Source organism: Winogradskyella ursingii (assembly GCF_013403975.1).
Classification (GTDB): domain Bacteria; phylum Bacteroidota; class Bacteroidia; order Flavobacteriales; family Flavobacteriaceae; genus Winogradskyella; species Winogradskyella ursingii.
The window spans coordinates 115,344-230,686 of record NZ_JABFDH010000005.1 but is presented as its reverse complement, the minus strand read 5'-3'; the positions used below and the strand labels follow the sequence as shown (position 1 = coordinate 230,686).

General features: G+C 34.2%; 111 protein-coding genes (2 of these 111 cut by a window edge). 52 read left to right on the top strand and 59 right to left on the bottom strand.

Annotated features, from left to right (window positions below; all coding sequences use genetic code 11):
- Positions 1-1,355, top strand: the 3' portion of a protein-coding gene (gene uvrB, locus HM983_RS13875; RefSeq protein WP_179346331.1) for an excinuclease ABC subunit UvrB. 652 nt of this gene lie to the left of the window's left edge; 1,355 of the gene's 2,007 nt are visible here — the last part of the coding sequence; the start codon falls outside the window, past its left edge; its stop codon occupies positions 1,353-1,355.
- A 139-nt stretch (positions 1,356-1,494) separates the two neighbouring features.
- On the opposite strand, the gene HM983_RS13870 is transcribed toward uvrB, so the two are convergent.
- Positions 1,495-1,896, bottom strand: a complete 402-nt coding sequence (locus HM983_RS13870) for a TerB family tellurite resistance protein (protein WP_179346422.1) — start codon at positions 1,894-1,896, stop codon at positions 1,495-1,497.
- 142 nt (positions 1,897-2,038) lie between these two features.
- On the opposite strand from HM983_RS13870, the gene HM983_RS13865 reads away from it, so the two are divergent.
- The 8 genes from HM983_RS13865 to HM983_RS13830 all read left to right on the top strand — a co-directional run bounded on the left by HM983_RS13865 (position 2,039) and on the right by HM983_RS13830 (position 8,701).
- Positions 2,039-2,845, top strand: coding sequence for an alpha/beta hydrolase (locus HM983_RS13865; protein WP_179346330.1), 807 nt, complete (start codon positions 2,039-2,041; stop codon positions 2,843-2,845).
- A 150-nt stretch (positions 2,846-2,995) separates the two neighbouring features.
- Complete coding sequence (locus HM983_RS13860; protein ID WP_179346329.1) at positions 2,996-3,238, top strand: DUF1456 family protein; 243 nt, start codon at positions 2,996-2,998, stop codon at positions 3,236-3,238.
- A gap of 83 nt (positions 3,239-3,321) precedes the next feature.
- Entirely contained in the window at positions 3,322-4,023 is a 702-nt protein-coding gene (locus tag HM983_RS13855) for a phosphoadenylyl-sulfate reductase (protein ID WP_179346328.1), read from the top strand.
- A gap of 305 nt (positions 4,024-4,328) precedes the next feature.
- Positions 4,329-4,718, top strand: a complete 390-nt coding sequence (locus tag HM983_RS13850) for a hypothetical protein (RefSeq protein WP_179346327.1) — start codon at positions 4,329-4,331, stop codon at positions 4,716-4,718.
- 116 nt (positions 4,719-4,834) lie between these two features.
- Positions 4,835-4,984 (top strand): hypothetical protein, encoded by a 150-nt coding sequence (locus HM983_RS13845; RefSeq protein ID WP_179346326.1) that lies wholly within the window; start codon positions 4,835-4,837, stop codon positions 4,982-4,984.
- 81 nt (positions 4,985-5,065) lie between these two features.
- Positions 5,066-5,557, top strand: a complete 492-nt coding sequence (locus tag HM983_RS13840) for a hypothetical protein (protein WP_179346325.1) — start codon at positions 5,066-5,068, stop codon at positions 5,555-5,557.
- 35 nt (positions 5,558-5,592) lie between these two features.
- Entirely contained in the window at positions 5,593-6,177 is a 585-nt protein-coding gene (locus tag HM983_RS13835; RefSeq protein WP_179346324.1) for a hypothetical protein, read from the top strand.
- Positions 6,178-6,265: 88 nt separating this feature from the next.
- A complete protein-coding gene (locus HM983_RS13830; RefSeq protein ID WP_179346323.1) occupies positions 6,266-8,701 on the top strand; it encodes a T9SS type A sorting domain-containing protein in 2,436 nt (811 codons plus the stop codon).
- Positions 8,702-8,813: 112 nt separating this feature from the next.
- Here the strand turns inward: HM983_RS13830 and sucC are convergent, their stop codons facing one another.
- Both sucC and HM983_RS13820 read right to left on the bottom strand, forming a co-directional pair.
- Entirely contained in the window at positions 8,814-10,004 is a 1,191-nt protein-coding gene (gene sucC / locus HM983_RS13825) for an ADP-forming succinate--CoA ligase subunit beta (RefSeq protein ID WP_179346322.1), read from the bottom strand.
- A gap of 94 nt (positions 10,005-10,098) precedes the next feature.
- Positions 10,099-10,755: a hypothetical protein gene (locus HM983_RS13820; protein WP_179346321.1), complete on the bottom strand. Its 657-nt coding sequence runs from the start codon at positions 10,753-10,755 to the stop codon at positions 10,099-10,101.
- Between the two features lie 112 nt (positions 10,756-10,867).
- Here HM983_RS13820 and lysA point away from each other — a divergent pair, with 112 nt between their 5' ends.
- From lysA to HM983_RS13805, 3 genes are all read left to right on the top strand, one after another.
- Positions 10,868-12,073 (top strand): diaminopimelate decarboxylase, encoded by a 1,206-nt coding sequence (lysA, locus tag HM983_RS13815; protein WP_179346319.1) that lies wholly within the window; start codon positions 10,868-10,870, stop codon positions 12,071-12,073.
- An 84-nt stretch (positions 12,074-12,157) separates the two neighbouring features.
- Positions 12,158-13,348, top strand: a complete 1,191-nt coding sequence (locus HM983_RS13810; protein ID WP_179346317.1) for a DUF1624 domain-containing protein — start codon at positions 12,158-12,160, stop codon at positions 13,346-13,348.
- Positions 13,349-13,400: 52 nt separating this feature from the next.
- A complete protein-coding gene (locus HM983_RS13805) occupies positions 13,401-16,661 on the top strand; it encodes a S41 family peptidase (RefSeq protein ID WP_179346315.1) in 3,261 nt (1,086 codons plus the stop codon).
- 150 nt (positions 16,662-16,811) lie between these two features.
- On the opposite strand, the gene HM983_RS13800 is transcribed toward HM983_RS13805, so the two are convergent.
- On the bottom strand, positions 16,812-17,189 hold the full coding sequence (locus HM983_RS13800) for a glyoxalase superfamily protein (protein WP_179346313.1): 378 nt from the start codon (positions 17,187-17,189) through the stop codon (positions 16,812-16,814).
- A 56-nt stretch (positions 17,190-17,245) separates the two neighbouring features.
- Between HM983_RS13800 and HM983_RS13795 the strand changes: the two genes are divergently transcribed.
- A complete protein-coding gene (locus tag HM983_RS13795; RefSeq protein WP_179346311.1) occupies positions 17,246-17,563 on the top strand; it encodes a hypothetical protein in 318 nt (105 codons plus the stop codon).
- A complete protein-coding gene (locus HM983_RS13790; protein ID WP_179346310.1) occupies positions 17,564-18,055 on the top strand; it encodes a M23 family metallopeptidase in 492 nt (163 codons plus the stop codon).
- Here HM983_RS13790 and HM983_RS13785 read toward each other — a convergent pair.
- A complete protein-coding gene (locus HM983_RS13785; RefSeq protein ID WP_179346308.1) occupies positions 18,052-18,618 on the bottom strand; it encodes a hypothetical protein in 567 nt (188 codons plus the stop codon). The genes HM983_RS13790 and HM983_RS13785 overlap by 4 nt on opposite strands.
- A 57-nt stretch (positions 18,619-18,675) precedes the next feature.
- On the opposite strand from HM983_RS13785, the gene HM983_RS13780 reads away from it, so the two are divergent.
- A complete protein-coding gene (locus HM983_RS13780; RefSeq protein WP_179346306.1) occupies positions 18,676-18,843 on the top strand; it encodes a hypothetical protein in 168 nt (55 codons plus the stop codon).
- Between the two features lie 48 nt (positions 18,844-18,891).
- On the opposite strand, the gene HM983_RS13775 is transcribed toward HM983_RS13780, so the two are convergent.
- Together HM983_RS13775 and HM983_RS13770 are read right to left on the bottom strand one after the other, a co-directional pair.
- A complete protein-coding gene (locus HM983_RS13775) occupies positions 18,892-20,316 on the bottom strand; it encodes a M20/M25/M40 family metallo-hydrolase (protein ID WP_179346304.1) in 1,425 nt (474 codons plus the stop codon).
- Entirely contained in the window at positions 20,309-21,187 is an 879-nt protein-coding gene (locus tag HM983_RS13770) for a PPK2 family polyphosphate kinase (protein WP_179346302.1), read from the bottom strand. Before HM983_RS13770 ends, HM983_RS13775 begins: the two co-directional genes overlap by 8 nt.
- Before the next feature lie 192 nt (positions 21,188-21,379).
- On the opposite strand from HM983_RS13770, the gene HM983_RS13765 reads away from it, so the two are divergent.
- A complete protein-coding gene (locus HM983_RS13765; RefSeq protein ID WP_179346300.1) occupies positions 21,380-22,135 on the top strand; it encodes a hypothetical protein in 756 nt (251 codons plus the stop codon).
- Positions 22,136-22,158: 23 nt separating this feature from the next.
- Here HM983_RS13765 and HM983_RS13760 read toward each other — a convergent pair whose 3' ends face one another.
- The 7 genes from HM983_RS13760 to HM983_RS13730 all read right to left on the bottom strand — a co-directional run bounded on the left by HM983_RS13760 (position 22,159) and on the right by HM983_RS13730 (position 29,456).
- A complete protein-coding gene (locus HM983_RS13760) occupies positions 22,159-23,322 on the bottom strand; it encodes a sigma-54-dependent transcriptional regulator (RefSeq protein WP_179346298.1) in 1,164 nt (387 codons plus the stop codon).
- A 1-nt stretch (position 23,323) separates the two neighbouring features.
- On the bottom strand, positions 23,324-24,208 hold the full coding sequence (locus tag HM983_RS13755; protein WP_246277521.1) for a DUF6268 family outer membrane beta-barrel protein: 885 nt from the start codon (positions 24,206-24,208) through the stop codon (positions 23,324-23,326).
- 1 nt (position 24,209) lies between these two features.
- Complete coding sequence (locus tag HM983_RS13750; RefSeq protein ID WP_179346296.1) at positions 24,210-25,103, bottom strand: mechanosensitive ion channel family protein; 894 nt, start codon at positions 25,101-25,103, stop codon at positions 24,210-24,212.
- Between the two features lie 6 nt (positions 25,104-25,109).
- Entirely contained in the window at positions 25,110-26,423 is a 1,314-nt protein-coding gene (locus HM983_RS13745) for an ABC transporter permease (protein WP_179346295.1), read from the bottom strand.
- 6 nt (positions 26,424-26,429) lie between these two features.
- Positions 26,430-27,356, bottom strand: coding sequence for an ABC transporter ATP-binding protein (locus tag HM983_RS13740; RefSeq protein WP_179346293.1), 927 nt, complete (start codon positions 27,354-27,356; stop codon positions 26,430-26,432).
- Positions 27,357-27,715: 359 nt separating this feature from the next.
- A complete protein-coding gene (gene dnaJ / locus HM983_RS13735; RefSeq protein WP_179346291.1) occupies positions 27,716-28,831 on the bottom strand; it encodes a molecular chaperone DnaJ in 1,116 nt (371 codons plus the stop codon).
- Between the two features lie 73 nt (positions 28,832-28,904).
- A complete protein-coding gene (locus HM983_RS13730; protein WP_179346289.1) occupies positions 28,905-29,456 on the bottom strand; it encodes a nucleotide exchange factor GrpE in 552 nt (183 codons plus the stop codon).
- Positions 29,457-29,607: 151 nt separating this feature from the next.
- Between HM983_RS13730 and HM983_RS13725 the strand changes: the two genes are divergently transcribed.
- Positions 29,608-30,261: a YceI family protein gene (locus tag HM983_RS13725; protein WP_179346287.1), complete on the top strand. Its 654-nt coding sequence runs from the start codon at positions 29,608-29,610 to the stop codon at positions 30,259-30,261.
- A 253-nt stretch (positions 30,262-30,514) separates the two neighbouring features.
- On the opposite strand, the gene HM983_RS13720 is transcribed toward HM983_RS13725, so the two are convergent.
- Positions 30,515-31,447, bottom strand: a complete 933-nt coding sequence (locus HM983_RS13720; RefSeq protein ID WP_179346285.1) for a peptidylprolyl isomerase — start codon at positions 31,445-31,447, stop codon at positions 30,515-30,517.
- Positions 31,448-31,582: 135 nt separating this feature from the next.
- Here HM983_RS13720 and HM983_RS13715 point away from each other — a divergent pair, with 135 nt between their 5' ends.
- Positions 31,583-32,029 (top strand): hypothetical protein, encoded by a 447-nt coding sequence (locus tag HM983_RS13715; protein WP_179346283.1) that lies wholly within the window; start codon positions 31,583-31,585, stop codon positions 32,027-32,029.
- Positions 32,030-32,126: 97 nt separating this feature from the next.
- On the opposite strand, the gene HM983_RS13710 is transcribed toward HM983_RS13715, so the two are convergent.
- The 5 genes from HM983_RS13710 to recQ all read right to left on the bottom strand — a co-directional run bounded on the left by HM983_RS13710 (position 32,127) and on the right by recQ (position 38,245).
- A complete protein-coding gene (locus tag HM983_RS13710) occupies positions 32,127-33,482 on the bottom strand; it encodes an amidohydrolase family protein (protein ID WP_179346281.1) in 1,356 nt (451 codons plus the stop codon).
- 166 nt (positions 33,483-33,648) lie between these two features.
- Entirely contained in the window at positions 33,649-34,401 is a 753-nt protein-coding gene (locus HM983_RS13705) for a SpoIIAA family protein (protein WP_179346279.1), read from the bottom strand.
- A 163-nt stretch (positions 34,402-34,564) separates the two neighbouring features.
- Positions 34,565-35,074: a lactoylglutathione lyase family protein gene (locus HM983_RS13700; RefSeq protein ID WP_179346278.1), complete on the bottom strand. Its 510-nt coding sequence runs from the start codon at positions 35,072-35,074 to the stop codon at positions 34,565-34,567.
- 156 nt (positions 35,075-35,230) lie between these two features.
- A complete protein-coding gene (locus tag HM983_RS13695) occupies positions 35,231-35,944 on the bottom strand; it encodes a class I SAM-dependent methyltransferase (protein ID WP_179346277.1) in 714 nt (237 codons plus the stop codon).
- A 99-nt stretch (positions 35,945-36,043) separates the two neighbouring features.
- Entirely contained in the window at positions 36,044-38,245 is a 2,202-nt protein-coding gene (gene recQ, locus HM983_RS13690) for a DNA helicase RecQ (protein ID WP_179346276.1), read from the bottom strand.
- A gap of 222 nt (positions 38,246-38,467) precedes the next feature.
- Between recQ and HM983_RS13685 the strand changes: the two genes are divergently transcribed.
- From HM983_RS13685 to lptB, 4 genes are all read left to right on the top strand, one after another.
- A complete protein-coding gene (locus HM983_RS13685) occupies positions 38,468-39,433 on the top strand; it encodes a KpsF/GutQ family sugar-phosphate isomerase (RefSeq protein WP_246277520.1) in 966 nt (321 codons plus the stop codon).
- Positions 39,433-40,266, top strand: a complete 834-nt coding sequence (tatC, locus tag HM983_RS13680) for a twin-arginine translocase subunit TatC (RefSeq protein WP_179346275.1) — start codon at positions 39,433-39,435, stop codon at positions 40,264-40,266. Before HM983_RS13685 ends, tatC begins: the two co-directional genes overlap by 1 nt.
- 2 nt (positions 40,267-40,268) lie before the next feature.
- Positions 40,269-40,625: a carboxymuconolactone decarboxylase family protein gene (locus HM983_RS13675; RefSeq protein WP_179346274.1), complete on the top strand. Its 357-nt coding sequence runs from the start codon at positions 40,269-40,271 to the stop codon at positions 40,623-40,625.
- A 72-nt stretch (positions 40,626-40,697) separates the two neighbouring features.
- Positions 40,698-41,438: an LPS export ABC transporter ATP-binding protein gene (gene lptB, locus HM983_RS13670; protein WP_179346273.1), complete on the top strand. Its 741-nt coding sequence runs from the start codon at positions 40,698-40,700 to the stop codon at positions 41,436-41,438.
- Positions 41,439-41,521: 83 nt separating this feature from the next.
- Here the strand turns inward: lptB and HM983_RS13665 are convergent, their stop codons facing one another.
- On the bottom strand, positions 41,522-42,406 hold the full coding sequence (locus HM983_RS13665) for a DUF808 domain-containing protein (protein ID WP_179346272.1): 885 nt from the start codon (positions 42,404-42,406) through the stop codon (positions 41,522-41,524).
- A gap of 51 nt (positions 42,407-42,457) precedes the next feature.
- Positions 42,458-43,216: a CDP-alcohol phosphatidyltransferase family protein gene (locus HM983_RS13660; RefSeq protein ID WP_179346270.1), complete on the bottom strand. Its 759-nt coding sequence runs from the start codon at positions 43,214-43,216 to the stop codon at positions 42,458-42,460.
- 154 nt (positions 43,217-43,370) lie between these two features.
- On the opposite strand from HM983_RS13660, the gene HM983_RS13655 reads away from it, so the two are divergent.
- Together HM983_RS13655 and HM983_RS13650 are read left to right on the top strand one after the other, a co-directional pair.
- Positions 43,371-44,441 carry a putative type IX sorting system protein PorV2 gene (locus HM983_RS13655; RefSeq protein WP_179346268.1) on the top strand — a complete coding sequence of 357 codons (1,071 nt, stop codon included), beginning with the start codon at positions 43,371-43,373 and terminating at the stop codon, positions 44,439-44,441.
- A gap of 56 nt (positions 44,442-44,497) precedes the next feature.
- Complete coding sequence (locus tag HM983_RS13650; protein WP_246277519.1) at positions 44,498-45,616, top strand: lipoprotein N-acyltransferase Lnb domain-containing protein; 1,119 nt, start codon at positions 44,498-44,500, stop codon at positions 45,614-45,616.
- A gap of 3 nt (positions 45,617-45,619) precedes the next feature.
- Here the strand turns inward: HM983_RS13650 and HM983_RS13645 are convergent, their stop codons facing one another.
- The 29 genes from HM983_RS13645 to HM983_RS13505 all read right to left on the bottom strand — a co-directional run bounded on the left by HM983_RS13645 (position 45,620) and on the right by HM983_RS13505 (position 76,765).
- Entirely contained in the window at positions 45,620-47,014 is a 1,395-nt protein-coding gene (locus HM983_RS13645) for a sugar transferase (RefSeq protein WP_179346264.1), read from the bottom strand.
- A 53-nt stretch (positions 47,015-47,067) separates the two neighbouring features.
- Positions 47,068-48,075 (bottom strand): glycosyltransferase family 4 protein, encoded by a 1,008-nt coding sequence (locus tag HM983_RS13640; protein ID WP_179346262.1) that lies wholly within the window; start codon positions 48,073-48,075, stop codon positions 47,068-47,070.
- A complete protein-coding gene (locus HM983_RS13635; RefSeq protein ID WP_246277518.1) occupies positions 48,029-49,417 on the bottom strand; it encodes an O-antigen ligase family protein in 1,389 nt (462 codons plus the stop codon). Before HM983_RS13635 ends, HM983_RS13640 begins: the two co-directional genes overlap by 47 nt.
- Positions 49,418-49,435: 18 nt before the next feature.
- Positions 49,436-50,506 carry a glycosyltransferase family 4 protein gene (locus HM983_RS13630; protein WP_218841867.1) on the bottom strand — a complete coding sequence of 357 codons (1,071 nt, stop codon included), beginning with the start codon at positions 50,504-50,506 and terminating at the stop codon, positions 49,436-49,438.
- Positions 50,503-51,618: a glycosyltransferase family 4 protein gene (locus HM983_RS13625; protein WP_179346260.1), complete on the bottom strand. Its 1,116-nt coding sequence runs from the start codon at positions 51,616-51,618 to the stop codon at positions 50,503-50,505. Before HM983_RS13625 ends, HM983_RS13630 begins: the two co-directional genes overlap by 4 nt.
- Positions 51,615-52,616: a glycosyltransferase family 2 protein gene (locus tag HM983_RS13620; RefSeq protein ID WP_179346258.1), complete on the bottom strand. Its 1,002-nt coding sequence runs from the start codon at positions 52,614-52,616 to the stop codon at positions 51,615-51,617. The genes HM983_RS13625 and HM983_RS13620 overlap by 4 nt, the downstream gene beginning before the upstream one ends.
- A 1-nt stretch (position 52,617) precedes the next feature.
- Positions 52,618-54,150 (bottom strand): glycosyltransferase family 2 protein, encoded by a 1,533-nt coding sequence (locus HM983_RS13615; RefSeq protein ID WP_246277517.1) that lies wholly within the window; start codon positions 54,148-54,150, stop codon positions 52,618-52,620.
- The gene (locus HM983_RS13610; RefSeq protein ID WP_179346256.1) at positions 54,147-55,295 is read right to left on the bottom strand and encodes a glycosyltransferase family 4 protein; all 1,149 of its coding nucleotides are present in this window, start codon (positions 55,293-55,295) and stop codon (positions 54,147-54,149) included. Before HM983_RS13610 ends, HM983_RS13615 begins: the two co-directional genes overlap by 4 nt.
- Positions 55,296-55,304: 9 nt before the next feature.
- Entirely contained in the window at positions 55,305-56,390 is a 1,086-nt protein-coding gene (locus tag HM983_RS13605) for a glycosyltransferase family 4 protein (RefSeq protein ID WP_179346254.1), read from the bottom strand.
- Positions 56,381-57,775, bottom strand: coding sequence for a hypothetical protein (locus tag HM983_RS13600; protein ID WP_179346252.1), 1,395 nt, complete (start codon positions 57,773-57,775; stop codon positions 56,381-56,383). The genes HM983_RS13605 and HM983_RS13600 overlap by 10 nt, the downstream gene beginning before the upstream one ends.
- Positions 57,776-57,778: 3 nt before the next feature.
- Positions 57,779-58,474 carry an acylneuraminate cytidylyltransferase family protein gene (locus HM983_RS13595; RefSeq protein WP_179346250.1) on the bottom strand — a complete coding sequence of 232 codons (696 nt, stop codon included), beginning with the start codon at positions 58,472-58,474 and terminating at the stop codon, positions 57,779-57,781.
- A gap of 1 nt (position 58,475) precedes the next feature.
- Positions 58,476-59,630: a UDP-N-acetylglucosamine 2-epimerase gene (neuC, locus tag HM983_RS13590; RefSeq protein WP_179346248.1), complete on the bottom strand. Its 1,155-nt coding sequence runs from the start codon at positions 59,628-59,630 to the stop codon at positions 58,476-58,478.
- 9 nt (positions 59,631-59,639) lie between these two features.
- Positions 59,640-60,638, bottom strand: a complete 999-nt coding sequence (locus HM983_RS13585; RefSeq protein WP_179346246.1) for an N-acetylneuraminate synthase family protein — start codon at positions 60,636-60,638, stop codon at positions 59,640-59,642.
- 5 nt (positions 60,639-60,643) lie between these two features.
- Positions 60,644-61,444, bottom strand: a complete 801-nt coding sequence (locus HM983_RS13580; RefSeq protein WP_179346244.1) for a hypothetical protein — start codon at positions 61,442-61,444, stop codon at positions 60,644-60,646.
- A complete protein-coding gene (locus tag HM983_RS13575; protein ID WP_179346242.1) occupies positions 61,437-62,207 on the bottom strand; it encodes a class I SAM-dependent methyltransferase in 771 nt (256 codons plus the stop codon). The genes HM983_RS13580 and HM983_RS13575 overlap by 8 nt, the downstream gene beginning before the upstream one ends.
- Positions 62,204-62,860 (bottom strand): class I SAM-dependent methyltransferase, encoded by a 657-nt coding sequence (locus HM983_RS13570; RefSeq protein ID WP_179346240.1) that lies wholly within the window; start codon positions 62,858-62,860, stop codon positions 62,204-62,206. Before HM983_RS13570 ends, HM983_RS13575 begins: the two co-directional genes overlap by 4 nt.
- Complete coding sequence (locus HM983_RS13565; protein WP_179346239.1) at positions 62,853-63,761, bottom strand: glycosyltransferase family 2 protein; 909 nt, start codon at positions 63,759-63,761, stop codon at positions 62,853-62,855. Before HM983_RS13565 ends, HM983_RS13570 begins: the two co-directional genes overlap by 8 nt.
- Positions 63,758-65,017 carry a glycosyltransferase family protein gene (locus HM983_RS13560; protein ID WP_179346237.1) on the bottom strand — a complete coding sequence of 420 codons (1,260 nt, stop codon included), beginning with the start codon at positions 65,015-65,017 and terminating at the stop codon, positions 63,758-63,760. Before HM983_RS13560 ends, HM983_RS13565 begins: the two co-directional genes overlap by 4 nt.
- Positions 65,018-65,854, bottom strand: coding sequence for a glycosyltransferase family 2 protein (locus tag HM983_RS13555; protein ID WP_179346235.1), 837 nt, complete (start codon positions 65,852-65,854; stop codon positions 65,018-65,020).
- A 2-nt stretch (positions 65,855-65,856) separates the two neighbouring features.
- On the bottom strand, positions 65,857-66,606 hold the full coding sequence (locus HM983_RS13550; RefSeq protein ID WP_179346233.1) for a glycosyltransferase family protein: 750 nt from the start codon (positions 66,604-66,606) through the stop codon (positions 65,857-65,859).
- A gap of 85 nt (positions 66,607-66,691) precedes the next feature.
- Positions 66,692-67,606 (bottom strand): glycosyltransferase, encoded by a 915-nt coding sequence (locus HM983_RS13545; protein WP_179346231.1) that lies wholly within the window; start codon positions 67,604-67,606, stop codon positions 66,692-66,694.
- A gap of 43 nt (positions 67,607-67,649) precedes the next feature.
- The gene (locus tag HM983_RS13540; protein WP_179346229.1) at positions 67,650-68,336 is read right to left on the bottom strand and encodes a sulfotransferase family 2 domain-containing protein; all 687 of its coding nucleotides are present in this window, start codon (positions 68,334-68,336) and stop codon (positions 67,650-67,652) included.
- The gene (locus tag HM983_RS13535) at positions 68,323-69,618 is read right to left on the bottom strand and encodes an ABC transporter ATP-binding protein (RefSeq protein ID WP_179346228.1); all 1,296 of its coding nucleotides are present in this window, start codon (positions 69,616-69,618) and stop codon (positions 68,323-68,325) included. Before HM983_RS13535 ends, HM983_RS13540 begins: the two co-directional genes overlap by 14 nt.
- A 31-nt stretch (positions 69,619-69,649) precedes the next feature.
- Positions 69,650-70,525, bottom strand: coding sequence for an ABC transporter permease (locus HM983_RS13530; RefSeq protein WP_179346226.1), 876 nt, complete (start codon positions 70,523-70,525; stop codon positions 69,650-69,652).
- Between the two features lie 74 nt (positions 70,526-70,599).
- Entirely contained in the window at positions 70,600-71,577 is a 978-nt protein-coding gene (locus HM983_RS13525) for an SDR family oxidoreductase (protein WP_179346224.1), read from the bottom strand.
- 23 nt (positions 71,578-71,600) lie between these two features.
- Complete coding sequence (locus HM983_RS13520; RefSeq protein ID WP_179346222.1) at positions 71,601-72,896, bottom strand: nucleotide sugar dehydrogenase; 1,296 nt, start codon at positions 72,894-72,896, stop codon at positions 71,601-71,603.
- Entirely contained in the window at positions 72,893-73,483 is a 591-nt protein-coding gene (locus HM983_RS13515) for a sugar transferase (RefSeq protein WP_218841866.1), read from the bottom strand. The genes HM983_RS13520 and HM983_RS13515 overlap by 4 nt, the downstream gene beginning before the upstream one ends.
- A gap of 10 nt (positions 73,484-73,493) precedes the next feature.
- A complete protein-coding gene (locus HM983_RS13510) occupies positions 73,494-75,968 on the bottom strand; it encodes an exopolysaccharide transport family protein (RefSeq protein ID WP_179346220.1) in 2,475 nt (824 codons plus the stop codon).
- Between the two features lie 2 nt (positions 75,969-75,970).
- Complete coding sequence (locus tag HM983_RS13505) at positions 75,971-76,765, bottom strand: polysaccharide biosynthesis/export family protein (protein ID WP_179346218.1); 795 nt, start codon at positions 76,763-76,765, stop codon at positions 75,971-75,973.
- Positions 76,766-76,868: 103 nt separating this feature from the next.
- On the opposite strand from HM983_RS13505, the gene HM983_RS13500 reads away from it, so the two are divergent.
- The 6 genes from HM983_RS13500 to secA all read left to right on the top strand — a co-directional run bounded on the left by HM983_RS13500 (position 76,869) and on the right by secA (position 85,190).
- Entirely contained in the window at positions 76,869-78,731 is a 1,863-nt protein-coding gene (locus HM983_RS13500) for an ABC-F family ATP-binding cassette domain-containing protein (protein WP_179346216.1), read from the top strand.
- Positions 78,732-78,746: 15 nt separating this feature from the next.
- Positions 78,747-79,514 carry an O-methyltransferase gene (locus HM983_RS13495; protein ID WP_179346214.1) on the top strand — a complete coding sequence of 256 codons (768 nt, stop codon included), beginning with the start codon at positions 78,747-78,749 and terminating at the stop codon, positions 79,512-79,514.
- A gap of 86 nt (positions 79,515-79,600) precedes the next feature.
- A complete protein-coding gene (locus HM983_RS13490; RefSeq protein WP_179346212.1) occupies positions 79,601-80,290 on the top strand; it encodes an ABC transporter ATP-binding protein in 690 nt (229 codons plus the stop codon).
- 355 nt (positions 80,291-80,645) lie between these two features.
- On the top strand, positions 80,646-81,221 hold the full coding sequence (locus HM983_RS13485) for a cob(I)yrinic acid a,c-diamide adenosyltransferase (protein WP_179346210.1): 576 nt from the start codon (positions 80,646-80,648) through the stop codon (positions 81,219-81,221).
- Between the two features lie 153 nt (positions 81,222-81,374).
- Entirely contained in the window at positions 81,375-81,596 is a 222-nt protein-coding gene (locus tag HM983_RS13480) for a DUF2795 domain-containing protein (RefSeq protein WP_008272287.1), read from the top strand.
- Between the two features lie 234 nt (positions 81,597-81,830).
- The gene (secA, locus tag HM983_RS13475) at positions 81,831-85,190 is read left to right on the top strand and encodes a preprotein translocase subunit SecA (RefSeq protein WP_179346208.1); all 3,360 of its coding nucleotides are present in this window, start codon (positions 81,831-81,833) and stop codon (positions 85,188-85,190) included.
- Between the two features lie 326 nt (positions 85,191-85,516).
- Here secA and HM983_RS13470 read toward each other — a convergent pair whose 3' ends face one another.
- Positions 85,517-85,939, bottom strand: coding sequence for a DoxX family protein (locus HM983_RS13470; RefSeq protein WP_179346206.1), 423 nt, complete (start codon positions 85,937-85,939; stop codon positions 85,517-85,519).
- Between the two features lie 309 nt (positions 85,940-86,248).
- Here HM983_RS13470 and HM983_RS13465 point away from each other — a divergent pair, with 309 nt between their 5' ends.
- The 6 genes from HM983_RS13465 to HM983_RS13440 all read left to right on the top strand — a co-directional run bounded on the left by HM983_RS13465 (position 86,249) and on the right by HM983_RS13440 (position 95,179).
- Positions 86,249-90,205 carry an AsmA-like C-terminal region-containing protein gene (locus HM983_RS13465; RefSeq protein WP_179346204.1) on the top strand — a complete coding sequence of 1,319 codons (3,957 nt, stop codon included), beginning with the start codon at positions 86,249-86,251 and terminating at the stop codon, positions 90,203-90,205.
- Between the two features lie 272 nt (positions 90,206-90,477).
- A complete protein-coding gene (locus tag HM983_RS13460) occupies positions 90,478-91,248 on the top strand; it encodes a hypothetical protein (RefSeq protein WP_218841865.1) in 771 nt (256 codons plus the stop codon).
- Positions 91,249-91,394: 146 nt separating this feature from the next.
- Entirely contained in the window at positions 91,395-91,874 is a 480-nt protein-coding gene (locus HM983_RS13455) for a hypothetical protein (RefSeq protein ID WP_179346200.1), read from the top strand.
- A gap of 170 nt (positions 91,875-92,044) precedes the next feature.
- A complete protein-coding gene (locus tag HM983_RS13450) occupies positions 92,045-93,232 on the top strand; it encodes a M24 family metallopeptidase (RefSeq protein ID WP_179346198.1) in 1,188 nt (395 codons plus the stop codon).
- Positions 93,233-93,455: 223 nt separating this feature from the next.
- Positions 93,456-94,163, top strand: coding sequence for a CPBP family intramembrane glutamic endopeptidase (locus tag HM983_RS13445; RefSeq protein WP_179346196.1), 708 nt, complete (start codon positions 93,456-93,458; stop codon positions 94,161-94,163).
- 248 nt (positions 94,164-94,411) lie between these two features.
- Complete coding sequence (locus HM983_RS13440) at positions 94,412-95,179, top strand: DUF6090 family protein (protein WP_179345955.1); 768 nt, start codon at positions 94,412-94,414, stop codon at positions 95,177-95,179.
- A gap of 198 nt (positions 95,180-95,377) precedes the next feature.
- Here HM983_RS13440 and HM983_RS13435 read toward each other — a convergent pair whose 3' ends face one another.
- On the bottom strand, positions 95,378-96,001 hold the full coding sequence (locus tag HM983_RS13435) for a trimeric intracellular cation channel family protein (protein WP_179346194.1): 624 nt from the start codon (positions 95,999-96,001) through the stop codon (positions 95,378-95,380).
- Between the two features lie 251 nt (positions 96,002-96,252).
- Positions 96,253-96,978, bottom strand: coding sequence for an RDD family protein (locus tag HM983_RS13430; protein ID WP_179346192.1), 726 nt, complete (start codon positions 96,976-96,978; stop codon positions 96,253-96,255).
- Positions 96,979-97,013: 35 nt separating this feature from the next.
- On the opposite strand from HM983_RS13430, the gene HM983_RS13425 reads away from it, so the two are divergent.
- From HM983_RS13425 to HM983_RS13395, 7 genes are all read left to right on the top strand, one after another.
- A complete protein-coding gene (locus HM983_RS13425; protein ID WP_179346190.1) occupies positions 97,014-98,024 on the top strand; it encodes a stage II sporulation protein M in 1,011 nt (336 codons plus the stop codon).
- On the top strand, positions 98,021-98,941 hold the full coding sequence (locus HM983_RS13420; protein WP_179346189.1) for a hypothetical protein: 921 nt from the start codon (positions 98,021-98,023) through the stop codon (positions 98,939-98,941). Before HM983_RS13425 ends, HM983_RS13420 begins: the two co-directional genes overlap by 4 nt.
- Complete coding sequence (locus HM983_RS13415; protein ID WP_179346188.1) at positions 98,934-99,665, top strand: hypothetical protein; 732 nt, start codon at positions 98,934-98,936, stop codon at positions 99,663-99,665. Before HM983_RS13420 ends, HM983_RS13415 begins: the two co-directional genes overlap by 8 nt.
- Positions 99,658-100,863, top strand: a complete 1,206-nt coding sequence (locus HM983_RS13410) for a DUF4350 domain-containing protein (protein WP_179346187.1) — start codon at positions 99,658-99,660, stop codon at positions 100,861-100,863. The genes HM983_RS13415 and HM983_RS13410 overlap by 8 nt, the downstream gene beginning before the upstream one ends.
- Positions 100,863-101,924, top strand: coding sequence for an AAA family ATPase (locus tag HM983_RS13405; RefSeq protein WP_179346186.1), 1,062 nt, complete (start codon positions 100,863-100,865; stop codon positions 101,922-101,924). Before HM983_RS13410 ends, HM983_RS13405 begins: the two co-directional genes overlap by 1 nt.
- The gene (locus HM983_RS13400; RefSeq protein WP_179346185.1) at positions 101,924-103,255 is read left to right on the top strand and encodes a DUF58 domain-containing protein; all 1,332 of its coding nucleotides are present in this window, start codon (positions 101,924-101,926) and stop codon (positions 103,253-103,255) included. Before HM983_RS13405 ends, HM983_RS13400 begins: the two co-directional genes overlap by 1 nt.
- A gap of 119 nt (positions 103,256-103,374) precedes the next feature.
- Positions 103,375-103,794, top strand: coding sequence for a DUF2141 domain-containing protein (locus HM983_RS13395; protein WP_179346184.1), 420 nt, complete (start codon positions 103,375-103,377; stop codon positions 103,792-103,794).
- A gap of 83 nt (positions 103,795-103,877) precedes the next feature.
- Here HM983_RS13395 and HM983_RS13390 read toward each other — a convergent pair whose 3' ends face one another.
- A complete protein-coding gene (locus HM983_RS13390; RefSeq protein WP_179346183.1) occupies positions 103,878-104,357 on the bottom strand; it encodes a Dps family protein in 480 nt (159 codons plus the stop codon).
- A 99-nt stretch (positions 104,358-104,456) separates the two neighbouring features.
- Between HM983_RS13390 and HM983_RS13385 the strand changes: the two genes are divergently transcribed.
- Positions 104,457-105,395 (top strand): LysR substrate-binding domain-containing protein, encoded by a 939-nt coding sequence (locus HM983_RS13385; RefSeq protein WP_179346182.1) that lies wholly within the window; start codon positions 104,457-104,459, stop codon positions 105,393-105,395.
- A 27-nt stretch (positions 105,396-105,422) separates the two neighbouring features.
- On the opposite strand, the gene HM983_RS13380 is transcribed toward HM983_RS13385, so the two are convergent.
- The 3 genes from HM983_RS13380 to HM983_RS13370 all read right to left on the bottom strand — a co-directional run bounded on the left by HM983_RS13380 (position 105,423) and on the right by HM983_RS13370 (position 107,190).
- On the bottom strand, positions 105,423-105,620 hold the full coding sequence (locus HM983_RS13380; RefSeq protein WP_179346181.1) for a hypothetical protein: 198 nt from the start codon (positions 105,618-105,620) through the stop codon (positions 105,423-105,425).
- 223 nt (positions 105,621-105,843) lie between these two features.
- Entirely contained in the window at positions 105,844-106,644 is an 801-nt protein-coding gene (locus tag HM983_RS13375; RefSeq protein ID WP_179346180.1) for a TIGR00266 family protein, read from the bottom strand.
- A gap of 90 nt (positions 106,645-106,734) precedes the next feature.
- Positions 106,735-107,190 carry a DUF4442 domain-containing protein gene (locus HM983_RS13370; protein WP_179346179.1) on the bottom strand — a complete coding sequence of 152 codons (456 nt, stop codon included), beginning with the start codon at positions 107,188-107,190 and terminating at the stop codon, positions 106,735-106,737.
- Positions 107,191-107,336: 146 nt separating this feature from the next.
- On the opposite strand from HM983_RS13370, the gene HM983_RS13365 reads away from it, so the two are divergent.
- The 6 genes from HM983_RS13365 (at position 107,337) to HM983_RS13340 (ending at position 112,413) form a co-directional block, all read left to right on the top strand.
- A complete protein-coding gene (locus HM983_RS13365; protein ID WP_179346178.1) occupies positions 107,337-107,783 on the top strand; it encodes a DUF4870 domain-containing protein in 447 nt (148 codons plus the stop codon).
- Positions 107,784-107,868: 85 nt separating this feature from the next.
- Positions 107,869-108,210: a PadR family transcriptional regulator gene (locus HM983_RS13360; RefSeq protein ID WP_179346177.1), complete on the top strand. Its 342-nt coding sequence runs from the start codon at positions 107,869-107,871 to the stop codon at positions 108,208-108,210.
- Complete coding sequence (locus tag HM983_RS13355) at positions 108,207-109,997, top strand: PspC domain-containing protein (protein WP_179346176.1); 1,791 nt, start codon at positions 108,207-108,209, stop codon at positions 109,995-109,997. Before HM983_RS13360 ends, HM983_RS13355 begins: the two co-directional genes overlap by 4 nt.
- 83 nt (positions 109,998-110,080) lie before the next feature.
- Complete coding sequence (locus HM983_RS13350; protein WP_179346175.1) at positions 110,081-110,590, top strand: DUF4440 domain-containing protein; 510 nt, start codon at positions 110,081-110,083, stop codon at positions 110,588-110,590.
- Between the two features lie 54 nt (positions 110,591-110,644).
- Entirely contained in the window at positions 110,645-111,373 is a 729-nt protein-coding gene (locus HM983_RS13345; RefSeq protein WP_179346174.1) for a head GIN domain-containing protein, read from the top strand.
- Positions 111,374-111,576: 203 nt separating this feature from the next.
- Positions 111,577-112,413 carry a GIN domain-containing protein gene (locus HM983_RS13340; RefSeq protein WP_246277516.1) on the top strand — a complete coding sequence of 279 codons (837 nt, stop codon included), beginning with the start codon at positions 111,577-111,579 and terminating at the stop codon, positions 112,411-112,413.
- 52 nt (positions 112,414-112,465) lie between these two features.
- Here the strand turns inward: HM983_RS13340 and trxB are convergent, their stop codons facing one another.
- Positions 112,466-113,449, bottom strand: coding sequence for a thioredoxin-disulfide reductase (gene trxB / locus HM983_RS13335; protein WP_179346173.1), 984 nt, complete (start codon positions 113,447-113,449; stop codon positions 112,466-112,468).
- Between the two features lie 158 nt (positions 113,450-113,607).
- Between trxB and HM983_RS13330 the strand changes: the two genes are divergently transcribed.
- Entirely contained in the window at positions 113,608-114,084 is a 477-nt protein-coding gene (locus HM983_RS13330; protein WP_179346171.1) for a hypothetical protein, read from the top strand.
- Between the two features lie 238 nt (positions 114,085-114,322).
- On the top strand, positions 114,323-115,343 hold the 5' portion of the coding sequence (locus HM983_RS13325; RefSeq protein ID WP_179346169.1) for a helix-turn-helix domain-containing protein. 11 nt of this gene lie beyond the right edge of the window; only the first 1,021 of its 1,032 coding nucleotides appear in the window; the start codon lies at positions 114,323-114,325; its stop codon lies beyond the right edge, outside the window.

Sequence of the window (115,343 nt, the reverse complement as noted above, 5' to 3'; positions counted from 1 at the left end):
AAATTGAAGAAATTGAAGCTTTTGATGCGCATTCGCAAGAAATTATAGAACGTTATGATAGACTGAACATTTATCCTGCAAACATGTTCGTCACTTCTCCAGACGTACTGAATGGCGCTATAAAAGACATTCAGGATGATTTGGTTTTACAACACGATTATTTTAAGGATATTGGTAAACATCTCGAAGCAAAACGCTTAAAAGAACGTACTGAATTCGACTTGGAAATGATTAGAGAACTCGGCTACTGCTCTGGTATTGAGAACTATTCGAGATACTTGGATGGCAGAGCACCAGGTACAAGACCGTTCTGTTTGCTCGATTATTTTCCTGATGATTATTTAATGGTGGTAGACGAAAGTCACGTGACCATTTCCCAAGTCCATGCCATGTATGGTGGTGACCGAAGCCGAAAAGTCAACTTGGTTGATTACGGTTTTCGATTACCTGCGGCAATGGACAATAGACCATTGAAATTCGAAGAGTTTGAAGCGCTTCAAAATCAAGTGATTTATGTGTCTGCTACACCTGCAGATTACGAAATGCAAAAAACTGATGGTGTATATGTGGAGCAAGTGATACGACCTACGGGATTATTGGATCCTGTAATTGAAGTGCGACCAAGCCTAAATCAAATTGATGATTTAATTGAGGAAATTCAACAACGTGTTGAAAAAGATGAACGCACGCTTGTCACTACATTAACCAAAAGAATGGCTGAGGAATTGGTGAAATATTTAACCCGAATTTCCATTCGATGCCGTTACATTCATAGTGATGTGGACACTTTGGAACGTGTTGAAATTATGCAGGATTTACGTAAAGGTATTTTTGATGTTTTGGTTGGTGTCAATTTACTTCGTGAAGGTCTGGATTTACCAGAAGTATCTTTGGTCGCCATTCTTGATGCAGATAAAGAGGGATTTTTACGTTCTAACCGTTCACTAACTCAAACCGTTGGTAGAGCTGCAAGAAACCTCAACGGAAAAGCGATAATGTATGCCGATAAAATTACAGCAAGCATGCAACGCACTATTGATGAAACTGAGTACAGACGAGAAAAACAAATTGCCTATAACACTAAGCACAATATCACACCAACAGCATTAAAAAAGAATTTGGATAGTGCTTTGGCAAAGAATTCAGTGAGTACTTATCGTACAGAATTAGATGCCAAAATTGCTGCTGAACCAGAAAGTAAATATTTGACCAAAGGCGAACTCGAAAAGAAAATAAGAGAAAAACGTAAACAAATGGAGCAAGCTGCAAAAGCTCTAGACTTTATGGAAGCGGCTCGTTTTAGGGATGAAATAACCGCTTATCAAGAACGATTGGAGACTTTGAAGGTGAAGTGATTTTTATATAAAATTGCTGCAAAACACCCTTAAGGTAAATTTAAAGTTCCCAGACATTATGAGATACCGCTTTTCATCTGTATAAATTCAACCTATAAAATTGAAGGCGCCTGATGGGCTTTTCAATTTTGACTTTCATTTAATTATATTGGACCTTAAATATATCTATCAAGAAATCTGGTGGAACTATTTTATTTGGAAAACTGTCCATTAAGTCCAGTACTCTATTTATAGACTCATGACTCAGACCCATTCGTAAGCCAAAATTGTGGATTTTCACCAACTGTTTTGGTTGTACTTTATGATCTAGATTCATAAGAAGTACCAAACGGTGAAACTGAACAATGCGCTCGCTATGCGATTTTAACGGCACGTAAGTCACGGGATGTTCAAATAAATATTCAAAATCCGTTTTAGAAATCTCTAATTGTTTGGCTATACTATATAGAAAGTTATACTCAACAGTATTTATGGTATCGTCGACTTGCGCAAAGGCAATCATCTCTGAAAGTAAGCTTAATTTTTCGACACGGTTAATCATCATGAGGGGGAATTATTTTTATAATGTAAAGTTACAGCGATACATTATTTTATTGTCGTTGATATAATGTATCTTGTCGAAAAATTTGATGTAATTTATCGGTAATTTTAAACTTTAATCAACCGCTAATCACCATTATAGCATGAGTTTCAAGCCCTTTTTATTACTATTTTTTATATTTTTTAGTGTTAAAATCAATGCACAAAGCACTGCATCTAAACAGGTTACAAAGTTTAGTTTAAATGCACCTCAATTAGATACCGTTAAGACTATTTGGGTGTATTTACCTAAGAGTTATCAAAATTCTGAAAAACGCTATCCTGTAGTTTATATGCACGATGCGCAGAATTTATTTGATGCTGAATCGTCTTTTGTTGGCGAATGGCAAGTTGACGAATATTTGGATAGCTTAACTAAAAATGAGAGCATTATTATAGGAATTGAACACGGAAATGACAAACGTATTGACGAATTAACACCTTACAGTAATGAAAAATATGGTGGTGGAAATGGTGATCGTTATATAAGCTTTATAAAGGATAATCTCAAAACGCAGATTGACAGCACCTACAGAACAAAGCCCGAAGCTGAAAATACCACAATTTTGGGTTCATCATTAGGTGGACTGATATCGTTTTATGCCGTAGTTAGATTTCCCGAAACGTTTGGAGAAGCAGGAGTATTTTCACCTGCATTCTGGATCAATCCTGAAATTTATGAACTTGTATCTTCAACCGATATTGCAGAGACTTCAAAATTCTATTTTCTTGTCGGCACTGCAGAGGGAGAAACTATGGTACCAAATTTAGAGCGTATGGTGAATTTATTAAAATCCAAAGGAGTTTCGGAAAAACAAATAAAAACCAGTATTATTGAAGGCGGTGAACATAACGAAAAGTTTTGGTCAGAAAATTTTGGAAAGGCTTATCTTTGGCTTTACTCGAATTAAATTAATTGTTGTCTGGCTGAGCCCTTCGACTGTACTTCGACAAGTACAGCAATCACGCTAAGAATAAACTAAATTCGAAGCCTTTTGGTTATATAATTTGTATTAAAATAAACAGATTTCCTTTTTCAAGGAAACGAAATTAAAATTTCAATGACAAATAACGATATATTTAAAAAATTAAGAGTCGCACACAAATTACGTGACGATGATATTGTAAAAATCTTGGAACTAGTAGATTTCAGAATTTCTAAGAGTGAGCTTGGCGCTTTTTTCAGACGTGAGGACCACCCGAATTATATGGAATGTGGTGACCAAATTTTGAGAAATTTCCTTAATGGATTAATCATTCATTTGCGAGGACCGATGCCAAAACCTCAAAAAAAGAAGCCTTAAATTATCAACCTCATAAAAATGAGCTTTCAATTTTTTTGTTCCTCGAGTACCTCTTAACTTGAGCCGATTGACAGCTATTTCATATGTTTGAAACCACTTCCCGAATAAGACCTCTGCTCAGTTTTACCGCTGAAGAAATTAAGGCTTTGAATGCTAAATATAAACCGCTTTCTGCGAGCGAACGCATAAAGCAATTGTATAAAGATTTTGACGCTGCAGATGTAATGCTAACAAGTTCTTTTGCGGCGACCTCTGCGTTTTTATTAAAATTGGTTTCTGATATTAATAACCAACAAGAAGTGTTTTTTATTGATACCGGTTATCATTTTGACGATACGCTGAGTTATAAATCTCAATTAGAAAAACAATACAACCTTAACGTTAAGTCTGTTTCCGCTATTGAAGAGGAACATGAGTTTACTTCTAAGGATGAAACCTGGAAAAAGAATCCGGATTTTTGTTGTTCTATCAATAAGGTAAAACCTTTAGACCGCATAAAGCAACATTTCAGTATTTGGATGTCGGGACTTATGGAATGGCAAAGTGACCATAGAGCATCACTTGATATTTTTGAACTGCGAGGCGAAATGCTAAAATTCTATCCATTATTGGACATCAGTAAAGAAAAACGCGATGCTTATATAGAAGAGCACCAATTACCATTTCATCCTTTGGTAGCAAAAGGCTATAATTCCATAGGCTGTAAACATTGTACTGTGCCTGGTGAGGACCGCAACGGCCGTTGGAACAACAATCCAAAGACTGAATGCGGATTGCATTTATAACACATTTACTGAAATAAAATACTTAGGTTAACACTTTCTGTGCCTTAGCCTAACTTTTAAAAATTTCACCTATACTCGTCCTTAACGGATGAAGTGGCTTGGGTTCGTCTTAATAAAGATAATATTGTTAATACGAAACATTACATAGTTTTTGCAATAGGTTAATTATTAACTTTAAAAATAATAAAACACCAAATTTTACAACCATAAAAAAAATACCTCTTCTATTATTTACAATAACGCTCTTAAGTACCACAGCCTGCAACAACGACGACGATAACGGCTCTAGAGACCCAATAGACCAATTGCCAGCTGCTACGCAGACTGGTGAGAATACTTTTGGTTTTCTTCTCAATGGAGAACCCTTTTCAATAACAAATAGTTCTCAAATGTCTGCGATATATCAAGGAGGTTTTGTTCAATTTCGAGCTGCTGGAGTTTTTATTACGCAGAATGACCCTTTTGAAACTAATGTTAATTACAATCTCGCTGGGAAAGCAAGATACATAGAAGATAATGGACAACAACCTTGCTATTACGACTTTGATGATTCTTTTGAAGGTAATTTAATTTTTACAAAAATAGATCAAACTAATTATATCATTTCTGGGACATTTGAATTTTCTACCGTTACTGAGGATTGCGAAACAGTCATAGTCACAAACGGCAGATTTGATATGCAATATATACCATAACATTTTTTAACTATTAATCTTAGAACCAATTAATTATGAAAAAACTACTCGTTTTTACACTACTCGTTATTGCCTTATTTTACGGCAATGCATAAAATACAAACTATTATGACCGTATGGAGCAGGTCTTTGGCAACATAGACAAAACCAAGGTTACTACTGGATTTCTTAAGGAATTTGGTATCCGCTTTAATGAAGTTGAGGACTACAACGGCGTTATAAGCACAAACAATCTTATTGATAAAACCCAATGGCAATTATCTTAACCTTAACAAAAAGTACGGAAAAACCGTAACAGCAATAAATTAATTATCAATACCTTTAATCATAACCCAAATACCAATGCTATGAAAAAAATACTTCTTCTATTATTTACAATAACGCTCTTAAGCACCACAGCCTGCAACAACGACGACGATAACGGCTCTAACGACCCAATAGACCAATTGCCAGCTGCTACGCAGACTGGTGAGAATACGTTTGGATGCTTAATAAATGGTGAGCCATTTGTAGTGTCTAATACAAATAATCAAGTAGCAATATACCAGCAAGGTCAGCTACAGTTTGGTGGTGGAGGTATTTCTATGATTATTAATGAGCCTTTTTCAACAAATAACCAATCTGATTTAATAGGTAGAGCAAGATATATTGTCGACCCAAACCCTCAAATAGGTTGTCATTATGAATTTGAAGACAGTTATGAAGGTTTCGTTGTTTTTTCTAAAATTGATACAGAAAACTTTATAATATCTGGAATATTTCAGTTTTCATCAGTAAATGATGGATGTGAAAATATAGACATTACTAATGGTCGTTTCGACTTACAATATATACCATAAAATTATATAACTATTAATCTTAAAACCAAACAATTATGAAAAAACTACTCGTTTTTACACTAATTACTGTTGCCGTATTTCTCGGCAATGCTCAAAATACGGATTACTATGACCGTATGGAATATGTCTTTGGTAACATAGACAAAACCAAGGTCACTACAGGGTTTCTTAAGGAATTTGGCATACGCTTTAATCAGGTGGAAGCTTATAACGGTGTTATCAGTTCAAATAATTTAGTCGATAAAACACAATGGCAATCGCTTTACTCGTCATTATATACGATGCGTGTCGGTACGGTAGCACAAAATATGACCGCACCAAATGTGGTGTTCGATAATCTTACCAATCAACAGGGTAATGCTACAGAAGATGTACTTTTGGCTGCACAATATTATACTTACCAACAATACAAGACCAATGCTTTAAGTAATGGTGATGTAACCGTAACCAACGACCAGATTTTTGATGTAGCTGGCCGTAATCCTTACGACACCCAAACCGTTTTTGGTGCAGCACCATTGAATAAACAGTTACAAGGTGATACTTTTACCTTTAAACTGCCCAGCGGTCTGGTCTATACAAATACCAGTTTAAACTTAAACCAAGTACAGGTCATTTGATGATGGTAACGGCTACCAAACCATTGCCTTAAATACAGCGAAAAGCGTTACCTATACCTCTGGTGGCGAAAAGGACATTAAAGTAAAAATGGTCTATAGCAATGGCCCAACCTTATATAGTGAAAGCAAAATTTGGGTTGACTATATCCCTTCTGGCGGTGGTACTCAGGCTAGATTTGATGGTTTTGGTTTGTTATTTGATGAAGAGCCTATTCCAGGCGACCCGTATCAAGGCACTTCCGCAACAGGTTTGGTCACCGTAGAACTGGCACCAGGCCATACCGAACTCACCAAGCCCTTGATTGTGGTAGAGGGTTTTGACCCAGAAGATGATTTTGTTTATGAAGATTTTATTAATGATGCTACAAACGGTGGTATTGACGTACCTATTGACCCTGCAACTGGTACAACTCTTAATGAAGCCATAGAAAACGAAGACTACGATTTGGTCTTTGTAGATTTTGCCAACAGCACCACGCACATACAGCGCAATGCCTATATGGTAGAAGCCGTAATCGAGTGGGTTAATGGTTTAAAGCAAACCGCAGGCAGTACAGAGCAAAACGTGGTCTTGGGTATGAGTATGGGTGGTTTAGTGGCACGCTACGCGCTAAGGCACATGGAGATAGACAATGACCCAACCACCAACCACGATACCAAACTCTATATTAGCCATGATGTACCACACCAAGGAGCCAATGTACCTTTGGCGTACCAAGCTATGGTAAGGCATCTCTACGGAGAGACGATTTCCATACCTATTTTATTTAGCCTAATTGACTTTGAATTAATCTCGTTAAATTCTTTGGTGGACGATTTAGATAACGGCTATGATTTGTTACAGTCGCCCGCAGCAAAACAAATGCTAACATATCAACTACAAGGTAATGGAGATAGTGTTTCAATTAATAATAACAGTTTACATGATAGCTTTCTGGCAGAAATAGCTAACATGGGATATCCCTCACAAGGAGGCATACGTAATATAGCTATTGCTAACTGCTCTGAATGCGATGATGCATTGGGTTTTAACGTTTATGACACGTTAGTAAATGTTGATGAAACCATAGATTTACCATTTTTTATTACTAATCTAGGATTGGCTTTTTTAAATTTAGCGGGATGGAATCCCTTAAAAACTATATCCTCTCTGTTGTCCACAAATACAGATATTAAAGCGCAATTTAACTTGAAAGCATTGCCGAATCAAGAATATAAAAGGATTTATAAAGGTAAAATTTTTATTAAGAAAAAGATTTTGGGTTTTATAACCGTACGAGAAGATTTAATAAATGAGGAAAGTTTGTATTCTTCATCTTCAATGTTACCCTTGGATAATGCAAGTGGTGGTATTTATGATATTGAGACATTTATAGACTTACCTAGTGATTTTGACGATTTCTTAGTTGAACGAGAATTTAATTTTATACCAACATATAGTAGCTTGGATATAGACGGTGGCTTACAAGCTATTGGCTTAGGTGATTTAAACAAAACCTATTCCCCTTTAGCACCACCCTTATCACCAAAAAACGTACCTTTTGATAATTTTTTCACGAATGACCTCACTAGCGAGCAACATATCCAATTCACATTAAATAGTGGGAATTGGCTAATAGAAGAATTAGATAATGATGTTGATAGAGGATTTTATTCGTGTGCGTCTATCTGTCCAGAAGATTTACCTTTGGAAATTGTTGGGTCTGATTTTATTTGTAATTCGAGTTCAGAAACGTATCACATAAATAATATTAGGCAAGGTGTCACTATAAATTGGAGTTTATCTCAAACGGGTGGGTTATCATTATCACAAAATGGAAGCTCCGTTACAATAACAGCTTTAGGTAATTTTAGTGTAGAAACAATTTTAACTGCGTCTATTGAAACTGATTGTAATAATGTAGAGATTACTAAAACTATTGGTGCTGGTAATGCAAGTGTAAGTACAATTACTTTTAATAATGATTTTAATGACCCTGGATATTGGTGCTCCAGTCACTACAATAATACCTATAGCATTTCAACAAATCCAGATAATGTATCAACCCATCAAATACGCTTAAAAAAGTACCCTAACCTCAATACGATATATGCACCCTCAACAAATTATACTGGTACAAGTGGCACTATGAACTTCACACCTACGCCTGGGTTTTACCTTTTTGAGGTCCGGTTTAATAATTCTTGCGGTTGGTCATCGTGGTATGGGCACGAAGTAGAGTTTATAGACTGTACACAAGGTGGCGGCGGCAGTAGTGGTGAGGATAGATTTGCGGTTTACCCTAATCCATCATCAAAACAATTTACTGTTCAGAAAAAATTAAGTGAAACAAAGACAGGTAAATCACCTAATGAGAATAACACTACCAATTTTACACTTTACGATTTTTCTGGTAATTTAATTTTAAAAGGTACATTGACCGATAGAATTTCTATTAATGTTTCATCACTCAAAAAAGGGAAATATATCTTATCCCTACATCAAGGCGAAAATGAGGAAACACATTTAGTTCTAATAGAGTGATACTCTCTAATAATATAAACTAAACCAAAAAAGAGCGACAATTAACTGTCGCTCTTTTTTAATATTTCTGATTAGGCATGAGATGCTGAAACGAGTTCAGCATGACGCAACTTTAACTCAAAACCTTCTGCACCTTATCCGCTGCTTCTTGAAATTCAGTTGCACTCATTACGTCCAATCCTGAGTTATCAATTAATTCCTTGGCAATATCTGCATTGGTTCCTTGTAAACGTACAATGATTGGGACTTCAATATTTCCCATATTTTTATAAGCATCAATTACACCCTGTGCTACTCGGTCACAACGTACAATTCCACCAAAAATATTAATCAGAATAGCTTTTACTGCTGGATCCTTCAAAATGATTTTAAATGCCGCTTCTACTCTAGCTGCATCGGCTGTACCACCAACATCCAAAAAGTTTGCTGGTTCACCACCTGCCTGTTTGATCAAATCCATAGTTGCCATCGCCAAACCTGCTCCGTTAACCATACAACCAACGTTTCCGTCTAAATCTACATAGTTAAGACCTAAAGCTCCTGCTTCTACCTCAATAGGATTCTCTTCACGTAAATCCCTTAGTTCAGCTAAATTTCTATGTCTAAACAATGCATTGTCATCTAAAGTTACTTTAGAATCTACGGCTAGAATCTTGCTGTCACTTGTTTTTAAAACCGGGTTGATTTCAAACAATGATGCATCAGATTCTACATAAGCTTTATATAATGCCGTCACAAATTTTGTCATTTCCTTAAATGCCGTTCCGGATAATCCGAGATTGAAGGCTACGCGACGAGCCTGAAAAGGCATAATACCTAAAGCGGGATCAATTTCTTCTGTAAAAATTAAGTGTGGAGTTTCTTCGGCAACAGTTTCTATATCCATTCCACCTTCGGTAGAATACATGATCATATTTCTTCCTGTACTACGGTTAAGAAGTACAGACATATAATATTCATCTGGCTCACTATCGCCAGGATAGTAAACATCCTCAGCAATTAAAACCTGATGTACTTTTTTACCTTCTGCAGATGTTTGTGGTGTAACTAAGTTCATCCCAATTATTTGTCCTGCAATCTCTTCTACTTCATTGAGGTTTTTAGCGAGTTTTACTCCGCCACCTTTTCCACGTCCGCCTGCATGAACTTGAGCCTTAATAACGTGCCAGCTTGTACCAGTTTCTGATGTTAACTGTTTTGCAGCATCTACAGCTTCTTTGGCGCTTTTAGCAACAATACCACGCTGAATGCGTACACCAAAACTCTTTAATAATTCTTTTCCTTGATATTCGTGTAAATTCATTTGTAATCAGAAGTTTATTTAGTGGTACAAAAATAAGCATACTAAAACGTTTCCCAAATAAAAATCCTATTCTTATTTGTTGTATTAAATAGCCTCAGTCTTTTAAATGTTTTATCACAGAAAAAGCCTTATCTACCAAATGGTCCTCAACTAAAATGGTAAATTCATTGGTGGTAGAAATGACTTCGTACATGGCTACATTCTCCCAAGCCAGACGCTTAAAAATCTGATAATATAAACCTGCAACTTTAGAATTGTTCTTTGGTAAATTGATGCTAATGGCAGACAGTTTTTCCTGAAGTCCGATTTGATTTTCATTTTTAAAACATTCTAAAACCACCTTTTCTTCAGAACTGGAAATAATCATATTGCTTTCAAAAATGCCACGTGTAAAGGTGTAAAAAATCTGATGCTTGTCTGTGATTTTATCCAGAACCTTAGAATGACTGTCAATCAACGTCTGGGAATTCTGAAATGTAAAATCACTGAGATTAGAACGGACCGTAATATCACCTAAATTCTTAAATACACTTTTGAGCGATTTAGAACTATCCATACTAAACCTATTATTATAGCGTCTTAAGGCCATCATAATAGCGCCTTCTTTTACGGGCTTTTTCAATATTTTTGAAATAGGTTCTTTAAGATCTTTTGCCAAAGCTGAAAAATTAATTATTTCTCTTGACAGTGCTTCTTCCAAAAATGGCTGGGAAACGATAAGGTCTTCTACGCAGGAGGCAATAGTTCTCATAATGTTAATTATTTAACAATCTGTGCAAAACTAGTAAAAAAACATAATAATTCTGTTTAAACTAATTAATACTTCTACTTTTGAAGATTCTTGGTAATAATTAAAGCGAAAAATGGATCATAAAACCCTTTTACAAATAGCTTCGGACTATGGCAGCCCTATATATGTCTATGATGCTGAAAAAATCGAATCTCAGTACAAACGTCTAACCAATGCTTTTAGTAAAGTAAAACATCTTAAACTTAATTATGCAGTTAAAGCTTTATCCAATATTTCAATTTTAAAATTGTTTAATTCTTTAGGCTCAGGTTTAGATACCGTTTCTATACAAGAAGTTAAACTTGGGTTAAAGGCTGGATTTAAACCTGAATCTATTATATATACTCCTAATGGAGTGTCTTTGGAGGAAATTGAAACTGTAGCCAAACTTGGTGTTCAAATAAATATTGATAACCTTTCTATCTTAGAACAATTTGGTACTAAACATCCTAAAACACCTGTTTGTATTCGTATAAACCCCCATGTTATGGCTGGTGGAAACACTAACATTTCTGTGGGACATATAGATAGTAAATTCGGAATTTCAATCCACCAAATTCCACTATTGCTTCGCATAGTAGAAAACACTAAAATGAACATCAACGGTATCCATATGCATACTGGAAGTGATATTTTGGATATAGATGTGTTTCTCTACGCGAGTGAAATTCTTTTTGAAACTGCAAAAAACTTTAAAGACTTAGATTTTATAGATTTCGGTTCTGGTTTTAAAGTCCCATATAAAGCAGGTGACATTGAGACCAATATTGAAGAATTGGGTGAAAAATTATCAAAACGTTTCAATGAATTTTCAAAAGAATACGGTAAAGAATTAACCTTGGCTTTTGAGCCTGGCAAATTTTTAGTGAGTGAAGCTGGTGTGTTTTTAGCAAAAGTAAATGTGGTAAAACAAACTACCTCAACAATTTTTGCTCAATTAGATTCTGGCTTTAACCATTTAATTAGGCCAATGCTTTACGGCTCACAACATGATATTTTAAATATTTCTAATCCTAAAGGTAGGGAACGTTTTTACTCGGTTGTAGGTTATATTTGTGAAACTGACACCTTTGCCAATAACAGACGTATTTCTGAAATAAACGAAGGAGATATTCTCTGTTTTAAGAATGCCGGAGCATATTGCTATTCTATGGCGAGCAATTACAATTCGCGCTACAGACCTGCTGAAGTTTTAATCCATAAGGGCAAAGCACATTTAATCAGAAAGCGCGAAACGTTTGATGATATTCTTAACAATCAAATTGAGATTGCAATTTAAATTATGAAGCGTTACTAATCTGGTAGCGCTTTTTTTATATCTTTAAACATTCCTCAAGTCTTTTAATTAAAAAATTAAAAGAACATGTCATCAATCAAATCGACCAGGATAGAATCTATAGATATTCTACGAGGACTGGTTATGGTCATTATGGCTTTAGACCATGCAAGGGATTATTCAAATACTGGATATATGTTTGCAGATCCCACGAATATAGAAACAACAACTCCTATTTTATTCTTTACCAGATGGATCACGCATTTCTGTGCTCCAGTATTCGTTTTTTTGGCTGGTACGGCTGCCTTTTTATATGGAAGTAAAAAAAATTCGAAAAAAGATCTTGCAAAATTTTTATTTACCAGAGGACTTTGGCTGGTTTTTATAGAACTTACAATTGTAAACTTTGCTTGGACTTTTGACCTTAGCCTTAGTGTACACATATTTCAAGTCATTTGGGCTATTGGTATATGTATGATGTTATTAGCAGCATTAATATACTTACACAAAAAATTACTTTTGGCCTTAGGTCTTATTATTGTTTTTGGACACAATTTATTAGATGGCATCACGCAACAAGGTACAGAACCATTATCAATATTATGGTATTATGTGCACCAATTTAATTTCCAAGTTATTAATGATGGACAAGGTATGCTAGCCATTGCTTATCCGTTTTTACCATGGTTAGGAATTATTATATTAGGCTATTGTTTTGGTCATTTCTACCAAAGTGGGTTTGATGCTAAAATTAGAAAAAGCTGGTTACTTCGATTTGGTTATGGAGCTATCTTTCTTTTTATTATACTGCGTGCTCTAAACGTTTACGGAGATTTAACACCTTGGGCAGCTCAAAAAGATACGACTTATACTGTATTATCATTTTTTAATGTCACAAAATATCCTCCGTCTTTAATCTATACATTAATGACACTTGGGCCAGCATTTCTTTTTCTGTATGCGATTGAATCCGTTAAAAATAAAGTTACAAATTGGTTACTTGTTTTTGGGCGTGTTCCATTTTTCTATTATATAATTCATCTTTATTTTATTCATCTAATAGGAATGGTTGGACTTATTATACTTGGCGAAAATTGGCAAGAACTTATACTAACTGTCGATCGTTTTAAAAGTGGATATTTATTCAATATCGGATATGATCTATGGGTTTCTTATGTGGTCTGGATTTTAACAATAGTCATACTATTTCCTATTTGCAAAAAATATATGAAGTACAAAGCCAATAATAAAGATAAATGGTGGCTTAGTTATTTGTAACTTTAAAAATAAATCAATCGTCAAATACATAGATAATTAATCATTTTACAATATGAAATCAATTTTTAAAACAAAACTTACCCTTCTTCTATTATTTATTTCATCCGTAACACTTGCTCAAAGCACTCGTCTTTTACGCCAACCAGATATTAGCACTAGGCAGATTGTTTACACATATGGAAGTGATATTTGGATTTCAGATTTAAATTCTTCTGAAGCAAAACGCATTACTTCAACCGCAGCAGTAGAGAGTGATCCTTATTTTTCTCCAGATGGCCAGTGGATTGCATTTAGCTCTAATAGAGCTGGCGCTAATAACGTTTATGTCGTCTCCAAAAACGGTGGAGAGCCTAAACAACTTACCTGGCATCCAAGTGGCTCAACAGTAAGAGGTTGGACTAATGACGGTAAACATATTTTATTCGCGAGTACAAGAAATACTGCGCCAAGACCTTACGAGCGACTTTACACAATTTCGGTAGAAGGAGGCGTTCCTAATTTACTAACCAAACAATGGAGTTTTGATGGTGATTATTCACCTGACGGAAAAAAACTGGTCATTGATAAAATGGACCGTTGGGATATAGAATGGCGCGCATACAGAGGCGGACAAAATACTCCGCTCATTATTTTAGATGTAGCCACTCAAAACGAAGAACTTCTACCTAATGAGCGTACCACAGATATTAAACCACTTTGGCTAGGTAACAAAATTTACTTTTTGTCTGATAGGGATTTAGTGATGAATATTTGGTCTTATGACACCAATAGTAAAACACTAAATCAGGTTACAAATTTTAAAGGCTCTGATGTAAAATGGTTGTCAGCAAATGATAAAACTTTGGTATTTGAACGTGACGGTTATTTACACACTATGGATATTAATAGTGGTAAAACAACACAATTAGAAATTAATGTTGTTGGAGATTTCCCTTGGGCTGCAACCAAATGGGAGAATGTATCCAATTCATCCAGCTCAGCCTCATTGTCACCTAACGGAAAACGTGCCATTATGGAATCTCGTGGAGATATTTTTACTGTACCAGTAGAATTTGGTGATTCAAGAAATATAACTGAATCATCCGGCACGGCAGATAGGAGACCAATCTGGTCTCCAAAAGGTGATAAAATCACATGGTTTTCTGATGCGGACAGAAAAGGATATAAATTGATGATTTCAAATCAAGATGGATTATCTAAGCCCGAAGCGATTTCTATTGGTGAATCAAAATTAGGCTGGAGTCCATCATGGTCTCCAGACGGTAAATATATTGCCTTTGTAGATGATGATGTAAGATTGCGATATGTAAATTTAGACACAAAAAAACTAACTACGATTGACGTTGGAGGCACAAATCTAGAACGTGGCAGTACAGAATTAAGATGGTCACCAGATAGTAAGTGGATTGCCTATGAAAAATCAGGTTCTAATAACTTCAGACAGATATACATTTATTCGTTAGATAAAAATGAATCGAAACCCATCACCGATGCTTTTGCAGATTCATTTTCACCAACTTGGGATCTTAATAAAAAACAATTATACTTTTTGGCAAGTACAGATGTTGCCCTTGGTTCAGGTTGGGCCAATACGAGTTCGATGACTTCAGATCCTGTTTATGCAGCTTACGTGGTTAATTTGGATGCCAATGACAAATCACCTTTTAAGCCCAAAAGTGACGAGGAAGAAGTAAAATCAAATAATGAAGATGAGGAAGACAAAAAAGATGAAAAAGAGGAAGAAAAAGACTCAAAGGATAAAAAGGATGATGACAAGTCTATAGTTATTGATTTTGAAGATATCGGTCGCAGAACATTAGCTCTGCCTATGCCAGAAAGAGAGTATGGTTATATGATTCCAGGACCTGAAGGCTCTGTATTTATTACAGAACGTATTCCAAATAGTTGGAATTCCTCATTACATAAATTTACTTTAAATGACCAGGAGTCAAAAGAATTTGCTTCAAATGCAGGATCCGTTTCGGTGACGCCAAATGGTAAGCACATGTTAGCAAGAATCAACGGTGATTGGCAAGTTATTAATACAGGTGGTAGCGATGCTAAAGGTGGAAAACGTCTTAAAGTTAACCTCCAAATGAAATTAGATCGCTCCGCCGAATGGGAGCAAATGTTTGAAGAAGCCTGGCGCTACGAACGTGATTATTTTTATGATCCAGCCATTCATGGTCGTGATTGGGACGTCGTATACAAGCGTTATGCACCATTGGTGCCATACGTAAGGCATCGTGCAGATTTGAGCTATATATTAGACCAACTTAATGGAGAATTATCGGTGGGTCACAGTTTTGTTTTTGGCGGTGATTTTCCTGATACAGAATCTTCAAAAGTAGGTTTATTAGGTGCTGATTTAGTTGAAAAAAATGGCCGTTGGAAAATAGAACGAATTTATACCACTGAAAGCTGGAATCCTGGGCTTTCCGGTCCATTGGATGCTCCTGGTTTAAAAATTGAAGAAGGCTATTATATCGTTGGTATTAATGGTAATGAAATTAAAGCCGACGAAAATCTTTATAAACATTTAGATGGTACTTCTGGTATGCAAACCATTCTTCATATTAATGATAAGCCAGAATTTAAAGGACACTGGACAGAAGTAGTTGAAACTATTAGAAGCGAAAATTCCCTGAGACAACGCGCTTGGGTCGAAGATAACAGAAGATTAGTGGACAAATTATCCAATGGTAGATTAGGTTACGTTTGGGTACCAAATACTGGAGGACCAGGTTTTGTTTCCTTTAATCGCTATTATTTTGCACAACAAGATAAAGAAGGAGCTGTGATAGATGAACGTTTTAATGGTGGCGGACTTTTGGATGACTATATGGTAGATTTAATGACCAGAAGTTTAAGAGCAGGTTTAACCAATGAGGTGCCAAATGGAACGCCAATGAAACTTCCTGCTGGTATTTTAGGCCCAAAAGTATTACTGATCAATGAACTTGCAGGTTCTGGTGGTGATTTTTTCCCATGGGTATTTAGACAGCAAAATGCAGGAAAATTAATAGGAATGACCACTTGGGGCGGATTAGTAAAATCATCTACGCATTACGGATTAATTGATGGTGGCGGACTAACAGCACCAGACAATGCAGTTTTTGACCCAATTAATAATGAATGGGTAGCTGAGAACAAAGGTGTAGCTCCAGATATTGAAGTGAGACAAAATGCGAAAGCTCTTTCTAAAGGAAATGACCCACAACTTGAACGTGCTGTTGAAGAATTAATAAAACAATTGGGAACTAAAAAAGAGATAAAGGCACCTAAATTTTCCAAACCTGCTATAGGTAATTGATATCTTTACCCTTTAGAAAATTTAACTTATGAGTGGTTTTGATATAGTGATGGTGATTGCCGTTATCCTTTTTGCAAGATTAGGGGTGCGTTTGGTAACAAAATATATTGAAATGAAACGTAAGCCTAAAGACGATGAAGAATAATCTCGTTAATTGCTATCTCTGTAAAAAGTAAGACCATTTCCGTAAAGATCAAAAAAAGCAAACTCCTTGGTTCCCCAAGGAGTTTCTTTTAATATGGTACGTGCATGATATACACCAGAAGTTTTATATTCTTCATAAAGCGCTTCAACATTATCTGTATAAATTCTTAACATAGGTCTATCTAAACCTTCAATCCATTCTTTTTCGTCGTGCCATTGCAAATGGATTTCGACATTATCTCGAGACACTCCTGCATAGCCCATAGTAGACGTTGAATCAGCGAAAGCTAATTTGAAATTCAATTTTTTAACATAAAAATCAACTGCTTTTTTTACGTCCTTAACAGGTAGGACAGGATGGACTTGCTTTAAATATCCAGGCATAATTCATAAATTTTTATCTTTATAAATGTAACATTAAATAAAGATTTTAAAAAAATATGAAAGGATTACTATTTTTAATTGTCCTTCTATCAATTACCCACATGCTAAATAGTCAAAGCATGGAGCGTTATGAGCATATTGAAAACGACTCCATATACCTTGACTTCATTAATCCATACCATGCTCCAATTACAGTTAATATCACCCCTTTAGATTCAACAAAATCTTTCGTAAAGGTCAAGCCCTATGCATTATTAAGGTATCAAGACACTCTAAAAAACGCTTTAATTATTCCAAAACAACATAAACTCGATTCCTCCAGCGTAAATGTGAATCGCTATGTAAAATTTAATGGTAGGTTTGGTGATCCATAAATGGTAATTGATGCAAACTATATATACACACTACCTTTTCCTATCAATAAAAAATATAAAATTATCCAATCCTTTGGTGACAGGTTTTCTCATAACCTAGAACATTCAAAATATGCTCTGGACATCGGAACTCAAATAGGAGACACGATAACTGCTGCCAGAAAGGGTAAAGTTTTTTATATAAAAGGAGACTCTAAGGAACACTGCAGAACTAGAAAATGTATGAATAAAGCAAATAAAATCTTGGTGATACATGACGATGGAACCATAGCAAATTATGTCCATCTTGATTTTAACGGTGTATTAGTAAATGTTGGTGATGAAATTGAAGTTAATCAACCTATTGGAATTTCAGGTATGACGGGATTCACTACCACTCCACACCTTCATTTTGTAGTACATAAATATGGCGGAATATCAATACCATTCTATTTTAAAGGCTTCGAAGGAAAAAAGCTGAAAAAAGGCAAATATTACCGAAGAAAACTTTAATCGTTTACCTTACCTGTAAATTGATTGAGCTTTGGATTAATAGGATTTCCTGTTGAGCGTCTAAGTACTACTAATTGTCCACAATGCCAAATAGCATCTGCAATCGGTCCATTAACCTGATTCCAAAATGGGAATTCCTGTTCTCCAAAAATGATCTTGTATTGCGAAATGTCGTTGCTCTTTCTTAGAATATCGGCTGCGGTTTTAAGATTGTTTAAAGTCTTGAATCGTAGCTCACTATAAGTCAAGGATTCAGTTACTCTTAAATTTTCTTTCTTTAGCGTTGAGTTGACAATAATCTCAGATAAATCATAAATATGCTTTAAAGTTTCTTCTGACGATCGCCCGTCCTCATTAGTCCTGTAGGCTAAATCCTTTTCTGTCAATCCTTCTGAAGCCCAATAATATCTAAAACCTAAAGCATCAACCATACGCGCAGCCATAGTTCCTGCTGTGAATTTATCTGGGTAAACTGGCACTTCCGTATAAGGCAGACTTTCATTTTGCCCAAAACTTTGAGCTAAGCCCAATAAAATCAACAGAAACAAGTAATAATTTTTCATATTATAATTTTCTTAACCCTAAAGGTATAGAAGTTTTCATATCTTAAAAGAAAAAATATGAGTTCGGATCCAAAACCAAAAAAAGAAGACAAAAAACAAAACGGTAAATATTTTATGAATCATCGTACACCTGCGGACATGCATGGTGATGGGGTTTATTTTAATAAAGAATTACTTGCCAAAAAAGAACAAAAAGAAAAGCAGAAAAAAAAGACTAGTAATTAAGAACGATTTAAGGTTCTAGTATTATAAATTAAAGGATATTTTTTCAAATCAATCCTTAAGTTCATTGTTTTCAGGAACTGGATTCACACCATATTTATCAAATAAATAGACCAAACTTGTCATCGTAGCTGCCCCTAATTCTAATTCTCTTTTATTGACGTGCTCAAAAGTGTCATTTGCCGCATGGTGATGGTCAAAATAGCGTTGTGAATCTGGACGTAATCCCGCCAGGACATTCCCTTCAGTTTTAAGCGGGCCAACATCTGCACCACTTCCACCCAATTCAAAATAATGTATTAAATAAGGTTTAAATAAGGGCTTCCATCCCAAAACCTGTTTAAAATTAGTATCGTTAGTTGCAAACGAAAAACCTCTTGGCGTAAATCCTCCAGCATCACTTTCTAATGCAAAAATGTGATTTTCATTTTTTTCTTTGGCTACCTTAGCGTATTCTGTTGCACCTCGCAAACCATTTTCTTCATTCATAAAAAGCACTACTCTGATACTTCTCTTTGGTGTAATTCCACTTTCTTTTAGTAACCTCAACACATCCATAGACTGTACCACTCCCGCACCATCATCATGCGCTCCATCTCCCAAATCCCAAGAATCTAAATGTCCACCGACTATTATATATTCATTGGGAAATTCGCTTCCCGTGATTTCACCAATGACATTGTAAGATTGCACATCATCAAACTGTTGACAGCTCTGCTTAAAATAAAATATTAGATCTTTATTCTCTTTTAATTTTTCACTTAAAGTATTTGCATCGTTTGTACTAATAGCAGCAGATGGAATACGGAGCTCTACCGGTAAATCGCCATAGCTCATGCTACCTGTGTGCGGTAAATCATCTTGACGTAAATTCATGGAACGGACAATAACACCTACAGCTCCATACTTTCCAGCTTCCATAGCACCTGCATAGCGTTGGTTTACACAGCCACCATAAGCGTCGAAAGTGCTGATTAAATCCGGTTGCATCCGTCGATTATAAAATACTATTTTGCCTTTGATTTTTTCCGGTCCTAAACTTTCGAGGTCTTCAATACCTTGCACTTCGATAATATTTGCAGTAACCCCATTTTCTGCAGTAGCAACTGAACCTCCCAATGCACAAATATTGACTTTTGTAATACCATCTGTAGTTTCAAAATAGGCCATTTCCTTTTCACCTCTTTCCCATTTTGGGACCATAACCGGTTGTAGCCATACTTTATCCAAACCTAACTTTTCAAGTTCTGCTTTGGTATAGTTTACGGCCAATTCGGCATTTTTAGAACCCGACAAACGTCCGCCTATATTATTGGACAAATGGTCGAGCCATTGATAACTATGACCGTTGGTTAATGACGTTTTGTAAATTGTTTTTATAGTTTCTTCGTCTGTTTGTGAATTAACAAAGGAGCATCCAATAATAGACACAACTAACAAAATTGTTCTTAATGGGTTTCTAAAATCACTATTCATTCTTCAATTGTTCTTTATATACGTTGATATTTGCTTTTTCTTTGGGTGGTAATTCTGGTTCCCTTATGTCCTTGTATTTTAACAACGTATCATATAAAATTCGAGCAACAATATATCTTGCCGTTGGCTTATCGTCTGCTGGAATATTGTACCAAGGCGCGTGTGGTTTTGAGGTGTTGTTAATGGCATCTTCATAGCACGCTTGATATTTATCCCAAAGTTTTCGCTCTTTAAGATCATCTGAAGAAAACTTCCAATGTTTATCAGGTCTATTGAGTCTCCTTAATAATCTATTTTTCTGTTCTTCTTTGGAAATATTTAAGAAAAATTTGAAAACTATGGTACCATTATCCGCTATATGCTTTTCAAAATTGTTGATTTCTTCAAAACGTTTTTCCCAAAATTCTTCATTGACATCATTAACACTATTAATACCTGGCATGTTTTCGTACATCAGATATTCAGGATGTACTCTTGTAACCAAAACATTCTCGTAATGTGTTCTATTAAAAATCCCAAATTTTCCTCTAGCCGGTAGTGCTATATAGTGTCTCCATAAATAATCGTGCTTAAGTTCTAAATTGGTTGGCTTTTTAAAGCTATGAGCTACTATTCCTCTTACATTGAATTCTTTAAATACTTCACGAATCAAACTATCCTTGCCTGCTGTGTCCATACCTTGAATACAGAACAAAACTGCATATTTGCCGTGTGCGTACATCGCATTTTGTATATCTGCCAATTGTTCACTAACATCACGTAAGGCATTTTTTATGTCTTTTTTATCGGCACCTAAATCATAGGATGTTGATAAATCGGAAATTTTTATTTGGGATGAAACCTTAAAATCTTCTACTTTAATATTATTCATATGTCAAAATTCTGAATTAAATATAGTGCATTTTTTGTGTTTGCTTGAAACCTAATAAATTGAAATAAAAATATGATTAGGTAATTTCTTACAAACCTAAACTAAACATCGATTAAACGTATTTAAATTCGCTTAAGTACAAAATTTTGATATTTTTGAAGTCCCAACCGAACTAAACTTAAACCTCAAATTATGAAAAAACATTACTTTCTGCTCCTGCTATTTTGTTTTATTTTCACAAAAGTCAACGCACAAGATATCTATCCCAACCTTGTTAAAGCAAACAGAAATATAACTGCCGGTTTAAAAGCATACAATATCAAAAGCTTACAATATCATGCTAAAATTTCCAAACTCTCCATAGATTCTTCCATACAAGAATTAACTAATGAAGATTGCCAAAAAGCGTCTGACCTATCTACAAGCATTACCATACGTTTAGAAAGTGCATTATTGGCACAAGATTTTGCAACTGCAGAAGCACACCTGGTAGTTTGTGAAGAATTAATTTCAAAATTATTTTACGAATTCAATCTGTGTGCTACTAATGATTCTGCTAAAAACACAAATACAGAATTAGCTAAAAACAACGAAACAGAATTATCAAAGCTTGAAATGGAACAAGCGAAATTATTAGAGGAACAATCAAAATTGAAAGAAAAAGAGAGAAAAATTGAAGCTCAACTAGCGCAGCAAAAATCTAAACAAAAGCAACAGTTAAAAGCAAATTTCATCAAATTAAACAAAGAGACTATTATATCCAATATTGAATCCTATAATGCCTCTCTTAAAGCCTGTGATTGCAATCGTAATTTAGACATAACCTTTGATGGCTCGCAAGATTTTTCGAATTTGGAATTTGAAGCGATAAAAAGTTACTTTTTGGATGAAAATATAAAACTTACTAAAGCTTATACAAGCTTACTAAAAGATTGTAAAAGCGAATAAGATCAGCATAATTTGTAACTATTTTATTTTGATGCAAAAGCCTTAACATCGCTTTCGCTTACTTCTTTTTCACCGAGAATAATTAAACGCTCTACCACATTCCGTAATTCGCGAATATTACCTGTCCAATCGTAATTTTGAAGCAACTTTAATGCCTTATCGGAAAATGATTTTTTCGCTGTACCTTGTTCATTACTGATTTTTTCCGCAAAATATTCTACCAATAGCGGAATATCATTTCGCCTGTCATTAAGTGCGGGAACTTCAATTAAAATCACTGCCAATCTGTGGTACAAATCCTCACGGAATTTGCCGTCTTCAATTTCCTTTTTTAAGTTTTTATTGGTTGCGGCAATGACTCTTACATTAACCTTAATATCCTTGTCGCTACCCACACGCTGTACGCGGCTTTCTTGTAAAGCACGTAGCACTTTTGCCTGTGCAGAAAGACTCATATCACCTACTTCATCCAAGAAAATGGTACCACCATTTGCGGCTTCAAACTTACCGGCTCTGTCCTTGTTAGCAGAGGTAAAAGCACCTTTTACGTGCCCAAACAATTCACTTTCTATAAGTTCACTCGGAATTGCGGCACAATTCACCTCAATCATTGGGCCTTTAGAACGTTCACTTTTTTGATGCAGCCAATGGGCCACCAATTCTTTACCTGTTCCATTTGGGCCAGTGATTAAAACTCTAGCATCAGTTGGTGCGACCTTGTCAATCATATTTTTGATACGGTCAATGGCATCACTTTCTCCAATCATTTCATAGTTTTTGCTGACTTTCTTTTTCAGCATTTTATTTTCAACTACGAGTTCTTTTCTATCTAAAGCAATACGTACCGTATTTAAAAGTCTATTTAAATCCGGTGGTTTTGAGATGTAATCAAAAGCACCTAAACGCATGGTATTTACAGCTGTATCTAAATCTCCATGACCAGATATCATAACCATTGGGGTTTCAGGCTTTATTTTTTTTACGGCTTCTAAAACTTCAACACCATCCATTTTTGGCATTTTGATGTCACAAAGCACCAAATCGTAATCGTCTTTTTTTATTTTTTCGATTCCTGCCAAACCATCTTCTGCTTCTTCTACCTGGTAGCTATCATTTTCTTCCGAAAGTATTTTTACCAAGACCCTTCTAATGGCAGCTTCATCTTCTATAATTAATATTTTTGACATATTATATTTTAAGTTTTAATCCTGTTCTTAAATAAAACGCATTTAAATTATCTAATGAAAATACATCGTTTCTATCGTTATCCCTTAACACATTATCCAATCTGGCCGTGTAACCTAAATAAGAGTATGCATATAAATATTTACTGAGTTTATATTCATATCCAAAACCACCAACGACCACAGAAAGCGATATGTGATCCACTGATTTACCATCATCTGTCATTGTTGGTTCTTGTACATGAGCAAAATATCCATCTACACTCGCAAAAGCTTGAATGGTATGTTTTTCATCGAAAAAATATTTTACGTTAGATTTAGGAATACCTATGGCAAACGACCAATTCTCGTTAATTGTTCTAGAATAACTTACAAATGGTAATGGAAATGGTAAGCCAGTTGTGGTATTATAAGTTAAACCTAAAATTAAACGATAAGGCCGTTTTGCACTTTCATCTTCAGATCTATCATTAATTACAAAAACACCTCCGTTTAGAAATAAATCGTCAGCGGTAATACTTTGGGTTAGTGTTGATGCTATTCTGGGATTAATTTTAAATCCCAATCGCCACATTTCACTTGTTTTAAAAGTGTATCCTAAATTCAAATCAATAATATTGATTGTTTCTAGCAATGACGCATCAAATGGATAATCATCCTCCAAATTTAGAATCACTCGATTGTACTCTGCACCTATAATAAAATACGTATCCTCTTTCAATTCAATAGGATAATTGACCAATGCCCTCAGTCTCATATATTGATCTTCGGATTTTGTTTTTGGAATAAACGAATACTCCAGTCTAGCCAAATCTGTAAGTTGGGCAAAAGAGACATTGGTGATTGCTACTAGAAATAGCAAACAAAGGAAATTTTTTATCTTCATCATCTTATTCATTTGAAGCTTTGGGTTTATTTTCAATAATATGAATGTCGCGCTGAGGGAAAGGGATGGTGATATTATTTTCCCTAAACAATCTATCTATTTCAAAACGGATATCACTCTTTGGAAATTGTGCCTTAAAACTATCTGCCATTGTAAAAACTAATTTAAAGTCCAATGAGCTTTCTCCAAAATCAGTAAAAACCACAGTTGGTTCTGGCTCTGAAATAACGTCTCCATGTGTACTTGCAGCTTGTAAAAGTAGCTTTTTTACTAACTGCACATCGCTACCGTAAGCCACACCGACGGTAACACTTTCTCTAGTTAATATACCGTTTTGAGTCCAATTGTAAAGACTATTAGTTAAATAGAGGTGGTTGGGAATAATCAGCACCTTGTTGTCAATGGTTACAGCTCGTGTGGTTCTGAGTTTTATTTCTTCTACACGGCCTATTTTTCCTTCAATCTCAATAATATCTCCAACATGTACCGTTTGATCAATCAAAATAAATACTCCCGAAATAATGTCTTGAAATAAAGTCTGAAGTGCCAGACCAATACCAATTAATAATGCTGCTGAAGCCGCAAAAACAGCAGTAACCTCAACACCAACACTGTGTAATGTAATTAGAAAAATGATGATGTATATAAGCCATCTAAAATAGCCAAATACCACATTGAATTTTCCTTTGTCATCCTCTGGTAAGTTTCTGGTTAAAACCCTTAAGACTAACCTTAATACAAGTGTAGTTATAAAAATAACAGTCGCTAAAATGAGCATATCAAAAATTGAAATACTAATTTTATCTGTTAAATCTATATGCTGGCCAAAAAATGCTCTTATATTCTCCCAAGCATTACTTTCAACTATAGTTTCTTCTAATTGTTGTAAATCTTGCATAATCAGTTAATACTTCAACCATTTAAACAATTCTTTATACGTAGGTTTTTTTCCATACATTAAAATACCTACACGGTAAATTTTTGCAGCAAACCACACGGTAAACACAAATGTACCGATCAAAAGTAATAGTGATAAACCTTGTTGCCATAAAGGCACACCAAATGGAATACGCATAAGCATCACTACAGGAGATGTAAACGGAATGAATGAAAATACGGTTGAAACTGTACCGTGTGGGTCTTCAATAACCGTAAACATCCCAACATATACTGCCAAAATGAGTGGCATTAAAATAGGTAACATAAATTGTTGTGTGTCGGTCTCATTGTCAACCGCTGCACCAATTGAAGCATAAAGCGAACTGTACAATAAATATCCACTAATGAAGAAAAACAAAAACGCTATGACCAAATTTGTTAACGGTAAATTACCGATTGCAACAATTATATTTTCTGCCATAGCCTGTGCACCATCTGATTCAATGGCTTGATTCATCATTTCCTGCTGTGGCGTATTAACCTGTGACATATCAATACCAAAAATGGAAGAAACCACTATTAGCAAAATACCTCCCAAAATCATCCAAATGATAAATTGTGTAACGCCTGCTAAGGATGTTCCAATGATTTTTCCCATCATGAGCTGAATGGGTTTTACCGAAGAAATAATTACCTCAATAATTCTACTTGTTTTTTCTTCTATTACACTTCGCATAATCATATTACCGTAAATGATAATGAACATGAATAGTAAATATCCAGCAACACCGCCAAATGCAAGTTTTACGACATTATCAATCTTAGAACTCTTCTCACCTTCAAAACTTTCTTGTGCAATATCGATACTAGTCTTGGAAGCGTTGATTTGATCTATGTTGACTCCATCATTTTGAAGTTTTAAGTCTGTTAACCGTTTTTCGAGCTTTCTTTCTAATGAAGAAATGACATTGAGAGATGGTGTTTCCTCAGAGTAGAACTTTACGTTTTTAGCAACTTCATCGAATGCATCTGAATTGGAAATATATAATAAGCCGTAATCCTCACGCTCCTTAACCATATTTTTTGCATCAGCAAGCCCAACATTACTGAGAATGGTATAGGTCGTATTATCAGTATTTTCAAACGCCTCGCTGAGATAACCCGTTTCGTCCAATATAGAAATTGCACGCTCCTTGTTATTATTAAGCTGTGATAGATAAGCCACGACAGCAATAAGGGCAATCATTATCATAGGACTTAAAAACGTCATAATGATAAAAGATTTATTTCTAACCTTAGTAAGGTATTCCCGTTTTATAATTAGTGGTAAATGATTCATCCTTAACTAGTTATTTGTTACAGTTTGAATAAAAATATCATTAGCAGATGGTATGACCTCCACAAAATGATGCACTTCTGCTTTTGAGGTTAAAAATGAAAGCAAATCGTTCGGCGAAGTGTTTTCATTGATTTTAATATTCAGTTTAATGTCGTCAACAAGATTTTTGAAAGTAGCCGGAAGCACATCAAAACTGTTTTTGATTTCACTTAACACTTGTTCGCTATTTGCCGATTGTAACCCAACCTCAAATGTATTGGTTTTATATTGGCGCTTGATATCATTTAATTTTCCATCAAGTACTTTGTTCGATTTGTGAAGCAAAGCTATATGATCACAAAGCTCCTCGACCGATTCCATACGATGTGTCGAAAAAATAACGGTAGCACCTTCGTCCCTCAATTGTAAAATTTCATCTTTTATTAAATTAGCATTAATCGGATCAAAACCTGAAAATGGTTCGTCAAAGATTAACAGTTTAGGTCGGTGCAATACCGTAACTATAAACTGTATTTTCTGTGCCTGGCCTTTACTTAGTTCCTGTATTTTTTTGTTCCACCAGTCTCCGATATCCAATTTATCGAACCAATATTTTAATCTTGATTTGGCTTCAGTTTTACTTAAACCTTTGAGTTGTGCCAGATACAATGCCTGTTCACCAACTTTCATTGATTTATAGAGTCCACGTTCTTCGGGTAAATAACCAATGTCTCTAATGTGTTCTGGTTTTAAAGGTTGACCATCCAATAAAACCGAACCTTCATCTGGCATAGTAATTTGATTGATAATACGTATTAAGGTTGTTTTACCTGCTCCGTTAGGACCTAATAAACCAAAAATACTGCCTTTAGGCACTGCTATAGACACTTGATTTAGTGCTTTGAAATTCCCGAAGTTTTTTGATACGGAATCAGCAACTAATAAGTCATTCATAGATTGATGATATTTACAATAGGGTTAGAATGTAAATATATTAAATGTTAGAGAGTTTGCATCAAAATACAATAGTAATTGTATCGCTTTTAAGCTTTTTTTAGACTTGAAAGAAAATAAGAATCCACTCTTTGGAAGGATTGGCTTAAATTACATTTTTAAGTACACCAGAATACTTCTCAAAATTGAGAATTGCTGATTAGGTAGGTCATGCCTTAAAATTAGTAAAGCGTAAAAAAACAAAACCCACCCTTATCGCAAAATAAGGATGGGAAAAAATTGCTATGAAAAAGAAAAATTATCGCTAATTAGCATTAGCGATAATCAAATATACTATTTTTTATGAAACAAGCCATTTTTTATGAAAACATATCTTTTACTTTTTCAAAAAATGACTTGTCCGAGCTTTCAGGTTTAGGCTCAAAGTGTTCATCGTCCTTCATACTTTCAAAAAAATCTTTCTGTTTCTTACTTAAGGTTTTTGGTGTCCATACATTGACGTGCACCAAAAGATCACCTTTGCCATAACCATTAATATTAGGGATTCCCTTGCCTCTTAACCTTAATATTTTTCCAGATTGTACTCCAGCATCAATTTTGATTCTCACTTTGCCTGTAACGGTATCGATCTCTTTAGATGTACCTAAAACAGCATCAGATAAACTCACATACATATCATAATGTAAATTATCACCCTCACGTTTTAGAGTTTCGTGGTCTTCTTCTTGTATCAATACGAGTAGATCACCTGCGATTCCATTACCTGGAGCATCATTACCCTTTCCCGTCACCTTAAGCTGCATTCCTTCAACAACTCCAGCCGGAATTTTTACCGATACTGTTTCATCAGAAACTTTTAGGCCCTGAGCATCTGCATCCGCTGGTTTTTTATCAATGGTCTGCCCTGCTCCACCGCAAGTCTGACAAGGAGAGGCTGTTTGCATTCTTCCTAAAATGGTATTTGTTACTCTAGTCACTTGACCGGAACCATTACATGTACCACAAGTTTTATACGTTGTACCAGGTGCTTGTATTTTTCGTTTTACCTTAATTTTCTTTTCAACTCCATTGGCTATATCTTCAAGAGAAAGTGTAACTCTGATTCTCAAATTACTTCCTTTAACAACACGTTGCCTTCCGCCTCCGCCAAAGCCACTGAAGCCTCCGCCTCCGCCAAATGCTCCACCAAAAATATCTCCAAACTGACTGAATATATCATCCATATTCATACCGCCTCCACCAAAGCCTCCACCTTCAAAAGCTTGGTGACCAAATTGGTCGTAACGTGCTTTTTTATCGGCATTACTTAAAACTTCATAAGCTTCTGCAGATTTCTTGAATTTCTCTTCGGCCTCCTTGTCATCTGGATTTTTATCTGGATGATATTTTAATGCCATTTTGCGATAAGCTTTTTTAATTTCGGCCGCAGAGGCATTTTTATCAATTCCTAAAATGTCGTAATAATCTTCTTTCATCTGTTCTGCCCAAGAAATGGGAATCTTAATATTATTAGTTTAGTTTATTTTACAAAGTGGTACCTTCTGAATATTATTGTCCTATTACCACCTTTGGGAAACGAATAACTTTATCTCCCAATTTATAGCCGCGCTCAACAACATCTATAATCTTACCTTTTAAATCTTCACTTGGAGCTGGGATTTGGGTGATGGCCTCATGGTCGTCTGCATTAAACGGGTCACCTTTTTTAACTTCAATTTTCGAAAGGCCTTTTTGCTCTAAAGTGCTTAGTAATTTGTTATAAATCAACAGCACACCTTTTCTTAATTCCTCAGCTTCTTTGTCGTCTTCAATGTGCAGCAATGCACGTTCAAAGTCATCTAAGATAGGTAGCATGGATGTCATTACATCTTGACTAGCTGTCTTAAAAAGTTCAATGCGCTCTCTTGTGGTTCGTTTTTTATAATTTTCGAACTCAGCGAATAGACGCATGAATTTATCCTTTTCGGCAGCCAATTGGTCTTGTAACTGTTCTTCTACTGACAGTTCTTCTGCTTCGGCTTTATTATTTTCTTCAGTCGCTGTTGTTGTTTCTTCAGCCAACACCTCTTCAACTTCTTTATTTTTATCTTTTTTGCTCATTTGAGTCTCCGTTTTTTAAATCTTTGATTTTAAGGTGGCAAAAGTACTGCCATTATTAAGAAAATGTCAAAATGTCATTAACATTTTTTTATCATAAATAACCTATTCAATTACTTACCTTTACACACTTAATACTAAAACTAACACAAACATGAAAACATCATTTTTAAAAATTTTTACTCTTGTAGCATTGGTTTCCTTTTCTAGCTGTAAAGACGGAGCAAAAGAAGCAGAAACAAAAGATGCTGAAGATGCAGCTATGGCAGATGCAAGCGCAGTGACTTACGCAGCAGATACTGACGAGTCCGTTATAGAATGGAAAGGCTTTAAGCCAACGGGTTCCCATACTGGAACTATTAAAATTGCAGACGGAAATATTGAAGTTAATGAAGGAAATATTGAAAGCGGCACATTTGAAATTGATATGAGTAGCATTAACGTTACTGACATACCTGCTGAAGATGAAAGTAATGCCAAATTAACTGGTCACCTTAAAAGTGCCGACTTTTTTGATGTTGAAACATACCCAAATGCAAAATTTGAAGTGACTGGCCTAGAAACTATGGACGGTAAAACTATGCTTTCAGGTAATTTGACCATGAAAGAAACTACCAATAACATTAGCATACCTGTGTCAACTTCAATGAATGGTGATACAATGACTTTAACAAGTGAAACTTTCACGATCGATCGTTCTAAATGGAACGTAAAATATGGTTCTAAATCTTTCTTTGATGATTTAGGAGATAAATTTATCAATGATGATATGGAGCTTAAAGTAACTTTAGTTGCTAAAAAGGCTTAATTGAAGCTAACTGTTTAAAATTGAAAAGCATCTACGTTATTAGTGGATGCTTTTTTTTGTAGCCTTTAACGCATCCTTTATGTTCTACACCCTTGAATTCAAACTATTATAATTTTTTAAAACGCTACGAACCCTTAAAATATTACTAAAGTTTAGCCTTCTGAGCCTGCAGTTAAGGATTGAAACTGCATTTAAAAACATAAAAAAGCACCATACAACTGGTGCTTTTCTACTTATATTAAAATTGTGATTTTTACTTTAGTCCCATCAACTCAACATCAAAAACCAATGTAGCATCTGGCGGAATTACACCTCCCGCTCCTGCAGAACCGTATCCTAAATCACTCGGTATCACCAATCTTGCTTTATCACCAACATTCAATAGACAAATACCTTCGTCCCAACCCGGAATCACTTGACCTACACCAACTTGAAAATCCAATGGCGAGTTTCTTTTGTATGAGGAATCAAACACTGTTCCATCGGCCAACTGACCTTTATAATGTACCGAAACCATATTACCTTTTTCAGCTTTTTTACCATCACCTTTTTGGATAATTTTGTATCGTAATCCGCTCTCTGTTTCATCAAAACCCGATGCTAACTTATCAAGCTCAGCTTTTGCAGCTTCGCGCTCGGCAGCAACTCGTTTTTCTCTCGCTCCTTCAAAAGTTCTAAAGGCCTCAATGGCATTGAATTTTTCGGCAGCGTCACCTTCTCTAATGATTTCCACACTTTCAATTTTATCTCCCTGTTCAATGGAATCAACAACATCTTGTCCTTCTACCACATTCCCAAAAACAGTATGTTTACCATCTAACCATTCTGTTGCGATATGTGTGATAAAAAATTGACTTCCATTGGTACCAGGACCAGCATTTGCCATGGATAATTTTCCTGGTGCATCGTGTTTTAAATCTGGGTGAATTTCATCATCAAATTTATAACCTGGATTTCCTGTCCCTGTTCCTTGTGGGCAACCACCCTGTATCATAAAATCAGGAATAACTCGGTGAAATTTAAGTCCGTCATAATAAGGTGTTCCCTGAGGTTTAGCGGAATTTTCCATATTCCCTTCTGCTAAAGCAACAAAATTACCAACCGTACCTGGTGTTTTTTCAAATTCTAAGTTCGCCAATATTTCCCCTTTAGAAGTATTGAATTTTGCGTATAAACCGTCTTGCATTGTTTTGTTTTTTGTTTAAGAGTGCAAAGATAACGAATGAAGCTGGAAGCGAGAAGCTTGAAGTTAGTTTATTGGATTATTAGATTGTAGGATTAAGAATATATATTTCACTAGTTTTGAAAAAAATTAAATTGAATGGGTTTTTTATCAAAATTACTTGGATCCAAAAGTTCTGATGTTAATGTTGAATCTGATGATACAGTTGCAGCTATTATTGAGAATGTTGAGAATCCCCCTTATGGTGTTTCGGAACACAATGTACTATATGCAGGTTTAAAGGAATTGGGTGGTTATTACATCTTCCAGACATTAGTTATTGGCGCATTGAATATTAAAACAAAAAAGGGTGCTAAGCTTAAATTCTCAGGTACTGACTTTGAACTTAAACTCAACTCAGATATGCCAGAACTTGAATCTGAACCGTCTGATTTAAAAGGTCGTTATGTGACTCCAATAGACTTTCAAATTGAAGAATATGATATCGAGAAGTTAAAAAATGCTGAATTAAAATCAGTTCAATTAACCATTAAAAATCAAGAGCTAATTTTTGAGAAAGCTGTTATTTTAGATGAGGAAGAGTAAAGATTTTCTTAGATATTTATGGTCATAAGCTTAAGACGGGAGATTTAGCTTGTACAATAGAGCAACCGAATGATTATAGTCATTTGTCGCTTATATCTTATTCATTTATTTTATATTCAACTCCGTTTTTATAAACCGATACTACACTTCGAATATTTTGAATTGCCTCTAACGGATTTTTATCTAGGATAACCAGGTTTGCAATTTTCCCCTCTGAAATCGAACCGCACATTTCTTCAATTCCAATTGCCTTAGCGTTATTTAATGTGGCAGCCTTTAACGCATCAAAGTTAGTTAAGCCACATTCCGTTAAGAGTATAATTTCGTCCTGAACCCATTTTAAGTTTACACTAAAATCTGTTCCTGCAGCTATTGTAACTCCATGTTCATAGGCCGCTTTTGTAATTCGCTTTACCCAATCGTCCATTGCAACAACATCCATTTTATTTGAAGCACTTGATAGATGTTGAGTTGGACTGTTTTTTTGAGATTTTGATTTATTATGCGGATCGTTAGAACGGAATTTTACACTCCAAGCCGAAAGCGTTGGCTCAAAAATTATACTATTTGATTTCATTTTCTCGAACAACATAGTAAATTCGGCAGCAGAGGCATTTGCTTTTTCAAAATCTATAAACGGTAAGGACTTCCGAATTGCTTCATTAAATGAGGCTGGTATATCTTTTTCCAATTCGAAAATCATTCCTGTCCCATGAGATAGCACATCCACATTTGCATTTACGGCATCTGAGGGTTTACTAGGATATATACTAGAATGACTCCACATTTTTAGGCCATTTTGGTGGGTAATTTTACTAAGATCTATTAACAACTCAGGACTTACATTAGAATATACTTTTAGACCTGTTACACCAGCTTCTTTTGCCTCGGTAACTATTGCAGTCAAATTGGTTTTATCTGTAATGACTCGCATCCAAGGTGCTGAACCTGGTTCGAAACCTTGAGCTGCAAACTTTGTTCTTGGATCTTGTAAAAAAGTAGGCCCAAACACATTGGCAGAATAATATATCTTTGGACCATTGAGATTTCCTTCGTCAATTGCTTTATTAAGAGATTGATAAACTCTTGCGTCTCCACCCATATCACGTACACTTGTGATTCCTGAATAGAGTAATTTACTCAAAATTTCCTTACGGTTTTTTGGTCTAAAAAGATGTACGTGAGAATCTATCAATCCTGGTATAACAAAATTCCCTTTTAAATCAACCTTATTTGAAATTCCTTTTAAATCTATTGAACTACTAGGTTGTATCGATTGAATTTTGTCTTTATCAATGATAATGGTCATATCTTCTAACTGTTGAGAATTTTCAACATCAATAATCGTAACATGAGTTAAGGCAATAGAATTTTTGGAAATATCCTGAGAATTTATTTGACATACAAACACAAAACAGGAAACGAGCATTAAAACTTTATTTGCTTTTTTCATTGCTATGGAATTTTAAAATGTGTCTCAACAATTTTGTACAAGCACTTGTTGCAGGAAAACCTTGAGGATTTTTAATAACGTAAACTAAAGATATCGAATAAACATTGATTTCCGATTAGGGAATTAAGCTATTATTACAATTATGGGTAATTGTCAATTCTTTTCTTCAGCTTGAAACCCAATTTCGGGCATCATTTAATTGATCAATTTTATAGGTCTTTAATTTCATTCCTGGTGTTATAAAATCTGCAACGCCCGAAAGTTTATCAATCCATTTTTTGTCGGTAACAACGGCATATTTTCCTACTTTACCTATTGCTTTTAAATCTACTTGCATTCCTTTTACAAAGGTTTTTAGTTTTTCAAGAGCTGGAATGGATCGCAGGACAACTATTAAGTTTATTTTTTCTTTTGATTTTCTATCAAGTATTTCATAAAGGGCACTTATAGAACTGTGGTCAAGGGTGTCATGAAGCAATTCAATCTCAAAAACATCATTGTCTATTTCGTTTATTTTCACATTTGTAAGATAATCCTCTGCTCTGTAAGTTTTTTTATCAATGTTTTCTAACCATTTGATTGCTTCATCTCGCTGGGATCTATCGAAGGATTTTATGGGAATATTTGGAGTGAAAAAATTGGCTGTGGGAACAAGTTTAGTCATTAAATCCTTGTCAGATAATATGGCGTATTTTTTAATGACATTGAGCGAAGCCTTTTTAAGTTGAAACAGCTCATCAATTGAAGAAAAATCTTCTGGCCAAGGCATTTCATCAATAACTCCTAACAGGCTAATTTTATCGTTATTTTCTTTGAATTCTTGGAACGATTTCATTAGCTTTTTGGCATCATTTTCGGTCAATTTACCCGTTGAGTGAAATTCATAAATGTTGGTGTTTTCAATTTTCTTTAAATCCATTTTATGAAGTTTTAATGATTTTTCTATTTATTTCATTGGCTTTAACTGTGGGTCGGTATTTGACATTTTATTCTATTCCTAATACTGAGTCTCATAATTTAAGGAAAATAATTTAATTAAGCATCTGCGGCTTTTACTATTACCAATGGCAGGATGCAATCTTTTATTCTTGATATGCTCCTGATGAATAAGTCAATTCATAACTGTGGGTATAAATTTCAAATACAATTCCGAATGGATCTTCTACATATACCATTTTATACGGTTTTTCATTTGGATAATATTCTCTTATGGGCATTCTTTGTTTTCCCCCAGCCTCAACTATTTTTTTGGTAAGATTCTCGATATCTGGATCTTGTACACAAAAGTGAAATAGTCCTGTATTAAATGGATTAAAATCAGGTGCTTCTTTATTTCCGTGAGGAAATGAAAAGAGTTCAATTCCAATTCCGTCAGATGTTGACATATGGGCGATTTCGAATTCTTCCCAATTTTCACCAAACACATCGATGCACATTTGTCCAATAGCAGTATCGCGTTCTTTTTTTACTGAAGATGGTTTCATAATTACATACCATCCCATAATGTCCTCATAGAATTTAACCGCTTTGTGAATATCAGGTACAGTAATACCTATGTGTGAAAATGATTTTGGATATTTTATTGCTTTCATAAGATTATATTTTTAATTGGTGCATCAAGGCTGTGGCTATTGGTAATCGATTGGTGTAACACTTAACTTTGCAAATACAAATTGAATAGGAAATCCAGTCTGATTTTCATCAATAGGCTTGAACTAGTAACTAATTTTTTACGGTGTTGGCATTAGTTATTTTATTTTCCGTCCTTTAATTCCGCTTGCACAACCGTAAAAATTTTCCAAATATTCAACTTCAAACTCCAGTTTGTTAAAAATCCGAAGTACATTCTTTGAATTTCCGAATTCTTCTGTGTAAACCCCTAGCATTCTATAAGTCTCCGGACTCCCAAGAAATAATTTCCCTAAAATTGGAATAATATTTTTCAAGTAAAACATATAAAATGGTTTTAAAAATTTACTGTTTGGGACAGAAACATCAATAAGCGAAAATTTTCCGTTTGGCTTTAGAATTCGGTCTATTTCGAATGCTAATTTTTTAAGTTGCTCATCATTAAATGTCTTTAATCCAAAACCTGAAATCACATAATCCGCTGTTTCGTTTGCTATAGAATTTTCAAAGACGTTTTCTTTTAGAATTTCAATTTTCGATTTTTTAAACTTTCCTTTGTTTTTATACGCACGATTAATCATTTCAGTTGAGAAGTCAAGTCCGATTAATTTTGAATTTATGTCAGTTTTTTTTATTATATGTTTCCAACATTCCCCCATTCCAGTCATTAAGTCAACAACTGTTTTTCCCTTCTCTATTTTAATTTCCTCAACGCATTGTCTTCTCCATCTTTGGCTAAATCCAAAAGAGGATACGTAATATATTTTTAAATACGAACTACTCATTTTGTCAAATAATTTTTCAACAAATTTAGGCTCGTAAATTTCTTTCATTCGTTAGGATGTAATCATTGGCAACTTATTATATGTCAATAAAAATCTATCTTATTCTCAATGAATTTGGATAATAAAACTTTTAAAATATAAAAGGTTTTAATTCGCGACCTCACTCATAAACTTAATACGGTACAAACGTAATTCTTCATCATCATAGTCGCCATCAAATTCTTCTATGGCATCGTCTATTTTATCACTATCGGAATCCATAAAATAGTCGTGGATTTCTTCTTGTTGGTCTTCATCCAAAATTTCATCAATCCAATAACTGATATTCAGTTTAGTACCAGAAAATACGATAGATTCCATTTCTTTAATAAAATCTTTCATTTCCATGCCTTTTGAAGAAGCTATATCACTGAGCGGCAATTTTCTATCTACGTTTTGTATAATGTATAATTTTATGGCAGAATTTGAACCCGTAGATTTCACCACCATATCATCTGGACGCATAATGTCATTTTCTTCTACATAGTCGGCAATCAAAGCAACAAAATCCTTTCCGTATTTTTTAGCCTTGCTTTCACCAACTCCATGGACGTTAGATAATTCCTCTAAAGAAATTGGGTATTTTAATGCCATGTCTTCCAAAGATGAATCCTGAAAAATTACAAACGGTGGCACTCCAAGTTTTTTGGCATTACGTTTACGTAAATCTTTGAGCATGCCCATTAATTTTTCGTCTGCTACCGCGCCTCCACCTTTTGCCTTGGTGATAATTCCACCGGCACCAATATCGTCATATGTGTGGTCTTCTGCCATCATGAACGATTCTGGGTTTTTGATAAAGGATTTCCCTTTATCACTTAATCTCAATACACCGTAAGTTTCAATATCCTTTTTTAAATAGCCAGCAACCAATACTTGACGGATGAGTGCCATCCAATATCGGGCTTCTTTAGTTTTGCCTATGCCAAAAAAGGGTTGTTCGTCAGTTTTATGGGATCCAATTAAGGCATTTGTTTTACCGATTATAACATTCACTAAATCCTTGGACTTGTATTTCTCATTGGTTTTATCTACCGTTTCCAATAAGATCTTTACATCGTCCTTTGCTTCGACTTGTTTTTTTGGATGCCTAACATTATCATCCATATCTCCTCCTTCGCCTGTGGCATTGTCAAACTCTTCTCCAAAATAATGAAGTATAAATTTTCTTCGAGAGATCGAAGTTTCAGCAAAGGCGACTACTTCTTGTAACAAGGCATGTCCAATTTCTTGTTCCGCCACAGGTTTACCCGACATAAATTTTTCGAGTTTTTCAATATCTTTATAAGCGTAGTAAGCCAAACAGTGACCTTCTCCTCCATCTCGACCAGCACGACCTGTCTCTTGATAATAACTTTCGATACTTTTAGGAATGTCATGATGAATCACAAAACGTACATCAGGTTTGTCAATTCCCATCCCAAAGGCAATTGTGGCCACCACCACATCTGTATCCTCCATCAAGAACATATCCTGATGTTTCACCCTTGTTTTGGCATCTAAACCTGCATGATATGGCACCGCTTTAATTCCGTTAACCTGAAGCACTTGCGCCAATTCTTCAACTCGTTTTCTGCTCAAACAGTAGATTATCCCTGATTTTCCTTCGTTCTGTTTTACAAAACGAATGATATCTGCATCAACATTTTTTGTTTTAGGACGTACTTCGTAATAAAGATTTGGTCTATTAAAAGAAGCTTTAAAAGTAACCGCATTGGGCATACCCAAACTTTTTAAAATGTCTTCCTGTACTTTTGGAGTAGCTGTTGCAGTTAAACCGATGATTGGAATGTCATCACCAATGCGCTTTATGATGGTTTTGAGATTGCGGTATTCTGGCCTAAAATCATGACCCCATTCACTAATACAGTGGGCTTCATCCACAGCCATGAATGAAATTTTAACGGTTCTTAAAAATTCGACGTATTCTTCTTTGGTCAACGATTCTGGTGCTACATAAAGCAATTTGGTAACACCGTTGGTAATATCGTCCTTTACGCGCTGAACTTCAGTTTTATTTAATGACGAATTTAAAACATGTGCTACCCCTTCATGATCGGATACCGCTCTAATGGCATCCACCTGATTTTTCATTAATGCAATTAGGGGTGAAACGACAATTGCCGTACCTTCCTTAATTAAAGCTGGCAACTGGTAGCACAATGATTTTCCGCCACCCGTTGGCATTATTACAAACGTATTATTGCCTGCAACAACATTTTTTATGACCTCTTCCTGAAGGCCTTTAAAAGCCGAAAAACCAAAATATTTTTTGAGTGAAGCGTGTAAGTCAATCTGTGAAATACCCATTAATCCTTTTAGTATTTTATATAAATTTTTTCCGTGAAAACTAAAATTCTACTTTCAAAAAAATGTGAAATTTAGCCTTAAATTAGTAACCACTTTTTTAATCCATAAAATTTTCTCATTAGGCTCTATTGAAGTGTCCCAATGAAAAATTTCATGTACTTTTGCAAGAAGTTTAAAGATAACAAAATCTTTAAATCTAAAAAACCGTACAATCATTTAATTTTGAATACTTCATCATCCATTATATCCACTGCAAAAAGCACTATTAAGTTAGAAAGCGAAGCGATCGGTCATTTGTCGGATTTACTTACAAATGATTTTGCCGATGCGGTAGAATTGATCTATAACTCTAAAGGCAGAGTAATTATTACTGGTATCGGAAAAAGTGCCATTATCGCGAATAAAATAGTTGCGACACTTAATTCTACAGGAACACCAGCCATATTTATGCATGCAGCAGATGCAATTCACGGTGATTTGGGACTAATTCTCGAAGATGACGTAGTTATTTGCATTTCTAAAAGCGGTAATACTCCAGAGATTAAGGTCTTGGTTCCACTCATTAAAAATGCAAAAAATAAAATGATTGCTATCACTGGCAATATCGATTCTTTTCTGGGTCAACAGGCCGATTATATATTGAACGCGTTTGTAGCACAAGAGGCGTGTCCTAATAATCTTGCTCCAACCACTAGTACAACTGCACAATTAGTAATGGGCGATGCATTAGCCGTTTGTCTTTTGGAATTGAGAGGGTTTTCGAGTAAGGATTTCGCCAAATACCATCCAGGTGGTGCACTTGGCAAACGCCTTTATTTAAGAGTCAATGATTTATCTTCTCAAAATCAAAAACCGCAAGTGGGTCTAGAAACGAGCCTAAAAGAAGTAATTGTTGAAATTACTGAAAAAATGCTTGGAGTAACAGCCGTTATTGAAAATGATAAAATCGCAGGTATAATCACCGATGGTGATTTAAGGCGGATGCTCAGTAAAAGTGACGATATTACTGGACTTAAAGCCAAAGATATTATGAGTATCAACCCAAGACGTATACAAGAAGATGCGATGGCTGTTGATGCCAAGGAAGTGATGGAGGAATTTGGTATTTCCCAACTTTTAGTAGAACACAATGGCATCTACGCAGGTGTGGTTCATCTTCATGATTTAATAAAAGAAGGTATCATATAATGGCGAAGAAGAATATTGATGAAATGTCTTTTTTAGACCATCTGGAGGACTTAAGGTGGCATTTAATTAGAGCAACGCTAGGGGTTTTAATTGCGGCTGTATTAGCTTTTGTTTTTAAACGTTTTATTTTTGATGTCATCATCTTTGGACCGACTAACATGAGTTTTCCAACGTATGAAGGGCTCTGTAAAATGTCTCAGCTAATAGGCATCAACGATACGACTTTTTGTGCTGATAAATTTCCTTTTATCATTCAAAACAGAAATGTGGCCGGTCAATTTTCTGCCCATATCTGGACTTCTATTTATGCGGGTTTTATTGTTGGTTTCCCGTATGTTTTATATCAGTTGTGGAGCTTTATAAGTCCGGGCTTAAAAAATAACGAACGTAAAAATTCCAGAGGATTTATTGTTATTGCGTCATTACTTTTTTTTACCGGCGTTCTTTTTGGGTATTACATCGTTACACCATTATCCATTAACTTTTTAGCGAATTACACTATTAGCGAGCAAATTCAAAACGAGTTTGATGTAAGTTCTGTTATTGCCATAGTGCGCTCTTCTGCAATTGCTTCGGGCTTAGTATTTGAATTGCCAATTGTCATTTATTTTTTAACCAAAATAGGTATTGTAACTCCTCAATTTTTAAAGAAATATAGAAAATTTGCACTGGTTATTGTACTTATTTTGTCAGCTATAATTACTCCGCCCGACATAGCAAGTCAAGTTATTGTAGCAATCCCAATATTGCTGTTATATCAAATTAGTATTTACATTTCGGCAATCGTTGTCAGAAATCAAAAAAGAAAAGAAAATAAAGTTAAGCACTCATAAATATGTCAAATCCCGTAGAAGAATTTAATGCGTATCGTGCCAAAATGAACGATAAAATTTTAGCGGATAACAATAAAATTGTTAAACGAATATTCAATCTTGATACCAATGCCTTTTCAGAAGGTGTTCTGGACAAAAAGACAAAAGAACTTTTAGGCCTTGTGGCCTCAACGGTATTGCGTTGTGACGATTGCGTAAAGTATCATTTAGAAGCGTCTTATAAAGAGGGTCTTTCAAAGAACGAAATTAGTGACGCATTAGGTATAGCCACCTTAATAGGAGGTACTATCGTAATTCCTCACTTAAGACGCGCGCACGAATATTGGGAAGCTTTAGAAGAACATTATACCCAAGGTTAAACTTTTACTAAAACCAAGAGCGTTTCTGCCAATGGATATGATTTTACTATTTTTAACGTTCTAAATGTCAGTATGAAGCTAAGAGCCGAAAATTTAATGAAGTCCTATAGCGGACGAAAAGTGGTTAAGGATGTATCTTTGGAAGTTAACCAAGGTGAAATTGTTGGGTTACTGGGACCTAATGGTGCTGGTAAAACCACATCCTTTTATATGATTGTTGGTATCATTAAACCTAATGGTGGAAATATTTTTCTTGAAAACACCAACATTACGAAATATCCAATGTACAAACGTGCCCAAAACGGTATCGGTTATTTGGCACAAGAAGCTTCCGTATTTAGAAAGCTGAGCATTGAGGATAATATCTTAAGCGTTCTGCAACTTACCAAATTAAGTAAGAAACAACAGCGCGAAAAAATGGAATCTCTTATTGAAGAATTTGGATTAGGACACATAAGAACTAATCGTGGGGATTTGCTTTCTGGTGGTGAACGTCGTCGTACAGAAATTGCACGTGCCTTGGCAACTGATCCCAATTTTATTCTGTTAGATGAACCTTTTGCTGGTGTTGACCCAGTTGCCGTTGAAGATATTCAACGTATTATAGCAAAACTCACCAAAAAGAATATCGGCATTTTGATTACCGATCACAACGTACAGGAAACATTAGCCATTACAGACCGAACATATCTTATGTTTGAAGGCAATATACTTAAAGCCGGTAAACCAGAAGAATTGGCAAATGACGAGATGGTACGTAAAGTTTATTTAGGTCAGAATTTTGAGCTTCGCAAGAAGAAGTTGATGTTTTAGATTACTTAATCTAGATAGATTTTTAATCTTATTACGCCCAATGAATTAATTGAGTATTCTAATTTTATTGATAACAAAAACCTCTATGACTTCTTCTTTTTAAAGAACAATCCTTTTATTATTTTGACAACCAATACGCAGGCCGCACCAAAAATAAGCCCGACAATAAAATCTCTCAATATTGAAGGCAAGACCTCCAAAAAGTGATGTAAGAAGTCTATATTATGTACAAATATACCTCCAGAAACAAGCAGCAAAGCAATAGTCCCAATTATAGATAATCCCTTTATTACTTTAGGCAGTGCCTGAACCAAAAACGTACCTACCGAAAACAGAAATCCTTTTTTCTGCTCACTTTTAGAAATCATTTTAAGCCCTAAATCATCCATTCTAACAATAAGGGCAACAATTCCATATACACCAACTGTCGCTATTAAAGCAACAATCGAGACAACTATTATCTGAAAGGTAAGTGTTTCTTCAACTACGGTACCTAAAGCGATAATTACTATTTCCACAGACAAAATAAAATCAGTAATTATAGCTGATTTAATTTTATCTTTCTCAAGTTCTACAAGCTGAGCATCCGTAAGAGTTACCTCTTCTTTTAACACAAGTGTGTTCTTCGGCTTATGAGGCACAAAGTATTCATAGATTTTTTCAGCTCCTTCATAGGCTAAATACAATCCGCCCAGAATTAAAATTATGGTTATGGCTTTTGGAACAAAAGCACTCAAAACAAAGGCTAACGGCAATATAATTAGCTTATTAAGAAATGAGCCTTTTGTAATAGCCCAAAGCACTGGTATTTCTCTAGACGATATAAACCCGGAGGCTTTTTCTGCGTTAACTGCCAAATCATCACCTAAAATTCCTGCAGTTTTTTTTGTGGTGATTTTAGTCATGGATGCCACATCGTCCATCAATGCCGAGATATCGTCTAATAATGCAAAAAAACCTGATGCCATTAAAAAAAATATGATTTGTGGTTAGTAATAAATTTTAAAATTTTCATTAAACTAGTGAATGTTCTTTTGATCTAGAATTGACAAAAAGAAATAAAAGATAATTATTAAAGGAATTGCTGCAAATTGAAGTACTACAAGTAACACAACAGTTAAAATTAAAAAGAGATAACGGATAGTATTATCCTTAAAACTCCAGTTCTTAAACTTAAGCGCAAATAATTTGATGTGAGAATTTAACAAATAGCAACTCAATAATGAAACAACGATTAAAAACCATTTGTTAATAATTATCGCGTTTAGCACATCGCTGTTTTGATATTCTACAATTAATGGCAAGGACAATATAAGCAACGCATTTGCTGGAGTTGGTAATCCCTTAAAATAGGTTTGTTGGTCTTCGTCAATATTAAATTTTGCCAATCTATAAGCCGAAGCAAGAATAACAAACAAGCCTATTAGTGGCAAGACGTATAATTTTCCACCCTCCCATTCCATCGTATCACTCCAATCCTCATTGAAACTCACAAAATCACTCGTGCCCATAGACATAGCAATCAATTTATACATTACAATTCCAGGAACAACTCCACTAGTTACTAAATCTGCCAGCGAATCGAGCTGAATACCCAACGGACTTTGGACATTTAATTTCCGAGCTAAAAGTCCATCAAAAAAATCAAAGAAAATTCCTAAAAAAACAAAAAATGCAGCATAGACAAAATGGCCATGTATGGCAAAAATCAATGCAATACAACCCGAAAAAAGATTTAGGAGTGTTACAATATTTGGGACGTGTCTTTTTAAGCTCATAAATGTGATTTCAACAAAAATAAAAAAAGTATTGGTCTCTTGTTTCAATTATATTTTTAAATGCTACAAAAGAAATAGATAGAGGACAATAAGAACGCGCATTTCAAGTTAAATAGATAGAAAAATATTGTGCATCTTTGTAAAAAAATTGCTGTTGAAAAATTACTATGTAATTCTCTTAACGCTTACTACGCTTTGTGCTACTGCCCAGACCACTAGAAAATATTCCAACGAATTTATGAATATTGGCGTCGATGCGGCTGCATTGGGTATGAGCAATGCAGTAGTTTCACAAACAAATGATGTCAATTCAGGTTATTGGAATCCAGCAGGTTTGGTTCATTTAGAAGATAACCAGCTCGCCTTGATGCACAGCAGCTATTTTGCCAATATCGCCAATTACAATTACATAGGTTACGGTATGCCTTTGGATGACAGAAGTGCCTTAGGACTTTCACTTATCCGGTTTGGTGTGGATGACATTTTGGACACCACACAGCTTATTGACGATCAAGGCAATATTAATTACGATAGAATTAGCACTTTTTCTACTGCAGATTACGGACTCACTTTTTCTTACGCTCGCAAACTACCGTTAGACGGTTTGAATTTTGGAGTAAATGCGAAAATCATTCGCAGGATTATTGGTGATTTTGCCTCTAGCTGGGGCTTTGGTCTTGATGCAGGTGTTCAGTTTGAAGCCGGGAACGATTGGAAATTTGGCTTAATGGCGAGAGACATTACTACGACTTACAATGCGTGGACCATTGACGAAGAAAAATTTGAACAAATAAGTGGTGCAGTCGAAGGCGAAAATCAAGAATTACCAGAAAAAACCGAAATTACCATACCAAAACTGCAATTGGGTATGTCTAAAAAATGGATTTTTAATTATGATTACTCACTTTTGGCTGCTGCAAACTTGAATGTGCGTTTTGCAGAAAATAACGATATTATCTCAACTTCTTTTGCCAGTATCAATCCTGCATTGGGATTTGAGTTCGGTTATACCGATTTAGTATTTTTACGAGGTGGTTTGGGGAATTTTCAGAATGAAAGACAGATCGATGATTCGGAAGAATTGACCTTTCAGCCTAATTTTGGAGTCGGTTTTAAATATAAAGGCATTCAAATTGATTACGCGTTTACTGACATCGGTGACCAAAGTGCTGCTTTATATTCTAACGTGTTTTCTTTAAAAATAGACTTTAGTGTCTTCAGATAATTATACTTATGCGATTAAAATTATCATTTTGTTTTTTTCTACTCTCTCTAAACTTTTTGGCGGCCCAACAATTTCAATTGTCACCTAATGCAGAAATTTCTGTACTCACCATTGGACCTGGAGCATCGCTAAATGATTCTTTTGGTCATAATGCATTTAGAATAAGTGATAAAGTTCAAGGGTTGGATTTAGTTTACGGATATGGAGAATATGACTTTGACGCTCCCAACTTTTATCTAAAATTCGCTCAAGGAAAGTTGAACTACCTCATTAGCCGACATAATTTTTCACAATTTTATGACTTTTATGCTCGTAGTAATCGTACAATAAAAGAACAGGTTTTAAATTTACCAACTTCAGAAAAACAGGATTTATTCAATTATTTAGAAAACAATTACAAACCTGAAAACAGACGTTATCTCTATGACTTTTTTTATGATAATTGTGCTACACGGATCAGGGACGTCGCTCAAACTTCAACCTCTAATAAAATTAAATTTAATAATCCTGCAGATTTCGAAGTCCAAACTTTTAGGAAGTTAATCCATGAGCATGTCGGCTTGAATTCCTGGGGAAGTTTTGGCATTGACATCGCGCTTGGATCAATTATTGATAGAGAGGCAACTCCAGAGCAACATATGTTTTTACCAAAATATATTCACGATTTTTTTGCTGCAGCTACACGTGATAGTAAAGATTTGGTAAAAAGTTCATCGGTTATTTATCAAAAGCAAAATATTGAAGATAGTTCAAATTTTCTATTGAGTCCATTATTTATAATGGGCATTCTTGGGCTTATTATTTTGTTTATTACCTATAAAGATTACAAAAATAACGAGCGAAGTGTTTGGCTTGATATTTTATTATTTGCTTTAACTGGCCTGGTTGGAATTCTGCTTATATTTTTATGGTATGGTACCGACCACACTGCCACAGGACAAAATTACAATTTGCTATGGGCATTGCCATTAAACGTTTTTATGATTGGCCAATTGTTGAGAAAGCAACCTAAAAATTGGTTCAGGTCTTATCTAAAATTTTTAATAATAATGCTTTGTCTAATGACTTTGCACTGGATTATTGGTGTCCAAATTTTTGCCATTGGGCTAATCCCTTTTATTATCGCTTTGGCTCTTAGGTATTTTTATCTTTTAAGATTTTTTAAGCAAAAATAATTCTTACTGCCCTCTGTAATAAAGGATGGTACTTAGAGTTTTTATTGAAATACTAAAATCTAAAAACACACTTCGGTGTTTTATATAATACAGATCGTATTGAAGTTTAGTTAAACTGTCATCGATTGAAGATCCATAACGTGTATTTACCTGTGCCCAACCTGTAAGTCCTGGCTTAATAATATGTCTGGTTTCATAAAAAGGAATGATACGTGACAATTCTTGAACAAAGAATGGACGCTCTGGTCTTGGGCCTATAACACTCATATCTCCTTTTAGGACATTATAGAATTGAGGAATTTCGTCAATACGTGAGCGTCTCAAAAATTTTCCAAATTTAGTAATTCGTTTATCATCTTTTTGAGCCCAGGTAACACCATCTTTTTCGGCATTGAGGATCATTGTTCTGATTTTCAATATATTGAAAACCTTACTGTTTCTACCTACACGTTCTTGGGTATAAAAAAGCGGCCCTCGATTACCTAATAAGTTACCAATGAGAATCAATGGAAAAATAGCTAAACCCACAAGCAAGCCTATTATTGAAAATATGATATCAAACGTTCGCTGAAAGAAGATATAAAGTTTATTCTCATTACTTCGACTGAAGGGAAAATACTTGTAGAAATCCTTACCAACAAATTGAATAGGAACTCTAAGCAACAACTCTTCATAAACCTGGGTGTATTCCCTTATCTTAAATCCTTGCTCCATCAATAACATTAAATCATGATAGACTTCGGCAATAATAGCTTCTGTATTAAAACTGGCGACTAAAACTTCTGATACTTTTTCCTTTTGTACAGTTTCTAAGAAATCTTCAGCCCTAAATTCTTTAAGTCCTTTAAATTTTACCGATTCTTCAGTCGAAGCTTCGCTATTAATAAAACCGACAATTTTATAATTGGGATCTGACTTATTGAGTGCTGTTACCAAACTTTCAATATTTGAAACTTCGCCAACCATCAATACCCGTTTATAAAATCTCGGTGATTCGATAAGATATATATAAGCAATTCTCCATATAGTTATCATTAAAATAATACCCAAATAGAAGTATAAAATTTGCATACGTTCTTCCGGTAGTAATGGAGATAGGTAAGGAGTTAGTAAATAAAAGAGCACAACGATAGAAACTGTAATTACGATGTTTCTAAAAGTAACATGTAATCTGCTGGCTTTTTGTAAATCGTAAAGTTCAAAAATAGTAGCGAAAACTGTGTAGTACAATCCCAGTAATACTAATTGCGAAATATTTTGTTTGTTGATTGATAGATACTCAAAACTCAGAAAAGTTTCCAAAGTATAGACACCTACAAAAATCATTATTAAATCCATGATTCTTAAAAGTATCTTACGTTCAGATACTTCAAAGTGTATGCCTTTATTTTTTTTCATTCTTGGGGAATGTCTTGCGTAAAGATAACAAGTCTATAGAATTAACAATATAATTATTTCAAAAGCTTAATCCAAGATGGTTTTACAGAGTTCCAATCAAAGCCTTCTGCTTTTTGTCGTGCATTTGCTATAATCTTGTTTTTGAGTTGAGCATCTTGTTTAAGATGAAGAATGGCGTTTGCCATGGCTTCTGCGTTATTTGCTTTAACTGTAATCCCATCGATATTACTTTTAATTAAGGAGGGTATTCCACCTACATTTGTAGACACAATTGGCAGTCCTAAAGCCATGGCTTCAATTAAGCTCACTGGCATATTATCAAAATTTGTGGTATTTATAAATACGTTATGGGATTTAGATACATTTAACCAATCTTGTTTTGAGAGTTTTCCTGTAAAATTGACATTTAATTTTCTTTCTTTGGCTAATTGTTGCACATATTTTAACGACCCATCTACGTCTGGACCTATCATTGTAAGTGTTGCTTTTTCGTTTTTTTCAACCAAATTTTCCAAAACCAACACAGCCAACCTTGGATTATATATTTCTGAAAACGATCTTACCCATAACATATGGACATTTACAATTTCCCTGTTCAAAAAAGGATAATTTTCTATTTCGATACAGTTAGGAATATATTCAACATTGCTATAACCATAAGATACGAACAGGGATTTCAAGAATTCTGATGGAGATATTAAACACTGTGCATTTTTAAAAATTGAAGCACTAAGTTTTGGGTTATTTTTTAATCGTTTTTCTAAATTTCCACCATGGAGGATTGGAATGTAATCTATTTTGAAGACTCTGCACACTAAACTTATTATTAGTGCATAATTGAAATTTAGGGTACTGTATGTATCGATAAGAACCAAATCTGCCCAATTTCTGTTTTTTAGAACAAGACTAATCATATCAAGTAGTCTCAAAACAATATTTGTTTTACGAGAAGCAACTTTAACGTGGCATATTTCCTTTAAATGCTCGCTCAATGTTTCTATAGGTGTAACGGTTTTACCCTTGTTGGATAATGCGTTTCCTACGTAAAGGACGTTTTTCATATTGTACATTTAAAAGTGCCAAAGCGTAAATAAAAGCTGGTGCTGCAAGACGCATTGCTGAGTGATTGATAGTAGCAAACCAAAACCCTAAAAATGCTAGGAAGAAAATATTCCTTCTATTTTTAAACCGTAACATTACTGGCTTGAGTATGAGTATAATTAAAATTATGATGGCAAACATACCATGCTCAGACAAAAGCCGGCTTATTTCATTATGGGAAGCTTTGATGCCTTGACCACTCTGAATTCTTAATTCTTTGGCTCCATTGGCACCGACTCCGAGAAACGGATTTTCTTTAAAACCCTGTAAATCATCTAAAAACAATTCTACGCGACCAGTTGATAAATCTTCTTTCTCTCGTCCAATTTTGTCTTGATTAGCATATCGCTTATCAATGAGGCCTTCTGTTTCATTGGAACTTATGATCCAAACGGCCCCAGCCAAAATTAAAAACAAAAATGACGTGTAAATTATTCTGCCCTTAAATTTCAACGAAGATTTACTGTAAATGGAAAATAGAAATAAGATGATAATCAATATTGCAGTCACTACTCCTCCTCTACTAAAAGTCACAATTGCCCTATAACTTATAACTCCTAGAATTAAGATATTGACAACTTTTAGAAAGAGGTTTGGTGACTTCATAAATAGTCGTACAGTAAAAGCGAACATACCCAAACCAAGAATGGTCGCCACTTGGTTTGGACCAAATCCTCCAGAAGCTTCAAAGTTTGATTGTGTTCCGCTTAATACATCCCTTACACTTGGATTATACAAAAACAAATACACGGTCATTGAAATAATCGGAAGACCCATATACTTTATGGCTTCGAGTAAATCGTTGAGTTTTATTTTTTTATTAAATAAATATAAAGCTGAAAAACCTAAACATACAGGACCACTAAGTACGAATGCCACATTGGTTCTGAAATTACTTTCTAATCCAATATTAACATAAGCGACAAGAATGGATGGTACCAAAAGAGCTAAATAAAATAAATAGGCATAAGCTTTATTTGAAAAACCATTGGAAAGCAAACCAATAACCATATATAAAATGACTAGATATTTTGCGGCTTCATATAAAAATGTTCCTGAAGTCATCCTAAAAAACACTTCAGAACCTACAACATAGCAACATGCAAAAATTACAAATTTGGTTTTATCCTTAGGCTTGGCGCTAATTATAAGATATAAAAAATAAACAACTACTCCGAGGAAGAAAAATTTGGACAATGCTGGTAAAAGATAAACCAATAGTCCCATTACTGCATGTAGACATACCAAATAGAAATAATTTGGTTGATCATTATTTACAGAATTTTTCGATTTGGTACTCAAAACTAAAATTTTGTTGATTTATCTCCTATATATTTTTAGGACCTCTCCAATTACAGCTGACTCAGAATAAGTTTTAATAACACTCTTGTGTAAGTTTTCAGAGACAGACCGTCTTAAATCTATATTTTCAATTAGGTTAAGAATTGCATTTTGTAATCCTAAAGTATCTCCTGATTTAATCATTAAACCTTTTTCCTGATTATCAATAACCATTTTGCAATCACCAACGTCAGTAACAACAACCGCTAACCCTCCATAGCCATACTCCAACAACGAAATCGGTAATCCTTCGGACTTAGACGAAAGTACACCAATTTCACATTGTTCTAAAATTGCTTTAATATCTGAGCGACTACCGTAAAAAAAGACATTTTCTTTCAGGCTATTTTCCTTAACATAGTTTTTGAGTAATTGGGCATATTCATCATTAAAATCCTTACCTACACAATGCAAGGTCCAATCCGGATACTTATTCAAAACCCCTTTAAAGGCGTTGAGCAGCATCAAATGATTTTTCTGCTCCCTCAAATTTGCCATACATAAGATTCGTTTTCCTTCAGTCCCAAATAGCTGGGTAACTTTACCTGAATCGGATAATGAAATAAAATTTTTTAAATAACTTACATTTTTACAATGTAATTGCTCAAGGGACCATTGCAATAATTGGTGATTCACACAAAATATATGGTCAAAGAACCTCGAACAGAACTTTAGTATGACTTTAGGTCTATTCTCTAAAAACTCACTTTCTCCATAATGATCATGCCATATCAACTTAATTTTTGGATCAAGAATTTTCATCAAAGTGGCTAAAAAAAATGAAGTTGAATGCGCATGAATTAGATTTATTTTATTGGTTTTTAGAAATTTTTTCAGCTTCAATAATGCCTTTAAATCAAAGCGTGAAGTTTTACCCAAGAACAAATAGGCAACGGACGGATCAATTGTTTCTTTTAAAATCCCTTCCTTTCGTGTAGCACAAATAAAGGACGAGTCAATTTCATTAGACAAAACATTTGCCAAACTAACGGACAATCGCTCTGCACCACCAGCTTCCAAAGAATCTATAAGTTGAATTGCTCTTATCATGAGATTAGCAATTTACGTATATCTTCATCAAATTTGTCAAGCGTATAAACTTGTGACCAACCCTGTGCCTCCTTAGACATTTTATGAAGATTTCTTTCATTTAAAACTGCAACAATTTTCTCGACAGCTTCTTCTATTTTTGAGTCAATTAAAACACCTCGATTTTCATGGTCCAGAATCCAAGGCACACAAGAAACTCTTGTAGCAATTGGTATTACACCAAAAAACATGGCCTCTGTAATCGCTTTAGGCCAACCCTCACTTTGTGATGGTAATATGCTAAAATGAGCCTTTTCCAGATAATTTTTAATTACTTCTGTAGATTGATTTCCGTGCAATGTAACGAGACTTTCCAATTTGTTTTCAGTAATAAAAGCAGCCAATTCTTCTTTTAAAATTCCCTCACCAAACACATCCAATTTTACAGTTTGACCGCTACTTTGAAGTGCGTGTACAATCTTTATGGCCAACAATGGTCGTTTACCGTTTACCAAACTTCCAATAAAAACAAAATTTAATTGATTGGAATAATCGCGTTTATTCCATTCGGTTTTTTCAGAATTTTTAAATGTTGCCGTAAAAAATGATTTGATATTTTCTGACTGATTTGGCCAATTACCATAAACTAAAACAGTCATATTTTTCGTAAGAAACGTATTTGATAATAACCATTTTTGAAACCGGTAACTTAAAGGTTGATTAGAATTTGGGTCCCAGTTTCCTGCATACTTAGCAGTTTTTGTTTTATTAGGAAAACATACCTGAACTACGCATCCTAATAAGCCGATATTCCCAGGACATCGTAAATGTATGTGGTCCGCTCTACGACACGCACCTATTAGTTTAAACAAAATAATCGGGATAGAAAACAACGAAGATATTGTTTTACTTAAAGACATAAAATTTACAGGTGGTACACGATTAAAATGAAGGTTCTCATGTTTATAATCTAAATCTATCTTACCAGGTGATTTTAAGTCTAAAGGAGCAACTATTTCAACTTCCTTTACATATTTCAACCAAAGATTCATCTCGCGTACATATGGCGCGTAGCTGAAGAGCTTACCATTCTGTTGCTGATGAAAAGCGTGAGATATGATTAAAAATTTCATCGTTCTACCTTTGGGGAATTAAATATTAATGACCACCAACCTACGATTCTACCTAAAGTTTCTTTAACAGCGTCCACTCTGTTTTTAGTGGTAAATATATTCAGTGATTTTACTTTAATGAGCAATACAGTAATGGCATGCCATTTTATTTTTGATTTAAACGTTGTTTTTGGATGTTTTGTTTTCCAAATATACCATCCATTTCTTACTACCATTTTACCATATTTAAAAGTATCGGGTCTGCCCAAGGGCTCATGATAATGTTCGCATTTGGCATTGGTATTAACATAAAGCTGTCCTTTTCTGGCCAATCTCAAACAAAAATCTGCATCCTCGTATAATCCGTAACCTTCAAAGTAATTGGAAAACCTATGGTTTTCAAATATTTCTTTTTTATAGGACGCAACGCCTCCCATGAAAAGTTCGGTTTCGTAAATTTTTTTTGAAGGTGGCAAAAAACTTATGGGTCTTCCGTGTCCAAAATCAGGAAAAAACCCTGGTGGTACATTGGGCAATAAACCAAAAACTCCACGTAATCGATAACGCAAAGGCTCTTTTCTTTGCCAGTTATCAAAACAAAAAGTGTCATTGCCACTATTATCATCGGATAATGGCTCCCAGTTCACCTCATTTGTAATGTATCCACCAACGGCCAATGCATTTGGCCTAGTGCTGTAAGTATTGATTAATGACTCAAAATAATTTGGTTCTAAAACAATATCATCATCTAAAAAGCAAACAATTTCCGAATTTTCATGAACATGTTTTACACCAAAGTTTCGTTGCCTCGTAAGCCCTCTGTCCTCAGCTTCAACCTTTAAATATTTAAGATTTTCATATCGTTTCTGCTCTAACACTTCTTGAGTTAAGTTATTGGATGAACCATCAATAATAAGAATTTCATTAGGATACAATGTTTGTTTTAATACTGAGTCCAGCAATTTTTGAAGCGTTTTAGGGCGCATATAAGTACAAACAATTAATGAAAATCTCTTCATACTATTTTGTTCTTTTTCCTAATGCCATAAGTTTCTTGGCATAAAATTGAGATTTTTTGAATTGTAATAATCGATATGGTAATTTCAAAATTTTAAATGGCAGCTCCAAACGTTTTGATTTTGTGAGATAATTGATAAAATATTTAATTTTATATTCTCTGCGCTGTCTTTTTGTAAAATGTTTATAGCATTGATACATAATAGTTGGGCTGGGTTTGGGCGTGATCCATTTCACTGGTTCATACAATTCCCAAGGCTGTTTTTTTCGTTGTTTTCCCGTAATTTTAGATTGATTGCCCCAAATACGATAACCACCAACTGGTGGTTTTAAATGTAAATTTACTGAAAACGGATTGTGTAAAACCGTAACACCCAACTTTGTAATAGATAACCCAAAATCACTATCCTCGCCATATCCGCCATCATAATTAATATCATTACCTACCAGCTGTTCTACCACTCTTGAAGACACGCAGGAATTAGCATTGCTAAACGCTTGTGCAGCTCCGACTTTCCATCTTTTATCTCCTAAAATTTCAAGCTTGTTGTCCAAATTTTTTAAAGTCTGTTTTTGATGGTCTGCTCTGACATCAAGCCCATTACAGGCTTCAGCTTTATAAGTTTGAAGCAATCTGATATGATTTTCTATAAATTCTGGTTGGATTCTGATATCGTCATCCCCAAAAACTATATAATCTCCCTCACATAAATCAATTGCTTCATTTCTGGCTCGACAACTTCCTTTAGTCGTTTGCCATTTAAATTTAACATTAAATGAATAATCCTCAGAATTGTAAAGCGAAGCATTTCGTTTTTCTTCAGGTGTGGCATCTACCACAATGACTTCGAGTGGCTTGTATGTTTGGTTTTCGAGATCACTGAGCAAGTTCAAGGTATAATCTTGACGCAGCATTGTTGGAATAATGTAACTTACTTTTGGTTTCCCTTTAATAGCTTTTAACTTACGCGGTGCTACTATTTTACTTTTATCTTTTAGGTTGAATTGCTTTGCAGAATTATAAGCTTTCCATTCTCTGAATTTAAAAATTCCTCGACGCAACAGCATATAAAATGCATGATTTGGTTTAAAACTCTTAAAATAAAAAGTATAAATATCTTTGAGAGAAATATGAAATTGATTGGTTTGAGGAGGAAATAGATGGTTAACATAAAGTGGGACGGCTCCTTGATAACGCAGCCCGTTAAAACCAAAATCCAAAGCTGATGTGACAATGTTCTCGTAATCTAAATCAAAGCCTCCCAATTTTTCCCAAACCGATTTTCTTATCGCAAATTGATGCGGATTAATTCTCCAGCTTACACAATGGTCTAAATTATTAAAGTCATTGGCATACCAAAAATACACAGCTGTTTGATATACTATTTCAGGAAAAACATTCTTAAAACCCTGCGATAAACTGCTGTGCCAAATATCACCTTCTGCCATGACCAATTGATCCAACAACTTGAAGTCTGGCTCTCCATTGTAAAGAATGGCATCTCCGTTTGAAGCTTTATAGGTTTTGAGATTCAACTTTTCGAGATAATTATTTTGTTATAAAATGCTACGGTCTTTTCTGCAATCAATTCATTTTCAAAATTTGATTTGACTTTTTGTCTTGCCTTAATTCCAAATTCTTTGAGCAAAATAGAATCTTTCAATAATTTATCAATAGCATCTGCATATTTCTTGTGATTGGTCGGATGAACTAGAAAGCCATTTTCACCATCGTCAATTACCTCTTTTGCCCAACCAATATCTGATGCGACAATGGCCTTTTTCATCGCCATTGCCTCCAACCAAGAAACTGGCAAAGCTTCCGCAAAAGTAGGAAATACACAAACACTAGCCTCATTTATTAAGTTGGGCATCTCGCTATAGTTTATTTCACCTAGATATTTTACTTTTTTAAAAGCTTCTTCCGAAAATAAGGGTTGCATCAGCTTCCAAGTAGAATTTGATCCGGTCATTAAGTCGCTACTGTCTTTTCCAACAACTATTAACTGAACATCAGATTTTTGTGCGTGAACATGATTGAATATTTCAGGTAATTCCAAAACGCCTTTTTTTCTAATAAGCGTTCCAAAATATAACAAACTACTTTCTTCTGATTGAGAAATATTGGATTTAAAATTATTGATATCTATACCATTGTGTATAACTTCAAATTTTCTATTTGAATCAAACAATTGATTGGTCAATTTCCCAGTAAATTCACTAACACTTAAGATACCACCAGCTTTTTTAAACGCCTTCTTTTCAAGAAAATAATTTTTGAATTTGACTTTTCGGTTATCCAAATGACAGAAGTAGGTATCGCTGCCGTGAAGTTTTATCACAATAGGACACTGCACATTAATAAATGCCGAAAAACCTGTCCAGTCAGGTACTTCAACGATATCAACCTTATTTTCCTCATATAATTTATTAATAAGTTTCTGTACTTTCTTTTGGGTAAAGTATGCAGAAACACCCTTTATTTTCCTATTCTTTATTTTGTAAAATTGAATGTCGTCATCAATGAAGCTTTCATCTTCGTTTTGCCCATACACCAATATTAAAATTTGATGGCCAAGCGCCTTAAGACCTTTTGCGAGATTGAGCAAACTAGTACCAATACCACCAGATTTTCCAACTTTGGGATGAGGATATTCTGGTGTGAGAAAGGCAATTTTCATCAGGATTAGTTATTCTACAAGTTTAATGTGGTTGGCTACCATCAAATCTATGGAAAATCTGTTTTCAATCTGTGTTCTTGTGTTAGTTGTTATGATTTTTTCTCCACTAATAAGTTGTTCCAACAGTGTAGTCAAGGCTTCTATATTTTTTGCAGGAAAAATAAATCCATTTTCTGTATCAAAAACAACTTCCTCATTTCCACCCACTGGCGTCGTTACCACAGGAACATTAGCTGCTAAGCTTTCTAATATTGACAAACTGAAACATTCCATGTGCGTAGGTTGCAACATATAATCGTACTGAAAGTAAATTTTGTTAAGGTTGGAAACACTTCCTTTAAAGTTAAAACAAGACTGTAATTGATACTCTTTTACAAGATTTTTTAATTCAGGTTCGTACGGCCCTTCTCCGTAAATATCGATATTTAAATAGTTCCTCTTTAAATCTGAAATTTGACGAACCGCTTCAATCAAATCTTGGATACCCTTTGAAAATCTCAAATGTGATGCAACTAAGAATTTTGGGTTTTTTAGTGCTCTTTTTTCAACCTTTGCTTGAATATCATCTATTAAAACACCGTTATAAATTGTTGTCGTTTTTGGTTTAAGAAAATGTCCGAAATCATTTAATATGGCCTGACTGGTGTAATTAGAAACACCGATAAATTGATTGATATACTTCGCATACAGTCTACCTTTAATTTTTTTCTTTATTTTTTTTACTGTAGAATAGCCATTCAGAGGTCGTGGGTTATGGTCAACTGCAATTATATATGCTTTTGGTTGATACTTTTTCAACTTAGCATAAAAAGAAGTACACAACTCCACAAAATGAGTAACAATATGGGTGTAACTTACAGTTTGGGCTTGGATATTCTTAAGCGTGCCTGTCTCGAAAATTTTATTATTAGACGAATGAATATTTAATTTATGATATTCACCGTGATTGGATATGTTTGGAAAATACCAGTCTACCTGACACCCTATTGCTTTTAAAGCTTCATCATAAGCCCAGAAAAAATAGTCCATTCCGCCAACACGCTCTGGCAATAACTTATAATTACATATTACAGCAATAGATTTTTCTAAGCCCATAACTCTAACTGTTTTGCCATACGTTCACTTGTGCCTTTTAATGGTTTTCCGATTTCAAGCGCAATGAGTTCTTCTCTATTTTTTTTTCTAAGTTCCGGTTTTTCAATGGCTTCTTTGAGGTAAATTTCCAAATCTTCACTATTTTTTGCTATTGCAACGGCATTGCTATTAATTACGTATGTTAAATGCACATAATTTAAAAATAACTGATCGTTATAAAGACTATTATTTTCATTTCCAAAAACGGTATAAATTACGGGTTTATCAAACAACATAAAATCCAATCCCATTGTGGAACACATATTCAAGTTTACATCCGAAAATTCCAAAACCGCTCTCAAGTCCTTCACGTCTTCAACTGAAGGAATTCTTTGTGACCAGGATTCTACATGATTATCACGTGTTAAAATCCACTTTGGTATGTTCCATTTAATTTTTGGTAACTTCTGTTTTAATTCATGAAATCTAGAACCATCTTCGGCAGGTGATGTTCTTACCAAAAGTTGCAAATTTAGCTCTGGATTTTTCTCAATAAAATTATGTATTGCCTTAATATGAACTGGGTCATTAGCTCCAATACCAGCGTCTGCACAGCTGTAGCAAATCACTTTTTTGTTTGGAACCAGATTAAATTTCTTGTAAAAATTGTCTTTACTAGTTCTGTATTCATCCATAACATAGGGCTCAAACTGTGGTGTCCCAATTACCGAGATGTTCTCATTCTTCGATTGAGGATAAAAATATTGCAACTCGGTTTTCATCAAATCGCTCCAAACTAAATATTTATCGAAAGTACCCATCATTCGTCCTTTAGATGCCAAATTGTCCCAACTAAAAATGAACGAAGACGTCGTTATTTGCAACTGCCGAGCTGCATAGACCATTGGTGCCAAATAAGGTGGTCTTTGATGGGTAAAGAACAAAATATTGGGTAGGTCTCGCTTCAATAATCGAAAGTATTCTTTTGTGACTTCGTTATTTTTAAACGAGTTGAATTGCTTCGATTCATAAAACTGAATTGTTTTTTCGGAATGAAATAATTTTGCTACAAAATAGATAAGCTTAATTGATAGTGCTCGTTTAGAATTATTTTTAGGATAGCCCCTTTTGAGATTATTATTTATACCAAAATAGTCTTTATGAAGTGTCATGTGTGCCACTTCTTTGAGCTTTCTATAAAACCAAGACGATCTGCTTTCCCTAAAGATTTGAAGTTCTTCTATCTTAACATTTTCAGGTAATGAAACAACCTCATAACTTTCTTTTGGTAAACCCGAATAGATAGTTACGGTATTGAAACATTTAGATATTTCCTTTAGAAATTCACTTAATACAAAATTCCGGAACCCAACACCATCTGTTATAACCACACCGATTTTTTTCATAAATTAAATTAGTGATTTACAAATGATTTCAGCTTTTTCCCAGTCTTCTAAGGAATCGATATTTACGTGAAATTTTTCATCGGATACAACATAAGAAGTTGAATTTCCGTAAAGTGAATTATCATTTAATATAGTAGAAGTTTTAATTAAGTAAATGCTTCCATCTCTGTGATAGGCTTTTGGTAAATCCTGTCTTCTTGTAATGATATTTTTATCACCAGTTGCTATTTCTAAGTTCCCTTTTGAATTTGGTTTAAAGATCCAATGCGGATTGAATTCGTGTGGCACCTCTAATACTGAAATAAGCGCATCTGTATTTGAAGCCATAAAAGTCTCGATAGCATTATCCAAAAATTCTACAGATCTAAACGGACTCGTAACTTGAAGCAAACAAACTGCATCATATTTCTCGCCTTTTTCTTCAAAAAATTGTATAGCATGTTTCACCACGTCAATTGTTGGTGACTTGTCTTCTGCTAGACTTGAAGGCCTTTTAAAAGGAACTTCCAAGCCCAGAGAATGACCAACTTTAATAATCGCGTCATCATCCGAACTTAAAATTAATTTTGAAATGTATTTACTTTTTTGAGCCACCTCAGAGGTAAATTGTAATAGTGGTTTACCACACAACAATTTAATATTTTTATTGGGAATGCCTTTAGAACCTCCTCTTGCAGGTATAATGCCCAAAATTCTCATACTAGTAGGTTATGGTTTTATGAAATTCTAAATTGGCCGATGCCAAAATATCGGCTATTTTTTTTCCTGCATCGCCATCACCATAAATTTTTTCTGGCAGGATATTCTTATTTTCAATACGCTCTAAAATAGCCTCTTTAATATTATTTTTATCGTAATCTACATCAACAACATTATTACCACGTTGTCTTTTATTTTGTCTAGTTCCTATATTTACAACAGGCACACCTAAATAAGAACACTCTCTTATCCCAACGCTAGAATTGCCAATTAAACATTTTGAATTGACCAGTAGTTTCAAAAAATCTTCAGGCTCCATGCTTTTAAAAAAATGGATATTTTTTGGTTTCTGTGTCTCCCTAAAACTTCTTATACCTTTAGAAGTACCATCTGAACCAGCATCAACGTTTGGCCAAAACCAAAATGTTGGAATATCCAATTCATTGATAACTTCTAAAGTTTTCACGACATCTTTTCGGGCAGAATCGTATTCAGTAGTGACAGGATGCTGCATGACGACTACATAACCGTTTTGCCAATTAATATTTTCGCCTACACCTCCATATTTTTCAAGTGGGTCAAAATCCAGTTTTGGATTTTCCTTAACTCGTTTGGCAATGTCTATTGATGGGCACCCTGTATTAAATACTTTTTCTGATTGTTCACCCATTTTTACGACGCGATTAAAGGCCTCTTCTGAACTGACCAAATGTAAATCTGCCAATTTAGTATTAGCATGCCTCACTTTTTCGTCTATGTTCCCTGTAATTTCGCCACCCTGAACATGAATCAAAGGTATGTTTTGATAAGCTGCAGAAATGGACGTGGCAATGGTTTCAAAGCGATCGGCTATAGTAACCACAGCATCTGGTTGTAATCGAAATAATACGTTGGAAAGCTCCATAACTCCCAATCCCGTTGTTTTTGCCATTGCTGTAGGGTTTTCACCTTCCAAAACCATAAAAACTTTTTCTGCAATGGTAAATCCATCGTTTTCAATATAATCAACGGCATTACCGTATTTTCCTAACAAAGCAGAGCCAGCGACAACTAATTGCAGTTCTAATTTTGGATGATTTTTAATAGCTGTCAAAGCCGTTTTTATACGACTGTAAGAAGGTCTTGCAGTTACCACTACACATATTTTCCTAATCATACACTCTATTTAATTCAAGTCTTCTTTGTTTAAAAAGTCCCATTGCCTTAATGGTCTTTTTAGGCTTCTGCCAATAACCGATTGATATTCTTTGGCATCAATGCCGTAATTCTTGGGTTTTTTTGCTTCTAAATCATCAAAAGTTAATACATGACCAATAGAACAATCTTTATTTACCGCTAACGATTTTTCAAAGATAACTTTCAAATCTGAAAATTCTTCATTATTTGATTTGTCTATCGGATGCTTTTGTGCCTTATCGATGTTTTTTATAGCCTTGACCAATTGCGATAATTCCTCAATATCCAATGAAGAAGTTGCATCTGGACCAAAAGACGATTTGTTAAAAACTGCATGTACTTCAATTATTTCTGCACCTAAAGTGAATGCAGCGATGGATGCTTCAATCGAAGATGAATGATCCGAAAAACCAATAGGTACTTTATAACGATTTTGCATTTCTTTAATAACGTTCAACCCATATTGATCCGGCTGTGTAGGATAAGATGTTGTACACTGTAAAATAGAGTAGTCGACATTGCGCTCATCCAAGAATTTTGTAGTTGCATCTAATTCCTCATAAGAACTCATTCCTGATGAAATAATCATCGGCTTTTTTGTCTGTGCTATTTTTTCCAATAATAAAAAATTGGACACTTCTCCAGAACCAACTTTATAACGATTTACACCAACTTCTTCCAATACATCAACAGCTGCATTGCTAAAAGGTGAACTCATAAATTCAAGTCCAGCTTCGTCACAATGTTGTTTAAGTCCCTTCCATTCTTCCATAGAAAACTCCATACGCTTCCAATAATCAAACCGGGTTTTATCCTGCTTTGAAAATTTAATTCTAAAGGGCTCGTGGATACTACTTTCGGCCGCTGCGATATGTGTCTGAAATTTCACAGCATTTACACCTGTTTTGGCAATAGCATCAATATAAGCATGCGCCATACCTAAACTACCGTCGTGTGCCTGTGCTATTTCTGTTATGATGAATGCCATAGTTGTTATTTTTTAGAAAGTCTGTTTTTTATTTTCTTCAAAATCTTGTCACCTTTTTTTCTGATAGGGAAATAATCATCTTTAAATATAGTGACATCTTCTCCAAGTTCAGCAGATTCGATTTTTATACCTAAATCTGATAAAATATTATTGATGCGCTTAGTATGTTTTTCATTTATACCATAGCTTCTTGCATACCAAGTGTGGTACAAAATAACATCATTTTTATAGTTAATCGTATTTGAAATACCATCATTAAGCATGTCGGCATCTAAATACAGAGTTTTTTTTCCTTGTCTTTTCAACCAAAGGTAAAAACGATAGTATGGCTCGTAAAGGTTGTTGATATCGTAAGTTCCCTTTAAATCTAATTTTTCATCTTTAAATTCATTAGGAATTATATACTGGTTTTTTTTTACAGCATCTTTATCCCAAATATCCAATACTTCCTTAAAATTAAGAATTGAAAAAAAAGTATTAATCATATAAGGATTATTAACGCGATGTTTTACCACTCCACCATCACGTACTCCAGCAACTGTAAGTTTTTCTTTTGCCATTTGATCGATAATTGAAAATACCGCATCACTATTTTTAAAAATCACATCCTCATCTGCCATGATAAGCCAGTCTATACCTTCATATTTTAGCTTTTTGAACATATAATACAAACTGTCCATACCATGCATGCCGTCGCGACCATCAATAACGTATTTCTTTATATCCTTTGGAAACAATTTTGATGTGATTTTATACAACTCAAAATTGGCAACTGTGGTCAATATGGCGATATTGTTTTTAAGCATCTGGCCTTTTGTTATTTACAATATAATTCGATTTATCATCATTATCTCCTTTATAAATAAAAATCATATTGTGGTAAAAATGCATTGAGATAATGTGCTTATCGTAATAGGTTTTAGTGTAATTATCTTTGATAAATTCCTCGTTATTAAGGCCATCGATCAATGATTTGAAATAACCATATATAGTCTCCTTGTTATTAAAATTCTCGGAATCTCCACCATAACTATCCCAATATGAGGTTTGTGTGTCTTCAATAACATAGATTCCACCTTTTTTTAATTTTGGAAAAAAATACTCAAAACTCTTAATGACATGCTCGTTAATATGGCTGCCATCATCAATGATTAAATCAAATGTTTTAACTTCATTAACAATGGTATCCAAAAAATCTTCATCAACTTGACTGCCTTGAAAAATTTTTATACGCTTTTCCTGAAGAAATGATTTGTCATAAATATCTAAGGAGTAAATTTTTGAAAACGGAAAGTAACTCTTCCACATTCTTAAAGAATTTCCACCAATGTATGGATTGTCGTAACCTCCAACTCCAATTTCTAAAATATTATTTCTTTTAAATTTAAATTTTCTAAAATGGTGTTGATATTTGGGTGTATAATTGTGATTACCAAATTTATCGGTTTTATGGATCAAAGCAATTTTTGACAAATTGAAAGGATACAACATCGCCTTGTAAGCTCTAAGCTTATACTTTAACTTCAGCTGTTTATTTTTGGACAATTTGTTTTTTAATAGCTTAATCATCGGTTTTCAATCTTTTTTGCCACTATACCATAACTCATTCCCACAGCCTTAGGGTTTCTTTTTTCGAAAAATCGTTCCAACAAACGTTTCGCTTTTGATTTTATTCCTGTTCGCTTTTCATTTTGATATGCAGTATCCACGCAAGCATATTCCACCACTTCAAAACCTACAGTATTAAGAAAATCTTTGACGATATGTTCCCAAGGTGTAAACACATGATACTCCTGAAGATGTTTTTCCTGAAAGGCATACAAAGTACCTTTGAGCATTAAATTGATGATATTTTTGCTGTTTTGAGGGTTAGGTGTTGTTAAAATAATATGACCACCTGTATCTATATGGTTCGAAATATGTTGTAATGACAGCAAAGGATTTGGTAAATGCTCCAAAACTTCTAAAAAAATGATAGTACCTGCTTTCTGAGCTTCTTGAGGACAAGGCTTATTTAAATCCCAAATGATGGATTGCTCTATTTTTTTTACATAATCAAACGGTTGCCAAGTGCCTCCAACGGCTTCAATAAAAGGCTTCATAAAACCAAAACCCGAACCTATATCACTTACAATTATGTTTGGTGCTAGTGGAAAATACTTCACCAACATCGATTTGGCAAAATCACCTCTGTTTTTATAAATCTTTAACTCGTTACTCATGTGGTTGCCAATAGATTTTTGTAGGTGGTAAACTATGGTATGACTTCAACTCTTCCCTACTAAGAGCCTTTCTGTTTTTTATTAACCTGGGCGAATTGACTATAACATCTCCCAAAGCCTGTAAAATTGCGGAAAATGCTTTAAAATCTCCTTTAAAAACCTTGGTTTTTAACTGTATATATATTGAATACAATATCTTTCTCGGAACAAGATATAACGGATAAAACAAAAGATACAGATACCAGCCAGACCTTAAGGACCTTCTAAGACGCAAGATATAATCTTTTTGCTGTTTTCGTTTGGACATATCTACACGATGATGTGCAAAGATTTTTGGTACATACCATATTTGCCAATTATTTTTGAGCAAATGATAACTTGCAAAATCTTCTTCACCATGAAACATGAACCAAATTGGAAACTCCGGAATCTCTTTCCAAGCTTCCATTCTAAAAGCATTTGCACCACCTAAAAAGCTCCTAGTTTTATACGGCTTTTCATTAACCTTAATAGTATTCGGAAGTATTTTTCCCCAATACAATCGGAACGAAATTACTGCACAACGTTGATGTGAATTGAAAAATTCTTCAATAGTTTCTAGTATCTGGGTAGAAACAAAATGGGCATCATCATCGAGGGAGATAACATAAGTTGCATTTGTGGCAGCCATGAGTCTGTTTCGACTAAAAATTAGACCTCTGCTGGTTGTGTTATGGATCAATTGTATGTTAGGGTAATTATTTCGTATAAATTCCGACGTGCCATCAATAGAACCATCATCACAGATTAGACATTCTACATTATCATTTTGAATTAAATCTGAAATTTTTTTCAAGGTCAGTTTTAACTCATTGAGTCTATCTTTGGTGGTAATGATAATGGCAATTTTTTTGTCGATCATCTTGAAAAAATTTTAGACTTAAAAACCTTTTCTAAATATTCCCTACCCAAATAGTAATCTAAATCCGTTCGGTTTAAATAACGCTCATTACTTCGATTTTTCCAATTTTTATAAAGTTGCTCAACGTGTTGTGCAATTTCATCTGTTTGATCAATTTCAGCTGAAAACTCATAACCCTCTCCCAACAGCCTTAATGTTTCGCTATGTTTCGGACCCAAGTACAAAATTGGTTTATTGGCCTTTATACAATGGGGAAACTTACCTGGTAGAAATGGACTAATATCTGATTTGGCTTCTAAGATAACATTAACCGATGTATGGTTTTGTATATATTGGACCTCATTGTATTCAACATAACCAGAACTTAAATACAACTGTGGCATCTCTTTACTTTTTTTGTTCAGATAATCAGCAAAATAAGTTTTATTGCCCAGCAAAAGTATTTGTGACTCAATTTTAGCGGTTTCATTGTTGTTTAAAAATTGTTGAAAGCCTTCTACCAGACCCGACGGGTTTCTTGGTTTCATTAAACTACCAGCATGTAATATGGTGAAGAAATTTTCTTTAAAATAACTTGGACCATGTTCTTTCTGTGTATTTTCAACCGAAATTTGGTGAGGAATTACGAGACCTCTTTCGTTAAACTCTGGGTAGAATTTTCCCATCCATTCCTTTAAAAGCTTACTTGGAAAAATAGCGTGGGCAGCTTTCTTTGCCACTTGTCTAAAAAATTCTTCTTGTTGTTGGTGTCCAGGAGATAACCAGTTATATGGTTCAGGATATTGACTCATTGGGTAAGGATCGTGAACATATGCCAGCCATTTTTGGTGCCATTTAGGAATCTCTAAAAGTGCCATGTGCGTTCTAAAACTTGAAGCTTTGCTTAGCGTTAACACCCAATCTGGCTCGAAGTCCGTTTCGTTTTGAAGTGCCATTTTAATACTCTTTACATCATTAAAAAATGAAAACGAAAATCCTATTCTTTTTTCAAAATGAATACCGATGTTATAATTGAAGGCTCGTCTAATGATCAATTGAATTTTACTCAGCAAGTAATAAATATTCCATTTCTTTTCTCTGATTTCTATACACTCAACACCTTCAATTTCGATATTTTTTCTTGTATAGTGATAAACCATTAAGTTGAAACCGCATTGTTGTAAATTTTTGATCAACGCCACTCTTCCCTTGGTAGCACTACTGTCGTTGACATCAATAGACTCTGAAACTATGAGTATTAGCTCTTTTCTCATCATCTAAAAATACAATCTTTTGATACTTGTAATGTAATATAGAATGCTGGGTAATAACCCTTCTGTAATTCTGTAGTAAATAGTACGGCTTTTTATAAATCTATACCTAAATCTTTTATTCAAACTATTTGTTTTGCTAGAACCCTGGCTGATATGTACAATTTTGGCATCGGGAACAATCATATTTTTACTTTCAGGGAAAGTTTTTTTAATTCTATAAGAAAGTTCAACATCTTCTGCGTACATAAAAAATCGTGGATCAAAACCACCAACTTTGTCGAGAGTTTTCTTTCTAACAAAAAAATCGGCACCAGACACATAATCTACTTCATAGGGTTGGTCATCCATTATATTTATTGTGTTCAATTTAGCATTTACATAGTAGTTTTTGGGATAAAAATGTTTCCAGAATGACCCTTTTATAAACAGCCTGTAACTAGGAAAATTACCTGCCGAGATATTTTGAGCCAAATCTTGTTTATACAACTGCGCACCACAAACCGCAACATTTTTATTTACTTTTAGCTCCATATAATTATATAAAATTTTTATGGCATTGTTGAGTAGATATGTGTCTGTATTTAAAAAAAACAAATACTTTCCTTTGGCGACCTCAACCCCTCTGTTGTTTCCTTTGCCAAAACCCAAGTTTGCATTGTTTTCAATAATAATTACCTCTGGGAATTTTTGGTTGATGATTGTGACGGAACCATCTACGGAACCGTTATCTGAAACAATTATTTCAAATTTGATATCCTTGGTAAAGTGGTAAACGGAAGCAATAGCGTCACAAGTAAGTTTACAAGTATTATAATTTACAAAAATGATGCTTACATCCATATTCACACTTTATTGTAATATTTGTATTTCCTTAATTTCCCATCATTACTATTATTCAGCCAAGAACTTGAATTATTTACAGACTTAATATAATACTCTTGCTCTTTTGTTAGATTTTCAGAATCAATATACCAACCACCATGTTTTGCAATATATGGAAATATGGTTCTTATGGCTTTAAAAAAATCCAAACTTATAGGATAGATTTTACGTGATCTATACAATGCAAAAGTAGTATCTATTTTGGCTATATAGTTACCGCTTTTTGTTTGTTTTTCCCAAAACTGCTTTTCCCAATTTAAAATAGTAGCTTTTTCTTTATTGGTTTCTGGGATGTCGTCAATTTTTAAACTGAAACCAACTTTATTCACATGGGCATTTGCATCTATGATTGTTTTAAAATGATATAAAAAATCTTCCGGACAAGCATCTACAGGTACAATATCTGGATCCGTAACTACATAATAACCCTTAGCATAAGTGTTAAAAAGTTGTTTGTTTTCCCAAAATACGCGATGCCCATAATTTTCTTCCAACCTATGGATTTTCACTTGATTATCTATTATTTTAAGATAATCAAGCAAAGGTGGATAGGTAGAATTATTATCTAAAATGACAATATTATAATAACCATGCTTTTTGAGAAAATCAATTAACTGTTTTAGATAGTATAACTGATTAAAACTGATTATAACTATAGGAATACTTTTATAGTCTTTATTTTGTCTCTTTATCGTAGTATTAAATAACAAATTAAAACCATAAGAAAACCTGTAGCGAGCATTAAGGAATGGTTTCCTTAAATTAAAAAACGTCAATATTTCAAAAAATATATTTTTAATAATTCTTCTTGTTTTTAAAAATTGATTTTATAGAGATTTTAAGGAATTTTTTGAATGATAAGTGGCTTGAATTTTTTAAATAGAATTGCCATAAAAACGTCCATTCATTAAAGCTAAAATTCCTTAACATTACAGTTCTTTCAAAATAGCTTTTTACTATTTCAGCCTGTTGATCTTCGGTGAATTCATCTCTAATTTCTTTCACCAAATATTCATAAAACCTTGAAGCTGCTTGCCGTTTCAAGTCTAAATTATCATTTTTTCCTGATATACTTTCTTTTGAAAGTCTAATAAAAACATGAGCGTTATTAATTGTATGGATAGGCAATTCTTCTGAAAAATCGATCCATGCTTTGTCATCACTGTGCCATCCTAATGGATAATTTGTGAATTTATATTTTAAATATTCTTCTTTTTTAAATACATATTCCGATAAAGAACTACGGGTTTTTCCTTCGTGTTTTCTATAAAATGCTCTTGACGCTTTTTCCCATGTTGGATGTTCATAAACTTTTGATTGAGCTGTACCGCTTTGATCTATCATTTGAGTTGCAAAACGAAAAAGATTGGTCTTGCTTTTAAACTCTGTATGTGCTTTGTAAAATTCCTCTACTACTTTTTCACCCAAACAATCATCATCACCCAAAACCATTAACCATTCTTCGTCCTCAACCAAATCAATACATCGTTCCCACTGCTTTGTTAATGACGTTTTCCCTAAATTATTTTTAAATTCTATATATCTTAAATTTAATTGTTTGTCAAATTTTTCGACTAGGGGTTTTGGGTTTTCAGGACTTGCATCATTACCAATATAAACATTGAATCTTTGATTGGTCTGATTGGCTAAAGACTGCAATGTAGCCTTAAAAAAGGAAAGTTTATAAAAGGGAATTATGATTGCTAACAATTTTTGCTTTTTATATGATAATAAACATTCAACAGTATTTTTTTTAACTCGAAAGGAACACCCTTATTTTATCCTGAAAATTTTTTCTCTCCTCAAAACTATAATTTAGTTTTTCAATATCCTTGGCATACAATTGTGCTACCATATTCTTTTTCTTTTTATTATAAAATTTAGAATAATGATTAAATCTTGATTTAGATTTATTGACATGCACGTCGAATTTTCTATTCAAGTTAAGCTGAGAAATAATAAAGCTTATATCTTGATTAAAAAACTCAAAACGCCCAACGAAATCCATCTCATATTTGCCGTTAATATCGAAAAAATCGGTTTGTGGATACAAATGGTCGCCTCTAAAATCTATGTTTTTTTTGGTCAATCTTTTTTTAAAATTACCCCTTTGAAGTAAAAAATCTTTGAATGGCCCCTCTGTTTTTAATTCTTTTTTCATCCAGAGATAATCTGAATAAGCCCTATCCCATGGGTTTCTAACAAATGTAAACTTGTAATAATTGTCCCAAGTTTGTTGATCTATCAAATTGGTCTCTAACAATTCCTTGCTGGTGGCATGTTGTAAATGTATTTTACGGTCTGGGCACCAACCGTATAGTATATTATAATCTGGTTGATCATTATAAAATTTGGTTTCAGGCTCAAAAAATTTTAGTATACTAGAACCAGCACATTTAGGGATATGAATAAAAATGCATTTTTGTTTATGAAATACCATTGGCGTCAATTATCCATTCGTAATTTGTTAATACTTTGCCCATGTTTTTAGCACCAGGTAATTTACCACTACCATAAAAGTCACCATTCTCTATAAAAAATTCAGTAATGCTATTATTTTCATAAAGGTTTATTCTTTTCGCTAAATCCATAATTTGTAAACCGATTTTATAGCTTCCCGGTGCGTAAGGTAATTTAGCAATTATACACTCAACATTTAAGTATTGGTTTGATTGTGCCTTAAAATGTTTTTCGGTGTGAAACGTATTGAGAGTGGAAATCAAATTGTCATTAAAGTCAAAAATTTGAAGCCTAATGTTAATTTCTTTTATAATATCCTTATTCAATATACCAATCTCAAAGAAATACTTTTGACCAAGTATAAGATGATTGACAACATTTTCGCCTGAGTCTTTTATTTGAAATTTTGTTATCTCTATACCTTTCCCAATAATTGGAAAATTTAAACTCCCAGTACTAAATCCAAATATTTCCAAATACCTATTAACGGCATCTAGCACATTACCTTCAAATGAAATTTCACCATCGCTTAGTACTAAGCAACGACTACATAATTTTTGAATTGACTCCATATTATGGCTCACAAACAAAACCGTCCTACCGTCACTCTTAGATATATCTTGCATTTTACCGATTGCCTTCTTCTGAAATTCTGCATCACCAACCGCCAAAACCTCATCGACTACCAAAATATCAGGCTCTAAGAATGCAGCAACGGCAAATGCTAAACGTACCGTCATACCAGAAGAGTAGCGCTTTACTGGTGTATCTATATAGCGTTGGCAACCTGAAAAATCAATGATCTCTTCAATTTTTGAAGTTATTTCTTTTTTGGTCATACCCAAAATGGCACCATTAAGATAGATGTTCTCTCGACCAGTCATTTCGCCATGGAATCCTGTACCAACTTCCAATAGTGATGCTATTCTACCTTTAGTTTTTATAGATCCAGTTGATGGACTTGTGACTCTAGAGAGAATTTTTAATAGTGTAGATTTACCAGCACCGTTTTTTCCTATGATGCCAAGAACCTCTCCTTTTTGCACTTCAAAATCAATATCTTTTAGTGCCCAAACATATTCACTATTGCCCTTCGTTCTTCTGTCATTACTTTCACCTACTTTAAGGTAAGGGTCTTCCTTTCCTCTAATCTTACTCCACCAACGATTTAAATCGTGCGAAAGCGTACCTGTGCCAACCAATCCTAAACGGTATTGTTTCGAAATGTTCTCTACTTTAAGAATAACATCAGTCTTAGACATGTATATACTTTCCTTTTATTTAAATTTAAATCTAAACGGTATCAATAAATGATTTTTCTGTTTTATTGAAAATAATCAATCCAAACAAGAAAATAATTAAGCTAACCACTGCTACATATCCAAACTGGAATATAGAAAATTCACCTACACCTAAAGTCATGTATCTAAACAATTCAATAACTGTGGTCATAGGATTGTATTTTACTAACCATGAATATTCAGGTAATTTTTCTTCAAAATAAGATAGAGGATACATTACGGCTGAACCATACATCAATAATTGAACACCAAAACCAACCAAAAATTTCAAATCTCTATATTTATTTGTTAATGATGATATAATCATCCCTAATCCTAAACCCAATAGCCCCATGAAAACTATTAGCAATGGAAACCCGATCATTGCCGTTGTTGGAGAAGCAGCATAAGCTTTGGAGGTAAAAAAAACGAAATAAATATAAAAGCCAATGAACACTAAAAGCTGAATACCGAATTTTAAAAGATTGGATACTACAACTGATAATGGGGTAATTACACGAGGGAAATAAACCTTTCCAAAAATGGCCTGATTCTTTTTGAATGTATCACTTGTATCTACCAAACAAGTGCCAAAATAGTTCCAAGAAGTAATACCAGCTAAGTTGAACAAAAACGAAGGAATACCTTCTCCTGTTGGGATACCTGCTAGGTTATTAAAAATAAGAGTAAATATAACCGACGTAAACAAGGGCTGAATAAAATACCACAGCGGACCAAGAATGGTTTGCTTATATACTGTAATAATATCACGCTTTACAAATAATAAAAGCAAATCGCGATAATACCAGATTTCCTTAAAATTAAGGTCTATTAATTTATTTTTACTAGAAATTGTATAAAGCCAGTCTTCACTTTTTTGAGCAGCCAATTGTATTGATTTTTAAATACATGCTAATATACCAATTATTGCGTGTTACTCTAAAAAATTGAATTGGTATTAAATCAATTAAAAGAATCCCAAGTAATTTTTAAACCTTCTCGAACTGTGAATTGAGGTTTATAACCAAGAAGCTTTTGAGCCTTAGAAATATCTGCCAGAGAATCTCTTACATCTCCTTGTCTATTCGGGCCGTGAATAGCTTTTAAGTCTGAATCAGCAGCTATTTTAAGTGATTCCCACAAATAGTTGATAGTGATGCGTTCACCACATGCTACGTTAAACACTTCGTTCTTGGCGTCGTTTGATGCAAAGAAGCCTTTTACATTTGCTTGGACCACATTGTCTATAAAGGTGAAATCTCTTGTCTGATCACCGTCACCATTAATTTTTGCTGGTTTATTATCATTTAGCGCTTGCATAAATAATGGAATAACTGCAGCATAAGCACCATTTGGACTTTGCTTTGGGCCAAACACATTGAAATAACGCAGACCAATCACATCTGTATCATAAGTTGTTCCGAATACATCTGCATACAATTCGTTGACGTATTTTGTGACAGCATAAGGCGATAAAGGTTTACCGATTGTATCTTCAACTTTTGGTAAAGATTTGCTGTCTCCGTAAGTAGAACTTGATGCGGCATAAACCATTCGTTTTACGGTGTCGCTATCTTTTAAAGCAATCATCATATTAAGAAACCCTGAAATGTTCACTTCATTAGTTGTGGCAGGATCGTTAATAGAACGCGGCACAGAACCCAATGCTGCTTGGTGCGAAACATAATCAATCCCATCCATCGCAGTTTTACAAGTTTCCAAATCCCGAATATCCCCTTCTATGAGTTCAAAAGATGGATTATTCATAAACTCAGTTAGATTTTCGCGATAACCATTAGAAAAATTATCCAAAACCCGAACTTTCTTAGCGTTATATTTTAATAAATATTCAACAAGGTTAGAGCCAATAAAACCTCCACCTCCGGTAATTAAAAAACTTAATTGCGTAAGGTCTTGGGTGTGATGTGGATTTGAGTACATAATTGCAGTTGGTTAAGATTTGTTTATAAACGCGCATCAACAGTATCTGATGGCAAGAGTGACTTTACATCAAATACCACACATTTATCGGATTTTAAATTATCCAATGAGATTTCTAAAAACTCATTATGTGAAACTGCCAAGATGATTGCATCATAATTAGTCTTTAGGTCAGATTTTTCGTTTTTTAAGTCTAAGCCGTATTCATGTTTAACTTCTTCAGCCGAAGCCCAAGGGTCATATACATCTACATTTACATGATAGGATTGCAATTCTTCTATAATATCAATAACTCTTGAGTTTCTAATGTCTGGGCAATTCTCCTTGAAGGTAATACCCAATACCAAAGCGTTGGAACCTTTAATAGTAGCGCCTTTTTTAATCATCATTTTGACGGTTTCTGTAGCTACGTAACTACCCATACTATCATTCATTTTACGACCGGCTAAAATAATTTCAGGATTGTAACCAGACTCAATAGCTTTCTGTGCTAAATAGTAAGGATCTACTCCAATACAATGTCCCCCAACTAAACCTGGAGAAAAATTAAGGAAGTTCCACTTCGTTCCTGCTGCTTCCAAAACTGCTTTGGTATCAATTTCCAACAGTCTAAAAATTTTAGAAAGCTCGTTCACAAAGGCAATATTGATATCTCTCTGTGAATTCTCTATCACTTTTGCCGCTTCAGCTACTTTAATAGATGGCGCCAAATGCGTACCTGCAGTAATTACTTTTTTGTATAGATTATCTACTTTAATAGCAATTTCCGGTGTTGAACCAGAAGTTACTTTTAATATTTTAGTTACCGTATGATGCTTATCACCTGGGTTTATACGCTCTGGTGAATAACCTGCGTAAAAGTCTTTATTATAGATTAATCCAGAAGTCCGCTCTAAAACAGGAATACAAATATCTTCGGTTGCACCTGGATAAACGGTAGATTCATAGATAACAATATCTTCGTTCTTTAATACTTTACCGACTGTTTCACTTGCCTTGATTAGTGGAGTAAATACTGGTTTGTTTAATGAATCTGTTGGTGTTGGTACTGTTATGATATATATATTCGTAGCTTCAAGTGCTTCTAAATCGTCTGAAATATATAAACCTTTATCCGAATTCAAATCTGTTGTTAAAACTGATTTTAGATTGTCGTTTTCAACCTCTAAGGTTTTATCAACACCATTATTTAATTCACTGATTCTTTGTTTGTTAATATCAAATCCAACAACAAAGTACTGTTTTGCAAATTCAACGGCTAGGGGCAAGCCGACATATCCTAATCCTATAATCGCGATTCTATCTTCTAAGTTGTTCATTTACTAAAAATAGATTTTAAAATGAGTGTCAAATCTAAACAAAAACTGTAATTCTGTACGTACTTCTTGTTGATTTTCACTTTATCGACCCAAATAATCGTTCTGTTGTAGTGATCTGGATCTTTTTGTCGTTCTAATACACGCTCTTCGTCTTTATATTTTAAGGTTGCAGGACCTGTAATTCCTGGTTTTACAATTAAAATTATCTTATCTCCACCTTCAAGCTGGTCTGCAAACCCTTGTAAATCAGGCCTTGGACCAACAAAACTCATGTCACCAACTAAAACATTAAAGAGTTGTGGCAATTCATCTAACTTAGATTTTCTTAGAAATTTTCCGAAATGAGTTGCGCTTTTTTCAAGGTGGCCTAAACGGTGTACCTCGCTTCTTAGTGTTCGTAGTTTATAAATTCTAAATAATTTGGCACGCTGTCCTACTCTTTTTTGAGAGAAAACACCCCATTGACGAGTATCAATTGTCGCAACAAGTACGAGTAAAGAAATTGGAACAAGAAGAATGGGAAGTAACAACAATGACAGAAAGAAATCGAAACATCGCTTAATTCTTAACTCGGACCTTGTTATCAACCTAATAGATTTATTTACGTTTAATCAATCTTTTCGCTTTCTCTATGAGTGAAGGTTTGTCATTTTCATGATATGCACTGCCATAACTACCATAACCATAGCCATAGCCGTAACCATAACCATAGCCATATCTAGCTTTGTGTTTGTAAAAATTCAATACAAAACTGATATTTTTAAGTTCCCCACTTTTATATTTAGAATTAACAAATTGGAGCATGCCCTTTTTGGTATAATCGAAACGTACCATATAAATTATAGCATCTGCATGATTCGATAATTCTAAAGCATCGGTTACCAAGCCTAATGGTGGAGTATCTAATATGATAATATCATAGCGCTCTCGTAATTCTTCTAATGCAGTGGCTAACTTATCTCTCATTAGTAGCTCCGATGGGTTAGGAGGAATTGGTCCTGAAGAAATTAAATCCAAATTTTCAATATGGGTTTTTGTAATTACCTCATCCAAACTGCTTTCATCAATTAGATAATTCACTATTCCTTTTTCATTGTCCAGTTGAAAATCATTGAAAATTTTAGGCTTTCTCAAATCAAGTCCCACTAAAATGGTCTTTTTTCCAGTTAGAGCATACACACTTGCCATATTAATTGAGCAAAATGTTTTTCCTTCACCGCTGATGGAAGAAGTCACCATTAAGGTTTTACCTAGAGTGTCCGAACCAGATTGTTTTTTATAGATAAACTGTAAACTGGAACGTAATGCCCTAAAAGATTCAGCTACCGTAGATTTTGGCTTTTCATAAACTACCAGATTATTATCATGATTCATTTTGCCAATAATCCCTAAAATTGGTATACTTGAAAGTCGCTCAACTTCTTTGGAGTTATGAATATTATTATCCAACAAGTAAAGAATTAGAACAAAACCTATTGGCAGTGCAAAGCCCAAAAGCAGTGCCATCATATAATTAAGTGAGGTTTTTGGCCCAATTTTTCCACCTCCAATATCCTTTGCGTTATCTATAAAAACAATATCTGAAACATTTGCAGCTTTTACTACTGCGGCTTCGCCACGTTTTTGCTGATATATATTGTAAGCTTCGATACTAATGTCCAATTGACGTTGTATTTTGAGAAACTCCTGCTGGTCCTGAGGAAGTTTACCTAATTCACTCTCTAGTTTGGCTATATTCCGGTTAATGGTACTAAGTTGAAAATTGATGGTTGACCTTGTAGCGTCAATAGTTTCTAGCAATACATTTTTTTCGGTATTGATGCGTCTATCGATATCATCAAACAAAACAGAACCCTCTTTTGTGGTATATTCCAAATTTTGACGTTCGATGGATAGCGCAATAATACTGCTGACACCATTAATGATATTAAGTTCGGTAATACCAACAGATGTTGGTGCTGCAATCTTTGTGTAGTCATTTCTGGTTTTAAGATAAGATTCTAACGAATTTAGATATTCCAATTTGGTCTTTTCCTCTTCTTTTTGGCGATCCAATAATCTTATGTTTTCAGAAACGGCTGTTAGCTCCTCAGAAATATCAAACACTTTATTTTTTTGTCTGAAATTATTCATTTCATCTGTGCCGATTTTTAGTCTTTCATTGACCACCCTTAAGCTACTATCAATAAACCTAATTGTATTCGTGGCATATAGATTTTTACGCTCTAATTCTCTTTTGCTCAAAATATCGACCGTACTATTAAGATAATCTACAATGCGAGCTTTATTCTTGCCCACCATAGATAGTTTTAAAATAGACGAGGCATCTTTAGATTTAGTACCAACAACTACAGCATTTTTATATTGATTGACTGTACTATCAAAATTTGCAAATTGCACATAATATTGGGTATCATTATCAAATACTGATGCTTCATTCAAAATGACTTTTCCATTAAAAAATGGGAGTGATATTTCTTGCCCATAATTAAAGGTGTTTTTAAAAACACCTGGACTTACAGGTATATTATTAGATTTTCGTAATTGGTAGTTGTAACCTGTAACTGTGCTGGCTTCACCAAAATCAACAGTTAACTCAAAAGATGAAAGGTCAATGGGTTTAATCTGAATTAACTTACCCAATACTTGATTTGAATTTTTATTGTGGTCAACCACAAAAGGTGAATTCCCGTATATATCCAACAAATGGTATTCCCCTTGTTTTAGATATTGTTTGTAAAATTCAAGCGAATCGACTACAAATTCATTATGACTCCTAGTGTTTATTTCCGTAATGATTTTACCAACTTTACCTGATACTCCTCCCCAATTAAAAGAAATACTTGTATTAGCAGTAAAAAAAGGATTTTGGTCATTTTCAATAGAAATGAGACTTTCTAATTGATAAATATTCTGTTTTCTAACATTGACGTAATGCGCAATACCTAGAGCAACAATCAATGACACCAAAATTAAAGGCCAAAAACTTAAAATTTTAAATAATAAGCCCTTGATATCAAAACTTATCTGACTTGATTCATTGTCCTCCAAATCATATTCAAACTCACTCATTGCTAAAGTCTATCAATTAAAAGAATGGTGGTGGTTACAAAACCAAGAATGGTTACTAAGGTTGTAAATGTCTCCCTTCCCGTAACTCCGGTTCCCCAAACTTTTTGTTTCAAAGGCTTAACGTAAATCATATCATTATGTTGTACATAATAGTATGGTGATTTCATCACATTGAGATCCGTCAAGTCCAATCGATGTATTTTTTGCCCTTGTGGATACTGCCTTATTATCATCACTTCCTTACGGTTTCCTACATCAGTTATTTCGCCAGAATTAGCAATGGCCTCAAAAATATTAACGCGATCCTGAAATAAAATTTGACTTCCTGGACTGTTAACTTCACCAGTCGCTGTATAACGCAGGCCAGCCAACTTTACAGTAACAAACAAATAAGCATTTTCAGTAAATTCTTCATCCAGTAACTTTTTTTCCAAAAGCTTTCTAATCTCTTCAACCGTATAACCCAATACTTTTATTTCACCCAGAATAGGAATTCTAATATTACCATGCAAATCAACTGTAAATCCATCAAAATAAGCACGTTCTGCGCTATTCGCACCTAAATTTTCTTCTCCTGCAGGATTATAAATACTATTCTTTTTTTGATCTAACGATTTAATTCTAATGTTAAGTATATCATTGACCTGAACGCGGTAAGGTTTTTGAACCTCATTAATATTGGTAACACTATCAATCGCAGTTTCTTTATTCTGAAGGTAAATAATATCTTGATGAGGAATACATGATGACAAACCCATTAGAAGAATGAGTCCTAAAAACAAAATCCTTTTTTTCATCTATGCTCTTATTGCAGTTTCACAAATATAAACCAACATCAGTAATATCAAAACTATTGCATTTCTTTTTGCTTTATTTCCGTTCTTTGTAAAAAATTTCAAATTGAATTACCTCAACGTAGAAAACATATCAAAATCTTATGGAGAACTTGTACTCTTCAAGGATTTGTCTTTCAGTATTCATAAAGACCAAAAAATCGCTTTTGTTGCTAAAAATGGTAGTGGGAAAACCTCTATTCTGAATATTTTGGCTGGAAAAGAATCTCCAGATGATGGGCAAATTGTTATCCGCAATGGCATACGATTGGCTTTTTTGGACCAAGAACCAGATTTAGATAACAAGCTTACGGTTGAAGAAACCATCTTTGCCTCAGACATTCCGATTTTAAAAACTATCGAGAATTACGAAAAAGCACTTAAAAACCCAGAGGATGCTGAAGCTTATCAAAAAGCATTTGAAGCGATGGACAGAAACAACGCTTGGGAATTTGAAACACAATACCAGCAAACACTGTTTCAACTTAAATTAGATAATCTTTCTGCCGAAGTAAGCACACTTTCTGGCGGTCAAAAAAAACGATTGGCTTTAGCACAAGCATTATTGAGTAAACCAGATATTTTAATTTTAGATGAGCCTACCAACCATCTCGATTTAGAAATGATTGAATGGCTAGAGGATTATTTCGCCAAAACACAACAAACACTATTTATGGTAACGCACGACCGTTACTTCCTCGAGCGTGTCTGCAATGAAATTATAGAATTAGACCACGGAAAATTATACACCTATAAAGGCAACTATTCCTATTATTTAGAGAAAAAAGAAGCTAGAATAGAAAACGAACAAACTGAAGTTGGCAAAGCAAAACAACTTTATAAAAAAGAATTGGATTGGATGCGTCGCCAACCCAAGGCACGTACTACAAAATCGAAAAGCAGAATTGATGACTTTTCTGAAATAAAGTCGAAAGCTCATCAACGAAGAAAAGATCACCAAGTTCAGCTAGAGATCAATATGGAGCGTCTCGGCAGCAAGATTATTGAGTTTCATAACGTCTCAAAAGCTTTTAAGGACAAAACTATCTTAGATGGTTTTGATTACACCTTTAAAAAAGGGGAGCGCATCGGTGTCATTGGTAAAAACGGAACAGGAAAATCAACCTTTCTCAACCTTTTAACTCAAGGTATTCAACCCGATGGCGGAAAAATAGTGATTGGAGAAACCGTGAAAATTGGTTACTATACGCAAGGTGGCATACAAGTAAAACAAGGTCAAAAAGTTATTGATGTCATTAAAGAATTTGGGGACTACATTCCTCTGGCAAAAGGAAGACAGATCAGTGCACAACAACTATTGGAGCGCTTCTTATTCGACCGGAAAAAGCAGTGGGATTATGTCGAAAAATTAAGCGGTGGAGAACAAAAACGACTATACCTCTGTACGGTTTTAATACAAAATCCAAACGTGTTAATCTTGGATGAGCCGACAAACGATTTGGATATTGTTACGCTTAATGTTCTCGAAGATTTTTTGATGGATTTCCCTGGTGTGCTTTTAGTGGTTTCTCACGACCGTTACTTTATGGACAAAATTGTGGATCATCTTTTTGTGTTTAGAGGAGACGGTGTGGTCGATGATTTTCCTGGCAATTATTCAGATTTTAGGGCATATGATAAAAGTCAACCACAAATTGAAGCTAAGCCGGAAAAAACAGAGAACAAAATAGCTATAAAAGAAAACGAAGCCAATAAATTATCTTACAATGAGCAAAAGGAATACCGAAATTTAGAATCCAAAATAAGAGCTTTGGAATTAGATAAAAAAGCAAAGGAAGCTAAATTTTTGGATGGTGAATTATCACAAGATGAGATAAAAAAGCTATCTGCGGAACTTCAGAAAATTATTGATGAGATTGAAGAAAAAGAAATGCGGTGGTTTGAGTTATCTGAGAAGATTGAAGAATAGCAATTAACCAACATAATGTATCAAGTCACAGCTTACATAAAATTTCTATTATCTTCGACCAACCAACATGGAGTTCACTCCCCTTTTGTGTATAAATTTGTGACCAAATGTTTATATGACAGAACAAAACATCCTAATTACTATAAATTAAAAAGTTACAGAAAACATCTTTTAGATTCAAATACAATTATAACGGTTCTCGATTTAGGTGAAGGTTCAAAAAAACTGAAAAAGAAACAACGAAGCGTCCAGCGCATGGCACTTTCTTCGAGTAGCTCTAAAAAGAACACCAAATTACTTTATCGTGTTTCAAAATATTTTAAATGTGAATCTATTTTAGAACTTGGGACTTCTTTGGGTATGGCGACTTACGCTCTAGCATTATCAAATAAAAATTCAAAAATCACCACGATAGAAGGTTGTGCAAATACATCTGATTTCACTAAAAATAGATTTAATGAATTGAGAATAAAACAAGCACAATTTATAAAGGAAGATTTCTCTAATATTATTCCAACGCTAGAAGAAAATTTTGACCTCATTTTTTTCGATGGTCACCATAATAAGGATGCTACTATTAAATATTTTCAATCGTTATTATCTAATATTCACAATGATACATTATTTGTATTTGATGATATTTATTGGTCTAAAGGCATGACCGAAGCATGGGAATACATCAAGGAACACCCAGCGGTTACCGTTACCGTAGACTGCTTTTTTTTAGGATTCGTTTTCTTTAGAGAAGAACAAGTAAAAGAACATTTTAAAATAAGATTGTAACAACTTTATATCTTTAGCGTCATATAAAACAAATTACTGTAAAACCTTTATATTGCAGTCGATCTAAGCAACCAAGAATTAAAACTATGAGCGGTAACGTCATTGAAATTAGAAATATTATTAGAGATTTTAGATTGGGACAAGAAATTGTTCACGTTTTAAAAGGTATAGATTTAGATATAAAACGAGGAGAATATGTTGCCATAATGGGACCATCTGGCTCGGGAAAATCTACTCTTATGAATTTATTGGGATGTTTGGACACACCCACAGCAGGAAGCTACATTCTTAATGGAAAGGACGTGAGCCAAATGACCGACGATGACCTTGCCGAAATTAGAAATAAAGAAATTGGATTTGTTTTCCAGACCTTCAATTTATTACCGCGAACCACAGCATTAGACAATGTAGCACTGCCTATGATCTATGCTGGTGCATCAAAAAAAGAGAGAGAAGACAGAGCAACTGAGGTACTAAGTGATGTTGGGCTTGCGGACCGTATGGACCATAAACCCAACCAACTTTCTGGTGGTCAAAGACAACGTGTTGCCGTAGGTAGAGCCTTGGTAAATAAGCCTTCAATTATTCTCGCAGATGAGCCAACGGGTAACCTTGACTCTAAAACAGGTACGGAAATTATGGCGCTTTTTGATGAAATCCATCAATCTGGAAATACCGTAATTATGGTAACTCACGAAGAAGAAATTGCAGCACACGCCAAACGTGTCATTCGATTACGTGATGGTGTTATTGAAAGTGATACTTTTAATAGTTAGTATTTCTTTTTCACAAGCAATCTTCGATTATAAAAAAAATAGAATTTTGGTTATTAAGGAGTACTCGTTGATAGTCAAGCCTCAAAGTTCGACATTTTCAAAAGCATCAAAATTCAGAATTAATGAGTGAAGGAATGTAGGTGCGAAGCACAACTTCAAGCACGGAATTCCGCAAACGAATGCTGCTTTAGCAATTCCCTAATTTTGATAGTTCTTTTTTGCTTCGTATTGTATCAAGACTAAATGAACAGCACAATTTTAATAGATAGCCATGCTTCACTCACAATGACAGTCCGATTTAAAATTTTCACTATTCACATATAACTATTCAACTCATAACTCTTAACTTTGATATATGAAAGTATATACAAAAACTGGAGACAAAGGCACCACTGCCCTATTTGGTGGCACCAGAGTTCCTAAACACCATATCAGAATTGAAAGTTACGGCACCATTGACGAGCTCAACTCTTATATTGGTCTCATACGAGATCAGAACATTGACCAGCTTTACAAAAATACTTTGATGGACATCCAAGACAAACTTTTTACCGTTGGAGCCATCTTAGCTACAGACCCAGAAAAAGCAACTTTAAAAAACGGAGAACAACGTTTAAAAATTCCTAAAATATCCAATGAGGATATCGAAAAATTAGAAAAAGAAATGGATCAAATGGAAGACAGTTTACCTCCTATGACGCACTTTGTGCTACCAGGTGGTCACCAAACCGTGTCATTCTGTCACATCGCACGTACCGTTTGCCGTCGTGCCGAGCGGATAGCATCGCATCTTAATGAGTTAGAGCCATTTCAACCTGAAACTTTAATGTATATTAATAGACTTTCTGACTACCTTTTTGTATTGGCACGGAAGTTGTCCAATGACTTAAAGGCTGAAGAAATTAAATGGATTCCAAAAAAAGATTCGTAATATTTTAGCCCTTAGATTGAGAATAATGCAATATTTCAGTCTAAAAAAGTTGAAGATTACACGTTCTTTTTATTAATGGAATAATTAATTTGATTTTTTCTTGAATTTTTCAACTAAAAAATTATTTTTGCAAAAATTAAAATTACAACGCAAATGTATTGGACATTAGAATTAGCATCATATTTAAGTGATGCACCTTGGCCGGCAACAAAAGATGAGCTTATTGACTATGCAATTAGAACAGGAGCTCCCTTAGAGGTTGTTGAAAATTTACAAGCGATAGAAGATGAAGGAGATTCTTACGACTCTATTGAAGAAATTTGGCCAGATTATCCAACGGACGAAGATTACCTCTGGAATGAGGACGAATATTAACATATAAAATTACTATAAAAAAGTCTCTTGCGTTATATTAACTAAGAGACTTTTTTTATTTTCGGATGGTTATTAATACCGAGATAAAATATACCATAACTGTTATTTAGTACATAGCTGAGATATCTTCCAATTTCAAAAAGAGCATCTCGACTGCGCTCGATGTGACAGCTTAGAATCATTAAACAACATTCAGTATTTGAAACCAATCAGTACTGAAACAAAACAAATAAAATGGGCATACTAGACAAAGTACTAAAAGTTTTTGTTGGAGATAAATCCAAACAAGACGTTGGTGCTATAAAACCAATTGTAGAAAAAATAAAATCGTTTGAAAGTGCTCTCGAAGCTCTATCCCACGACGAACTGAGAGCAAAAACTATCGAGTTTAAAGCAAAAATTGCTGAAGCTAGAAAACCACTTCAAGACAAAAAAGACGAACTTCTCAATAAAGCCGAAAATACTGAAGATATTGACGAGCGAGAGGACATCTATTTAGAAGTTGATAAAATTGATGATGACATCTATGACGTTACAGAAGATGTTCTTAACGATATACTACCCGAAGCCTTTGCTGTCGTAAAAGAGACTGCAAAACGTTTTGTGCACAATACCGAAATACCTGTAACCGCCAATGCTTTTGACCGTGAGATTTCTGGTGATAATGATTATGTGACCTTAGATGGAGATAAAGCCATTTGGGCAAACTCATGGGATGCAGCAGGCAAGCCAATTACCTGGGACATGATTCATTATGATGTACAGCTTATTGGTGGTGTGGCCATGCACCAAGGTAAAATTGCAGAGATGCAAACGGGTGAAGGTAAAACATTGGTTGCTACGCTTCCCGTGTATCTTAATGCCCTTGCTGGCAAAGGTGTTCATTTGGTAACGGTTAACGATTACCTGGCAAAACGTGATAGCGCATGGATGGCACCTATTTTTCAATTTCATGGTATGAGCATTGATTGTATCGATTACCACAGACCAAATTCAGATGCAAGACGCAAAGCCTATAATGCAGATATTACTTACGGAACAAATAACGAATTTGGTTTTGATTACCTCCGTGATAATATGGCACATTCGCCAGGAGATTTGGTACAACGTCCACATCATTATGCAATTGTCGATGAGGTAGATTCCGTTTTAGTAGATGATGCACGTACGCCATTGATTATTTCTGGTCCAGTTCCAAAAGGTGACGAACACGAATTTGATGCGCTTAAACCAAAAGTGCAACAAATCGAAGATGTGCAACGTAAGTATTTAGTTGGTGTATTAGCTGAAGCTAAGAAACTGATTGCCGCTGGTGACACTAAAGAGGGTGGTTTTTTATTGTTAAGAGCCTACAGAGGTATTCCTAAAAACAAAGCACTTATTAAATATTTAAGTGAAGAAGGTATCAAACAGTTACTTCAAAAAACTGAAAATACCTATATGCAAGACAATAATAGAGAAATGCCAAAAGTAGATGCAGAACTCTATTATGTGATTGATGAGAAAAACAATCAGGTAGAATTATCCGATAAAGGTGTTGAATTTCTTTCAGGTGAAGATGATCCAAATTTCTTCGTCATGCCAGAAATGGGAACTGAAATTGCAAAGATTGAAGCAAAAGGTTTGTCTTCTGAAGAAGAAGCCAATCTTAAAGAGGACTTGTTTAGAGATTTCGCTATAAAATCTGAACGTATCCATACACTAAACCAATTGTTGAAAGCTTATGCATTGTTCGAAAAAGACAATCAGTATGTTGTCATGGACAACAAAGTAATGATTGTCGATGAGCAAACGGGTCGTATTATGGACGGTCGTCGTTACAGTGATGGACTTCACCAAGCGATAGAGGCAAAAGAAAACGTAAAAATTGAAGCTGCCACGCAAACTTTTGCAACGGTAACACTTCAAAATTACTTCAGAATGTATCGTAAACTGTCTGGTATGACAGGTACAGCAGTTACAGAGGCTGGTGAATTCTGGGAAATATATAAATTGGATGTGGTTGAAATTCCAACTAACAGACCAATCGCCAGAGATGATAGAGACGATTTGGTTTACAAAACTAAACGTGAAAAATACAATGCCGTTATCGACGAAGTTACAGCACTTTCCGAAGCAGGAAGACCCGTACTATTAGGGACAACCAATGTAGAAATATCCGAACTTTTAGGGAAGATGTTGAGCATTCGTAAAATTCCGCATAACGTACTTAACGCAAAACAACATAAAAAAGAGGCAGAAATTGTTGCACAAGCCGGTAATGCAGGTCAAGTAACTATTGCCACCAACATGGCTGGTCGTGGTACGGATATTAAATTGAGTGACGAGGTAAAAGAGGCTGGTGGTTTGGCCATCATTGGTACTGAACGTCATGATTCACGTCGTGTCGATAGACAGTTGCGTGGTCGTGCTGGTCGTCAAGGAGATCCAGGAAGCTCACAGTTTTATGTGTCTTTAGAAGATAACTTAATGCGTCTTTTTGGTAGTGAACGTATTGCCAAAATGATGGACAGAATGGGACTTAAGGAAGGTGAAGTAATTCAGCATTCCATGATATCCAAGTCTATTGAGCGTGCGCAGAAAAAGGTTGAGGAAAACAACTTTGGTGTACGTAAACGTTTGTTGGAATATGATGATGTAATGAATGCGCAACGTGAAGTAGTCTACAAACGTCGTCGTAATGCGTTGCATGGAGAGCGTCTTCGTGTGGATTTGGCCAACATGATCTACGACACGTCTGAAGGAATCGCACTTAGCAACAAAGAAGCTAATGATTTTAAGAATTTTGAATTCGAATTGATTCGTTATTTCTCTATGCCTTCTCCAATTACTGAAGCTGAATTCGGAAAAATGGGTGCACAAGAAATTGCTGGTGTAATTTACAAAGCAGCCTTTAAGCACTATCGTGAGAAAATGCAGCGAGCAGCAGATTTGGCATTCCCTGTAATTGAAAATGTTTACAAGACACAGCGTGATAAATTTAAACGTATCGTTGTTCCATTTACGGATGGAGTAAAAAATCTTCAGGTCGTAACTGATTTAGAAAAATCTTACGAATCCAAAGGAAAGCAACTTATCAATGATTTTGAAAAGAATATTACTTTAGCCATTGTAGATGATTCCTGGAAAACGCATTTACGCAAAATGGATGAATTAAAGCAATCCGTTCAATTAGCGGTGCACGAACAAAAAGATCCTTTGTTAATCTATAAGTTTGAGTCTTTTGAATTGTTCAAGGGTATGATTGACCAAGTAAATAAAGATGTGATTTCATTCTTATTTAAAGGCGAAATTCCACAGGAAACTGCCGACACCATTCAAGAAGCAAGAGCTAGAAAGCAGGAAAAATTAGAAACCCAAAAAGAGGAAATTCCTAATATGGACGAACGTGCTGCACAAAGCAGGTCTGCTGGACAAGGAGCATCTCGCCAACAGCAACAAGTTGTGGAAACTATTGTTAGGGAGCAGCCAAAAATTGGTCGTAATGATAAAGTTACGATCAAGCATGTAATGAGCGGTGAAAACAAAACTGTAAAATACAAGCAAGCCATTCCGTTGATTGATAAAGGCGAATGGGTTTTGGTTAATGACTAGTCAATTTTCATTCCTTCACGGAAAGGAATCACATAATTAAAACTTAAAATCCTGATGTTTATCATCAGGATTTTTTTTTGATATCATTGTGGGAAAACCAATCCGTTCTTAGGGTGCATAAAAAATAAAAAAGTACATCCTGAAATTGAATTGTTTGATAATAGTTTTCACCATTTTAAATATGGTTCGTTTTTAAACGCATGGGAACTCTATCATGTTTTATCAGGAAAAAGTCATCCGAGATTAAATACATTGTTGAAATTGAGCCAAAGACAGCTCAGAAATTAAAAATGATTGCACTACTCTATTATTGAAACACCTTCCTACTATTGTTGCATCTTCAAATATTTATCTACTGAATGTTTACCAGATCCATAGAATAAAAAGAAAATGCATACACATAATACCGTAGTTGATAAAATAAAATTTGAGGTGTTCATTTCACCAACGAAATTAATTAAAACAGCCCCAATAAGAATTGGCAATTGAGCGATTATTGCCCACCGTGTTAAGAGTCCAAAGACAATTAAAAAGCCACCTACAAAATGAGCAGGAGCAATATAGTGCACTAAAAAAACATCACCTATTAAAGGTTTAATCGGCTCATAGAGGTCCATTAAAAGAGGTAGGTTAGACATAAAATAAACTCCCTGATAAAACAGAAGAATACCCAAAGCAATTCTTAGTAAATCAAGAGGATAATACGAGTGTGCATTAGCCCATTTGTTCAGTGATTTTATATAGCCCATAATCTTACTGATATTGATTCGACTACTCTAAAGTTAATTATTTTTATTGAGAAATTGATGATTTTCACACATAAATACAAGTTTAAATACTAAGTAACCCTCTGATAAGCAATAAGTTTATTGAGTATTAAAAAGATTTCAAAGACCATGCTAACACAAAAAACAGTTGTTTTATCCTAACCTTTTTTATGTTATCATACTATATTCGGAACGTTTTAAAAATCCTTTCATATTTAAGTTCAATAAAGAAATACACATCATCAAATCCGCAATAAAAAATTTTATATTAATTTCCCATAAAATTGAAATTTGCAAACCCCTAAATCCCATAAAAAGAGATACACCTACCTAAAATGGCGGAAAAAGATTCTTTCTGTTCTGTTACTCATTGTCCTATTTCCAACGATTCTTTTTACAATAGGCTGGTTTAACAGAGATACGGTGATCGATTATATGCAAGATTGGTATAACGAAAACAACTCTGGTACATTAAAAATAGGTAGCGTAAATGCAAGTTTTATAAGTGATTTTCCAAAAATTGGCTTTACGCTTAAAGACATCAAACAAACACACCAAGATTCTATTGCAGATCAATTTTCAAGTATTGAAATTGAAAAGGCTAAACTCACAATAGGAGCAGGAAACCTATTGCGTGGCGATATTAAATTTGAGAAAATCATTATTGAAAATGCGATTATTTCGTCTGAAGTCATTTCTGAAAGACCATTAGAATATCACGAAAAGCTTAAGCAAAATGAAAAAAACAAACCAGGTCTAAATCTACCAGAATGGCTACATCCAGATGGTGTATCATTTACATTAAAGGAAGTTAAATACCTCACCAAGGATACCATATTAAACAAACAATTCAATGTTGAGATTCACAGTATTCAAGGTTCATACAAAAGAGATCAAAATCGACATAACGGAAATCTTGCCATGGACATCACGGTGAATACCATGGGTTTTAACACCAATAAAGGAAGTTATTTTAATGGTGCTCGAGTTACTGGCAATCCAAATTTTGTGCTTGATTTAGAAAATGACCATATTTCAGTACCCGAATTTTTATTCAATGTCGATAATCAACCTTTTGTTTTAAGTGCCAATTTTGATTTATCAGAATCAGACTCGTATGAGTTTATACTTCAAAATTCGAATACAGATTTTGAAACACTTAAAACACTCTTGCCTAGAAATATAAGTTCTAAAATTGAACTTTATAATCTAGAGCTTCCAATCAATACCAATCTAAATCTATTTGGCGAATTTGCCTATGGCAATGATGCCAATATTAAAGTTGACTTTTACACGGAAAATAATAACATTATAATCGGTAAAAACACATCGCTCAAAAACGTTTCCTTCAGTGGGCAATTAACCAACAATATTTATACAACAGATAGCCTCAAAAGAATTAAAAAAACAGCAAGTGACCTCAAAATTACCTTCAACGATTTGGTTGCTGATATTGAGGATATTAAAGTAGAGATTGAAAATGCTTATTACCAAAGCACACCTGACGCACTTAACTACGTAAATGCGGATATCTTATTAAAAGGTAGCAATGAAGCCTTAGCCCAATTGATTGAAACTGAAAACTTTGATTTTATAGGTGGGTCCTTTCAACTTAATGCTAATATATCTGGTAACATTCCCAATCCCTATCAATTTATTGATAAAGCTAAAGGGAATTTCATTTTGAATAACACACAAGTAATTCTCAAAAAGAATGGCCTTCAATTACCTATCCTAGTGATTGATTTGGATTTAAATCGTGGTACTTCTACCTTAAATCAATTAGTCATTAATTTACCAAATGATGAAAATATGGCATTGCAAGGACAACTTGAAAACATTTCAGGCTTAATTGCCAAAAATCCAGTGAGCACCACCACAAGCCATATTTCTCTTAATGCAAAACAACTTAATATCAATAACATTATTGAACTTGCAAAAGAGTTTATACCTGAAAGCACTGCAACCATTGACGATCGTAAAACTCTGCATGAAACACTACAAGCTATTTATGGCCAATTCCATCCGAGTTTTGATATTGATGTTGAAGCGCTAACCTATAATGATGTGACGATTTCCGATTTAAAATCCAACATCGATCTTATTAATGCCGAAACTATTTTACTACGCAATTTCGATTTCAATTATTTAGAAGCTTCTACCAATATAAAGGGCAATGTCATTGTGCCAAAGCCCGAAAGTAATTTAAGCAACACCATAAATATTAATGCAGAAGCAACGTCCAATGGTAGCATCTCTATTTTTAGAGATCTTTTTAATATCCAATTATTCCGAATTGATGCTGGAAAATATGAATTTAATGGTACGGTTAACGGCAATGTTAAACAGTTAAGTGAACTTTTAAATAATGCTAAAGGAGATCTTATCTTGAGCAAAACCAAACTATACTATCCACCGGCGGACATGGATATTGCCATTGATTCGTTAAAGCTTTTTGTAGATGAATCTGATATGTTTCTGAGAAAATTCGATGTAGAAATCGGTGATCTAAGCCCAATTAATCTAAGCGGCAACATTAAAAAATTTCCAACTTTTTTGTTGGATGAGATACCAGAAGATGGCTCTATTTACTTAAAAATTGCAGCTTCATATATGGATGGAGACGCCTTACTCACCGAAATAAACAGCTTTAAAAACGAAGATATATCCAATAATAAAAGTAACAACACCGCATTGTCTCAGCTTTTTAAGGATATCAACAGGTTTAATCCAAAAATTGAGTTGGCGATTGATTCTCTTAAGTATCAAGATTTAAATACCGAAAACATTAATGCTTTAGCGTTTTTTGAGAATGATTCCATTTTAAAATTAGATTATCTCAATTTTAATTATCAAGACACGTCAGCCAAAATCAGTGGTGAGGTTAATGCTCATACAGATTATTTAGAAATAACGAATAACAATCCATTTGATTTGGATTTTTCGGTGAGTATTAAGGGTAAGTCCAAGGATTTAAATGCCTATCTTAAAACAAAAAACTTCATATTTCAATCTGGAGATTTTGAGTTTAAAGGTGAATACAAAGCACAGGCAAAAGATCTTCAAATCATTAATTCAAATGGCTTTGGCGACTTAAAAATAGGCCATTCCATCATAGATTATAATGTTGCTGGTCTTGAAATTCCGATAGACAGCTTGCACGTAGAAATTAATGATGATGTAGCAACGTTAAAAACATTGGATATTAATTTACCAGGAAAGAGCTCGGTATATTTCGCTGGATCAATAAATCAGTTTTCAGATTTTATTAATAATGTAGGGAGTGACACGCTTCGCAGTTCCAATTTTACTATTTATTCTCCTTATTTAGATTCTGCTGATATTTTAAAATTTTTGGCCAATTCATCTTACGATAAGGTTGAAACAACAAAAAAAGAATTCAGTTTAGAGCAATTTAAAGGTGCCATGATAGGCATTAACAGCTCATTCTATCCGACCGCCAATATTAGTGTAGACACATTAAGTCATAACAATTTAAACATCACCGATTTTGGCCTGAACCTTCTATTTGATAAGAACAGTAATTTTAAAATCAAGGATACACATCTTAATTTCTACGGAGGCACAATAGATTTGAATGTGGATGTTGGCATCGCAAGTGAGACAAGCACACCAGTTAAAATCAGAATGAAGATTGATAGTATGGATTTGAATACTCTCGTTACCAAGTTTGATTATTTTGATGACCAAGCGTTAAGAAATACAGATAAAATAGGAGGAAATCTAAGTTTTAGCATGTCTACCAAAGGAATTGTAGATCGTGAAGGTCAACTGGATTTAACTTCACTCAATGGCCAAGCAGAGCTCAACCTTACTGATCTGATGATCTATAATTACAAACCAATTATGGACAATTCGGTATTGATGAAAGATGAGCGTTTTAAGAATCTTAAGTTTAGACCCATTGTACAAACTTTTAATATTGTCAATGGCGAATTGATTATTCCTCGTACAGAAATACAATCGTCTGCCTTACACGTATTTGCTGAAGGTCGCTTAAAGTTTGACGAATATGTAAATATTTGGCTGTCATTACCATGGAAAAATTTAAAACGCAACAAAGGACTTACCTTACCCAAAAAAACCACCTATGCTGATGCTGGCTCTAAATTCTATGTGCAACTGATACAGGACAAGACCGAAGAAAAGAAAAAGAATAGAGATTTAAAAGTGAAGTTTAGATTAAGCAATCGGAAACTACGAAAAATGAACGCAGAACGTAATTAATGAATGCTTTTAAATGAAACCAGATGCAGAACATATAAAAAAGTCTCAAAATTTAATATAAGCACATAAAGCAACTTGTTTTTGATATATTTATAATTGAATACACAAGCTTATTAGTTGAGATATCCCAAAATAATTAAAGGATAACAGAACTTTTTGTTGTTGTTGTTGTTGTTGTTGTTGTTGTTGTTGTTGTTGTTGTTGTTGTTGTTGTTGTTGTATAATAAGTTGTAGCTATTTCAATGAAAGACCATTTACTAAAAATAATATTTATGCTTTTGTTCAGTATATATTGCGCTGGACAAACTTCAATGCATACGGAAATAAGCAGAATTGATTTACCTAAAGATTATGTTCTAAAAAATGGAAATGTAAAAGAAATTATCGTTACAAGGCAAGTAAATCCTGGTCAAGATTTTACCTATTCCGAAAAAATAAATTACACGTTTCCAGAAAGTGCAATTGTCAGATTGAAACGATATAAAGACTCGGAACTTGAATCCACTAGAGAATTTTCTTTTGACACTTTAAATCGCGTTTTAAAAAATACCGTAAGGTTCAAACATAAAGCTTTGGGCTGGAGGACTTCAAAATACGAAACTGTATATGGAGAAAAAACAAAGGATTTAAAAATACTTAATCAAGATGGAACATTGAACTATACAATGAGAGTAATCTTAAATGAATACAGTAATCCTGTTGAAATTAGAACTCTGAATATCAATAATCAGTTAACCGGATTATCTACAGCTGAATACGATTATAAAAACAACCAATTCATTTACAAAGTTTATAGAGAAGATGGCTCAATTGTCTTAAACAAAACCGATTTTTTTAGAAAGGACTTTGAAATAAAACGGAATGATTTTGGAGACTTGACAGAATTTTATTGGCCAACATCAAGTTCTAATATTAAATATTTAGTTAAATATAAATATGACAAACAAGGAAATTGGACAATATTAAAGAAAATACAAATAGATGGGAAAAAGAAAAAGATAACTGAAACTAAGACTAGGAAAATTAAATATTTAAAAAACTAGATGCAAACTTAGGATAGCTATAAGTAATTGCTCGTCATCGCCAACTTACAAAAATCCTCACTGATTTTCTATTTGGTTTGTATTTGCTAAATTCAGCCCTTAACCACTTAACAAACTTTACACACAAATTGTATAGCATAAAAAATATGCGAATAAAAACTCTATATATATTAATTCTTATCCTTTTCTCCAGTTGTGGAATAAGGTTGGTGAATTATAAAAAAGCTAGAAACTTAGATTTAAATAAGAGTTATAAAACATTACTGAATAAGGAATCAGAAATAGAACTTGAAAAATACTATCTAGATCCCGAAAATATAATTGATATAACAGCCAACAGAAAAACTAAAACGCTACATATATCTCAATTGAATAAAGAATCTGAATCTTTTAATCTGACCGAAATTGAATCGGAGGAATTCAAAAAAAGATATAATATGAACAATAGAGATAGTATTTCGTTGATTGTTATGAATGGAATTTTAGTTCATAAAAAAGAGCGGAAAGAATATCGTATAGAACACAATGCGATTAAAAGTCTTTTAGTTCTCAAAGATGCCGATACTACAATTCTCAACTGTAGTGGAAATGAAGGAAAAAATGTCTTGATTATTTTAACCGAATAAAATAACGCTACATAACAACTACTATAATTCATTACGAGATAATTCCTAAGTGAAATTAAACCCTTATTTACTATCTTTCCACTATTGCGAAAAGAATCCTGCGAATTTTTCCATAACAAAAACTTAGCAAAACCCTTAGCCTAAATTAGAAAAAACAATAAAACTACGATTTGAAAATAAGTAAATCTGAATACAAACAAAGAATACAATTAGCACAAGATAAGATTAAAACTGGTGATATAGATACTTTAATCATTTCAGAAGAAGAAGATATTTACTACCTAACTGGATTGACCTACAAAAGTCTTGAAAGATTATTTTTATTAGTAATTAAAGAAAATAAGGTGAGTTTTATTGTTCCTAAAATGGAATTAGCTCACCTTAAAACAGTTGATAATATTAATGAGATAGTAAGTTATTGGGAATATCCTGCTCAAAAACCAGAACGTTGGGAAGATGTACTTTTAGAGAAAGTAAAGGACAGTAAACTTATTGGAATTAGTGGAAAAACACCTTTTGAAATAGCAGCTTTTTTGGCCTCGGTTAATCTTAAAACCGTAGCAAATACAATATTAGAAAAACATAGGTGGATTAAAAGCAGTCAGGAAATTGAATTAATAAAGCAAGCTTCTAGATATTGTGATATTAGTATCGATAAATTAAATAAGAATGCATATTTCGGAATGTCGGAACTTGAGGTATTTTCAATTGGACGTTCTATTCAACAAAAAGTAATTAAAGAAACACCATTTGATTATTTAGCTACAAATATCTTAGTAGCAGCTTGGCCGAGTAGAATTTCATTTCAACCTCACGGAATTCCGAAAGTATCTGATGTTTTTATTGAAGGCTCACATATTAGTTTGGCATTTTTACGAGTAAATGGCTATTCGGCTGAATTGGAAAGAACATTTTTTACCAGTCAACCAACAAAAGATCAAGAAGAAGCTTTTAAGTTAATGATGGAAGCAAGAAGAAGAAGTTATGCGGTTTTAAAACCTGGCACTATTGCAGAAGATGTAGATTTAGCTGCCAAACAATTTTTAATAGACCAAGGTTTAAAGAAGAATTTAATGCATAGAACAGGTCATGGCATAGGTTTAGGAAATCATGAAGGTCCTTATTTAGCCGAAGGAGACAAAACCGTTTTAAAAGAAAATATGGTTGTTAGTATTGAACCAGGAATTTATATCGAAGGTATTGGAGGTTTTAGACATTCAGACACTGTATTGATCACAAAAAATGGATATGAAATATTAACCAATTGTCCTGACGATATAAAAAGTTTAACGTTTACAAACTCAAAACCACTACAAAAATTAAAAGGGAATATCGTCAAGAAAATGTATGGCATATAAATACCTCATCCCTAAAAAGTTCTTTGTTAAGAAACATGTCTACCAACAAGTAGGTAAGTAAAATTGCATCGATTTTTCACTAGGGCATTTTAATATTTAGCATGGTCTAACAATTTTTTACTTAAAACCATATTTCTAAACAAGACATTGCTCGAGCTACATTAAATTGAAATTGTAACAATTAGAAAAAATACTCGTCCAATTGAGGATCTGAACCATCAAAATGACCAAAGACATTACTTTTTCTAATTTACAACCAACTAATTACAAAGGATTCCTTTTTGACCTTATTATCTACGTTTCTGTTATGTTCTTGATAAGGGAGATATATATACCAAAAGTAGGTTTTATCGCGAATGGCCTTTTTTGGTCATTAACAACTTTGATTGTAGCAAGTTGGAGAATGAAAGTTAGACGTGTTTCTTGGCATGATTTGGGATTAACTAAACCAAAAAATTTATGGAGAGCATTAGGCATTTCAATTATTATTCTCATTTCAATAATGATTTCAATCATAACCTTTGAAATTACAAAAGACCAATTACCGTTTTCTTTAGCATCGGATACATCATCTGAAAGTGCAGAGTCTAAATTTGGAAATCTAAAAGGAAACTGGTTGCAGTTTTTTATAATTATCCCATTCATTTGGCTTGAATCAATGTTAGAGGAACTACTAGATAGAGGTTTTTTGATGAACTGGATTGAAAAATTGTTTTCTTCAACTACATTTGCTACTGTCATAGCTGTAATCTTACAAGCATTTATTTTCGGATTTAGACATTCAAACGACTTATCAGAAAGGTCGATTACTGTTGGACTTATTGGTTTAATAATGGGAATAGCGTATGTGAAATTTGGACGAAATTTATGGCCCTTAATAATTGCTCATTGCATATTAAATAGTATGTCCATGATTGAAAGAGTGATTTAATTAAAAAGCGTAAAGCAAAAAAGTACTATAGTAAAAAATACCGTCTGCCACCAAAGAGGTAAGTAAAATTGCATCGATTTTTCACTAGAGGATTTTAATATTTAGCATCGTCTACCAACTTTTTACCTATAACCATATTTTAGGACAAGACACCTTTAGTCTTCACAATATAAACTACCCAATTCAATTAAAATCATATCTTTAAGGAAACCAACCAATAAGATTTCCGCTTTCTCGGGAAAAAGAATATGATAAAGTTCTTTCGGAAAATTCGCCAAAACTCGCTTTCAGAAAATAAGACAAGAAAGTATTTAAAATATGCCATTGGGGAAATTATACTTGTGGTAATTGGGATTTTGATTGCATTACAGATAAACAATTGGAATCAGTCTATAAAAGATAAAAAATCTCTGAATGAATATTTGGTAAAGATTAAAACCCATACAATGGAAGATTTAGAACAACTTGAACTATTATCTCAAGGAAGAAGACAAATTGCTGAGCTTTGTAAAAAAGCTCGTAATAGTATCTTAGAAAAGACCGAAAGTGATAATCTTTTCTTGTTTAAGATAAGCGGTTCAGCTTTTGTCGATTTTTACTTTAAACCAAATTCTGGAGGCTATGAATCATTGCAAAATTCTGCATACTACGGTAAAATCAATAATACCAAACTCGATTCACTTATGGCAAAATATTACAACTTGGTGGATGTTATCGCAGAAAATGAGAAGAGCTACAATCAGTATACGGTTCATCAAGAGAATTATCTCGATACGCAATTCGATAGGTCACTTATTCTGGCATCGGCATTTATGTCATTAGATTCTCTAGCTACAAAAGCCACACCTCAATCCGAATATGACCAGGCATTTAAAGAATATACGGCCAAACCAGCTTATAGAAATGTGATTAGTTTAGCTGCCTGGCAATTTGATACGATGATTGAACAATATGATCAGCTAACTGAATTAGGAAATTTAATTATCAAAGAAATTGATGCAATAACCGACGACTAGGAGAGAAAAATGTTTAAAATAAAAATGTGCTATTGGAGAAATCATTCTTGTGTTTATCGGAATATTAATTGTTCTACCAATAAATAATAGCAACAAATGAAAGCCTACATCCCTATCGGCAGAAATCTGAAAACGTTATTCAACCTAAAAGTAAAACTTTAAATAAAAAAGGTTGAAAGGCATGGAAGGATACCTCACTTATTTTTTCTCATCCTTATATAAACTGGGTAAACTAATTTCAAACCTTACTGCCAGCAATCGCACAGTCATCACTATAAGTCCGGCGATAATAAAAAGATAGTTTCTATCCTCTAAAAATTCACGCAGCAAAAAGTATGTTAGACCACCTAAAATACATGCTGTGGCATAAATTTCCTTTCTAAAAATTACCGGAATCTCGTTACAAAGAATATCTCTGATGACACCACCAAAACATGCGGTCATCGTACCTAAAGCAATGCAGATAATGGGATGCAAACCAGCAATAAGACCAACCTCAATGCCAACAACAGTATAAAGCGCAATACCAATGGTATCAAACAAAAAGAGTGTTCTACTTAAATATCCTATATATTTTTTTAAGACTACTGCTAAGATTGCTGATCCAATGATAACGTAAACATAAGTCATGTTTGTCATCCATGATACAGGTTCAATCCCAATCATAACGTCACGCAATGTGCCACCACCAACAGCTGTAACAAATGCAATAATAAGCACACCAAAAGCATCCATTCTTTTGTTAAGTGCTACCAATACTCCAGAAATTGCGAATGCTATGGTTCCTAAAATATCGATGATCTGGAAAAACGTGTCATTCATTCTGTAAATCGTTTAAATTTTTATTATTCCTGATTTTCTACTTTACTCAAGATATATTGCGGCAATTATTCATTTTCTTGAGATTCTGAAGCCAGTTCTTGTAAAGCCCCTCGACTTGGCTCAGGACAGGACAACCACCCAACTCCCTTTTTTCATTTCATTTGAAAAGCTTGATTCTCTGAGATGCTTCAACTTCACTCAACATTAGCGATTCACGTACTTTTTCCGAAAAGAAAGAAATGGTTCTCTGCTTACATTCTTTGAGTATAATAATTATAATCCTTTAAAATAGTATCTATAAACTGAACATCATACAGTTTGGTTTCGATCTTCAACACATTGCATATCTTGTTTTTCAGCATGGTGAGTGTTTTAAAATCATTGTTTCTTTTGGATAGTAAAAAAGCCTCTTTTACGATTCGGATATCCCTATCGGTCAACTGCGTCACATTGGTAAATACAGGGACGTAATCGTCATTTATTTCTTCTAGAATAGTGCTTGTAATTTTATGCTTTTTCTTTACGCTGATCACCACGGTTCCAGCAGCGGAATCTCCTACACGCTGTTTTTTGTCTGAAAGTAAGATACTTAACACACCAATCGATGAAAAAAACAGCCAAATATCAACGATTCTTAACATCCAACGGACCAATAAATTGTACCATTGCGTTGGAGAACCATCGAGACGTACCACTTTGATTTTCATGATCATTTTACCAACCGTTTGCCCACCAAAAATAATATGGCACAATAACGAATAAAAAAAAGCAGGTAGTAAAAACAATCCCGTAAAGCCTTGTCGGGTCCAACCATCTGAATCGAATAACTCTGAGAAAGCAACAAGATTTTCCATAATGGTCATGTAAGTGACCAATATAATCCCATCGATTAAAAATGCCACCATGCGCTCTCCCAGACCAATTAACTTGTAATCTAGGTTGACATTTTGGGCGGTGTTAATTGCTAATTTGCTCATTGCAATGTATATTCGTTTAAATTTAATTGTTTTTTATGCGCGAAGCGTCTTTCGTGAAGCAAAATAAGGAAAAATGGATTGGTTTTGAAAGGGCATTGAACAATAATAATGCGAAAATAAATCCGGACGACTTAGCTTCTTTTTATATACAACTTACTAACGATTTATCTTACGCCCAGACCTACTATCCTGAGAGTAAAACTTTGCTATACCTAAATTCGTTGGCTTCGCAGGCACATCAGAAAATTTACATTACCAAAAAGGAATCTAAAAACAAAATTATTACGTTTTGGCGTGACGAATTTCCACTGTTTTTTAGACAGTACCATAAAACACTGCTTTATGCTTTCCTGATATTTATGTCGGCTGTAGTCATTGGCGCAGTTTCAACTATAAACGACGATTCTTTTGTTAGACTGATATTGGGCGATGCCTATGTGAACATGACCATTGAAAATATTGAAAAAGGTGAACCCATGGCAGTTTATAAAAGCGGAAGCAATGTTGGTTCATTTTTGGGCATTACCATCAATAATATTAGAGTTGCAATCATCGCATTTGCATTTGGCATCTTTTTTAGCGTTGGTACTATTTACGTTCTTTTTAGCAATGGGATTATGCTCGGTGCCTTCATCACTTTTTTTTATAATAACGGTATTCTTGAAAAAACCTCAACCATATGGCTTCATGGTACCATTGAGATTTCGGTGATTGTAATTGCAGGATGTGCAGGTTTGGTGATGGGCAATAGTTTTTTGTTTCCAAAAACTTATTCCAGACGCGTAGCCTTTATGAAAGGCGCCAAAGACGGTTTAAAGATTGTGGTTAGTACTATTCCGTTTTTTATCATTGCTGGTTTTATAGAAGGGTTTATTACTAGATATGGTGAGCAAATGCCACCAGTTCTAGCTTATGGTATTATATTTATGTCGTTATTTTTAATCGTGTATTATTATATTTTTTATCCCATACTTTTGAATAAAGCCATACGACCCAAAAACGTTAATTTAGAGTCCCAAAACCTTCCAAATACTGCAGCAGCGTGAACGACAACTACATAGAACTTCGTAACCGAAGTACGTTTGGCGATATTATAAACACGTACTTTCAATTTTTAAAAAATAATTTTAAAACCTATACAAATTTGTATTTAAGGTATAATGCAGCAAGCATTATATTTACGTTGATTGCATCATATTTATTGGTCACAGGTTTTATGGGTCTGGCAAGTAGGGATTTTCGGTTTGGGATGGGAAGCGATTTGAATACTGAAAATTATTTTATCGCTGGCGCTATTGTTCTGGTTTTAGTGGTATTTATTACTGCAATGATCAATTACAGTTTTTCTAGTGCATTTGTTGGGGATTTTGTAAATCACAAGGGTAAAGTTGATTCTAAACGCATTTGGAGAAGCATCTCTAGCCGAATAGGAATTATCATCGTATTTATAATTGTAGGTGCACTACTCTATTTAGTAAATATTATCATTTCGTTCGTATTGGCATTTATTCCTTTTTTAGGAATGATTATTCAATACGGCTTAAGTTTTTCAATAACCGCAATATTCGGACTTACATTCATGTCCATTTTCGCGACTCAAAAGTCATTTGGAGATGCCATGTCTGAAGGTTTTGATTTTACATTTTCAAATTTTTGGCGGGTCATTTTGTTTGGTCTAGTTATTGGTATTCTCAATTTAATGATCACAGCTTTGATTCTTTCCATACCTGGATTTATCATTGGTGTGTACGTTTACTTTTCAGTAGAAAGCAATGTTGATATTGCCACAAGCACATTTGCAACTATGGTGTTCACATTAGGGTTTGCCCTATTTCTATTGTCTTTTATCTATACACAAGCTCTATCTCAAGTAGCTTACAGTATTCTCTATTATAATTTGTATGAAGTAAAACATAACGTATTCCTTCAACAAAAAATAGATCAAATTGGTGTTAATGAATAAGCTGAATCTTAAATATATAGGTTCAGGTTTAATAACTTCACTTGTGTTTTCGAGCTCTTTCGCGCAAGAAAAAAATGATATAAAAAAAGATTCATCTCAATTAGATGTCACCTATTTTAAGGACAGTTTTAAAGAAAACTATACAGGTGACGAATTCAATTATTCCATAAACGATACAGGTGGAGTTAACCTTATACAGCGCGTACTGCGCTCATTTTTTGGCTGGTTGAGAGATGTGTTCGGTTTCGAGATTGATTTTTTGGATTACCAAACCATGGAATATATTGTTTATGGCTTATTGGGTGTCATTGTACTCTACTTGCTCATTAAATTTTTGCTTCAAAATCCAGTCAGTTCGGTATTTAAAACGGAAAGCAAAACCATTGAAGGTTTTTCTTTTGTTGAAGAGAACATTGAACAAATTGACTTTGACCAACTCATTAACGAAGCGCTTAAAGACAATAACTACAGATTGGCTACGCGTTACATGTATCTAAAATCTTTAAAAGAACTAGCGAATAAAAAAACTATTGAATGGCATTACGACAAAACCAATTCTGACTATCTCAACGAAATAAAAGACACCAAGCTTAAGGCATTGTTTAAACGCATCTCGTATATCTACGATTATGTTTGGTACGGTGAGTTTCCGATGGATGAGGAACGATTCAATAAAAATAAAGCCGATTTCAATCAACTCATAAAAACAGTACAATATGGATAAGCGCTCTAAAATAGCGCTATATATCATTGGCGCTGTGGTTTTATTTATGATGATTGCTGAAATCACCAAACCAAAAGCATTGAATTGGCGCGACTCGTATTCAGCGGCCGATAAAATTCCGTTGGGTTGTTATGTGCTGTTCAATGAACTAGACACGTTTACAGATAAAGATATTCTAGTCTCATCAGAAACTATTTATCAATACTTAAAGGAAATTGATACCACAGAAAGGAAGTCGCTCATTTTAATTAATAACTATATCAGTTTTGATAACGAGGAGTCTGATGCACTTTTAAAATTTGTGGAACAGGGTAATTCAGTTTTTATCAGTAGCAGCTATTTTTATGGAAATGTAATGGATTCACTCAAAGTAAGTTTAGAGCGTCAGTACACCAATCTGTATAAAAAGGAATCAAAACATCAATTTACCAGTCCGATTTTAAAAAAGAACAACAGACTGTTTGACCAAGTTATAGAAAACAGTTATTTCACTTCTATCGATACGCTCACCACAACTGTTTTGGGCACAATGACAATAAAAGATGAGGATAATTACGACCAACTCCACACCAATTTTGTCAAAGTACCCTTTGGCGAAAATGATGGTATGTTTTTGCTACATTCCAATCCATTTGCGTTTACCAACTATCATTTACTAAATGATAAAGAAGATTATGCTGCCACCGTTTTGTCCTACATCCCAGACAATCAATTGATTTGGGATAATAATTATAAGAGCGGTCGAAAAGTCATTAGAACACCATTGCGTTATATCCTATCAAACACCGCTTTAAAATGGTCATTTTATATAAGCATGTTTGGTCTTATTTTATTTGTAATATTTAGAGGGAAGCGCACACAGCGTATCATTCCTGTGATTGATAAATTGCAAAATTCTACAGTAGAATTTACCCAAACCATTGGCGAGTTGTATTACCAACATGGCGATTACACTAATATAATTAATAAGAAAATTCAATATTTTTTAGAGTTTGTACGTACCAATTACTATCTGGACACGAGCAAACTAAGCGCTGGTTTTATTGAAAAATTAGCTTTAAAATCCAGTAATACAAAAGAGGATGCTAAGGCTTTGATCGATTATTTGCTTTTTCTTAAATCGAAAAATCATCACACCGAACAAGAACTTATAGAATTGAATAAAAAAATAGAACATTTTACAAAACAAAAGATATAATGGAAGACCAAAATACAAACGCTAATGAGCATTTGGACACACCGAATACAAATGAGGTAGCACCTTCAAATGACTCCACAGAAACAAATTCTGAGGATTTTAAAAACAGAATCGATCTCAAGCCTTTACAGGACAGTGTTTCGCAAATAAAAGCAGAAATCGCAAAGATCATTGTCGGTCAAAATGAAATGATTGAGCTGTTGATCATTTCAATTCTCACCAATGGCCACTCGCTCATAGAAGGTGTACCAGGTGTTGCTAAAACCGTTACAGCTAAATTACTGGCAAGAACAATGGATGTGGATTTCAGCAGAATTCAATTTACTCCAGATTTAATGCCTAGTGATATTTTAGGTACATCTATTTTCAATGTTAAAACCAGTGAGTTTGAATACAAAAAAGGACCTATTTTTTCTAACATAGTTCTCATTGACGAAATTAACAGAGCACCAGCCAAAACACAGGCCGCTTTGTTCGAGGTCATGGCAGAACGACAGATTACCATGGACGGTACACGTTACGATATGGCACCACCATTTTTGGTTTTTGCCACACAAAACCCTATTGAACAAGAAGGCACGTATCGATTACCTGAAGCGCAACTGGATCGCTTTTTATTCAAAATTGAAGTAGATTATCCTTCACTTGAAAATGAAGTTCAGATTCTTATGGATAATCACAATAGACAAGATGTGTTGGATTTTGACAGCATCAACTCTGTTATATCAGCTACTGCAATAAAGAACTATCAAAATTTGATTAAACAGATTGTGGTTGAGGACAATCTGCTCAACTATATTGCTTCTATTGTTCATAATACGCGTACCAATGCCAATTTGTATTTAGGCGCTTCACCTAGAGCCTCTATTGCAATATTAAATGCATCCAAAGCCAATGCCGCAATCAACGGAAGGGATTTTGTAACACCTGACGATATTAAGCGTTGCACTAAAGCTGTTTTAAAACACCGATTGGTATTAACGCCTGAGCGCGAAATGGAAGCTTTTACAGTAGATAAAGTTGTGGATCAAATTCTTGAAACTATTGAGATTCCAAGATAGTGAAACGATTTTTTAAACATATCTATTTAACCTTTCGGTTTTTTGCCATAGCCATAGCATTTGTGGCACTCTTTATTCTGGCATACATTTTCCCAGGGCTATTGGGTATGGTTACCGTATTGTTTTTTGTTGCTGTAGGTCTGATTTTGGTAGATTTGATTTTACTTTTTAAACAAAAAGGTATTTCAGCTTCGCGGATTTTACCTGAGAAATTGAGCAACGGTGACGCTAATCCGATCGAGATTTCCATAAATAATAATTATAATTTTACAACTGATTTATTGTTAATTGACGAGATGCCGTTTCAGTATCAAAAGCGCGATTTTGAAATTGAAACACAGCTATCTAAACACGACCAAAAGAAAATTACATACACACTGCGTCCGTTAGAACGTGGTGAATACCACTTTGGCAGTCTTAATATTTATGCCAATTCGCCCATTGGGTTAATTACACGTCGCTACCAGTTTGCTAAAGATGCGATGGTGCCCAATTATCCTTCATTTTTACAATTGCGCAAGTATATGCTTATGGCATTTTCCAATAAGTTATTTGAATATGGTTTAAAGAAAATTAGGCGCATCGGTCACACGATGGAATTTGAACAAATTAAGGATTACGTCAATGGTGATGATATTAGGAATATAAACTGGAAAGCCACTGCAAAACGCAACCAATTGATGGTGAACCAATTTCAGGATGAACGTTCTCAACCAATTTACAGTGTTATTGATAAAGGTCGCGCCATGAAAATGCCTTTTGATGGACTTAGTTTGTTGGATTATGCCATTAATGCCACACTTGTTATTAGCAATGTAGCTTTAAAAAAACAGGACAAAGCTGGTATGTTTACATTTTCCCGCAAGGTTGAAAACAAAGTCGTAGCCGAACGCAGACCGTCCCAGATGAACAAAATTCTAGAAACGCTTTACAATATTAATACAGATTTTTCCGAATCTGATTTTTCAAGATTGTATATAGACATCAAACGAAATCTTACACAGCGTGGTCTATTGTTACTCTATACCAATTTTGAGACACTGGACGCCTTACACAGGCAACTGCCCTATTTAAAGGCCATTGCTAAAAATCACCTATTGGTAGTCATATTTTTTGAAAATACCGAGTTACAGCAATTAACCAATACATCGGCCGAAAGCACCTATGAGATTTTCCAGAAAACAATTGCTGAAAAGTTTATCTACGAAAAGAAACTGATTGTAAATGAACTTCAAAAACACGGCATTCAATCCATCTTAACGGCACCGGAATATCTTACCATAAATACTATAAACAAATATTTAGAGATCAAAGCAAGAGGGCTCTTATAGTGTTTTATACAACTCATCCCTATAAAGTTACAGTTCGGTAATTTCAATTATTCTTGAAGATACTATTGTTGGATATTTGAATCAGAATTAAACAAATAACCATTAAAATAAATATTATCATGAAGAATTTAATCTTATCATTTGCATTAGCCTTAGTTTCATTTACAGGATTTTCTCAAGAACCAGATGGCGTTACAATTACAGTAACCGTTGAAAATATCAAAAACGATAATGGTAAAGCGTCTTTTGCCTTACATACCGTAGATACTTTTATGAAAGGCGCAGGTATCATGAATGCAGAATCAGAAATTAAAGACGGAAAAGTCGTTGTAACTTTTGAAAATGTAAAACCTGGCGACTATGCTATTATGGGTATGCACGACGAAAATGAAAACGGAAGAATGGATTTTGAGGACAACGGAATGCCAAAAGAAGGTTACGGAATGTCTAATAATGTAATGTCTTTTGGTCCACCTCAGTATGGAGATGCTAAGTTCACAGTAGCTAAAGAACCTATAGAAATGAAAATTCGTTTTTAATTGACCTATTCATCAATTAATCAATCAATCAAAAAAAAAGACTGCCTTGGGCAGTCTTTTCTTATTTTAAATATTGTGAGTGTTTAAACAGTTTCACCCAACCAAGCCTTCATCATCCAGACCGTTTTTTCCTGTTCAGTAATAAAATCACTCATCATGGAATTGGTACCTTCATCATTTGCTTTATCTGAAGCCTCCAAAATGTTCCGTTCAATTTTCAAAAGTTCTGTTAAGGAATCCACTATTAATTGCACCGCTTCCACATCTTTAGAGATATTTTTTCCAACTGGTACTCTTGCTGCTTTAGTATAATCCTCAAAGGTGTGCAATGGCGTTTCTCCCAATGTTAATATACGTTCTGCAATGGCATCGACCTTTAAGTTGGCATCTGTGTATAATTCTTCGAACTTAACATGTAAATCAAAAAATGCACGTCCTTTAATATTCCAATGGATACCTCTTAAGTTTTGGTAATACAATTGGAAATTTGCCAATAACTGATTTAAGTCATTAGCCAAATCTTCTGTCTTTTTGGTATCTAAACCTATACTATTTAGTGTCATATTCTCAAATTTTGTTTCTCAAATTTACGATAGAATTAACTCTTATTGCCATAGATTTTATAAATAGATTATATAATTTTATAGCCTAAATGAATAGACATGACCATCACACAACTCAAATATGCATTGGCCATTGCAGAACACCAAAATTTTACAAAAGCCGCTGAAAAATGTTTTGTAACGCAACCAACTCTTAGTACACAAATTCAAAAATTAGAGGACGAACTTGATATCGTTATTTTTGATAGAGGAAAAAAACCAATTGAGCTTACAGAAGTTGGCCGTAAGATTGTGTACCAAGCTAGAAATATTGTTAATGAAGCCGATAGAATTCAGGATATCGTAGATCAACAAAAAGGATTTATCGGTGGTGAATTTAGATTAGGGATCATTCCTACTATAATGCCAACATTATTACCAATGTTTCTGAATAATTTCATTAAAAAATATCCAAAAGTAAAACTAAAGATTGAAGAGCTTACCACAGAGGAAATTATGACGCGAATTAACGAAGGACACTTGGATGCTGCAATTGCCGCAACACCTTTGGAAAGCGACAATATAAAAGAAAGACCATTGTATTATGAACCTTTTGTAGCTTATGTTCCTCAAAATCATAGACTCAGAGATAACCATACCATACAAGTTTCGGATTTGGATATTGAAGATATGCTGCTTTTGGAAGATGGTCACTGTTTTAGAGATGGCGTTATTAATCTTTGCAAAACTTTTAAAGGTCAGGATGATGAAAAATTTCAATTGGAAAGTGGAAGCATTGAAACATTAATAAAATTATCTGACGAAGGCTTGGGCATGACACTTTTGCCTTATTTGCATACGCTAGACGTGAGTGATAAGTTAAATAAAAATTTGAGACATTTCACAGAGCCTTCACCAGCCAGGGAAGTGAGTATTATATATCATAAAAGTGAGTTGAAAATGCAAATTATCAATGCGATGCACGATGTAATTTCTGGTGTGGTGCGAGGTGCTATTGCTTTTCAGAATGTTGAGATTATCAGTCCGTTGTCCAAATAAAAAAAGCGACTCGAAAGTCGCTTTTTTCTATGTTTTTAAATAGATTAAACATTGATTTAATTCTGGATTTTGATTGATTAGTGATTGAATAAAAATCCTTAGTTCTTCTAATTCGTAAGGCAATAAGCGTCTTACGGCTTTTTGCACTTCTTTACAGAATAATGTTGCATCAAAACTAACTTTGCTAAGTACCGTTTTTGTGTACTCATACATTGCTCTTGCCATAGGTTATCTAAGATTTAAGTTAAAGTAGAATTTTGTTATAGGCTATTGTTTCAATTATTACTTCTTAAAGTTAGGAAAAAAATAAAACTAGTTTATAAATTTAACAGCTTTTTTTGTTAAAAGTAAAATTTGTACGTTGAAGGTCTAAGATCATAAAAGAGAATTCTCACAACTTAATGTTTTAATTTCCAATATATTATATTCAATCTACTTTTACATTCATTTAAAACCTGTTATCTCCATCGAGCAAATCACCAAGTCCTCCTAAAATACTACCTTCACCTTTGTCCTTTCCTCCACCTTTTGCTGCAGATGCTAATACGCGACCAGCCAAACGGCTAAATGGTAGTGACTGTACATAAACTTTTCCTGGGCCTTGTAATTTAGCAAAGAACAAACCTTCTCCCCCAAAGACTGAATTTTTAATGCCTCCTACAAATTCGATATCATAATCAACTGTTTGAGTGAATCCAACGATGCAGCCCGTATCTACTCTCAAAGTTTCACCTGGTGCAAGCATTTTTTCCGCCATGGTCCCACCTGCGTGCACAAAAGCCATACCATCACCTTCCAGTTTTTGCATTATAAAACCTTCCCCACCAAATAGTCCTCTACCCAATTTTTTTGAAAACTCTATACCTACACTTACACCTTTCGCGGCACATAAAAATGCATCCTTTTGGCAAATGAATTTTCCATTAAACTCAGTCAAATCGATAGGAATTATTTTTCCTGGATAAGGAGATGCAAAAGACACATTACGTTTACCTGTGAGATTATTGTAAAACGCAGTCATAAATAAACTCTCACCAGTTAAAATTCTTTTTCCGGCTCCAAGTATTTTACCTAAAAAACCTTTATCCTTTTCGGAACCATCACCAAATATGGTATCCATTTTAATGCCATCATCCATCATCATAAAGCTTCCAGATTCTGCAATAACACCTTCTTGTGGGTCTAATTCTATTTCTACATATTGCATTTCTTCTCCGTAAATGCGGTAGTCTATTTCGTGTGCTGTCATGTTTTTTTTTAGATTTTAAGATTGATTCAATTATATGTTGAAGAGTTCATCAATTTGTTACAATCAAGTAAATTTTTAAACACTTTAAATTTAAGATTTTACTTTGAGTGTCCATTCAAAATTAAAAGAAGAAACCTCCACTCCATCTTCGTTTATTCCGGTTGAATTGAGCCATACCGTTTGTCCTTCTCCAGTATCAATAGCTCTATTTATAGCTTCATCGATCTTAGCTCCTTCATCACAATTAAATGTAATCTTACCCGTAGCTTTTTTTGTAAATGTGGCATTGTTATTTGCCACTAACATAGATATTTTTTTTCCACTTTCTCTTATTTTTTTCATTACTAAAGCTCCTGTGGTCAGCTCTGCCGCCATACCTTGCACAGCCCAGAACATAGAATTAAATGGATTTTGATTGATCCAACGGTGCTTTACCGTAACCACACAGGTAGTATCATCTAAGTGCGTTGTACGCACACCAGTAAAATAAGCTGCAGGCAGCTTAAACATTAGAAATTTATTGAGTTTGGATGGAGATATTTTCATAGAAGTTGATTAGAATTGGCACTAAAATAGTCCAATTTCATTAATTCAACTAATGTTAATAAAATGTTAATTTTTAGTACTATGCGTAACATAATACCTTTTTAAAGACATATATTTGTATAAGCAACTATTATATACTATTTAAAATGTTAGACAACCACCAAAAGAATTTAGCCACATTTATACACCTATCGACATTTAGCAGGTTCATAATTCCTTTCGGAAATTTTATCGGCCCAATAGTATTATGGGCAGCAAATAAAGACAAATCTGAATTTGTAGACCAACATGGTAAACAGGCCATTAATTTTCAGATCAGTGTTCTATTATATGCAATAATTATAGGCACGCTCAGTGTTCCATTTTTCATATTCAAATTATTTAATGGCTTGGACGTGATTGATTTTAACGGATTTCACGATTTTCATATTAATGTTGGAGAACCCTCTCCCCTTTTATATATTGGTGGTGGGCTGGGCGTCTTAGCTATCATTGCATTTATTATAGAACTTGCATTAATTGTAAAAGCAAGCTTATCGGCAAGAGATGGAAAATTATACCACTATCCGTTGACAATTAATTTTTTAAAATAAAATATTCATCAAAATCAATCAATCAATCAATCAATCAATCAATCAATCAAAAAATGAACAGTTTTAAATTAAACAAAAAGGAAAAATGAAGATAGAAAACACAAAAGCACAAATGCGTAAAGGTGTTCTGGAATACTGCATTCTATCCGTATTAAAGGACGAAGATGCTTATGTTGCAGAGATTCTAAGCACTCTCAAAGACGCAAAAATGCTTGTGGTGGAGGGCACAATTTACCCACTGCTCACTAGACTCAAAAATGCAGGATTGCTCAATTACCGTTGGGAAGAATCTACATCCGGACCGCCAAGAAAATATTACGGTCTTACAGAAACAGGCAAACTGTTTTTAACTGAATTAAACACCACTTGGAGTGAATTACAAAACGCAGTCAACCTAGTAACACGCACAAAAAACACAAAGAAATGAATAGAACAGTCAACATAAATTTAGCAGGAGTTTTCTTCCATATAGATGAAGATGCTTACCTAAAATTGCAACGCTATCTTGAGGCTATAAAACGTTCATTTACTGACTCTCAAGGGCGATCAGAAATTATTGCAGATATAGAAGCGCGTATTGCAGAACTTTTTGCAGAGCGCATACAAAACGACAAGCAAGTTGTTGGAATTAAATTGGTGGACGAAGTGATTACCATCATGGGACAGCCAGAAGATTACTTGGTCGACGACGAAATTTTTGAAGATGAGCCACAACCAAAACAAAGTTATCGCTCTAGGACTTCAAAAAAGTTGTATCGTGATACCGACAATTCATACATTGGTGGTGTTTCTGCAGGTTTAGGACACTATTTGGGAATCGACGTACTTTGGGTTCGCCTATTGTGGTTATTATTGGCCATTGGTTCAGGAGGTACTTTTATATTCATCTACTGTATTTTTTGGGCTTTGGTACCCGAAGCTAAAACCACTGCGGAGAAGCTGACCATGACTGGAGATCCAGTTAACATCAGCAACATCGAAAAAAAAATTAAAGACGGCATTGACACGGTTTCGGAAAATCTGAAAAATGTCGATTTAAAAAAACACGGTGATAAATTAAAAGAGGGTTTTGAGCATGTGTCCGATAATATTTCCGATTCCGTTAAAAGCGTCGATTTTCAGAAACAAGGCAACCGACTAAAATCAAGTTCGCAGACCTTTTTTGATACTATTGGTACAATTCTAATGTTTTTCTTAAAAGTAATTGCGAAGTTCATTGGAGTCATATTGATTATTGTTGGGATATCAGCGTTAATTGCACTTATCGTCGCATTCTTTACAGTAGGTGTTACGGATGCTGTACATTTTCCTCCGATGAACTTTCTGGAGGCCGCCAACGCAGCTAATGTTCCTATTTGGCTCATGTCGTTGTTATTGTTTTTCGCTATAGGAATTCCGTTCTTCTTTGTCTTTTATTTAGGATTAAAGATTCTGGTAAACAACCTAAAATCCATTGGCAATGTGGCTAAGTTCACTTTATTGGGTTTATGGCTAATGGCAATAATTGGATTGGTAATTACTGGAGTAAAACAAGCCACAGAGCATGCCTTTGATGCAGAAGTTGTTACAGAAAACCAACTGAATATTAGAGCTAATGACACACTCAAAATTAAAATGACAGGCTTTAACCGTTACAATAGCTATTATAGAAACCATAATAATTTCAAATTGGTTCAAGATGAAAATGGACGAAGCATTATCTCTTCAGATATTAAATTGATTGTTTATTCTACAACGGATTCCGTAGGTAGAATTGCCATTGTAAAAGAGGCTGATGGTAGCTCATACGACATCGCCAAGGAACGTGCAGAAAACATTAATTATGATTATGAATTTTCTAATAATCTGTTGCTGTTGGAAGCATACCATGTCTCAGATATTGAAAATAAATTCAGTGATCAGGAAGTTAGGGTTATCGTGTATTTACCAGAAGGCACTACACTATATACGGACATTAATACTACACGATATCAAAGAAGATACTATAATAATTACAATAGTATTCTGTCCGATTCAAAAGATGGACATTATCTAAAAGTACTGGAAGACGATGTGGAATGTCTTGATTGCGACGAAGAAATTGAAGCTATAATAGAGCGTGATACAACCTCAGACAGTATATCATTATCTGAAGTTGAAAAGCGCGAAAAAGAAAGCAAAGTAGATATTACAATTAATGAAGACGGAGTCGATATAGAAGTGAATGACAATTGAGAGCTATAATTCAACAGTTCAAGACAAATCAATTTTAGTTAAAGATTAAATTAAACATATTTGTATCATCAATCAACTAACAAATGAACCAATCAATCAAATCATTTTTTCTATGCAGTATCGGATTCCTTTTCAGTTCCGGTATTGCAATGGCTCAAGTGAACAGAGATTCTCAACTATTTAAAATGCTTAAGGCGAAAGACAGCATTTTATTTAAAAGAGGATTTAACAAATGTGAAGTTGAAAAGAGTGCAAACATTATTGCTGAAGATTTAGAATTTTACCACGATAAAAGTGGCATCACAAATTCAAAAGAAGCTTTTATAGAGACCATGAAAAATGGTATTTGCAACCCAAACAACAGCAATAAAGTATTTCGTTTTTTGGTAAAAGAAAGCCTTAAGGTTTATCCGATGTACAACAATGGTGAACTTTATGGGGCGCTACAAAACGGAACACATTTCTTTTCGACAAATGAAACCATGACCTATGAAAAGAGTGACAATTTTGCCCTTTTTTCACATTTGTGGATTATTGAGAAGAATGAATGGAAATTAAAACGCGTGATTAGTTACAATCATGCTTCCAAATAAATATCGAAACAAACCAATTAAGCTGAAACATTTCAGCAACTAAAACCAAAAAAAATGAACACACTAACAAGAATCATCATCTCGAGCATCTTAGGAATTTTGATGCTATCCTGTAATTTTTCAATGAATTTTGGAGAAGGCATAGACGGCAATAATAATGTAGTAAACGCCGAGCGAAACATTAATGGCAACTTTAAAGAAATTAAAGTAAGCCAAGGATTAGATCTTTACCTCACCCAAAGCAATGATGTATCATTGAGGGTTGAGGCAGATGAAAACCTTCATGATATTATAATGACAGAAGTTGAAAATGATGTTTTAAGAATATACACATCAGAGAACATCAGAAATGCCACATCCAGAAAAGTAATGTTAAGCTTTAAAGATATTTCTGCAATTACAGCAACCAGTGGTAGTGATGTGTATACTACAAACAGTATTAACGTGAATACTTTAGATGTTAAATGTACCAGCGGTGCAGATATGGAATTAGAAGTTAGTACCCAGAACCTCATTTGCAAATCTACAAGTGGTAGTGATATAAAACTTAAAGGAGAAACAGTAAATCTAACGGCCGAAGCAACCAGCGGCAGCGATATTAAGGCTTCCAACCTTAAAGCAGTGATTTCTAATGTAAAAGCCACTAGTGGTGCAGATATTTCAATCAACACATCCAAAGAATTAACTGCCAGAGCAACAAGTGGAGGAGATATAAAATATTTAGGAAATCCCTCAAAAGTAGATGCATCGGACAGTTCTAGTGGTTCTGTTAGAAAACAATAATCAATAAACCGATCTTTCATCAATCAATCAATTTTTCAGAACATATTTCGGTATGTGATGAGGCATAAAAATTAATCTATTTAGCCTTATATTACCAACCAATCCGTACTGAAATTGTTCCGTACATAAAGCCATTTCAAACTCAATATGCAGTTTGGGATGGTTTTTGTATATATTTGTTTAATATCTTTAAATAGTTTCTAATGAAACAAAAATTACACATTTTGATTTTTTTGTTTTTTGCCACTCCAGTGTTAATGGCACAGAGTGATGATAAAATCAAAGGAGACAGAAATGTCACCATCAAACAAACTTACATAGACGATTTTGACTCTATAGTAGTCGATGGAGATTTTGAAGTTGAAATTGTCTTTAACAGCAAACCGTCCGTACAGATCGAAGCTGATGACAACTTACACGCTGTTATAGATTTTCAAGTGGTTGATGGTGTATTGTCGTTTACCGAAACTGTGAGAATTACATCTAAAAAACAATTACAGATTACAGTAAATTATAGCAGCAGTCTAAATAATATTGAAGTTAGAGGCGATGGAGAGCTACGATCTTTGACCTCTATGGAATTAGGGGACGTAAAATTAGTCACGGCAGATAATTCTAGAGCTTATTTAAATATTAATGCTAAAAACTTTAATTATAAAAGTTCAGGAAAATCCAAAACACGCCTGAATCTAACAGCCGATTCTACTAAATTAGAATTAAGCGACAATAGTAAAATCGATGCCTTGATAAATAGTAAAATTGCTGATTTTGATTTGTATCAACGTGCTGATGCTGTTATAGAAGGTACAGGAAATACTTCTCTTATTAGATTAAGCAATTCGGCCAATTTTGATGGAGGAAAATTTACCGTAAAAACTGCAGAAGTAAGTTTAGAAGATAATAGTGATTTAACGCTCGACGTAACCAGTGATATTACAATTAATTCTTCTGGCGATTGCGAAACATATCTTTATGGGACACCAAAAATAACACTTAGTAAATTTGAAGGCACTTCAAAACTTCAAAAAAAAGAACGATAAACAAAAAAGCCGCAGTTGAAACTTCGGCTTTTTTGTTCTTGAGTAATTTCAATTAATTATAGGTAGAAGTCGCTACTTCAAAATCAGCATCTTTTGCCGCTAAATAACGTTCTGCATCCAATGCTGCCATACAACCTGTGCCAGCAGCAGTAATTGCCTGTCTGTATACATGATCCGCTGCATCTCCGCTTACAAATACCCCATCTACATTAGTTTTGCTTGTTCCAGGTATCGCGTTAATGATATATCCTGTTGCATCCAAATCTAAATAATCTTTAAAAATATCGGTATTTGGTTTGTGTCCTATAGCCACAAAGAAGCCCGTTGCAGGAATCTCGTGTTTTTCGTTAGTCTGATTGTTGACAACTCTCACTCCTGTGACAACTTGCCCATCACCCAAAACTTCCTCAGTTTCTGTATTGTATAAAATTTCTATGTTTTCGGTGTTTTTGACACGTCTGGCCATAATCTTAGAAGCTCTAAACTCATCACGTCTAACCAACATAGTTACTTTTTTACACAGTTTAGATAGATAATGCGCCTCTTCACATGCAGAATCTCCAGCTCCAACAATAACCACTTCTTGTCCTCTATAGAAAAAACCGTCACAGACCGCACAAGCAGAAACCCCTCCTCCTAATTCTAGATATTTTTGTTCAGATGGAAGCCCTAAATATTTGGCAGAAGCTCCGGTAGAAATAATAATGGTTTGTGCATGGATTTCCTTTTCATCATTAACCCAAACTTTATGTACTTCGCCAGAAAAATCTACTTTTGTTACCCAACCGTGGCGTACATCTGTACCAAAACGCTCTGCTTGCTTTTGCAGTTGTATCATCATTTCAGGTCCTGTGATACCGTCTGGATAGCCAGGAAAATTCTCAACATCGTTTGTAGTTGTTAGCTGTCCGCCTGGTTGTGTTCCCTGGTACAAAACAGGAAACATATTGGCTCTTGCCGCATAAATTGCCGCCGTATAGCCTGCAGGACCGGAACCTATTATTAAACATTTTACTTTTTCAATTGTATCAGACATATTATATGTTTTATATCATGACAAAAGTAGGATTTTTGGATAAAATCTTACGTCAAAGTTATCAACACTGACTATAACACCATAAATATTATATATATCTCTATTATATGAGAACATTTTTGTAAATTAATAGTGTTTAATAGTAAAATCTTAGCGCCATGAAACCAAAAATCACTTTTCTCATCGGTATTTTATTTATGTTCTTATCTTGTAACAATTCAGAAAAACAGATCGAAGATTCTGATATTGCAAAAGACGACACAGAAGTCACACCTAGTCTAGAAGGAGCTTGGGAACTTGTTGGATTCTACAATTATGCAAATAACGTAGTAGTTGATTCTTTTTCTAACAATACTATTGCCAGACAGGTTAAAATGTATACCGACGACAAGGTGATGTGGTGCAAACTATTAAAAACAGACTCAATTGAATTTTTTGGATATGGATCTTATCGTCATGACGAAAGTAGCTTAACCGAAATTTTAGAATTTGGTTCTGCTTTTATGAATGAGGTCATAGCAGAACAACAAGAGTTCAATTTTGAATTATCTATCTCCCCAAACCGTTTTGAGCAAATAGAATTGGATGATGATGGCAACAGAATTTATTCAGAAAACTATGTACGTATTGAATAAAAAAAAAGCGAATTGCCCTAAACAATTCGCTTTTTGCGGGTTACCAAGCCCATACTAAACTAATAAAGCAATTACCTAATTGTTGCTAACTAAATGCTTAATCAAAAATAGTTTAGTAATTCAATTTTGATATGCTCCAAAAAATCTGTTTTTAACTCTATTGGTCTTTGCACCGAAACAAAGGACAAGTTGTTATATGTAAAAAAGTTATACTTTTATACCTTAAAACTTTCCACATATGTTAAAAACTGCTTCGTTAAAGGCTGATAATGCTGTTGATATCATTAATATGTTAGCAGAGCACCTAAATACATCTACAGAAAAAGATAATAACGAATATTGCTTTGACATACTGGAAAATATGGGCTCAGGTTATATAAAAGCCATAAATTTTGATAGTGGTATTTCTATAATAGAAGCAGATGTGCTATTAAATAAATCACTAAACCTAGAATTTAGAAAAGAGACACTAAATCCTTTAGTGATAATGCTCAATATAGAATCTCCAATACTGCATCATATTTCTTCTTCTGATGAAAATCTAAAAATAGAACGATTTGAAAGTTTAATGTTTTCAAATGATATGAAAGATTATCATTCCATCACCATTAAGGAGAACACTCCAACCAGTTTTATAAAAATATATATTAATAGGAAAGAGTTTGAATCTAAACTTTCAGACTTCTTAGATGATCTTAGCCCTGATCTCGAAACGCTTTTTATGGACTTAAATGGTGTGAATTTATTTCATTATAACGGACACTATTCCTTAGGTGTTTCTGAAGCGCTTGATGAAATAAAAAATTGTGAGCAAGATGGTCTTATGCGCTCCATGTTTATAGAATCTAAAGTTTATGAAATCTTAACATTACATTTTCAACAATACTCAGATGATTTAGAAGGACCAGAAGGACGTAAAATATTGAGACGTTCTACTATGGACAAAATAGAAAAGGCGGCCACCCTAGTTAAGAACGAAATGGCCACGACTTGTAGCGTCAACCAATTGGCTAAAAAAGTTGGTCTTAACCAAAATACACTTCAAGCAGGATTTCAGCACATGTTCAACAGCTCTGTCAATGATTATGTAAGAACTAAACGGATTGAAAAAGCAAAAGAACTTATTGAAACCACCGATTTAAATATTACCGAAATCACTTATAATGTTGGTATTAATTCCAGAAGTTATTTTTCTAAACTCTTCAAAGAAAAATACAAACTCACACCTAAACAGTACTTAAAAAGGTATCGCAATAGTA

Coding starts and splice junctions, on each gene's coding strand:
- HM983_RS13870 (WP_179346422.1), bottom strand. CDS start 1,896: ATGATTAACCGTGTCGAAAAATTAAGCTTACTTTCAGAGATGATTGCC.
- HM983_RS13865 (WP_179346330.1), top strand. CDS start 2,039: ATGAGTTTCAAGCCCTTTTTATTACTATTTTTTATATTTTTTAGTGTT.
- HM983_RS13860 (WP_179346329.1), top strand. CDS start 2,996: ATGACAAATAACGATATATTTAAAAAATTAAGAGTCGCACACAAATTA.
- HM983_RS13855 (WP_179346328.1), top strand. CDS start 3,322: ATGTTTGAAACCACTTCCCGAATAAGACCTCTGCTCAGTTTTACCGCT.
- HM983_RS13845 (WP_179346326.1), top strand. CDS start 4,835: ATGGAGCAGGTCTTTGGCAACATAGACAAAACCAAGGTTACTACTGGA.
- HM983_RS13840 (WP_179346325.1), top strand. CDS start 5,066: ATGAAAAAAATACTTCTTCTATTATTTACAATAACGCTCTTAAGCACC.
- HM983_RS13835 (WP_179346324.1), top strand. CDS start 5,593: ATGAAAAAACTACTCGTTTTTACACTAATTACTGTTGCCGTATTTCTC.
- HM983_RS13830 (WP_179346323.1), top strand. CDS start 6,266: ATGGTCTATAGCAATGGCCCAACCTTATATAGTGAAAGCAAAATTTGG.
- sucC (WP_179346322.1), bottom strand. CDS start 10,004: ATGAATTTACACGAATATCAAGGAAAAGAATTATTAAAGAGTTTTGGT.
- HM983_RS13820 (WP_179346321.1), bottom strand. CDS start 10,755: ATGAGAACTATTGCCTCCTGCGTAGAAGACCTTATCGTTTCCCAGCCA.
- lysA (WP_179346319.1), top strand. CDS start 10,868: ATGGATCATAAAACCCTTTTACAAATAGCTTCGGACTATGGCAGCCCT.
- HM983_RS13810 (WP_179346317.1), top strand. CDS start 12,158: ATGTCATCAATCAAATCGACCAGGATAGAATCTATAGATATTCTACGA.
- HM983_RS13805 (WP_179346315.1), top strand. CDS start 13,401: ATGAAATCAATTTTTAAAACAAAACTTACCCTTCTTCTATTATTTATT.
- HM983_RS13800 (WP_179346313.1), bottom strand. CDS start 17,189: ATGCCTGGATATTTAAAGCAAGTCCATCCTGTCCTACCTGTTAAGGAC.
- HM983_RS13795 (WP_179346311.1), top strand. CDS start 17,246: ATGAAAGGATTACTATTTTTAATTGTCCTTCTATCAATTACCCACATG.
- HM983_RS13790 (WP_179346310.1), top strand. CDS start 17,564: ATGGTAATTGATGCAAACTATATATACACACTACCTTTTCCTATCAAT.
- HM983_RS13785 (WP_179346308.1), bottom strand. CDS start 18,618: ATGAAAAATTATTACTTGTTTCTGTTGATTTTATTGGGCTTAGCTCAA.
- HM983_RS13780 (WP_179346306.1), top strand. CDS start 18,676: ATGAGTTCGGATCCAAAACCAAAAAAAGAAGACAAAAAACAAAACGGT.
- HM983_RS13775 (WP_179346304.1), bottom strand. CDS start 20,316: ATGAATAGTGATTTTAGAAACCCATTAAGAACAATTTTGTTAGTTGTG.
- HM983_RS13770 (WP_179346302.1), bottom strand. CDS start 21,187: ATGAATAATATTAAAGTAGAAGATTTTAAGGTTTCATCCCAAATAAAA.
- HM983_RS13765 (WP_179346300.1), top strand. CDS start 21,380: ATGAAAAAACATTACTTTCTGCTCCTGCTATTTTGTTTTATTTTCACA.
- HM983_RS13760 (WP_179346298.1), bottom strand. CDS start 23,322: ATGTCAAAAATATTAATTATAGAAGATGAAGCTGCCATTAGAAGGGTC.
- HM983_RS13755 (WP_246277521.1), bottom strand. CDS start 24,208: ATGATGAAGATAAAAAATTTCCTTTGTTTGCTATTTCTAGTAGCAATC.
- HM983_RS13750 (WP_179346296.1), bottom strand. CDS start 25,103: ATGCAAGATTTACAACAATTAGAAGAAACTATAGTTGAAAGTAATGCT.
- HM983_RS13745 (WP_179346295.1), bottom strand. CDS start 26,423: ATGAATCATTTACCACTAATTATAAAACGGGAATACCTTACTAAGGTT.
- HM983_RS13740 (WP_179346293.1), bottom strand. CDS start 27,356: ATGAATGACTTATTAGTTGCTGATTCCGTATCAAAAAACTTCGGGAAT.
- dnaJ (WP_179346291.1), bottom strand. CDS start 28,831: ATGAAAGAAGATTATTACGACATTTTAGGAATTGATAAAAATGCCTCT.
- HM983_RS13730 (WP_179346289.1), bottom strand. CDS start 29,456: ATGAGCAAAAAAGATAAAAATAAAGAAGTTGAAGAGGTGTTGGCTGAA.
- HM983_RS13725 (WP_179346287.1), top strand. CDS start 29,608: ATGAAAACATCATTTTTAAAAATTTTTACTCTTGTAGCATTGGTTTCC.
- HM983_RS13720 (WP_179346285.1), bottom strand. CDS start 31,447: ATGCAAGACGGTTTATACGCAAAATTCAATACTTCTAAAGGGGAAATA.
- HM983_RS13715 (WP_179346283.1), top strand. CDS start 31,583: ATGGGTTTTTTATCAAAATTACTTGGATCCAAAAGTTCTGATGTTAAT.
- HM983_RS13710 (WP_179346281.1), bottom strand. CDS start 33,482: ATGAAAAAAGCAAATAAAGTTTTAATGCTCGTTTCCTGTTTTGTGTTT.
- HM983_RS13705 (WP_179346279.1), bottom strand. CDS start 34,401: ATGGATTTAAAGAAAATTGAAAACACCAACATTTATGAATTTCACTCA.
- HM983_RS13700 (WP_179346278.1), bottom strand. CDS start 35,074: ATGAAAGCAATAAAATATCCAAAATCATTTTCACACATAGGTATTACT.
- HM983_RS13695 (WP_179346277.1), bottom strand. CDS start 35,944: ATGAAAGAAATTTACGAGCCTAAATTTGTTGAAAAATTATTTGACAAA.
- recQ (WP_179346276.1), bottom strand. CDS start 38,245: ATGGGTATTTCACAGATTGACTTACACGCTTCACTCAAAAAATATTTT.
- tatC (WP_179346275.1), top strand. CDS start 39,433: ATGGCGAAGAAGAATATTGATGAAATGTCTTTTTTAGACCATCTGGAG.
- HM983_RS13675 (WP_179346274.1), top strand. CDS start 40,269: ATGTCAAATCCCGTAGAAGAATTTAATGCGTATCGTGCCAAAATGAAC.
- lptB (WP_179346273.1), top strand. CDS start 40,698: ATGAAGCTAAGAGCCGAAAATTTAATGAAGTCCTATAGCGGACGAAAA.
- HM983_RS13665 (WP_179346272.1), bottom strand. CDS start 42,406: ATGGCATCAGGTTTTTTTGCATTATTAGACGATATCTCGGCATTGATG.
- HM983_RS13660 (WP_179346270.1), bottom strand. CDS start 43,216: ATGAGCTTAAAAAGACACGTCCCAAATATTGTAACACTCCTAAATCTT.
- HM983_RS13645 (WP_179346264.1), bottom strand. CDS start 47,014: ATGAAAAAAAATAAAGGCATACACTTTGAAGTATCTGAACGTAAGATA.
- HM983_RS13640 (WP_179346262.1), bottom strand. CDS start 48,075: ATGAAAAACGTCCTTTACGTAGGAAACGCATTATCCAACAAGGGTAAA.
- HM983_RS13630 (WP_218841867.1), bottom strand. CDS start 50,506: ATGATAAGAGCAATTCAACTTATAGATTCTTTGGAAGCTGGTGGTGCA.
- HM983_RS13625 (WP_179346260.1), bottom strand. CDS start 51,618: ATGAAATTTTTAATCATATCTCACGCTTTTCATCAGCAACAGAATGGT.
- HM983_RS13620 (WP_179346258.1), bottom strand. CDS start 52,616: ATGAAGAGATTTTCATTAATTGTTTGTACTTATATGCGCCCTAAAACG.
- HM983_RS13610 (WP_179346256.1), bottom strand. CDS start 55,295: ATGAAAATTGCCTTTCTCACACCAGAATATCCTCATCCCAAAGTTGGA.
- HM983_RS13605 (WP_179346254.1), bottom strand. CDS start 56,390: ATGGGCTTAGAAAAATCTATTGCTGTAATATGTAATTATAAGTTATTG.
- HM983_RS13600 (WP_179346252.1), bottom strand. CDS start 57,775: ATGAAAAAAATCGGTGTGGTTATAACAGATGGTGTTGGGTTCCGGAAT.
- HM983_RS13595 (WP_179346250.1), bottom strand. CDS start 58,474: ATGAGAATTTTGGGCATTATACCTGCAAGAGGAGGTTCTAAAGGCATT.
- neuC (WP_179346248.1), bottom strand. CDS start 59,630: ATGATTAGGAAAATATGTGTAGTGGTAACTGCAAGACCTTCTTACAGT.
- HM983_RS13585 (WP_179346246.1), bottom strand. CDS start 60,638: ATGGCATTCATCATAACAGAAATAGCACAGGCACACGACGGTAGTTTA.
- HM983_RS13580 (WP_179346244.1), bottom strand. CDS start 61,444: ATGCTTAAAAACAATATCGCCATATTGACCACAGTTGCCAATTTTGAG.
- HM983_RS13575 (WP_179346242.1), bottom strand. CDS start 62,207: ATGATTAAGCTATTAAAAAACAAATTGTCCAAAAATAAACAGCTGAAG.
- HM983_RS13570 (WP_179346240.1), bottom strand. CDS start 62,860: ATGAGTAACGAGTTAAAGATTTATAAAAACAGAGGTGATTTTGCCAAA.
- HM983_RS13565 (WP_179346239.1), bottom strand. CDS start 63,761: ATGATCGACAAAAAAATTGCCATTATCATTACCACCAAAGATAGACTC.
- HM983_RS13560 (WP_179346237.1), bottom strand. CDS start 65,017: ATGATGAGAAAAGAGCTAATACTCATAGTTTCAGAGTCTATTGATGTC.
- HM983_RS13555 (WP_179346235.1), bottom strand. CDS start 65,854: ATGGATGTAAGCATCATTTTTGTAAATTATAATACTTGTAAACTTACT.
- HM983_RS13540 (WP_179346229.1), bottom strand. CDS start 68,336: ATGGTATTTCATAAACAAAAATGCATTTTTATTCATATCCCTAAATGT.
- HM983_RS13535 (WP_179346228.1), bottom strand. CDS start 69,618: ATGTCTAAGACTGATGTTATTCTTAAAGTAGAGAACATTTCGAAACAA.
- HM983_RS13525 (WP_179346224.1), bottom strand. CDS start 71,577: ATGTACTCAAATCCACATCACACCCAAGACCTTACGCAATTAAGTTTT.
- HM983_RS13520 (WP_179346222.1), bottom strand. CDS start 72,896: ATGAACAACTTAGAAGATAGAATCGCGATTATAGGATTAGGATATGTC.
- HM983_RS13510 (WP_179346220.1), bottom strand. CDS start 75,968: ATGAGTGAGTTTGAATATGATTTGGAGGACAATGAATCAAGTCAGATA.
- HM983_RS13505 (WP_179346218.1), bottom strand. CDS start 76,765: ATGAAAAAAAGGATTTTGTTTTTAGGACTCATTCTTCTAATGGGTTTG.
- HM983_RS13495 (WP_179346214.1), top strand. CDS start 78,747: ATGTATCAAGTCACAGCTTACATAAAATTTCTATTATCTTCGACCAAC.
- HM983_RS13490 (WP_179346212.1), top strand. CDS start 79,601: ATGAGCGGTAACGTCATTGAAATTAGAAATATTATTAGAGATTTTAGA.
- HM983_RS13485 (WP_179346210.1), top strand. CDS start 80,646: ATGAAAGTATATACAAAAACTGGAGACAAAGGCACCACTGCCCTATTT.
- HM983_RS13480 (WP_008272287.1), top strand. CDS start 81,375: ATGTATTGGACATTAGAATTAGCATCATATTTAAGTGATGCACCTTGG.
- secA (WP_179346208.1), top strand. CDS start 81,831: ATGGGCATACTAGACAAAGTACTAAAAGTTTTTGTTGGAGATAAATCC.
- HM983_RS13470 (WP_179346206.1), bottom strand. CDS start 85,939: ATGGGCTATATAAAATCACTGAACAAATGGGCTAATGCACACTCGTAT.
- HM983_RS13460 (WP_218841865.1), top strand. CDS start 90,478: ATGCTTTTGTTCAGTATATATTGCGCTGGACAAACTTCAATGCATACG.
- HM983_RS13455 (WP_179346200.1), top strand. CDS start 91,395: ATGCGAATAAAAACTCTATATATATTAATTCTTATCCTTTTCTCCAGT.
- HM983_RS13445 (WP_179346196.1), top strand. CDS start 93,456: ATGACCAAAGACATTACTTTTTCTAATTTACAACCAACTAATTACAAA.
- HM983_RS13440 (WP_179345955.1), top strand. CDS start 94,412: ATGATAAAGTTCTTTCGGAAAATTCGCCAAAACTCGCTTTCAGAAAAT.
- HM983_RS13435 (WP_179346194.1), bottom strand. CDS start 96,001: ATGAATGACACGTTTTTCCAGATCATCGATATTTTAGGAACCATAGCA.
- HM983_RS13430 (WP_179346192.1), bottom strand. CDS start 96,978: ATGAGCAAATTAGCAATTAACACCGCCCAAAATGTCAACCTAGATTAC.
- HM983_RS13425 (WP_179346190.1), top strand. CDS start 97,014: ATGCGCGAAGCGTCTTTCGTGAAGCAAAATAAGGAAAAATGGATTGGT.
- HM983_RS13415 (WP_179346188.1), top strand. CDS start 98,934: ATGAATAAGCTGAATCTTAAATATATAGGTTCAGGTTTAATAACTTCA.
- HM983_RS13410 (WP_179346187.1), top strand. CDS start 99,658: ATGGATAAGCGCTCTAAAATAGCGCTATATATCATTGGCGCTGTGGTT.
- HM983_RS13405 (WP_179346186.1), top strand. CDS start 100,863: ATGGAAGACCAAAATACAAACGCTAATGAGCATTTGGACACACCGAAT.
- HM983_RS13395 (WP_179346184.1), top strand. CDS start 103,375: ATGAAGAATTTAATCTTATCATTTGCATTAGCCTTAGTTTCATTTACA.
- HM983_RS13390 (WP_179346183.1), bottom strand. CDS start 104,357: ATGACACTAAATAGTATAGGTTTAGATACCAAAAAGACAGAAGATTTG.
- HM983_RS13385 (WP_179346182.1), top strand. CDS start 104,457: ATGACCATCACACAACTCAAATATGCATTGGCCATTGCAGAACACCAA.
- HM983_RS13380 (WP_179346181.1), bottom strand. CDS start 105,620: ATGGCAAGAGCAATGTATGAGTACACAAAAACGGTACTTAGCAAAGTT.
- HM983_RS13375 (WP_179346180.1), bottom strand. CDS start 106,644: ATGACAGCACACGAAATAGACTACCGCATTTACGGAGAAGAAATGCAA.
- HM983_RS13370 (WP_179346179.1), bottom strand. CDS start 107,190: ATGAAAATATCTCCATCCAAACTCAATAAATTTCTAATGTTTAAGCTG.
- HM983_RS13365 (WP_179346178.1), top strand. CDS start 107,337: ATGTTAGACAACCACCAAAAGAATTTAGCCACATTTATACACCTATCG.
- HM983_RS13360 (WP_179346177.1), top strand. CDS start 107,869: ATGAAGATAGAAAACACAAAAGCACAAATGCGTAAAGGTGTTCTGGAA.
- HM983_RS13355 (WP_179346176.1), top strand. CDS start 108,207: ATGAATAGAACAGTCAACATAAATTTAGCAGGAGTTTTCTTCCATATA.
- HM983_RS13350 (WP_179346175.1), top strand. CDS start 110,081: ATGAACCAATCAATCAAATCATTTTTTCTATGCAGTATCGGATTCCTT.
- HM983_RS13345 (WP_179346174.1), top strand. CDS start 110,645: ATGAACACACTAACAAGAATCATCATCTCGAGCATCTTAGGAATTTTG.
- HM983_RS13340 (WP_246277516.1), top strand. CDS start 111,577: ATGAAACAAAAATTACACATTTTGATTTTTTTGTTTTTTGCCACTCCA.
- trxB (WP_179346173.1), bottom strand. CDS start 113,449: ATGTCTGATACAATTGAAAAAGTAAAATGTTTAATAATAGGTTCCGGT.
- HM983_RS13330 (WP_179346171.1), top strand. CDS start 113,608: ATGAAACCAAAAATCACTTTTCTCATCGGTATTTTATTTATGTTCTTA.